The sequence below is a fragment of the Pseudoalteromonas sp. J010 genome, assembly GCF_003934235.1.
Classification (GTDB): domain Bacteria; phylum Pseudomonadota; class Gammaproteobacteria; order Enterobacterales; family Alteromonadaceae; genus Pseudoalteromonas; species Pseudoalteromonas peptidolytica.
On sequence record NZ_RDBW01000019.1, the window covers coordinates 57,672 to 173,014 of the forward strand.

General features: G+C 42.5%; 90 protein-coding genes, 1 pseudogene and 1 CRISPR repeat array (2 of these 92 cut by a window edge). Of the genes and pseudogenes, 62 read left to right on the plus strand and 29 right to left on the minus strand.

All coding sequences use genetic code 11. From position 1 onward, the window contains the following. From EAG18_RS11670 to EAG18_RS11720, 11 genes are all read left to right on the plus strand, one after another. On the plus strand, positions 1-5 hold the 3' portion of the coding sequence (locus EAG18_RS11670; RefSeq protein WP_125252562.1) for an FtsX-like permease family protein. Its footprint begins 1,204 nt before the window's first position; 5 of the gene's 1,209 nt are visible here — the last part of the coding sequence; the start codon falls outside the window, past its left edge; its stop codon occupies positions 3-5. An 88-nt stretch (positions 6-93) separates the two neighbouring features. Continuing rightward, complete coding sequence (arfB, locus tag EAG18_RS11675; protein ID WP_125252563.1) at positions 94-507, plus strand: alternative ribosome rescue aminoacyl-tRNA hydrolase ArfB; 414 nt, start codon at positions 94-96, stop codon at positions 505-507. A gap of 726 nt (positions 508-1,233) precedes the next feature. After that, positions 1,234-4,452, plus strand: a complete 3,219-nt coding sequence (locus EAG18_RS11680; protein WP_125252564.1) for a TonB-dependent receptor — start codon at positions 1,234-1,236, stop codon at positions 4,450-4,452. Between the two features lie 56 nt (positions 4,453-4,508). After that, positions 4,509-5,726, plus strand: a complete 1,218-nt coding sequence (locus EAG18_RS11685; RefSeq protein ID WP_275557278.1) for an alanine racemase — start codon at positions 4,509-4,511, stop codon at positions 5,724-5,726. A gap of 62 nt (positions 5,727-5,788) precedes the next feature. Continuing rightward, the gene (locus EAG18_RS11690; protein ID WP_125252566.1) at positions 5,789-6,661 is read left to right on the plus strand and encodes a MurR/RpiR family transcriptional regulator; all 873 of its coding nucleotides are present in this window, start codon (positions 5,789-5,791) and stop codon (positions 6,659-6,661) included. Beyond that, positions 6,661-8,121 carry a D-aminoacylase gene (locus EAG18_RS11695; protein ID WP_125252567.1) on the plus strand — a complete coding sequence of 487 codons (1,461 nt, stop codon included), beginning with the start codon at positions 6,661-6,663 and terminating at the stop codon, positions 8,119-8,121. The genes EAG18_RS11690 and EAG18_RS11695 overlap by 1 nt, the downstream gene beginning before the upstream one ends. 28 nt (positions 8,122-8,149) lie before the next feature. Further along, positions 8,150-8,542: a RidA family protein gene (locus EAG18_RS11700; protein WP_125252568.1), complete on the plus strand. Its 393-nt coding sequence runs from the start codon at positions 8,150-8,152 to the stop codon at positions 8,540-8,542. A 28-nt stretch (positions 8,543-8,570) separates the two neighbouring features. Further along, positions 8,571-10,001, plus strand: a complete 1,431-nt coding sequence (locus EAG18_RS11705; protein ID WP_125252569.1) for a sodium:solute symporter family protein — start codon at positions 8,571-8,573, stop codon at positions 9,999-10,001. Next, the gene (locus tag EAG18_RS11710) at positions 9,998-10,978 is read left to right on the plus strand and encodes a sugar kinase (protein ID WP_125252570.1); all 981 of its coding nucleotides are present in this window, start codon (positions 9,998-10,000) and stop codon (positions 10,976-10,978) included. The genes EAG18_RS11705 and EAG18_RS11710 overlap by 4 nt, the downstream gene beginning before the upstream one ends. Continuing rightward, the gene (locus tag EAG18_RS11715) at positions 10,962-13,352 is read left to right on the plus strand and encodes a family 20 glycosylhydrolase (RefSeq protein WP_275557279.1); all 2,391 of its coding nucleotides are present in this window, start codon (positions 10,962-10,964) and stop codon (positions 13,350-13,352) included. The genes EAG18_RS11710 and EAG18_RS11715 overlap by 17 nt, the downstream gene beginning before the upstream one ends. An 11-nt stretch (positions 13,353-13,363) precedes the next feature. Then, positions 13,364-14,263 carry an SMP-30/gluconolactonase/LRE family protein gene (locus EAG18_RS11720; protein ID WP_125252571.1) on the plus strand — a complete coding sequence of 300 codons (900 nt, stop codon included), beginning with the start codon at positions 13,364-13,366 and terminating at the stop codon, positions 14,261-14,263. A 197-nt stretch (positions 14,264-14,460) separates the two neighbouring features. Here EAG18_RS11720 and EAG18_RS11725 read toward each other — a convergent pair whose 3' ends face one another. Then, positions 14,461-22,392 carry an Ig-like domain-containing protein gene (locus EAG18_RS11725; protein ID WP_125252572.1) on the minus strand — a complete coding sequence of 2,644 codons (7,932 nt, stop codon included), beginning with the start codon at positions 22,390-22,392 and terminating at the stop codon, positions 14,461-14,463. Between the two features lie 812 nt (positions 22,393-23,204). Between EAG18_RS11725 and EAG18_RS22370 the strand changes: the two are divergent. Then, positions 23,205-23,891: pseudogene (locus EAG18_RS22370) on the plus strand (transposase); the annotation flags it as partial. Between the two features lie 106 nt (positions 23,892-23,997). On the opposite strand, the gene EAG18_RS11735 reads toward EAG18_RS22370, so the two are convergent. Beyond that, positions 23,998-24,477, minus strand: a complete 480-nt coding sequence (locus EAG18_RS11735) for an ester cyclase (protein WP_125252573.1) — start codon at positions 24,475-24,477, stop codon at positions 23,998-24,000. A gap of 106 nt (positions 24,478-24,583) precedes the next feature. On the opposite strand from EAG18_RS11735, the gene EAG18_RS11740 reads away from it, so the two are divergent. Beyond that, complete coding sequence (locus EAG18_RS11740; protein ID WP_125252574.1) at positions 24,584-24,985, plus strand: helix-turn-helix domain-containing protein; 402 nt, start codon at positions 24,584-24,586, stop codon at positions 24,983-24,985. Between the two features lie 412 nt (positions 24,986-25,397). Here the strand turns inward: EAG18_RS11740 and EAG18_RS11745 are convergent, their stop codons facing one another. The 7 genes from EAG18_RS11745 to EAG18_RS11775 form a co-directional block, all read right to left on the minus strand. Beyond that, positions 25,398-27,146, minus strand: a complete 1,749-nt coding sequence (locus EAG18_RS11745) for a PAS domain S-box protein (RefSeq protein WP_125252575.1) — start codon at positions 27,144-27,146, stop codon at positions 25,398-25,400. Positions 27,147-27,235: 89 nt separating this feature from the next. After that, positions 27,236-28,195, minus strand: a complete 960-nt coding sequence (locus EAG18_RS11750; protein ID WP_125252576.1) for a DUF3137 domain-containing protein — start codon at positions 28,193-28,195, stop codon at positions 27,236-27,238. A 143-nt stretch (positions 28,196-28,338) separates the two neighbouring features. Continuing rightward, positions 28,339-28,872 (minus strand): hypothetical protein, encoded by a 534-nt coding sequence (locus EAG18_RS11755; RefSeq protein WP_125252577.1) that lies wholly within the window; start codon positions 28,870-28,872, stop codon positions 28,339-28,341. 369 nt (positions 28,873-29,241) lie between these two features. Beyond that, the gene (locus EAG18_RS11760; RefSeq protein ID WP_125252578.1) at positions 29,242-30,495 is read right to left on the minus strand and encodes an ATP-binding protein; all 1,254 of its coding nucleotides are present in this window, start codon (positions 30,493-30,495) and stop codon (positions 29,242-29,244) included. Between the two features lie 7 nt (positions 30,496-30,502). Further along, on the minus strand, positions 30,503-31,192 hold the full coding sequence (locus tag EAG18_RS11765) for a response regulator (RefSeq protein WP_125252579.1): 690 nt from the start codon (positions 31,190-31,192) through the stop codon (positions 30,503-30,505). Further along, positions 31,192-31,548, minus strand: coding sequence for a DUF3019 domain-containing protein (locus EAG18_RS11770; protein ID WP_241651713.1), 357 nt, complete (start codon positions 31,546-31,548; stop codon positions 31,192-31,194). The genes EAG18_RS11765 and EAG18_RS11770 overlap by 1 nt, the downstream gene beginning before the upstream one ends. A gap of 22 nt (positions 31,549-31,570) precedes the next feature. After that, on the minus strand, positions 31,571-32,446 hold the full coding sequence (locus EAG18_RS11775; RefSeq protein WP_217704717.1) for a MipA/OmpV family protein: 876 nt from the start codon (positions 32,444-32,446) through the stop codon (positions 31,571-31,573). 370 nt (positions 32,447-32,816) lie between these two features. Between EAG18_RS11775 and EAG18_RS11780 the strand changes: the two genes are divergently transcribed. Continuing rightward, a complete protein-coding gene (locus EAG18_RS11780; protein ID WP_125252581.1) occupies positions 32,817-34,826 on the plus strand; it encodes a beta-propeller domain-containing protein in 2,010 nt (669 codons plus the stop codon). Between the two features lie 220 nt (positions 34,827-35,046). Here EAG18_RS11780 and EAG18_RS11785 read toward each other — a convergent pair whose 3' ends face one another. Next, complete coding sequence (locus tag EAG18_RS11785; protein WP_125252582.1) at positions 35,047-38,082, minus strand: TonB-dependent receptor; 3,036 nt, start codon at positions 38,080-38,082, stop codon at positions 35,047-35,049. Positions 38,083-38,405: 323 nt separating this feature from the next. On the opposite strand from EAG18_RS11785, the gene EAG18_RS11790 reads away from it, so the two are divergent. Together EAG18_RS11790 and EAG18_RS11795 are read left to right on the plus strand one after the other, a co-directional pair. Then, positions 38,406-40,472 (plus strand): winged helix-turn-helix domain-containing protein, encoded by a 2,067-nt coding sequence (locus EAG18_RS11790; protein WP_125252583.1) that lies wholly within the window; start codon positions 38,406-38,408, stop codon positions 40,470-40,472. A gap of 87 nt (positions 40,473-40,559) precedes the next feature. After that, entirely contained in the window at positions 40,560-41,033 is a 474-nt protein-coding gene (locus EAG18_RS11795; RefSeq protein ID WP_125252584.1) for a peroxiredoxin, read from the plus strand. Positions 41,034-41,147: 114 nt separating this feature from the next. Here EAG18_RS11795 and EAG18_RS11800 read toward each other — a convergent pair whose 3' ends face one another. Then, positions 41,148-43,916, minus strand: a complete 2,769-nt coding sequence (locus tag EAG18_RS11800; RefSeq protein ID WP_275557280.1) for a methyl-accepting chemotaxis protein — start codon at positions 43,914-43,916, stop codon at positions 41,148-41,150. 239 nt (positions 43,917-44,155) lie between these two features. On the opposite strand from EAG18_RS11800, the gene EAG18_RS11805 reads away from it, so the two are divergent. Continuing rightward, a complete protein-coding gene (locus EAG18_RS11805; RefSeq protein ID WP_125252585.1) occupies positions 44,156-44,881 on the plus strand; it encodes a YebC/PmpR family DNA-binding transcriptional regulator in 726 nt (241 codons plus the stop codon). Positions 44,882-44,939: 58 nt separating this feature from the next. Here EAG18_RS11805 and EAG18_RS11810 read toward each other — a convergent pair whose 3' ends face one another. Continuing rightward, positions 44,940-45,755 carry a hypothetical protein gene (locus EAG18_RS11810; protein ID WP_125252586.1) on the minus strand — a complete coding sequence of 272 codons (816 nt, stop codon included), beginning with the start codon at positions 45,753-45,755 and terminating at the stop codon, positions 44,940-44,942. A 353-nt stretch (positions 45,756-46,108) separates the two neighbouring features. Between EAG18_RS11810 and EAG18_RS11815 the strand changes: the two genes are divergently transcribed. The 4 genes from EAG18_RS11815 to EAG18_RS11830 all read left to right on the plus strand — a co-directional run bounded on the left by EAG18_RS11815 (position 46,109) and on the right by EAG18_RS11830 (position 48,405). Next, positions 46,109-47,035, plus strand: coding sequence for a hypothetical protein (locus tag EAG18_RS11815; RefSeq protein WP_125252587.1), 927 nt, complete (start codon positions 46,109-46,111; stop codon positions 47,033-47,035). 653 nt (positions 47,036-47,688) lie between these two features. After that, positions 47,689-47,910 carry an EF-hand domain-containing protein gene (locus EAG18_RS11820; RefSeq protein WP_125252588.1) on the plus strand — a complete coding sequence of 74 codons (222 nt, stop codon included), beginning with the start codon at positions 47,689-47,691 and terminating at the stop codon, positions 47,908-47,910. A 52-nt stretch (positions 47,911-47,962) separates the two neighbouring features. Next, positions 47,963-48,184, plus strand: coding sequence for a crotonobetainyl-CoA--carnitine CoA-transferase (locus EAG18_RS11825; RefSeq protein ID WP_125252589.1), 222 nt, complete (start codon positions 47,963-47,965; stop codon positions 48,182-48,184). 8 nt (positions 48,185-48,192) lie between these two features. Continuing rightward, a complete protein-coding gene (locus EAG18_RS11830; RefSeq protein WP_125252590.1) occupies positions 48,193-48,405 on the plus strand; it encodes an EF-hand domain-containing protein in 213 nt (70 codons plus the stop codon). Positions 48,406-48,517: 112 nt separating this feature from the next. On the opposite strand, the gene EAG18_RS11835 is transcribed toward EAG18_RS11830, so the two are convergent. Then, positions 48,518-49,027 carry a hypothetical protein gene (locus EAG18_RS11835; RefSeq protein WP_125252591.1) on the minus strand — a complete coding sequence of 170 codons (510 nt, stop codon included), beginning with the start codon at positions 49,025-49,027 and terminating at the stop codon, positions 48,518-48,520. A gap of 252 nt (positions 49,028-49,279) precedes the next feature. On the opposite strand from EAG18_RS11835, the gene EAG18_RS11840 reads away from it, so the two are divergent. From EAG18_RS11840 to EAG18_RS11860, 5 genes are all read left to right on the plus strand, one after another. Next, the gene (locus EAG18_RS11840) at positions 49,280-50,308 is read left to right on the plus strand and encodes a nitronate monooxygenase (protein ID WP_125252592.1); all 1,029 of its coding nucleotides are present in this window, start codon (positions 49,280-49,282) and stop codon (positions 50,306-50,308) included. Between the two features lie 229 nt (positions 50,309-50,537). Beyond that, positions 50,538-51,500 (plus strand): phosphatidylinositol transfer protein, encoded by a 963-nt coding sequence (locus tag EAG18_RS11845; protein ID WP_125252593.1) that lies wholly within the window; start codon positions 50,538-50,540, stop codon positions 51,498-51,500. Positions 51,501-51,750: 250 nt separating this feature from the next. Further along, on the plus strand, positions 51,751-52,668 hold the full coding sequence (locus EAG18_RS11850) for a triacylglycerol lipase (RefSeq protein ID WP_125252594.1): 918 nt from the start codon (positions 51,751-51,753) through the stop codon (positions 52,666-52,668). After that, positions 52,665-53,504: a lipase chaperone family protein gene (locus tag EAG18_RS11855; RefSeq protein WP_125252595.1), complete on the plus strand. Its 840-nt coding sequence runs from the start codon at positions 52,665-52,667 to the stop codon at positions 53,502-53,504. Before EAG18_RS11850 ends, EAG18_RS11855 begins: the two co-directional genes overlap by 4 nt. A 350-nt stretch (positions 53,505-53,854) precedes the next feature. Beyond that, positions 53,855-54,215: a CRISPR direct-repeat array (repeat unit 32 nt; unit sequence GTCGCGCCTCCCGCAGGCGCGTGGATTGAAAC). A 289-nt stretch (positions 54,216-54,504) separates the two neighbouring features. Next, complete coding sequence (locus EAG18_RS11860; protein ID WP_125252596.1) at positions 54,505-54,945, plus strand: hypothetical protein; 441 nt, start codon at positions 54,505-54,507, stop codon at positions 54,943-54,945. Between the two features lie 112 nt (positions 54,946-55,057). Here the strand turns inward: EAG18_RS11860 and katG are convergent, their stop codons facing one another. From katG to EAG18_RS11875, 3 genes are all read right to left on the minus strand, one after another. Further along, positions 55,058-57,280 carry a catalase/peroxidase HPI gene (gene katG / locus EAG18_RS11865; protein ID WP_185745593.1) on the minus strand — a complete coding sequence of 741 codons (2,223 nt, stop codon included), beginning with the start codon at positions 57,278-57,280 and terminating at the stop codon, positions 55,058-55,060. Positions 57,281-57,666: 386 nt separating this feature from the next. Then, a complete protein-coding gene (locus tag EAG18_RS11870; RefSeq protein WP_125252597.1) occupies positions 57,667-58,446 on the minus strand; it encodes a class I SAM-dependent methyltransferase in 780 nt (259 codons plus the stop codon). Positions 58,447-58,881: 435 nt separating this feature from the next. Further along, complete coding sequence (locus EAG18_RS11875) at positions 58,882-60,900, minus strand: S9 family peptidase (protein WP_125252598.1); 2,019 nt, start codon at positions 60,898-60,900, stop codon at positions 58,882-58,884. A gap of 399 nt (positions 60,901-61,299) precedes the next feature. Here EAG18_RS11875 and EAG18_RS11880 point away from each other — a divergent pair, with 399 nt between their 5' ends. Then, positions 61,300-61,713, plus strand: a complete 414-nt coding sequence (locus EAG18_RS11880) for a VOC family protein (protein WP_125252599.1) — start codon at positions 61,300-61,302, stop codon at positions 61,711-61,713. Between the two features lie 119 nt (positions 61,714-61,832). On the opposite strand, the gene EAG18_RS11885 is transcribed toward EAG18_RS11880, so the two are convergent. The 5 genes from EAG18_RS11885 to EAG18_RS11905 form a co-directional block, all read right to left on the minus strand. Continuing rightward, a complete protein-coding gene (locus EAG18_RS11885; protein WP_125252600.1) occupies positions 61,833-64,544 on the minus strand; it encodes a lamin tail domain-containing protein in 2,712 nt (903 codons plus the stop codon). 354 nt (positions 64,545-64,898) lie between these two features. Then, positions 64,899-65,432: a GNAT family N-acetyltransferase gene (locus EAG18_RS11890; RefSeq protein WP_125252601.1), complete on the minus strand. Its 534-nt coding sequence runs from the start codon at positions 65,430-65,432 to the stop codon at positions 64,899-64,901. A gap of 47 nt (positions 65,433-65,479) precedes the next feature. Next, complete coding sequence (locus EAG18_RS11895) at positions 65,480-66,208, minus strand: 5-oxoprolinase subunit PxpA (protein WP_125252602.1); 729 nt, start codon at positions 66,206-66,208, stop codon at positions 65,480-65,482. A gap of 9 nt (positions 66,209-66,217) precedes the next feature. After that, positions 66,218-67,018: a DUF1445 domain-containing protein gene (locus EAG18_RS11900; protein WP_125252603.1), complete on the minus strand. Its 801-nt coding sequence runs from the start codon at positions 67,016-67,018 to the stop codon at positions 66,218-66,220. Positions 67,019-67,028: 10 nt separating this feature from the next. Next, positions 67,029-68,825, minus strand: a complete 1,797-nt coding sequence (locus EAG18_RS11905) for a glycoside hydrolase family 3 N-terminal domain-containing protein (protein ID WP_125252604.1) — start codon at positions 68,823-68,825, stop codon at positions 67,029-67,031. Positions 68,826-68,999: 174 nt separating this feature from the next. Here EAG18_RS11905 and EAG18_RS11910 point away from each other — a divergent pair, with 174 nt between their 5' ends. From EAG18_RS11910 to EAG18_RS11925, 4 genes are all read left to right on the plus strand, one after another. Then, a complete protein-coding gene (locus tag EAG18_RS11910; RefSeq protein ID WP_125252605.1) occupies positions 69,000-69,344 on the plus strand; it encodes a VOC family protein in 345 nt (114 codons plus the stop codon). 549 nt (positions 69,345-69,893) lie between these two features. Beyond that, positions 69,894-72,104, plus strand: a complete 2,211-nt coding sequence (locus EAG18_RS11915) for an EAL domain-containing protein (RefSeq protein WP_275557281.1) — start codon at positions 69,894-69,896, stop codon at positions 72,102-72,104. Between the two features lie 287 nt (positions 72,105-72,391). After that, a complete protein-coding gene (locus EAG18_RS11920; protein WP_125252606.1) occupies positions 72,392-73,225 on the plus strand; it encodes an alpha/beta hydrolase in 834 nt (277 codons plus the stop codon). Positions 73,226-73,575: 350 nt separating this feature from the next. Beyond that, positions 73,576-73,785, plus strand: a complete 210-nt coding sequence (locus EAG18_RS11925) for a cold shock domain-containing protein (protein ID WP_010603820.1) — start codon at positions 73,576-73,578, stop codon at positions 73,783-73,785. A 302-nt stretch (positions 73,786-74,087) separates the two neighbouring features. On the opposite strand, the gene EAG18_RS11930 is transcribed toward EAG18_RS11925, so the two are convergent. Further along, positions 74,088-74,531, minus strand: coding sequence for a hypothetical protein (locus EAG18_RS11930; RefSeq protein ID WP_125252607.1), 444 nt, complete (start codon positions 74,529-74,531; stop codon positions 74,088-74,090). A gap of 178 nt (positions 74,532-74,709) precedes the next feature. On the opposite strand from EAG18_RS11930, the gene EAG18_RS11935 reads away from it, so the two are divergent. The 5 genes from EAG18_RS11935 to EAG18_RS11955 all read left to right on the plus strand — a co-directional run bounded on the left by EAG18_RS11935 (position 74,710) and on the right by EAG18_RS11955 (position 77,079). Further along, positions 74,710-75,051, plus strand: a complete 342-nt coding sequence (locus EAG18_RS11935; protein WP_125252608.1) for a zinc ribbon domain-containing protein YjdM — start codon at positions 74,710-74,712, stop codon at positions 75,049-75,051. 71 nt (positions 75,052-75,122) lie between these two features. Then, positions 75,123-75,545 (plus strand): YfbM family protein, encoded by a 423-nt coding sequence (locus EAG18_RS11940; protein WP_125252609.1) that lies wholly within the window; start codon positions 75,123-75,125, stop codon positions 75,543-75,545. Positions 75,546-75,654: 109 nt separating this feature from the next. After that, positions 75,655-76,119: a hypothetical protein gene (locus EAG18_RS11945; RefSeq protein ID WP_125252610.1), complete on the plus strand. Its 465-nt coding sequence runs from the start codon at positions 75,655-75,657 to the stop codon at positions 76,117-76,119. Positions 76,120-76,177: 58 nt separating this feature from the next. Then, entirely contained in the window at positions 76,178-76,615 is a 438-nt protein-coding gene (locus EAG18_RS11950) for a GNAT family N-acetyltransferase (protein ID WP_125252611.1), read from the plus strand. A 116-nt stretch (positions 76,616-76,731) separates the two neighbouring features. Next, positions 76,732-77,079, plus strand: a complete 348-nt coding sequence (locus EAG18_RS11955) for a hypothetical protein (protein ID WP_125252612.1) — start codon at positions 76,732-76,734, stop codon at positions 77,077-77,079. Between the two features lie 220 nt (positions 77,080-77,299). On the opposite strand, the gene EAG18_RS11960 is transcribed toward EAG18_RS11955, so the two are convergent. After that, the gene (locus EAG18_RS11960; RefSeq protein ID WP_275557282.1) at positions 77,300-78,196 is read right to left on the minus strand and encodes a LysR family transcriptional regulator; all 897 of its coding nucleotides are present in this window, start codon (positions 78,194-78,196) and stop codon (positions 77,300-77,302) included. A gap of 269 nt (positions 78,197-78,465) precedes the next feature. On the opposite strand from EAG18_RS11960, the gene EAG18_RS11965 reads away from it, so the two are divergent. From EAG18_RS11965 to EAG18_RS11980, 4 genes are all read left to right on the plus strand, one after another. After that, positions 78,466-79,185: an SDR family oxidoreductase gene (locus EAG18_RS11965; protein WP_125252613.1), complete on the plus strand. Its 720-nt coding sequence runs from the start codon at positions 78,466-78,468 to the stop codon at positions 79,183-79,185. A gap of 198 nt (positions 79,186-79,383) precedes the next feature. Then, positions 79,384-79,575, plus strand: coding sequence for a hypothetical protein (locus EAG18_RS11970; protein WP_125252614.1), 192 nt, complete (start codon positions 79,384-79,386; stop codon positions 79,573-79,575). A gap of 375 nt (positions 79,576-79,950) precedes the next feature. Then, complete coding sequence (locus EAG18_RS11975) at positions 79,951-80,448, plus strand: ATP-binding protein (RefSeq protein WP_125252615.1); 498 nt, start codon at positions 79,951-79,953, stop codon at positions 80,446-80,448. A gap of 113 nt (positions 80,449-80,561) precedes the next feature. Next, complete coding sequence (locus EAG18_RS11980) at positions 80,562-80,840, plus strand: hypothetical protein (RefSeq protein ID WP_125252616.1); 279 nt, start codon at positions 80,562-80,564, stop codon at positions 80,838-80,840. A gap of 159 nt (positions 80,841-80,999) precedes the next feature. Here EAG18_RS11980 and EAG18_RS11985 read toward each other — a convergent pair whose 3' ends face one another. After that, positions 81,000-81,347, minus strand: a complete 348-nt coding sequence (locus EAG18_RS11985; protein ID WP_125252617.1) for a RidA family protein — start codon at positions 81,345-81,347, stop codon at positions 81,000-81,002. Between the two features lie 124 nt (positions 81,348-81,471). Beyond that, positions 81,472-82,212, minus strand: a complete 741-nt coding sequence (locus tag EAG18_RS11990) for a transporter substrate-binding domain-containing protein (RefSeq protein ID WP_125252618.1) — start codon at positions 82,210-82,212, stop codon at positions 81,472-81,474. A gap of 247 nt (positions 82,213-82,459) precedes the next feature. On the opposite strand from EAG18_RS11990, the gene EAG18_RS11995 reads away from it, so the two are divergent. The 6 genes from EAG18_RS11995 (at position 82,460) to EAG18_RS12020 (ending at position 89,830) form a co-directional block, all read left to right on the plus strand. Then, positions 82,460-83,134, plus strand: coding sequence for a GntR family transcriptional regulator (locus tag EAG18_RS11995; protein ID WP_176032818.1), 675 nt, complete (start codon positions 82,460-82,462; stop codon positions 83,132-83,134). Between the two features lie 14 nt (positions 83,135-83,148). Further along, the gene (prpB, locus tag EAG18_RS12000) at positions 83,149-84,027 is read left to right on the plus strand and encodes a methylisocitrate lyase (RefSeq protein WP_125252620.1); all 879 of its coding nucleotides are present in this window, start codon (positions 83,149-83,151) and stop codon (positions 84,025-84,027) included. 78 nt (positions 84,028-84,105) lie between these two features. After that, positions 84,106-85,227 (plus strand): 2-methylcitrate synthase, encoded by a 1,122-nt coding sequence (prpC, locus tag EAG18_RS12005; RefSeq protein WP_125252621.1) that lies wholly within the window; start codon positions 84,106-84,108, stop codon positions 85,225-85,227. A 74-nt stretch (positions 85,228-85,301) separates the two neighbouring features. Further along, a complete protein-coding gene (gene acnD / locus EAG18_RS12010; RefSeq protein ID WP_125252622.1) occupies positions 85,302-87,896 on the plus strand; it encodes a Fe/S-dependent 2-methylisocitrate dehydratase AcnD in 2,595 nt (864 codons plus the stop codon). A gap of 2 nt (positions 87,897-87,898) precedes the next feature. Continuing rightward, positions 87,899-89,074 carry a 2-methylaconitate cis-trans isomerase PrpF gene (prpF, locus tag EAG18_RS12015; RefSeq protein ID WP_125252623.1) on the plus strand — a complete coding sequence of 392 codons (1,176 nt, stop codon included), beginning with the start codon at positions 87,899-87,901 and terminating at the stop codon, positions 89,072-89,074. A 156-nt stretch (positions 89,075-89,230) separates the two neighbouring features. Continuing rightward, on the plus strand, positions 89,231-89,830 hold the full coding sequence (locus tag EAG18_RS12020; RefSeq protein ID WP_275557283.1) for a LysE family translocator: 600 nt from the start codon (positions 89,231-89,233) through the stop codon (positions 89,828-89,830). Between the two features lie 112 nt (positions 89,831-89,942). On the opposite strand, the gene adhP is transcribed toward EAG18_RS12020, so the two are convergent. Further along, positions 89,943-90,956, minus strand: coding sequence for an alcohol dehydrogenase AdhP (gene adhP / locus EAG18_RS12025; protein ID WP_125252668.1), 1,014 nt, complete (start codon positions 90,954-90,956; stop codon positions 89,943-89,945). Positions 90,957-91,213: 257 nt separating this feature from the next. On the opposite strand from adhP, the gene EAG18_RS12030 reads away from it, so the two are divergent. The 15 genes from EAG18_RS12030 to EAG18_RS12100 all read left to right on the plus strand — a co-directional run bounded on the left by EAG18_RS12030 (position 91,214) and on the right by EAG18_RS12100 (position 109,604). After that, a complete protein-coding gene (locus EAG18_RS12030; RefSeq protein WP_125252624.1) occupies positions 91,214-92,488 on the plus strand; it encodes a phytanoyl-CoA dioxygenase in 1,275 nt (424 codons plus the stop codon). A gap of 107 nt (positions 92,489-92,595) precedes the next feature. Next, the gene (locus EAG18_RS12035) at positions 92,596-93,042 is read left to right on the plus strand and encodes a GNAT family N-acetyltransferase (protein WP_125252625.1); all 447 of its coding nucleotides are present in this window, start codon (positions 92,596-92,598) and stop codon (positions 93,040-93,042) included. 43 nt (positions 93,043-93,085) lie between these two features. Beyond that, on the plus strand, positions 93,086-93,298 hold the full coding sequence (locus EAG18_RS12040) for a DUF1289 domain-containing protein (protein ID WP_125252626.1): 213 nt from the start codon (positions 93,086-93,088) through the stop codon (positions 93,296-93,298). A gap of 561 nt (positions 93,299-93,859) precedes the next feature. Further along, positions 93,860-95,110: an HlyD family efflux transporter periplasmic adaptor subunit gene (locus EAG18_RS12045; protein ID WP_125252627.1), complete on the plus strand. Its 1,251-nt coding sequence runs from the start codon at positions 93,860-93,862 to the stop codon at positions 95,108-95,110. 12 nt (positions 95,111-95,122) lie between these two features. Next, the gene (locus EAG18_RS12050; RefSeq protein WP_125252628.1) at positions 95,123-95,839 is read left to right on the plus strand and encodes an ABC transporter ATP-binding protein; all 717 of its coding nucleotides are present in this window, start codon (positions 95,123-95,125) and stop codon (positions 95,837-95,839) included. Position 95,840: 1 nt separating this feature from the next. Further along, positions 95,841-98,237: an ABC transporter permease gene (locus tag EAG18_RS12055; RefSeq protein WP_125252629.1), complete on the plus strand. Its 2,397-nt coding sequence runs from the start codon at positions 95,841-95,843 to the stop codon at positions 98,235-98,237. Between the two features lie 4 nt (positions 98,238-98,241). After that, positions 98,242-99,624, plus strand: coding sequence for a sigma-54 dependent transcriptional regulator (locus EAG18_RS12060; RefSeq protein ID WP_125252630.1), 1,383 nt, complete (start codon positions 98,242-98,244; stop codon positions 99,622-99,624). A gap of 12 nt (positions 99,625-99,636) precedes the next feature. After that, positions 99,637-100,893 (plus strand): HAMP domain-containing sensor histidine kinase, encoded by a 1,257-nt coding sequence (locus tag EAG18_RS12065; protein ID WP_125252631.1) that lies wholly within the window; start codon positions 99,637-99,639, stop codon positions 100,891-100,893. Between the two features lie 391 nt (positions 100,894-101,284). Continuing rightward, positions 101,285-102,319, plus strand: a complete 1,035-nt coding sequence (locus EAG18_RS12070) for a S41 family peptidase (protein ID WP_125252632.1) — start codon at positions 101,285-101,287, stop codon at positions 102,317-102,319. Positions 102,320-102,792: 473 nt separating this feature from the next. Next, complete coding sequence (gene yddG, locus EAG18_RS12075) at positions 102,793-103,716, plus strand: aromatic amino acid DMT transporter YddG (protein WP_125252633.1); 924 nt, start codon at positions 102,793-102,795, stop codon at positions 103,714-103,716. A 238-nt stretch (positions 103,717-103,954) separates the two neighbouring features. Next, a complete protein-coding gene (locus EAG18_RS12080; RefSeq protein WP_125252634.1) occupies positions 103,955-105,994 on the plus strand; it encodes a serine hydrolase domain-containing protein in 2,040 nt (679 codons plus the stop codon). 149 nt (positions 105,995-106,143) lie between these two features. Next, positions 106,144-106,560, plus strand: a complete 417-nt coding sequence (locus tag EAG18_RS12085) for an SDR family NAD(P)-dependent oxidoreductase (protein ID WP_275557284.1) — start codon at positions 106,144-106,146, stop codon at positions 106,558-106,560. Positions 106,561-106,726: 166 nt separating this feature from the next. Then, positions 106,727-107,338: a DJ-1/PfpI family protein gene (locus EAG18_RS12090; protein ID WP_275557285.1), complete on the plus strand. Its 612-nt coding sequence runs from the start codon at positions 106,727-106,729 to the stop codon at positions 107,336-107,338. Positions 107,339-108,077: 739 nt separating this feature from the next. Further along, complete coding sequence (locus EAG18_RS12095; RefSeq protein WP_125252635.1) at positions 108,078-108,953, plus strand: hypothetical protein; 876 nt, start codon at positions 108,078-108,080, stop codon at positions 108,951-108,953. Between the two features lie 171 nt (positions 108,954-109,124). Beyond that, positions 109,125-109,604 (plus strand): hypothetical protein, encoded by a 480-nt coding sequence (locus EAG18_RS12100; RefSeq protein WP_125252636.1) that lies wholly within the window; start codon positions 109,125-109,127, stop codon positions 109,602-109,604. Positions 109,605-109,694: 90 nt separating this feature from the next. Here EAG18_RS12100 and EAG18_RS12105 read toward each other — a convergent pair whose 3' ends face one another. From EAG18_RS12105 to EAG18_RS12115, 3 genes are all read right to left on the minus strand, one after another. Further along, positions 109,695-110,903 (minus strand): porin, encoded by a 1,209-nt coding sequence (locus tag EAG18_RS12105; protein ID WP_125252637.1) that lies wholly within the window; start codon positions 110,901-110,903, stop codon positions 109,695-109,697. 360 nt (positions 110,904-111,263) lie between these two features. Beyond that, entirely contained in the window at positions 111,264-111,995 is a 732-nt protein-coding gene (locus EAG18_RS12110) for a transporter substrate-binding domain-containing protein (protein WP_125252638.1), read from the minus strand. A 699-nt stretch (positions 111,996-112,694) separates the two neighbouring features. Continuing rightward, entirely contained in the window at positions 112,695-114,728 is a 2,034-nt protein-coding gene (locus tag EAG18_RS12115; protein WP_125252639.1) for a S9 family peptidase, read from the minus strand. 428 nt (positions 114,729-115,156) lie between these two features. Here EAG18_RS12115 and EAG18_RS12120 point away from each other — a divergent pair, with 428 nt between their 5' ends. Then, positions 115,157-115,343 carry the 5' portion of a helix-turn-helix transcriptional regulator gene (locus EAG18_RS12120; protein ID WP_125252640.1) on the plus strand. It continues 161 nt past the right edge of the window, so 187 of the gene's 348 nt are visible here — the first part of the coding sequence; it begins with the start codon at positions 115,157-115,159; its stop codon lies beyond the right edge, outside the window.

Sequence of the window (115,343 nt, forward strand, 5' to 3'; positions counted from 1 at the left end):
CTTGATTGTTGGCTAGATAGGTATAAAGTGACGAGCTATATATTAAGACCCTCATGATTTTGCTAGAATACAGCATGGAGGCTCGAAAATATTATGCTTAAAATCTCAAATAACGTTACGCTTGCCCCTTGGGAGATAGACATTACAGCTATTCGAGCTCAAGGCGCTGGTGGTCAAAATGTCAATAAGGTGTCTAGTGCTATTCATTTGAGGTTTGATGTGAATCGCTCTACTTTGCCCGCTTTTTACAAAGAACGCTTACTTGCGCTAAAAGACTCAAGGATCACCAAAGAAGGCGTAATTGTATTAAAAGCCCAGAGTTTTCGAACCCAAGAGCTGAATAAAGAGGATGCCTTAGCGAGGCTAAAAGCGCTTATTCTAGAAGCAACTAAAGTTGAGAAAGCCCGCAGAGCCACTAAACCGACAAAAAGTGCTCAAAAAAAGCGATTGAATCAAAAAACCAAACGCGGTCAAACCAAAGCATTAAGAGGCTCGGTAAACTGGTGAGGTAAAGGCTCACCAGAGCCAATTCTATCTCGACCTTTGAAAGTTTGCTCTCAATAAAGACTGGTTTTTATGTTTATTCATTTTGTATATCGTGAGTTAGCGCACTCCTCACCCAAGCCTTAAACTGTCTAAGTTTCAGATAATCAATGCCTCTCTAGCAACCGATTTAAAATGTAAAAACGTCCTCAAACTTTTCACCATTGTTTAAGCGTTCTAAATTTAATACCAATTTTCTTAATTAAGTGGCCTATGTTGAGGGGAGAAAATCTTGTCGATAACCCCGCTACCGCGTCCTGCTATCGCCAAGGTACCTAACTTCGTGTAGGCAAGGCAAAAATTTTGCTATTTAGTTGTTCTAAAAGAAATTTTTAACGCTGTTAGCGTCAGATTTACTCCTTCAAATTGAGCAAGTACTAAGTCAAATTGGTATAAGTAGAGATCTTTTGGTTTTAAAGGCTCGATTGCTATTCTATCGCTGTTAATTTGTAATTAATTTTAACCTTTTACTTTTCAATGTGATAGAGGTTTTTTCCTATATTAATACAAAACAGTAGTTTACTTTTTGCACTGAAATGTTAAAAAGTAACAATAAGATTTATTTTTTGTGTTAGTAAGTAACACTCGCTGCGCAGCCTTGGTAGCACATACCGCAGTTTTAAGTTTCTCAGAGTCGCAATATTAATAACGGCTCTGCTACTGGTTTAAAAAAAGAAAAGGAACAATAAAATGTCAAACCTAGTCACTGATATTGGTAAACACAACCCAAAGCGTAGTAAGTTGAGTGTCGCTGTATCCTCCATATTATTTGGACTTACTCCTTTTTGGGTTCTCGCTGAAACTGCGGCAAAAAATGACAGCGATGTCAGTGTTGAGTCGCAAAACGAAGCTATTGAAGTTATCGAAGTGCGTGGGATCCGAGGTAGCATTAATAGTGCGCAAAACATCAAGCGTTTTGCTGACACCGTAAAGGATGTAATCACAGCCTCAGATATTGGTGCATTACCGGATAAATCAGTGACAGAGGCATTACAACGAGTTCCCGGTGTGACCATAGAGCGATTTGCATCATCAGATGACCCTAAGCATTATGCTGATGAAGGTACTGGCGTACTGGTTCGGGGTTTGGATAGAGTTCGATCTGAGGTGAATGGCAGAGATGCTTTTAGTGCCAATCCCTCAGGGGGGCTAAGTTATGAAGATTTTCCTGCCGAGCTACTCGGTGCGGTAGAAGTGGTTAAAAACCAAACTGCGGATCTGATCTCCGGTGGTATATCCGGCACGGTAAACCTCATTACACGTAAACCATTTGACTCTGATGAGCAGCTTATTTCCTTTAATGCAAAAGCGAACTATGGCGATTTTAGAGATGAAGTGACTCCCTCGTTTTCTGCACTTTTCTCAGATAGTTGGGAAACCAAAGGGGGCAAATTTGGGTTTCTTATTGCGGCTTCTACATCAGAATATCAAACTCGAGGTGATGGTGTTGGCTTAGGTAATTTCCATTCCCGAGGGGATTCCTTTGTTCCTACCTTAGATCAATGGGGTGGCATAACAGGCGTTGACCCCTCATCTCCTGTAGATGGTCCCGCTTTGCCTGGGCAACCTGAAGGTAGCGTTTGGCATGTGCCTGTCGCTATACATATGAGTACGGCGACGAATGACCGTAAAAGAACAGGCGTTACGTCATCGCTACAGTGGGCAAACGCTGATGAAACCATTGTTGCAACCATAGAGCATATTTATTCTGAGGCATCGCTTGAATGGAATGAACGTCAAATAGGCCAAGCGGCGCAAGGATTTAAAAGTTATATGGGCTCGTCACAAAATTGGATGGACGATGTGGCAAATGGCTTCCCACTTACCACCGAAGGTGGCTTTGTGACATCGGGCATTGCGTTAGGTGTGAGTCCAGAAACTCCATTTTTTTACCGTAGCCGCTGGAACTATAATGAAAATACAGTCAAAGACACCTCATTTAAGTTAACCCTAAAGCCAATAGACAGGTTAACGGTAGAGTTTGACTATCAACGCATCGACTCTGATAAAGACGTACAAAACTACAGTATGTCAGGACAGACCCGAGGCAATCATGTTCATGTTGTTGCGCCTTACTTCCTAGATATGCGTGGTTCAAGACCTACCGTAGAGTTTCTAAGTGATAACCTGCTCACTGCTGGCTGGTCACCGAATGAAGATTGGAACGGACCTGTGCCTAACGTCTTTTTAGGCAGTGGCATGGAGCAGGTTGAACGAAATACGGCAGAGTCAGATAGCTTTAAATTAGATTTTAAATATGAACTTGATGGTCACTTTACCAGTGTAAGTTCAGGTTTTTATATGTCAGATAAAGACTTAACCGTTCGTGATACCGCCTATGAAGGCTGGTCTGCCATTGGAACACCATGGATCCAAGATGATCGTAATGCGGCAGCTGCTGTTAATCGTCCTGAGTTATTTGAACGTGTTGACTTTTCAGATTATTACGATGGGAAAGTACTCATGGGTACGGTCAATGACTTTTTATTTCCTCGAATGGAGCTGGTAAAGAATTATGCGGCATCTTTACGCCAAGGGTGTCGTGAGGGCTGGCATAATGCCACCATTAGTGCGGAAAATAATGGGGTATGTTCTGGCACTTATGTTCCTTATGAAGATAAACCTAATCGAGTAGAGGGACCTTTTGCTGCCTATAATATCAGTGCAACAAACGAGAAGCGCACAGAGTTTTATGTTCGCGGTGACTTTGACATTGAGTTTCAAGGTATTCCAGTTGTCGGTAATGTTGGCCTGCGTTACGTAAACTATCAGTTGGAGTCAACAGGTGCATTGGTTCAACCAGCATTAATTAAGCGAGGAGCAGAGGGCAGTTCATTAAATAACGTGATGCAGCAACCGCAATACAAGCGCTATTACGACATTGCTGGAGGTGAGTCGGAACTGAGTACGGTGGATGGTACTGACTACAGCGCAGTGTTACCCAGTTTAAACCTTAGTTTTGGCGTGTCCGAAGATGTAGTAGTGCGCTTTGGTGCGTCAAAAGCGTTGTATTATCCAAGCCTAGTAGCAGCAAGAAATATTAGTATTCTTAACTTGGATTATGTACCAGTGCTACAGACGCCTGGTGCAGATTACGATGAGGTCACAAATCCTATTGTCGGGCTGGATGATATAAACCTGACGGCGCTTTCTGGTAATCCAAATATTGAACCTGAAGAAGCGATTAATACAGATTTAACCACTGAGTGGTATTTTGCTTCCGCAGGATACGTGACTTTGGGGCTGTTCCACAAAAAGTTAGATAACATTATTCGTGACCGAGCGTTCGACCTTGACGTGGCCTATGGCAGTGAAGAATACAATGTATCAGCCTATGGCCCTGCCAATACTGGCTCAGGTACTATCAAAGGGGTAGAGTTTTCTTACTCGCAATTTTACGACATGTTACCGGGTGCGTGGAGCGGTCTAGGGCTACAATTTAATTTCACTTATATCGATCAAAACGGTTTGGAAGATCCAAACGAAATATCGAAAGGCACGCTAGGGTTTGACGAAGATGGCAACCCGCTAGATGATAACCGTAATACGTTTAGGGTTTTTAGTGGTTTGCCGCTACAAGGCTACTCAGATCAAAACTTCAATATCATTGGCATGTACGAATATGAAGACATCTCATTTCGTCTTGCTTACACATGGCGCTCAGAATATTTATTAACACTCAGAGAGTCTGAAGAGTATGTACCAGCATACGCAGAGGCGTCAGCGATGGTAGATGCAAGTCTCTACTACACCATTAACGATAATTGGAAAGTTGGCTTTGAGGCTAGCAATATTTTGGACACAGAGACCAAAACTAAATATCAAATGGATCAGAGTGGAACTAAGACACAAGCGCTCAACTTCACCACCGACAGACGCTTTGCTTTAAGTGTACGTGCCACTTTTTAACGCTGTGGCCTGGATTGGTATGAGCTAAGTAGGAAGCTAACTCAATGAAGAGAGTAATGACAAAGGGCTCTGGAGATCTAGACAAGTTAAACGGTAGCGGATGGGATATTTTGGCTGAAGAAGTCAGTTTGCCTGTTGCGGTAGTTAGGCAGCAGGCAATAACCCATAATGCCCATTGGATGGCACAGTTTACCCAAGCAAGTGGAGCCCTTTTGGCTCCTCATGGTAAAACAACGATGTCTCCAGAGTTATTTGGATTGCAAATAGCCCATGGTGCGTGGGCTATTACCGTAGCCACAGTAGCGCAGCTATCTGTGGCCGTCGCTGCCAAAGTGCAGCGGGTGATCTTGGCAAACCAACTTGTCGGTGTGTACCACTTTAAACAAGTTGCAAACATGCTCCGTGATACTGACGTTGAACTCTATTGTTTTGTGGACTCTATTGACAATGCCCAAGCACTTGGAGCCTTTTTTAGTACATGCTCGTTGCGCCTTTCCATTTTATTGGAAGTGGGTGTGATGGGAGGGCGCGCTGGTTGGCGTGATCTTAATACGTTAGGGGAGCTAGCCGAAGCATGCCAAGCTTATCCTTGCTTAAATATTGCAGGTATTGGATTTTATGAGGGAGTGATCCATGGCGATGATGCCAAGGAGCAAATCCAGCAATTTGTTGATGCGGTGATGAAAACGGCGAAGAGATTACAGCAGCAAGGTATATTTTCAGAGGCCTTGCCTATCATCTCGGGCGCAGGCTCTGCATGGTACGATGTTGTGGCAAGTACTTTTAATCAAAGTCCACATGCTGAGCAATTTCAGTTGGTACTGCGCCCAGGTTGCTACCTAATCCATGATACTGGTATCTATCATGATGCTCAACATGCGGTATTGTCGCGATCCCAACTTGCATGCGACATCGGCGATAGTTTGCAGTCAAGTTTAAGCATTTGGGCATACGTACTTTCTACACCTGAGCCGAACATGATAATCGTTGGACTGGGCAAAAGAGATGTGGCTTTTGATGCAGGCATGCCAACCCCTGAGCTGATGTATTCTGTACACGCAAAGCAGCTCCGAGGGATAAATGGTGCGCTTAAAGTGGAAAAAATCATGGATCAACATGCGCTGATCAGTGCGCAGTCTGAATGTGAAGTGGCAGTGGGCGATATGATTTGTTTTTCGACATCCCACCCTTGTCTTACTTTTGATAAATGGCGGGAAATTGGCGTCGTTGAGCAGGGCTGGGTGATCACTCATACTATTCCAACCTATTTTTAATTAATACCCAATTACTCCTTCAAATTGAGTAAGTATTAAGACAAATGGTATAAGGCGACGCAGTGGATATTATTAGCAAAATTAAAGAAGGCTTGGGTCATTTTAGTCCGGCTGAAGAGAAAGTCGCACGGTTGATTTTGGCTGAATTGACCTTTGCGGCGAGCGCTACTATTGGTGAGTTAGCTGAAAAAGCGCAAGTGAGTCACGCCAGTATTACACGCCTTGCACGTAGTTTAGGGTGTCATAACGTACGTGACCTTAAATTTAGGCTTACGCAATCAGCGGCAATTGGAGAGCGCTTTACGAGTGCTGAGCCTATCGAAAAAGAAAAAATCTCTCAGGTTTATACCTCGATCCAAGAGATTTTGACCCTCAATGCTGGATTAATCGACGAAGCAACGGTAGAGCAAGCCAGTGAGATAATTTGTGCGACACGTCATTGCCTCATTTTTGGTGTTGGCGGTGGCAGTAGCTTGATGGCACAAGAGTGTCAAAATCGATTATTTCGTTTAGACGTGCTCAGTAATGCCCATTGCGACCCGATGATGATGCGCATGGTTGCTGCGACGGTAAACAAAGGAGATGTGGTGATTTGTTTATCGCTAAGTGGCGTCTCTCCTGATGTGAGAGATGCCGCCTTGATAGCGAAAGAATATGGTGCGCAAATTATCGCAATTTGTCCGAACGGTGATTTAGCGAATATAGCTGATCACCATTTACCAATCAAAACACAAGAAAGTGATTATATCTTCAAACCGAGCGCGGCACGTTATGTCATGATGGCTGCGGTAGATATTCTATCAAGCGAAGTTGCTATTCGTAACCAAAAGCGCTCAAGGGAAAAGCTCAGACGATTAAAGACTCAGCTAGATCAACATAGAGATAAAAGTAGTAACTCACCACCTGCTGATAAACGTTTTCCATTGGGGGATTAATGACTGGCGCTTCCAACTATGTGGATACTCTTATTCAGCGTGCAACGGTTTACTTTACGCCACACTCAAAGGCGCAGATAGTCGATGTTGCCATTGATGGAGATAAAATTGTTGCTTTAGGTGATTGTGCTCATGTTATTGCAAGAGAGCGTATTGATGCCATGGGATTAGTGTTGGCACCCGGTTTCATTGATGTGCATACTCATGATGATCTTGAGGTACTGCGAGCGCCGCACATGCTAAGCAAGGTAAGTCAAGGTGTGACTACGGTTATTGCTGGAAACTGCGGGATCAGTGCTGTGCCTTACCGTACAACTTCTACACCCGTAGACCCAATTAACCTTCTAGGTGAAGGCGCTGAGTTTGTCTACTGTGAACTAAAGGATTATCAGCGGGCTTTCAGTGAGGCTGCGCCAAGTGTGAATTTGGCCATGCTAGTTGGACATACCACACTAAGGGCGCAGGTAATGGATGACCTATCTCACGCTGCCACGACACAAGAAGTTAATCAGATGAAAGACTTATTGCACAAGGCAATGATGCAAGGGGCAATAGGTCTTAGCACTGGGCTTGCTTACTATAATGCCAAAGGAGCAGATAAAGCCGAAGTCAACGCACTGGCCGAGGTTGTTACACCATTTGGTGGCATCTATACCACACATCTGCGTACAGAGTTTCAGGGGGTGCTGCGGGCAATGGATGAGGCGTTTTCAACAGCTCAGCATGCCAAGTTACCGCTAGTTATTTCACATATTAAATGTGCAGGCCAAGAAAATTGGGGAAGAGCGCCTGAAGTTTTAGCCCATTTTGAGCAACATCGGCAAACCCATCAAATAAGCTGTGATTGTTATCCTTATGCCGCAAGCGCTAGCACTTTAGATCTAAATCAAGTGACAGGTGATACGGATATTTTTATTACTTGGTCTGAGCCGTACCCTGAGCTGGCAAAGCAGAGCCTGGCAGACATAGCCTTGCATTGGCAAGTATCGCAACTTGACGCCGCAAAACGTCTGCAACCCGCAGGGGCGGTGTATCATTGTATGTTGGAAGATGATGTGCGGCAATTTCTAAGTTACGAGCACAGTATGGTTGGCTCTGACGGCTTACCCTGCGATCCTCATCCTCATCCAAGACTTTGGGGGACGTTTCCCCGAGTACTTGGACATTATTGTAGAGAGCAAAAGTCGCTGCCGCTGGCATTGGCCATCCATAAAATGACAGCGCTGCCAGCTGCCCGCTTTAAGTTAAAACAACGTGGCAGTATACAAATGGGTTACTTTGCTGATCTGGTTTTGTTTGATCCCAAGCGGGTGTTAGATCGAGCAAGCTACAGTAACCCAAAACAACTGGCGACAGGGATAGTGAAAGTGTGGGTGAACGGTACCCTTAGCTATGTGGAAGGCACGACACTAGATAACATCTGCGAACTTGGTCGTGCAGGGCGATTTTTAAATCGTTAAAACTCATTAAAATCATCAAGAGGTTAATATGACAATAAGAAGAATAGGTGCCGAGGGCGGTACAGGAACCGGAGGGCAACATTTACCCTTTGCACGAGCAGTTGAGGCTGGTGGTTGGCTTCAGGTTTCAGGGCAAACACCGATGCGAGACGGGGAAGTTGTCGAAGGCGGGATCGTTGAGCAGTCACGCCTAGCGATTGAAAACTGCATCGCGATCATGACTGAATCAGGCTATGGCCTTGAACATGTCACTCATGTGTCGGTGATATTAACGGATGCAAGATACTTCCAATCTTTTAATAAGGTCTTTGCTGAATACTTTTCAGCACACCCTCCTGCACGGATCTGTATGGTGGCTGATTTGGTCGTGGATTGCAAAGTAGAGGTTGACGTTACTTGTTATAAAGACCAACAGGCGTAGCCATACAAAGCAGCATAAGAGGGAAGAGATGATGGATAACCAGCAAATGTATTTGCTTATTTTTCTGTTGTACTTGTCGGTGATGATAATAGTGAGCTGGTTGACATCGCGATGGCAACGTTCAAATAGTGACTACTTATTGGCTGGGCGCAAAGTACCACTATTACTGACATTAGGTACAACCGTTGCCACTATGGTTGGCACTGGCTCATCAATGGGAGCGGTAGGGTTTGCTTATCAACATGGCTGGGCAGGCACGCTTTATGGAGTTGGTGGAGCAATGGGGATTTTATTGCTTGCCTGGTTATTTGCTCCAGTCAGGGCTGAGCGCTTTGCAACGATGAGTGAGGAGTTGGCAAGTTATGTTGGTAACCATCAAATGGTAAAAAAAATACTAGCAATATTGATTTATGCCGCCAGCGTTGGTTGGTTGGGGGCGCATTTAATTGGTGGAGGCATGTACCTTGCTTGGTTAACAGGACTTGATGAAACCAGTGCTAAGCTCATTATTGGGATAGGGCTTGCCGTTTATGTGACCTTAGGTGGGTATTCTGCAGTAGTATGGACGGATGCCATTCAAGCCATTATTTTATTCTCAGGCTTTTTGCTAATGAGTTATTTTGTTGTTGATGTGGTAGGCGGCTGGCAAAGTTTAACCAATGTGACTGTTGCCAAAGATGCGGGGCTATTTTCATATCAAAACATAGGCATGTTGCCAGCAATCTCCATGGCGCTTGCAGTGCTGGTTGGCGTCTTAGCAACCCCCTCGTTTCGCCAGCGGATCTATTCGGCTAAAAGTATAGCGAGTATTCGTACATCATTTTTTATCTCAGGAGTGCTTTATTTAGGGTTTTCGCTTATTCCTGCGGTGATAGGGATAGGAGCCTATGCCGTGAACGCGAGTTTAGATGACCCTGCGTTCGCCTTTCCTTATTTGGCGTTGACGGCGATGCCTATACTGATAGGTGGTTTAATTTTGCTGGCGGGGATTTCTGCAACGTTGTCGAGTGCCAGCTCAGATGCAATTGCTGGTGTGAGTGTATTGATCTCTGACATCTATTTAGCGTGGTATAAAAGTAATATTGCGCCGCGCAACTTGCTACTAACATCAAAAATAGCCATGTTGATTACAGTCTTTTTGGCATTATTTATTGCAGTGTTATCAAATAATATCATCAGCTATATCACCAAGATGATTTCGCTTGTATTGGCAGGGCTTTGTGTGATGGGAGTGTTAGGGCGCTTTTGGAAAAGCTATACCTGGCAAGGTAGTTTGGCCACTTTACTTGCTGGTTTTATTGCTGCGCTACTTGTGGGGGCAAATAACAGCTGGTTGGCTTTTTTTGGTAACCCAATTATTCCGGCGTTGTGTAGTGCGCTACTATTTGGGGTATTGACGAGCATTGTGACCAAACCAAGAAACGCCGAGCTGTCAGAAGAGGTAAAAGTAACCTCATGAAGTCAATGATAAAACGGATAGTCTTTTTTGGTGAGTGTATGGTGGAGCACAATGCTGATGGGGTGACTGCCTTTGGTGGCGACACTTTTAATACCGCTTGGTATTTGGCGCAATTACTCAGACAAGTCAAACATGACGAAATCACAGTAAGTTATGCTACTGCTTTGGGCACCGACAGTGCCAGTGCTGATTTGACCGCGATGCTATCAGCCGCTCATATCAACCAGGATTACATTATAATCACACCAGAAAGTCGCTTGGGTGAATATTGGATATCTCTTGATGACAATGGTGAAAGGCGCTTTACCTTTGCCCGCGATAAAAGCCCAGTAAAAGCGTATTTCAATAGACAGCAACGCCTCATACAAGCACTACAAGATAAACAGGTTGATGCGATTTACCTCTCAGGGGTAAGTCTTGCCATTTTATGTGATTCACAAAGGCGATGTTTATTCCAAGCATTAGCCATGTTTAAAGAAGCCGGTGGTATGATATTTTTTGATAATAATTACCGCCAGGCGCTGTGGTCTAGCCCTGAGGCAAAGCAGAGCTATTTGGCTCTGATGCCACTAGTAGATATTGCATTTTTGACTGATGAGGATGAATATGCCGTATACGGCACGCAAGGTGTCGATGACATTATATCTTTGCACCAACAACGAAGCATGCAGCCGCAAATTTTAGTCATACGTCAAGGCGCAAAGCCATGTCTATTGGTTTCTTCTAATGATACTCCCGTCATTTATATTGCGGCGCAACATATAAAGCCAACGCTTATTTTAGATACCTGTGGCGCTGGAGACGCATTTGCTGGTGGGTTTATGGCACAGTGGCTGTTAGGCACTGAGCTGCGTTCAGCTACGCGTTTTGCTCACCGAGTGGCGGCTAAGGTTATTCAACATCACGGTGCGTTGATCCCTGAGCACTTACTACCGAGCCTAGAGACGCAGGAATGTCATTATGAAAATACCCTTTAGTATTATCCTATTTAGCATACTGTTGCCTATATTTGCACTAGCGGCAGCGCCACTGCCACTTATGCCGATGCCAAAACAAATCGAAATGGGCACAGGCACACTCACGCTCAATAGCGAAGTAAAAATAGCAGTTCATGGTTTTGGATCACAGAGAAAAGCGTTTCAGCTTGCTAGGGTAGCGAAATACTTTGAGCGTATTGCAGGAAAGCCAATTGCTTTACGCGTTGTTGAGGGGGAGAAAGCAGATTTAACTATTCGTGTAAAACAGGCTGAAACCCAATTAAACATGCCTCAACTGGGGATGCCAGAAGACTACACGCTAAACATAGATAAAAATGGGATAACCCTATTGGCAACATCAGTTTTTGGGGCGCAACACGGCATCTCAAGCATACTGCAACTGGCGACGGTAGATCCTCTCAACCCGCTGTCGTTTCCCTATACCAGTATTACAGATGCTCCGCGCTTTACTTGGCGCGGTCTGCTGATTGATAGCGTTCGTCACTTTATGCCAATTGCAACTATAAAGCGCCAACTTGATGGCATGGCTGCTGCAAAACTGAATGTATTACATTGGCATTTAACTGACGACCAAGGTTGGCGTATAGAAAGCAAGGTGTTCCCGAAGTTAACCAAAATGGCCTCTGATGGCTTGTATTACCGCCAATCTGAAGTTAAGGAGGTGATTGAGTACGCGAGCCTTTTAGGTATTCGCGTGGTGCCCGAATTTGGCATGCCTGGTCATGCGAGCGCTATAGCCGTGGCGTATCCTGAGTTAATGGCCAAGGTTAAATCGTATAAGATGGAACGCCACTGGGGCGTTTTCAAACCGTTACTCAATATTGCTAACCCTGAAGTGTATGTATTTATTGATAACATACTGGCTGAAATGGTGAGTTTATTTCCTGATAGTTACCTTCACATTGGCGGTGATGAAGTTGAGCCTGCGCATTGGCTTGAAAATAGTGAAATACAGGCGATGATGTTGCAGCATCAGTTAAAAAACGGCCATGATCTTCAAAACTACTTTAATATACGTGTACAAAAGCTAATCGCCAAATATCAGCGAACGATGATGGGGTGGGATGAAATTTTTCACCCCGCACTGCCTAAAGATATTTTAGTACAGTCGTGGCGCGGACATGACTCGTTAAATGCAGTAGCAAAAGCTGGGTATGCAGGCATCCTGTCAACGGGCTTTTATATCGACCAACCCCAGTATTCGTCATTCCACTACCGTAACGATCCGTTACCAGAAAAACCGCAAATTAACCTCACACAGCCACGTGTGATGAGTCTTGCCTTTACTGTGCCACGCTTAAAAGGAAGCGCAATTGAGGGAGAGTTGGTGGTGTTGGGTGAGCAGGTGCTGATCAAGCTAAATAGCAATCTGCACCAATTGGTTAAAACGGATAAACCAATCACACGTGAGACACAGCAATTTATCGCGACGATGGACAGCTGGATGGGGCCACTACAATTTGAGTTTAACCGAACCATAAACGGCGGTGCAGTCATGATAGGTAACAGCCGCTACCCTCTGACTATTACAAGCATAAGTAACCCTGCCCCTGTAAATGTGTCGGCCTCACTTAGTCGTGATAATCATGCCCTGATTTTAGGGGGAGAAGCGACAATTTGGAGCGAAATGGTTACTGAGCATAATCTTGATGTCAGAATTTGGCCACGGCTTTTTGTTATCGCTGAACGTTTATGGTCTGCACAAAGCCTCACTGATAGCGACGCCATGTATTTACGGCTCGAGCATATTAGTGACTTTTCACATCGCGTTATTGGGCTGAAGCATAAAGTACAACAGCGCTTGGGTTTTAACTCACTAATTAGCACAACACTAGGTGAATCAGAGCGTATTAAAACACTTGAGTTACTTACCCATATTGCACAGATTGTTGAGCCAAGTCACTACTACACACGTCATCATATTAAATTTTTACAGGACGAATATCATCAAAGAGCACCACTCAATCGGTTTGTTGACTATCTTGGCGTTGAAAGTCGCCAAGTCCGAGAGCTTGACCAATTAGTTGAACGGTTTATTGCAGGAGATGTAGCTGCATTAATCCAAATTGAGAAGCAGTTACAACACTGGCAAATGAAGCTACAGGATGCAAGCTTATTACGGCATCGCCCAGAACTGACTGAAGTACACGCAACTACGCTCAAGGTATTGCAATTGATTGAGCTTAGCCAACACGTGCTGGAGGTGTGTAAAGGGGCTTTACAACCTTCACAAACTTCCAACTTAAATCAACAGTTATTGGCATTACAGAGCTTGACGGATGAAATCGTCATTACAGGTATTTATCCGATGCGAACGCTCTATCTTCATTGCCAATCAGTAAATAAGCATTGAATAGGAACATCATGAAAAAAATTTTGTTGAGCTTTTTGTTACTACAAAGCAGCGGCTGTGTGATAGCCAATACAAATGCAGATACCGAGGACTGGATCGTTGATGGCGTGTTTACGCAAGGTATTGAAGGCCCCGCGGTTGACAGCGCAGGAGTGTTGTATGCGGTGAACTATCAACAACAAGGAAGTATTGGCAAGGTAACGGCAAAGGGTCAAGTAGAAACGCTACTGACATTCAAAAATGGCTCTATTGGTAATGGTATTCGTTTTGATAAAGAAGGGAACATGTATATTGCTGATTACATCAACCACAATATTCTGAAAGTCACCAGTAGCGCGCTCAAACAAGGCGGTGATTTATCAGAATTTGTGAGTGTATTTGCACACCATGATGGCATGAACCAACCGAATGATCTTGCGATTATGGATAATGGCATTCTGTTTGCCAGTGATCCAAACTGGCAAGCCAGCAGCGGGAATTTATGGCGTATAAACACGACAGGAGAAGTAACTTTACTCGAAGCGGGTATGGGGACGACCAATGGCATAGAAGTCAGTCCTGATAATAAAACCCTGTACGTGAACGAAAGCGTGCAACGCAAAGTGTGGCGCTATGACATAGATGAACAAGGCAATATTAGTAACAAGAAACTATTGATTACGTTTAATGATTTTGGTTTGGATGGCATGCGTGCAGATAACCAAGGCAATCTCTACATTGCTCGTTACGGTGCAGGTGTTATTGCTGTAGTCTCACCAGAGGGTGAATTACTTAAAGAAATTAAATTGACAGGCAAACACCCAACCAATGTTGCTTTTGGCGGTAACAATGGCAAGCGTTTATTTATTACGATGCAAAAACGCGGAGCCATTGAGATGGCCGAAGTTGAGTTTGCAGGTCGTGGAAGATAATGGGGTTATACCAATTTGACTTGATACTTGCTCAATTTGAAGGCGTAAATCTGACGCTAACAGTATTAAAAATTTCTCATTTAGAACAACTAAATAGCAAAATTTTTGCCTTGCCTACACGGATGTAGGTACCTTGGCGATAGCAGGACGCGGTAGCGGAGTTATCGACAAGATTTTCTCGCCTCAAAATAGACCACTTAATTAAGCAAATTGGTATTAAGCTGATAATGCAGCCCAGCCCCCACATAACCGTTGGCGCCACTTTCTTTATGTAACAGGGTAGCACTGCTGTTCAGCCTACTGTTAATTTCAGATTTCCAACTGAGTACACCGACAAACAGCTTACCTACTAATTCGCTGGCTAGATTGGTTTCATAGCCAACCTGCAATGCAGCACCTTGTGGAAGAGCTGGGGCTATAGAAGACAGTGTTTTATGTATTTCATCGGGTGTTGCTGATAGACCACTGAACTCAACTTTTCCTTCACCCAAATCAATATATCTCAAACCAATATCCCACTGTGGAGTTAATTGATAAAAAGCACCGATAGACCAGCTTGTACTTTTTTCATCTAGATAAGTGGTAGCGAACGATTCGTTTGATACGTCACTGTCCGCTGATGTGACACCGACAGTACCCGCAACTTTCCATTCACTAGCCATCGCTGACGTGGTTACTAGCGCTATGCTGCTCACCAGTGCAAATGCAGGTAAACTTGATTTGCTGCGACGAAGCACCAATGCAGAAATCAGTAATAGACTCAGCAAACCCATGCTACCGGATGAACTGTTTTCAACTTTGCCATGAGGTGTGGTCTTGACTGTGACACTTACTTCAGCCTCTGCTTTGGTACCAAATTCATCGCTAATTACGTAACGAATAGTATCTATACCTTCAAAGTTATTTGCTGGAACATAACGCAATTTTGCTCCTTCGATAGTAACAGTACCGTACTTAGCGGTGGCTGAGACTAAGGTAAGTGCTGAACCTTCAGGATCGGTGTCATTGGCCAATACGTCTAGCATTATCGTAGTGCCATCTGTGTTGGCACTGTCATTGATCGCATTTGGCGCTTGGTTATTGACGATAGAAACCATTACCACACTTTGTGCTGTACCACCGACTCCGTCTGTAATACCGTACTGAATGGTTGCAATTCCCACAAACATAGCGGGCGCTGAGTAACTTAACTGGTTTTCTACCACGTCAACTTGGCCAAAGTCGACTGACGCACTAGTAATGGTTAGCGTATTGTCATCTGTATCCGTATCGTTAGCTAGTGCATCGAATACCACATTTTGGCCTGCAAATACGGTCAAGGCATCGCTGTTTGCGACCGGTAAGCTATTGCCTGATACTGGCACTGCAACACCACCTGGGTCCACCACAGTTCCATTGGCAACGCCATCATCGTCGTTCGCGCCACCATCTTGAATACGCAGCTGCACACAGTAATCACCTTCGGTCATACCGTCTGTCCACTGGGAGTCCCCCGGAGGAGGGCAGAAGCCTAGCTCACCACGTGCAGATAGCACTTGGTTGCTTGCATCAATAACAAAGTTATTCCACTGGCCATCTTTGAACTTACGGTATACCGCATTGGCTGGAATAGGTTTACGTTGTGGGATCACAATGCTGTACACATCCCCATCTTTTGGCAGACCTACTGCAATGTAGTCAAAGATACCACCAATGTTGAGCGCTTCAGTGTCAGTGGTAATTTCACTTTCCAACAGCCGTATACCGCCAGTTTGGTTTTGTGCAACAGTGGCTCCTTTACGCAAGCAAACACCAGCATCACCTTCTACTAAGAATTGTGACGATTGATCCACGTGTTGTGGCATTACATTACAGGTATCGATGTTATCTAGGTAGTCAGGAATACCATCGCCATCTGAGTCTTGGTAGCCTTCTTGGTTATCTGGGATCAAGTCGCCATCGCTATCGCTGTCTGACAAGGTTGCGAGTGCATCGACTACTTCAATATACACTTCAGTTTTAGTTGACAGGCTAGGTGTAGCATCGTCAGAAGCAATCACCACCACTTTGTAAATACCAACCGCAAGTGACTGAGGATTGAATGTAAATACGTTATCAGTGAATGATAAGTTTTCAAGCTCACTTGAAGCTTGCCACTCAACGCTCACTTGGTCATTTGGATTCACATCAGCAACCTGTGCAGTAACCGACACCTCTGCGTTGGTTGCTGTTACTAGACTGCGCTCCTCACCATTTTGCGAAACCACTGTACGCACGCTTGGTGCTACATTGTCTTCAACAATTGTGATAGTTGTGGTTGATTTAGCACCTGCATTTACACTATCACCTAGGCTAATGACTATGGTTTCGTTGCCTTCCACTTCGCTGTCTGCGAATACGCGGAACTCAATGCTCGCTTGCGTTCCGGAGGTAATAATAAACTCACCAGACTGTAAATCATGATCCGCTGCGTCAGCCGTACCTGTTACTGTATACGGAATAGTGACAGGGTAACTTGGCGCATCACCGTTTAGGTAAACGTTTACATGGTAATTGCGGTCTTCGCTCACTTGGCTGTCTTTTTGCAAAGAGACAAGAGGATTAACCTTGACCACCTGACTTGCAACCACTTCTTGACCTTGGCTGTCTTGTGCTTTCCAATGTACAAGGTGATTTCCCGGCGAGAATATTGGCTGAGCTTTATTAAGCGAGACTGGCAGGGCAACACCATTACTGTCATTGGCCGTGGCTGTACCTAGGTCGACTTTAGTAAACAAGCCTGTAGCATTCACTGTAATTGCCGGTGGCGCGATAATTGTTGGTCTGGTATCGCTGTTTGAATTACTTGAAATCGTGACCTCTGCTCGGCCTTGATCTCTGCCTTTATTACTATCTTCAATAGCATAAGTGATCACAGCCTGTCCTTGTGACATTCCTTCTACAAACAGATTCAGTACGTTACCTTCAATGACAACACTGCCATATGATGACTTTGCACCGACAATACGAAGTGCATCACCGTCTGCGTCAGTATCATTTTCTAAGACTGGTAAAGTATATTGGCCAGAATTAGTCGCGGTGAATGAATAGCTGTCATCTATCGCGATGGGTAAGTCATTGACTGCTGTTACTATCATCGTTACGGTTGCGACAGTAGAGGTGAATGTACCGTCCTTGACGACATAAGTGAATGTATCTGTACCATTAAATTGAGGTAGAGGCGTGTAATTGAACACCTTACCTTGAACTGAAAGTTGGCCACGTTGTGGTTGGTTTTGAACTTCAACAGTTAAGGTGTCACCGTCAATATCGCTGACGTTGGCTACAAAGCTGGTTGTACCGTCTTCTTTAACGGTTTGCTGCATATTGTTAGCAATTGGCGCTGCGTTCACTGCCAACACTTCGAGGTTAAACGTAGCAAGACTGTCGCTTAGCAAACCATCGCTAACGCTTATCACAATGCCACGGTAAGTCCCTACATCATCACGTGTTGGTGTACCTGACAACACCCCAGACTCTGTGCTGAACTCAGCCCAGTTTGGTTTGTTGATAATAGTAAATGTCAGCGACTCCGAGTCAATGTCTGACGCAGACGCCGCAAAGCGATAAGACTCATCTTGCTTCACATTAAGTGTTGGCGTACCTGAAATCACAGGCGCATCATTTACGGCATTCACTGTGATGCTAAACGCATTTAGGCTGGTTGTGGTTTTACCATCGGTTACTGAAATGACAATACCAGCATAGTTACCATCTTGGCCTTCCGTTGGTGTACCTGTTAACGTACCCGTCGTGTCATCAAAGCGTGTCCAGCTAGGCTGATTTTCGATAGAGAACGTCAACGCATCTTGATCCACGTCGCTAACAGCTGGCGTAAATCGATAGGCTTGATCCTCATCAACTGACTGAGATGGCGTACCTGAAATCACCGGTGCATCATTGACCGACTCAATGGTGATGGTTACTTTCGCTTGATTAGAGACTAACCCTTCGGTGTCTTCAACTGTGTATGTTAATTCGTCATTACCAAAGTAGTTGCCATTTGGCGTATATAAAATAGCGCCTTCTGCAGTAACTTTAGCGGTACCATTTTTTGGTTGTTGAACCACCGTCACCGATGTTGATTTCAACTCACTATCCACGTCGGTGTCATTACCCAGTACATTCACTTCAACACTGCCATCTTCTAGCAGTTGTGCTGTGTTTTCTTTCGCCACAGGCGCGTCGTTTACAGGGGCAATTGTCACTTCAACACTAGCAGGTTCTGAGCGCAAATCTTCGCTATCTGCTACGGTATAAGTAAAGGTGAGTAGACCGTTTTTGTCCTGCTTAGGCGTAATAGTTAGTTCCCCATTATCACCAACAGTAACCTTGGCTAACTCGTAGTCACCACCATCTTGTAACGTAATTTTGGCGGCTGCAAATGTTTCATCTTCAATGTCTTCATCATTAGCTAAAATAGCTAAGGTGACTGACTCATCTTCTTTGGTCGTCGTTGTGTCGTTTGTAACTGTCGGACGGTCATTGACTGCACCAATGTTGATAGACACTTCCGCTTCGTTTGACTCTGCGCCATCGTTGTCGGCAATCACATACTTAAAGCTGTCTTCTTTGTTTACGTTCTCATTTGGTGTGTAAACAAGCGTACCGGCTTCTTGGTTAATAGTGACTTTACCTTTACTTGGCTGTTGAGTAATCCGAATGTCGCCTTTCGGGTTGATGTCTTCAACGTCAGTTGCTGTTGCTCTTACCGCTAACGCGTCTGATGCTATGTCTTCATCAATGTTAACGATGAAGCCTGCTGCTTTTGGAACGTCGTTTACCGCCCTAATGTTAACTTGCACCTTGGCTTCTTTCGATACCTGCTGCTGAGTGTCTTTTACAGTGTAAGTAAAGCTATCTTCACCATTAACATTGTCATTCGGGGTGTAGATTACAATACCGTTTTCGACGTTTACCTTACCTTTGGTTGGCTGAATCACCAGAGTCATCGAAGACTTATCCATATTGTTTTCAGGATCGGTGTCATTGGCTAACAAATCCACTTTTGCCGATGGCGTGTCTTCTGTTAGGTTTATCACATCGTTCGCAACAGTCGGTGCGTCTTCAACGGCTTCAACTATAATAGTCGCAGTATATTTATCAGACTCGGCTTTGGCGTTGTCTTGGTAGTAGAAAGTAAAGCTATCTTGATGGTTTTCGCTACCATCATGAATATATTTATAGCTACCATCTTGGTTTAACGTCAGCGTGCCGTATTTGGGTTGGCTACCTGCAAGCACAATAAGCTTTTCATCAAGATTATTAGCAGTGTCATCGTCTTTGCCGTTCTCCATCAAGCCATCTGTCGCGTTAACTTCTAGTGTTTCACCTTCTTTAACGTTAAGTATTACGTTTTCACCAGTCGGTGCGTCATTGGTATTAATCACTTTTAGATCAAAGCTATCTAAGTTAGTTTCATCTGTACCATCGTTAACGGTAATGATGATCCCTGTAGTTTCACCCACGTGCTCGTTCTTTGGTGTACCAAATAAGCGTCCAGTGGTGGGCTCAAACTTCGCCCAACTAGGTGTTTTATTGATCGTAAAGGTATGAGTATCGCCTTCGTCGGTGTCTGTTAATGTCGGCGTAAAGTCAAACTCGCTGTCTTCATTTACTTGAGTAGCAGGCGTGCCGCTGATAACAGGCTTGGCATTATATTGTTTTTTAGCTGTGTCGGTCACAGCTGCGCTTTCGTTACCAGCCCAATCGCTCACAACCACAGACAGTTTCAACGTACCTTCAGGTAAGCTTGTTAAATCAATATTCTCTAGTTTTTGCGTACCTGTTGTCGAAGTGATTAGTGTTTCTTTAACTATTTGTGTTGCATTTTGACCTTCAACGGTAATGGTTGCCGTTATCTTACCTCTGCTTTCTAAGCCAGAAATAGTGATACTTGCGGTTTTTTCATTTTCTTTGGTGAAGTTCTCTTGATCAAATGCGGCGGTGATACCCGTTGGCACCGTTGTATCAACCTCAATGGTATAACTAGGACCTTCTGCCTTATTCCCCGCTTCGTCACTCATAATGATTTTAAATGTATGACTGCCATCAGTCAGAGGGCTACTACTCGGAACGCGAGCTGTAAATGGATCGCTATAGTCATAAACCGACACATAGCTTAAATATTTTAATTCATCTCCCTCAACTTTATAAAGGTAATGGCTATAGCTTGGATCACTTGAGCCTGTGAACGTTGGAGTGGTTTTATTTGTCAGTTTATCCGTACTAGATAGTCCGCTATCACTGTTACTGCCTAGTGTAAGTAAAGGGTAGCCTTTTGGTGGGGCAGCATCTATCCTTACAGTCTGTTTTGCTGATTCAACACTGATATTGTTAGACAGATCTGTTGCTGTTGCGTAGACTTTCGAAGTTTCATCGATTTCATGACGGTTTGGGGATTTAAGGATACCTGTCGCTTTTATTTCCCAAGTATCATGGTAGGATGACAGTTTCACTCTACCCAATTCAATCGTCTCAGTCGTATTAACCGGAAAGCTTTGTACGGTCCGCTCAACATACAGTATCACAGTAGAGTTTGGTTCTGCAGTACCTTTAAATGTTGGCTCCTTTACATTGGTAATCTGATCAGACTTGCTTCCAGAGTTTGAAGCATCCGTCATAGTAGGTATTGAAGGCGCTTCTGGTGCCTCGTCATCTATAAAGCTCAATTCGATTGCTTTTTTAAATGATTTTCCCTCACTGTCTTTACTCAGCACACAGACAGAGTAACTACCATTAAACCCACTATATCCGGTCGTATTGTATTTGGCATGTAAACTCCCTTCAACAATTATAAAGTAAGGATTGTAAAGGCGCCTGTCGCCCCGGTCGTTGGGCAGTGAGCATGTACCAGCAGTCGCTTGTGTCGCGTTTGTGGCAAATTCATAGGTATGTGTATCCCCAGTATCTGGGTCTACCGTTGACAAAGCACCTAAAACTTTCGATGTACCAAGTTCACTATGTTTAAACGACGTTTTAGCAAGCGTTATATCTGTTGGTGCGCGGTTTGGAAAAGCAATTTTTACCCCTAGTGTATTGTCATCTTGGCTATCGGAAATACCATCATTAAAGGTATATTTAAGTGATACGTTATCTGAGGGGGTCTGAGAAGTGTTTTTGTATTTAATGCCTTGAGCTATCGTGTTTATGGTGGATCCGGAAAGCTTTGCATTAGTACCTGTTTTAAGGTCAAACCTCAGCTTTAATACACCTCCTGAGTTTTTTTCTATCGCAATGACATACATACCACCTAATTCAAAGTTGCTGTTTTCGGTCAGAGTATAAAATCCATGCGAAAAAACATCTTCGGCATTGGCACCGCCATCTCGCATGATGGTGAGTGTACTACCAGAGTAGTCACCTTGCGCTGAAAGTTCGTTGTCATATATATCAATCTGCGAAGTTAYTTGTACTGGTTCGCCACCGAACTGATAAGCTTCCCCGGCGATAAGCTTTCTAAAAACAGGCGGGGTGTTAGTTACAACAGGAGCTGAAAACTCAAATACATTTAAGGTATTTTTTGGCTTATATTGACCACTATGCTGGCCAGCATCATTCAGAATAGGAAACCGAATTTCCAGCAAATCGATATTTTTCCACTTCTCTTTTTCTGACAAATCGGATTCACGTGTGATAGAAACAAGAGAGCCGGGAGTAAGCCCCCCCTCAACATTGTTTCTTTTTACTTGCTCCATCACTATTTTAGAACCGTTAAGATATCCGGTGAATTCAAAGTACATGTTGGCATTTTCTGGGATTTCTTCAATCACGAAAAAGCCAACCTTATCTAGACTAAACGCAGAACCAGTTGCCTTTACAGAGTAACCAATATCATTTTTGTCCCAATCTGTAGAATCCAGTGTATACAGTTCATTAAAAGACACCCCATAATTTGTATGGACCGTAATTGTCCCAGCAGTTACGGAAGTTTCCCAAGAGTCAAAGGTAAGTGATGTGGATTTCCCATTGAGTAAATAGGTGTAAGCTGCTTCAGCGGTAGTACCTTTAGATTGCCAGGTTACACTTGTGGCATACCCCAACGAGGAATAAAGTGATAAAAAGCAAACGCTGGTGTAGACCAGCCAATTTGCCAATTTGGTTAGCTTCATATTTGCTCCATATCTAGGTTTTACCCTGAGATAACCAAAAAGTTAAAATAACGATGAGTTGGGCATGTGAGCCATGCCGTGTTCATCTCTATATCAAATAAAAATTATTATTAAATTCAGTAAAATGGCGGTACTTAATGGGCTTTCCTAAAGGTTTTCAGCTCCGTTGTTAAGCCCCCAATTAACCGCATTATTTGGTGGTTGTAGGTAGAAAACTCATACTGGCCTCCAATCCAAATAACACTCAAAGCGGTAACCGTGGAACAACCCATGCAGGGTGGCAATAAAGTCAAATCGCAGGCTTGAAAACATGGTACTTTTTAACGTCAAGAAAGACTTAAGTTGAGTATGAGTTGAATGTTTCAGTAGCCATTTTACTGAGGGTTTTACATAGTCAATCGCGGGCGAGAAAACATTTCTTTTTTGTTGTTTTTGCATCACGGCTCTTATTGCATTCAAAGCATGTTGTTTGTGTCGTTTTTCATTGTGCCGAGTAAGTCCGCAATATCTTTATCAAAGACTGATTATCAGAGCAGAGAAAAATACCTATATTGCCCTCTCACAATGGCTTAGTCGCCAACAAAGAAGTTATTGCGACCGGAAGTTAGAGCTATATAGTTAGTGTACCAAATTGCTAAACAAAGATACATTACAGGGTATTACATAAATCTATAGTAATTAATGACTTGTGATAAAAAATGGTAGCAGAATGATAGCAGGGCGTTACTGTTTCAACCCATTACTGCAAAGCCACAGCTTAGTTTTTTACTTGTCTAGCTAAGGAGTTTTAGCAGAAGCACCGCATTTGCTGACACAAGTTATTTAAAGGTAATTGGATAACGTGGAAGTTTATCGAGGAAGAGCCACTAATCGAGTTAGAACAGCTGATACTCTGTGAATATATTGCCAAGTACAGGCAAAGATTGGTAGATATTAGCTGGTTTATGCGGGTACTCAACGAGGAGATTGCCCGCAGGGCAAATAAAGAAGATGAATGTACTGGCAGATTTTGGGAAGGCAGATTCAAATCTCAACCCTTGCTAGACGAGGCCGCATTAGCTGCCAGTATGGCATAAGTCGACTAAAACCCCAATAGAGCTAAATTAGCTCCAACGCCTGAAACCTCTGACTTTACCAGTATCAAAAAACGCACCGACCGTGCAACGCAAATGACCAAACAGCCGATTACGTAAGGTTTGCGGACAGCCCCGACAACACATGTTCAAAGTCCTGCCTTTCGAACTCAAGGCTTACTTAGAGTTAGTCGAGCTTACGGGTAAATGTATACGCACCGATAAAAAAGGCGCTATTTTAGAGTTTTAACCAATTTTGTCTTAACTAAACATCGAACCTGATTTTTTGGATAAAGCTCACAACACTATTTTGTTGGGTTTTTTGCAGGGCTGCAGGTCGAGAGCAGGTATTGAAAACTTACTGTGAAACACTCAAAAAAACGACGACGCACAAATCTGGAAAATTGTGAACGTTTGCTGGTTTAACCAAATAAAGTCTCTAGCTACAACTCTCCAAGCTATACAAGTCATGCTAACTTTTTCGTGTACGGTACACTGATTTTGGCGTCGAGAAATACGTAAATACTACCAGCTAGAATATGCTATTTTTGTTCCTAACTTTTCCACCAGTAAGAAGTGCATACAGGCGCATAGAAAAGCTAATGCCCTGAATGGTATCCCAATGTTCGACAAGGCGCCCATTTTCCACACGCCATGTATCCACAATATTAAACCCCTCCGTCTCAATGCCTCGATGTTTGGCCTTTAAAGTTACATGTGAATGCAATACGACATGGTCACCATCAACGAAAATATGTTTGATGTCGTAACTGAACTCAGGGGCATTATTTACAAGACTGCTTACAGTTTCAATGACGCCTTCAATTCCATCCGCGATGTTTCGGTTATGTTGTATGTACTGTTGGCCATAAAAAAGCTCGCGTATGCCATTGAAGTCGTGATCATTCATGATGCGCTGTACAAATTCGACAGCAAGCTTAGCGTTATGTAAATCGTTTTCTGACCAATGTGGCTTTGTTAGCTGATTAATGTCTATCTTAGGTCCGTGCATAGGAATGGCCTCATAAATTAAACTTAACTTTCAAAATGCAAGTTAAATTATTTGCTTGCAAAGTGCAAGTTACATATACTTTCCATCATTCTTATGAGAGGTGCTTATGACTAGACGTTCGAATTGCCCAATTTCCAATGTATTGGATTTGGTGGGGGATAAATGGAGCTTGTTGATCCTACGCGACCTTCTTTTTTTTGATAAAAAATCATACTCAGATTTGCAAAATTCAGACGAAAAAATGGCATCCAATATTCTCTCGAATCGTTTGGAAAAATTAGAGCTAGATGGTCTTATATCTAAACGGTCAAATGAGAAAGATAAACGGAAAAAAATCTACACACTGACAGAAAAAGGCGTGGATATGCTGCCAGTTTTATTGGATATGATTATTTGGAGTGCGAAATACAGCCCTGATACAAACATTCCAATGGCTTTGGTGAACAGAGCAAGCCAAGATAGGGATGGACTACTTGAAGAGTTGCGAAGTCGAGTTACGTTTTTATAGGTGAGCGATGTATTTTCGTTCGCTGATTTATTTATCGGTCTCTTAAGAATTTAACAATTAGTGTTGTTTTAATCACCCGAAACAAGTAGGTAACAGCGAATAATGAGTGATGGGTGTCACTTATTGTAGTTACGCGTCTGCCAGTATATTCAATCATGCAAAATGGCTCAGCTCGGCTATCAAGCGTGGCAGTGTGGTAACTGTGGGGAGTCACAGCAGGTTGGATGTAGCTGCTAAGACCGCCATTGCCCAAGGAGTCAAGGTGTAGGAGTTGCTATAAATGATGTGCAATGGTTGTATAAACAGTGAGTTAGCTTATTTCTTACCTAACCCACTGGTCAGTAATTTCTTCTTACCAAGGATCACACTAACAGCCGGTTATTCGCTATATCTGGCTTCCTATAATCGCCGCTTATTGTTCGCCTGAGAGGTATGTCGCTAATTGCTCAACGTGGGTTTTTGTCTCGCCTATCAGTGACGTTATTTGCTCTGCTGAATCCGTTGAGCTTTGCGCTAAATTTCTGACCTCGTCAGCAACGACAGCAAACCCTCGGCCTGCTTCACCCGCGCGAGCTGCTTCTATGGCGGCGTTAAGTGCAAGTAAATTGGTTTGATTAGATATATTGTTGATCGATTCGACAATGGTACTTATTCTGTCTAATACCTGTGACATTGCAGAGTGAGTTTTTGTGATCACTTCGTTTTTACTAGATACATCCTCGGCATACATCAAGAGCCCTGTAACTTGATTTTCTACATTTTTTATTGGGGTTGCAACCATATCAAGCCTAACTTGAGTTTCTTGATATGTTAAGGTTACTTCGCTCTTCACCGTCTTTCCATTTGTTAACTCTTTCCAGATGGGATTAGGGAGCTGCTGCTGCATTGAACCAAGTAGCAGCTGAAGTTCGTTCAGTTTTGTCACCTTAAAGAGTGATAAACTAATATCATTTGCATGAATGATATTACCTGTGTTGTCGAGTTCAAACACGATGTTAGATTGCTCTATGGCCTCCATTTTTATGTCAGATTCCAAAGAACGCTTTTTCGTCTTATCGATATTGGCCTGAACAGCAACATAGTTGGTTAGCTGCCCTTGAGAGTTAAACACGGGGTCGATAGCAAGTGAAATCCAATATGCGTTGCCCGCTTTGTCGTAATTTAGGATCTCTTCGTAGAAAGGTTCTTGAGCCTGTAACTTTGCGGAAATATGAGCAACCGTTTGTTGGTCGGTATGTTTTCCCTGAAGTAAGTTACCTGGCTTCTTACCCAACGCTTCCTCTTGAGTGTATCCAGTCATAGAGATGAAACCATTGTTCACATATTCAATTAGTCCTTGGGCATCGGTGATAATAACGGAATTACTGGTGTTATTTGCGACTAATGAAAGCTTCTCGAATGATTTTTTTGCGTGGTACTGTGCTGTAACATCTCTGATAAAAGCGGTGTATAACACACGGTTCTCAAGCTCAATTTTTGAAAGGGATAGCGAAACCCAAATATCTGTGCCGTCTAGCGTTGTGGTGGGAAGCTCTAATGAAGTACCTACAGCTCGGTTTACACCTGTACGGCGGTTTTTATTGACGTACTCATCATGATTCGGCCTAATATCTTTTGGCACAAGAACTTTTACATTTTTACCAAGAATATCAGCTTTTTTACAGCGCCATATTCGCTCCGCAGCTGCGTTAAAAAAGATAATATTATTATGCTCATCGATCGTAACTACACCGTCAACGCACTGCTCAAGGGTCTGATCTATAATTGTTTGTGCGTCTTTTTGTGCTGTTATATCACGAACAATTGCTGAGTAGAGACGTTGATTGCCAAGGTCAAGTTTAGATAAAGAGAGGCTTATTGTTTTTTTGCCTCCCTGCTTTGGCTCGACAAAGAGTTCTAAGGTTTGACCCACTAGTTTGTCGTTTCCCATTTTCCTATGTCGGTTAACATGTTCATCATGGTTGGCGCGAAATTGCGAAGGAACGAGCATTTTAACATTTTGCCCTATTACCTCATCTGGGCTAAATCCCCAGATATTTTGTGCTGCTTGGTTGTAATAAATAACGTTGTTAGACTCGTCTATCACAACAACACCATCGATAGAAGCATCGAGTACACTTCTGTATAGTTTCGAGATATCTGATTTAAACCAATTGAACATCGCTATCGTCCACACTAGCACTAAAAGTGTCAATACGCGTGGAGTTGGGCTTTAGATTTCTTGCTTCAGAAAAAGCGAAGAGTCTTATGTTAGCGTGTAAGGCTTTTTGCCAGACTTTCAATCAGTAAAAATTGCTTGGCGATATCTTCAGCCCAAGTGGGGTCGTACTCTTTTTGCAATTTTTTCGGGCTGAATAGGTTGGCACCATAGTCAAGAGAGAGCAGTATATCGCTACCCTCTATAAACATTTGGGCTTTTACTTCGGGGATTTTTAACCCTTTTGGTAGGTTACTAGATGAGAAGAACGTTTTGACTTGTGACAATTTCGCCATATATTCTGGCGTGAGCACTTTGCGGCAGGTCTCTTCGTCTTTAGCATAGACTTGATACTCTTTTTCAAAGTCTTTTTGTTCAAATTTAACTCGCTGTAACCCTTTTAGAGATTGACGCCGACTTATCAGCATGTTCCAAAGTCCTGCATCTTGTAATACCACGATTGGAGTATCTATAGGTTTAGGCATACTCAACTTTATAACTGCACCATTAAACAAGCGTTTACTGTCATTGTTCTGATGAAGCGTGCGAATATGCACTTCAGTAAAGTAAAAATGAATGCCATTTACTTCGCCGTTAAATCCATCCTCAGCGACAGCTTGTCCTCCTTTGGTTAATATACCTGCACTGATAGCTTCCTCGCAGATAAGTAAATTACCGCCGACTGAATATTCTAAGTTAAGCGCCGAAGCAATTGGTGCCACCATATAAGCTCTAGTTAACACACCCTTGGTGAAAGACTTAAGAGAGCGTTTTAACAAAAAGTAGATAGGAATTATTGAGATTAGGAGAAAAGGCGCAAGAAATAGTAAGGGGATTGCAATACCAATCGCCCACCATTTATAGCGCTTAAGCGACTTTTCCTTGTTGTCGAGTTCTGTATCAAAGCCAGAGTTTGTTTTGTCTAAATTGTAATAGGCCTCTTTTAACTGCATCTCAACGCCAGCTAGACGCTGATCAATATGATGGAGAGACCTTTGTTCTAATAATGGCATAAACTTTCCTTGTAAGTCGCAATGGTAATGGTGAAAAATTGTACCTTGTAACACTTTATAAAGTAAGAGGTATAGAGTGGCGAATATAATAAAAGGCGAATACAGCTTGCTGCGTGACGCCTTTTGCTAATTTAGGGAATTGTTTACTCTTGAATCGCGTACTTAATATTAGCCTTGAATGCTTCTACTTCGAGCGGTGCATTTTCGTATCCATACTTTTGCATATCCGAGATGTGTTGGCGAAGTACATCTGCAAAACTTGCACGTTCGATTTGCAGGACGTGAACCAGCTCATGCGCAAGCTTTGGCCTATTTAACTCAAATCCATGGCGAACGTAAATTGAGTATCCGAATACCTGAGCGTTGTTTACTATTCCTTCGCCAATAAAGCCCAGAGACTCACCCATTGCCTTTAGTGCTTTGTTCTCGATAGGAAATGGGACAGTATCAAGATAAATGATGCGAACTTTTTCTGGGTGCTTAATCCCGATTTCTCTTGCCAATGCAATGCCACTGGCATCAAGCGGTATACCTACCTCTCTACCTTGCGACTCAATTTGTTGAGCCCAAGTAATATATTCTCCCAGTAATGTCTGCATATCGAAAGGTGCGTCTTTCGCTTGTGTGACGGCACTCAGCAAGATTGTCACACTCAAACATAAAGATTTTATCGTCATTTTTTACCTTTTTAATCAAAGTAGTATTACGTCAGGGGTTAATATCTTGATGGGAAAGCGCTGGACTACATTGGTCGTTCTGAAAAATATTAGAGTCACTACCTTTCCTTATGATTAATACAAAGGAGTGGATGTAGTGAAAAATGAAATTCACATTTTTAAAAGCTACCGTTATAGCGTTCATGCCGTTGACAAAATATAAGGTGAAATCATCCCTATAATAGCAAAGCCAATTACATCTGTGATGGCTGAGTTTATCTAGTAATACCAATTATCTTAATTAACCTTAGCTCGGGATAGTACCCTGTTCTTTAGCAGCTGTCATTACTTATGGCTGCGTCAGATTTACTCCTTCAAATTAAGCAAGTATTAAGTCAAATTGGTATGATGTGCGAGTGGCAAAATAAAGGTAAACTTAGCTCCGCCAAGTTCAGTTGAGCAACCAACATGACAGTTCCCCTTATGCCAAGTGGCAATCTTGCGTACAATTGCAAGGCCAAGTCCATACCCTCCACCGCCTTTGCTACGGCTTGCATCAAGTCTAGAAAAGGGCACAAATACGGATTCCCACTGTGATTTTGGGATCCCATTACCATCATCTTCGACCTGAATATAGGCATGCTTTTTGTCACTTTCGGTACGGATCATGATGGTTGAGTTGCCGTACTTGTCTGCGTTTTGCACAATATTCTGGATAGCGCGAGATAAATAATGTGGGTTGGCTAGGAGGATAATTTCATCGCAGCTACCTTGAAAGGAAACCTGCTTATCAGTGAGTTTACTTAGTTTGCTTATTTGGTCTTGAACTAACTCATTAAGGCTAAGCGGGATCAGCTCTAGCTTTTTTACTTCAAATTCTAGCCGCGCATAGGCCAGCATTTCATCTATCATGGCCTCCATTTCCAACACATCATCAGCCATATCATTGCCTTGCTCTCGACTGTTTTCAGGTAGCATTGCAAGAGCAAATTTAAGTCTAGCCAAAGGGGTACGCAGATCATGAGACACGGCGTTGACTAATAGCTTTTGATTTTCAATCAGTCGTGCCACTTGCGATGCTAAGTGGTAGATTTGCTCTGTAAGATTAGAGATAGCAGAGAATCTAGAGCGTCGCGTCGTTTTAGGCACCTGACCTTGAGCGAGGCATTCGGTAATATAGCGAAGTTGTAAAAGGTCAAGCCAAAGCGGCCTTATCCACAACATGAGTAAAAAGGCCAATACAGCATAAGAGAGTAGCTTGATAAGCCATTGCTTGTTGGTCGCAGAGGTTGCAGGGGCGAGCGGCCCTAGTTGCAGCAATAAAGTTGACGCTGGTATTTTGAAAGTCAGCCAAGCACTGCCGGTATCATCAAAACTCGTTAGTATACCACCCTGTTTTAGGGTACTAGCTTGTTCTGGCAACCAAGCCACATCATCCATATCGAGTATTTTTATGGTGTCTGACTCTTTGGGTAAGCTATTGGGAGAAATACTGGACTTCAGTGTGTGTGCTATGGTTTTTGCATGGCGCAACTCGTCAGGTGCAGAATGCACCCAATGCGTCCAAATTGCTTCACTTACTTGGTTAATAATAACAATGCTGGTAAACACAGCTACATATAAGCTGAGGAATAGCTTTAACACAGATAAACTAATCCCAAGCAGACTTTGAACAAAGGTAACCTTTACCCCAAACGGTAATGAGTCGAGCCGGTTGCTCTAAGTTGTCACCGAGTTTTTTGCGCAGACGGCTAATACGTACGTCTACACTTCTATCCAAGCCGTCGTATTCACGTCCAACTACATGTTTGTAAATGTAATCACGGCTGAGGGTTTCTCCAGCATGACCTGCGAGTGTCTTTAATAAGTCAAATTCATAACTGGTGAGCTCTACTTCATGATTGGATAAATAGACTTTTCTGTCTGATTTATTGATCCGTAACTTGCCAAGCACGATAGAGTCTGATTTAACTTGTTCGCTTTGTGTGCGCCTTAATAGGGCGTTTAGCCGAGCCAGCAATACATAGGGTTCTACTGGTTTAATAATATAATCATCGGCACCAATTTCTAGTCCTTTGACATGATCAAAGTCGCTATCTTTGGCAGTTAAAAATAAAACTGGCCCTTTAAACTCACTTCGAGCCGCTTTACAAATGGAGAAACCATCAAGTCCGGGCAACATGATATCAAGAATAAGAATATCGGGCTTTTCTGCTTCAATCGCTTTTATCGCATTGATGCCATTGTGCAATTGTACGACCTCAAAGCCGTTGTGAATAAGAAACTTTGCGGTTAACTCCGCAAGCTTAACATCATCTTCAACTAGTAATACTTTTGCCATTAAAACACACTCCAGTCGCTTCTCAGTTTGCGTCGATATTGCTGGTTGACGCTTGTGTGTAGTTCGATAGTTTGTTTCGCAATCATGTTATTTTTAGCATCCCTCAAGCTAAAAATCATGGATTTTGATAGCGAGATGGTCTGTGTTGATTTTGCCTCAGCAGTTTGCTCCCAACATTGTAGTTTTTGTTCTTCTTGAAATAAGCACAAATTTCTTTGGAAGGGAGATTGCCACGCTATTTTTGCGGTCATTTCACAGCGTTGTCCTGCTTGCTTTACCATACAAGTAATGGGTTTAATTTCAAAGTTAACTTCATTGCTAGGTGTGGTTGAGGCGGTGCTAGAAGCACTAAACATTATAATTATTATTAAGTACAACCTAAAATTCATATTTTCCCCCGACAAAGACTGTCGCGGTATAGCTATCCTCGACTATCGGGCTATCTGTCATAACAGTATCAAGCTGTTGATATTTCGCGTTAAATTTGAAAGTCCACGATTTGCTTATGGGATATGAATAAGCAAAACTCAAATAGGGCTGGTAACTTGAGCTACCTTCATACCACAAGGCTGAGTTAAGGGTGTCGGCTTTATCAATCCCATAGTAGTAATCGATTAACTGTCTACTTTTCCATTTTAGCCCTGCTTTGATGAGTGCATGGGCATTTGGTGTATTATTGAAGCGGAATCGGTAACTGATACCAATATCCGCATTATAACCTTGATATGTGTTGGTGATGTCGCTCAGCCATGATGCTGTTACTTTGACATTATCATTGATAATCCAATGTGCTAGCACTCCCCCATCAACTGCCCATTTCCTTGACTTAATATCATCAAGTGAGATAACACGTTGCTCTGCGAGAAACTCACCTCCAGGTAATTCAGCACTGGCATCTAACAAACTTTTTTGTACAAAAATATTACTCGGGTGGAATTTCTCAAAATACGCTTGTTCTGTGTTAAATGTGCCAATTAAGCTGATGTCAAATTGGTCGTGATAGTAGAGCGTATAGCCTAATGTTCCATTATCTAAAAATAGGTTCTCGCCGTAATAGCTGATATAAGGCACTGCAATCAAAGGTATGTTATCACCGCCATGTAGTGGGTTGGTGATCACCCCGCCACCGAGTGCGACACCAAAACGCCATTGGCCAATAGCTGTACATTCGCTGTCATTGGCGTCACATGGCACTGTATTGGCACTTACCTTGGCGGCGAGCAGCAAAGTTAAGGCCACTAGTAACTTTTTCAATGTGAAACTCCAGTTTGAGTGATACAAATTTGTTTCGTTAGCTGATCTATTTTGATGACAGAAAGCTGTGTTGATAACACCACTGTCGCATTTTGTTATCACCAAGCCATTTGTGTCCATGTTGGTGACGTTAAATAAAAAGCGTTAATGCCGTCAGTGTTTGATTTCCTCAACTTGAGTCAGTATTAAAACAAAATGGTAGTCGTTTTTTGGCGGTGAGTGGTCAGCCTGCCCTAATGTGTAATTTACCAGTCGCGGTACAAATTACCAGAAAGGGTAACATTAAATAACAAAACAAACGCTGATGATAACAGAAATGCCGGCGTAAAAGTTTAGGCTTAATTGACGCTTAACTTTCAAGGATAACATTATGAATTACAAAATTTGGTTGAGCTTACCACTTGCTGCAGGTTTGAGTGCATGTGGTGGTAGCAGCAACAATGAAGAGAATAAGACGTTGCCAGCGCTCAATGCGCTAAATAACAGTACGGCACCGCTACAAGCATCTTCTGCAGCGCAATTTAGTCAGTTTGTTAAAAATGGTATTTTTATCGCAAGTGGAGGGGGGAAAAACGGTGAAGACGTGTCGGAAAACCCAGCCGCTACTACCGTAACAACGCCATACTCTGGGACAAACCAGCTTGTGGATGGGGTATCACAAAGCGACCGGATCAAGTTTGACGGGCGCTATTTGTATATTGCTGGGACGACGGAGGTTGCCTACGAGGGGGACAGCAGTAAAACCTTCGTTAGAGTGTTAGATACTGTGGCTGACGAAGTGCCAGTACAAGTGAATGAACTTATTGTGTCGGACTCAGCGTTTGCTAGCCAAAACCTCTATTTACAGGATCACCAGTTAATCAGTGTATTGATGGATTATGATTACGGCTTTGCAGACGACATATCGATACAGTCAATCCAGCCACAAGTGGATTATCAAGGTTTTATAGAGCTGGCTTTCAGTGACGTATCCATGCCCGAACAAGCAGCCGTCGAGAAACGCTTTCGGATGGATGGCTCACTAGTTGGTAGTCGTCTAATAGGTGATACTCTGTATGTAATAGCTGAACATACATTGAGTTACAGTGGATATACGGACAATGACAGATTAGCAAGCTATAACCAACTAATGGATATGGATGTCAACGCACTGCTCCCTACCTTTAAAAACCTACAAACAAACGCAGAAGCACCATTAGTCGCAGCAGATAGTTGCTATCTGCCTGCAGATGCAACGGCATTAGATGGCTACCATGGCTTAACCACCATAACCCAAGTGAATATTGACACTCCTGATGACTTTAAAACAACATGCGTAAGCACCCGAACCGCGGGCTTTTATATGTCAGCGACGGCGCTATATCTGTATAACTACACATTCGCCGATAACACTGATGAGGTCAATACCGCGATTTGGCAACCTCATGGTTTAGTATTACACCAATTGACACTAAATAATGAAGGGGTAACTTATCAAGCGACAGGAGAGGTTGAAGGTCAGCTTGCACAGGTGAGTAGTAACATGGCGGCAACGCGATTTGATGAACAAGACGGTATGCTCAGAGTGTTCACAAGTAAATATGACACTAGCATGGGAAATAGCCACAAGCTGCATATTCTAAAACCAGAAGGCAACACATTGGTAACAGTTGCCACTTTGCCAAATGATAAATATCCCACCCCAATTGGTAAAGTGAACCCACAAACCAATCAAGTAGATGAAGATGTGTACGCCGTGCGGTATTTTGGCGATACTGCCTATGTTGTTACTTTTAGGCAAATAGACCCTTTATATGTCTTAGATTTATCCGATGTTACAGAGCCTAAAATGGTTGGCAGCCTAGAAGTACCCGGTTTTTCCTCATATTTACACCCAATTGGCGAAGGCTTATTGCTTGGCGTTGGACAACATGTAACGGAGCCAAACTCTGAAGTCGCTTCAGGTACACAAGTGAGTTTATTTGATGTGGCTGATCCGGCGGCACCTAAGCTGTTAAAAGCACATATCTTTGAAGGGGGATTTACGCCACTGGAGTATGATTATCGTACGCTGGCGATGCTAAAAGACAATGAGTCAGTGACGCGATTTACGTTACCTATTGTGTATTGGACTACCGAACAAGAGAGTGACGCTAGCTCCACTTGGTATACTGCTAATGACTTGGCTGCATTTGAAGTAGTGCAAGGAGTGGACTCCACGTTGACCTACCGTGGTAGCAGCCGAGCAGCGCTAACCTCGCCTATTAGTAATGATAAAGTGCTGGGATATACCGAGGCGGATAGGGGGCTTATCCAAGGCGATAAACTTTTGTACATACATGGCAACTATGTGTGGCAAAGCGATTGGTTAACACCTCAAAATAACACCGGCCCACATTAGAGCAGATGGTTACCGTTTGAACTCTTAACGTCGTTTTAGGGGGATTTCACAGTCTTGTTGTACATGGTTTTGTTGTGTAGCGGTGAACTGTAGCACCGCAGCCTACCGTTTCAGTAAGAGCGTTACATTTGCTGAGTCTGTATCGATAAAATCATGATTTTAGCCCCACCTAATGTGGGGCTTTTTTGTAATTACCGTGGCCTAAACCACAGTATTTACTTTAAAATTGGTACTTGGCACCAATGAACGCAAAGCGTCCAACACCAGAACCATAAGCACTATCAAAGTTACCTCTACCACCGACAATAAACGGTCCCTTTTCATCGAATAGATTGTTGATACCACCATAAATCGATAAAGAGCGATCGTTATTCAAATCCATGCTGTAGTTTACACTGATACTATGGGTGACAACCGATGGCAGTGAACCTTGCCACAGTGGCTCAGGGTTACTGATGCAGCTTGACTCTCCAGCGGCACAACGGGCATCATTTTTCGTCATTGCAGCTTGCCAATCTTCATATCGAGAGCGACTTGCTTCCACAGCACCTTTGTACTTTGTACTCCAGCGCACACGCCAGTCATTTTTGTACCAAGTCAGTGCAATCGCGCCCTTGTCTTCAAAAATGTCATCGCCTAAGTAGCCTTCGTATAAATCCTCATATTGGCCATCAGGACCCGTACTGGTGATTGAATACTCGATGACGTGCGTCCAATCCGCTTTTACCTTAAAGCGGCCATATTCACTGGCATCGTACAGATACTCCATGGCAATATCGTAACCTTTGGTGCGAATTTCATCAGTGTTAATAACGCGCTGATTTACTTCAAAGATCTGCCCTTCTTCATCACGCTTGATGTCGCGACAAAATTCATTTTCGCTGCCATATTCCATGGATGAGGCATAACAGAATTTGATGATATCTTCGTTGCCCAGCGCCGTAACTGCATCATCGATTTGAATATCATAATAGTCTAACGCCATTCTAAGGTTGGGAATAAACGAAGGGGCAAGGGACAAGCCAAGCGTAATTGTATCAGCTGTTTCTTCAAACAACTCATTATTCCCTGAGTTTGGAGAATAGCCATTATTCTCATCTTCAAACTTCCCTTCTGCAGCAATGGTAGCGAGGATCCCTGCCTCTTTTCGACAGTTATCATGTCCCGGCTCCATTGAAGTGGCAGTAACGCCATCGCAAATATCATCAAAGCTATCATAATCACCACGAGGCGGAGACATTAGCTCTGTGATAGTAGGTGCTCTCATCGCTCTGGCCCAATTGGCCCGGATTGAGTAACCTTCAATTGGCTCGTAGATAAATCCAGCTTTATAGCTTTGGATAAGCCCTGTATTTGCCCAGCTGTAATCGGCAATACGAGCTGACACTTCTGCACTAAGAGACTTAGCCAAGGGGGCATCTTTTAGTAACGGCAACGAAAGCTCAGCAAAAACTTCTCGCACGCTCACATCACCATCAAAAGTAGGTACATAGTTGAAGGTTACACCGCCATTAGGCACATTGGTAGCGACACTCTGACTGTCTTTTCTATATTCGAAACCAAAAGCAGAGCCTACAGCGCCTGCTGGTAGCTCAAATAAATCGCCGGTGATGAAACCAGATACAGTAACCTGATCGATATCTGTGGTTATGGATGGATTAGCTCGAATATAATTAGCGGCTTCTGCTGTGATTGACCCTTCACCAAATAAATTGATTGGTACGCAACCTTGGCCTCGAGCTTGTTCATCTTTACATTGAATGGTGCCGTCTGCTAGACGCTCAGCGTTGAGTGCTTGTTTGACACGCGCAACAAAGATTTCGTTACTACGGTTTTGCTCTTGTTTGAACTCGCCATAACCTACGGAGACATCCCACTCCCAGTCATCCCACAGGTAGCCGCGTAATCCACCCCATGTCCTAATCGTCGTTCTTTCATTGTCGTTGATGATATTTCCCACTTCTGAGAACAGTCGATCCCATTTTACGCCTTTTGAACTTGCTTCTGCGCGGATAGCGTCAGGCATATAGGGATTATCATAGGGAATACGGCCCATACAATCTGAGCCAAATTGATTGTTTGCAGGATCGTATGTAACTATCGCATCGCACTCATCTTCACTTTCTGGTGATTTGACATTGCGTGAGGTGTTGCGGCTGTATTGTAATTGGAAGTAGGCTTCTACTTCATTGTCAAACTCATACTCAGTTTTTACTGCTGCAGAAATATCTTTATCTGGCACTTTTAACATCGTAAATTGGTTGAAGTCGATGCCGTGACGTTCTTCTTGCCAATCGTTTCTTAACGTTGTGCCATCGTACCAAAAACCGGCGTCGGGTTTAAAGCTGCTCGACTCGTCAAAGACGCCACCAGGGATAGAATCGCTGAGGCTAGTCCATTGTGATTTGTCGATGTCTCGCATACATTGATAGGCTGTTTTTGTGTCGGGATCGTAAGTTGCTGTTAGCATCACGTTGCACATACGCTCTTCATCGTAGTCCCAGCTGTCTTGCTGTTGGGCACGTTTTCTATCCCAGTAACTTAAGCCTTTTTCTTCATCATACGTGGCACTGAAAAAGAAGTAGCCCTTACCATCGTCGTAGCTGGTACCGTAGTCTGCGCTTATTGTGTATTCTGCTGCGCCACCTTGTGTACTTTCTCCTCCACGAGCATGGAAAGTTGCCCCTTCTTTATCTTGTTGTGTAATGATATTTACCACCCCAGCGATGGCATCAGAACCATAGGCAGCTGAAGCGCCTCCAGTGATAATTTCTACTCGGTCAACCATGCCTTTAGGGATAGTTGAGAGGCTAACGTAATTGCCTGAGTAGCTATTGGAAACCACTCTGCGACCATCAATCAGGGTTAACGTGCGGCTAACCCCTAACTCTCTGAGGTCGATTGTAGAAAGTCCCGTATTTTGAACGCTACTTTGCGAGTTTCCGTTACCTGTTCCTTCGCTGACTTGCGGCATTTCTTCGAACAAAATATCCGCCAGTGAACCAAACCCAGCATCATTCAAAGACTCCGCATTCATTGTTGCAATTGGTGTTGGCACCGAAAAGCTGTCTCTTTTAATCCTCGATCCGGTGATCACTATTTTTTCAAGCGCCTGATCCTCGGCCTGAGTGTTGGTTGTCGAGCTCGTTTGCTCTACCTGTTGACGTTCAATCTGTTGCGCTTGTGCAGTTGTGGAATGACTACATGCGAGTGCGATAGATAGGGTAATGAGTTTTAATTTATTATTAGGTAACACGGTGATCCCTTTTCTAATTGTTGTTCATTGATTTAGGGTCTGCTGGGCGGGGAATGCCTTATTGTTTCACAAACAAAAGGTGATATTCTGGACCAGTGTTGCTCATTCTGACCATCCCTTTAGTACATGCAATGATACCAATATCTATTCTTTAACGTTTTTAGCTCTATTTAATATCTATTTAAAAATAAGCATTTAAAACAGATGGTTAATTAATACTTTAAGATGGATTTAAATACGAAAGTGGCATTCATCGTGTAAATTTTTTCATTTAGACACTAATTTAGGTATGATTTATTGCATACTTATTCACAGATGAAATCATGCAGCACGACACTACTTTTCAGTTATTAGGCGTAAACATCGACCCTATTGGACATAGTATGTCTAAAGATGGGAAAGTGTGTTGTGTCCAACCAAAGTTTATTGAGGTATTGTCAGTATTGGCACGTGCCTACCCCAACGTAGTAACACGTGAAGAGATCATTGCTCAAGTATGGGATGGTAATCTTTTTGTTGGTGAAAAAGCCTTGACCAATGCTATTTGGCATTTGCGAAAAACCTTCAAAACACTGGATTGTGGCGCTGAAAATACAGAAAACGAGGTTATCGAAACCATTCGTAAGTCAGGGTATAGATTAAAAGTTCCTCCTCATTTTGAACCCGCAGCTATTAGCTCTGAGGTACAACCTAATATTGCACAGTTTATAAGTGTCAACAAAGTCATGATGTTGACAACTTTGTGTATTTTAGTCGTCACTTTAATGCTGTATTTGAACAGTGACCGCCCAAACGATGCGCTCGTTGACGTAACCGATTACCCCGGGCGAGAGTTGTTTCCAAGTATTTCTCCTAATGGGCAATTTATGGCCTTTGCATGGCGAAAGCTCGGTGGTCATGCACATCTGTATTTAAAAGATCTTACTCAACCAAACCGTCCACCTATTAAGCTCAGTAATGGTAACGAAAATGCGTCTGTTTCGGTGTGGGCGCGAGACAACCAAACGGTATTTTTCATTGCAAAGCAAGCGGGTAAGTGTGCCATCAAGTCGCTAAATACAGTGACTAAAGCACAAAAAGTGCTCGCAGATTGCCCTGTAAACACGACGACCACACTGACCTACTCGGCAGAAAAAAATCTACTTGGGTTTGTTGCGAAAAAAAGTGAAGGTAGTGGCGGGCAGGTCGTCTTACTTGACTTAACTCATCTGACCGAAACGGTCTTAGATTGCCAGTTGAACTGTCAAGATAGCTACCCTGAAAGTATTGTGATGTCACCGGATGCTTCTAAAATCGTGATCAGTCGCAACTTACCCAATGGTTTAGAAAACCTCTACCTGAAAATACTGGACTCAGGTCGGGAGATTACGCTTCTACAAGGTCATGATGACTTACGAGGAGTGACTTGGCACCCTACTGACAATTACCTTGTGGTGTCATCTATAGAGCATGGTGCACGTAAAGCATATAAAGTGTCACTTGACGGCAAGATATTGGCCTCGCTACCGTTTTCTGGGCTCAGCTACCCAAATTTCAGCGCTTCCGGAGCGCTTTATTTTCATAATTGGGAGATAGATACTTCTATTATGAAACTTGATTTAAGTGCAGCTGTAGCAAGCTCCCCATTTCCAATTTTACACTCACAAGTGAGCTTTCGTTACCCTGATTACTCATCAGATTCAGAGCAGTTGCTTTTTATTTCTAATCAGTCTGGCTTTGATGAAGTGTGGATGTCTAACCTCAAAGGTGACGAGCGAGTACAGCTAACCCAATTAGAGTTACAAGCGTTGCATCCAGCATGGTCCAAAGATGGCAGCAAAGTAGTTTTTATCACTAAATCATCGCAGGGGAGTCAGCTCCAGCTACTGGATGTAGCCGACAAGCAAGTGATCCAAATAAAAACCGGTCTTGAGTATCATGGCAAGCCTAGCTGGTCCTCTGACGACAAGCATATATATGTCTCAGATGGCAAAGACATATTTCGAGTGTCAATAGAGGCACATCAAAAGCCCGTGACTAAGTTAACCGCTGGGACGACGGCGATTGAGTACAAAGATGCCTTATACATATACAAAAGTGAACAACAAGAAATGTGGAAAATGGATCTGATGTCTAAAGAACATCAGCATTTATTTACTGGGGCATATTTAGCATCAAGCGCGAGCTGGTCAGTGTCTCGTTCAGGTATCTACTACTTATCTGTTCATCGTGGTGATTTTCGCATTAGCTACTTTGACTTTGCGAGTAAACAACATAAAGACATTATCCGTGTGCCTGAGCGCAGTTTTAGCCGCAGTAGGGGACTGGAGTTTATTGAAACAAAAAACTGGCTATTGTTTACAGGCTATGAGATCCCGCAAGTCGATATAAAGCGTATTGATAGACTCTAATGTTGAGTGAAGCAACACGTTAAGGTTTTCTCGCCTCAAAAGAGACCACTTAATTAAGAACATTGGTATAAATTGAAGGAATTGAAAATGATTGAAGTTGGACAAAAACTACCTCAGGCACAACTGAGCGAGCTCACCGCAGATGGCATGGTTAATCATGATGTCGCTACCTGCTTTGCCGGTAAAAAGGTAGTTCTTTTTGCCGTGCCAGGCGCATTTACACCTACATGCTCAGCTTCGCACCTGCCTGGTTTTGTGGTTAATGCAGATGAGTTTACCGCCAAAGGTGTGGATATTATCGCATGTGTATCAGTAAACGATGCTTTTGTGATGAAAGCGTGGGGTGAAGCACAAAATGCACAAGCCATTATGATGCTTGGCGACGGTGATGGCAGCTTCACAAAAGCAATTGGGCTGGACATGGATACCGGTGCTTTTGGTGGCCTGCGCTCGCAGCGCTACGCCATGGTGATTGAAGATGGTGTAGTGACAAGCCTGAATGTGGAGCAACCAAAACAATTTGAGGTAAGCAAAGCTGAAGTTATCTTAGCTTTGCTCTAGCCTATGAGTTGAGGATAATGAATGTGTCTTAACTAGCAGCGAGAAAGGCATTAATTAAACCGAACTCAGATCAGTTATCCTAATTTCGGGTCAATTATCCGAATTTCAAGTCACTTACTCATCGTTTAGGTTGTTTAGCTGAAAAAACGCAACTTGGTCGGTGAGTAGTTTAGCTTGATTTTCCATGTGCTTTCCTGAGCGGGAAGTGGTTTCTACTAGCGTCACATTTTGTTGGGTGATGTTATCCATTTGCGCAATCGTGGTGGATACCGCAGAGATCCCATCCGCTTGCTCTTTGCCTGCATTGTCTATCTCTTCGACCATCTGACTGACATCTGCGATAGACTGCATCAGTTCCTCAAAGGTTACACCAGACTCATACACAAGCTTGCTGCCTTGTGCTACTGCATCCACACTATTTTTAATTAACGACTTAATTTCCCGCGCGGCTGATGCACTGCGCTGTGCTAAGTTTCTGACTTCACCTGCAACAACGGCAAAACCACGACCGGCCTCTCCTGCTCGTGCTGCCTCAACTGACGCATTGAGTGCCAGTAAATTAGTTTGAAAAGCAATTTCATCAATTACGCTAATAATGTCAGATATTTTCGTGCTGTAGGATTCTATTTTTCCCACCGCTGTGATGGCATCATCAATTGATGCTTTACCTGAATGCGCTTTTTCGCTAACAAATGTCGCTTTTTCGGCAGCATGACTGGCGCTATTTGCATTTTTCTTGACGGTGGCAGTGAGCTCTTCCATTGTTGCTGCGGTTTCTTCCAAGCTCGCGGCTTGGTTTTCAATTCGGCTATTTAAGTCTTCGTTATTGCTGGCAATTTGCTTTGCAACATCGAATACTTGCTCAGCGCCGCGATTGATTGTGTTGACCAAATCACTCAGCTTATCAAATAAGCCATTCATAGCTTGCTGAAGTACGCTAAATTCGCCATCTAGCGGCACGGTGATACGATGCCTTAGGTCGCCTTGTTCCATCGCGAATATTGCCGCTTTAATACACTCAACAGCTTGTTTTTGAGCCGTAATATCGGTTGCATATTTGACGACTTTAAAAGGTTTCCCTTTTTGATCTAGGATAGGGTTATAAGATGCTTGGATCCAAACATGGTTACCATGCTTATCGTGCCTTAGGTATTGCCCTGAATCGAACTCACCTCTATTAAGCTTATGCCAAAACTCTTGATACTCGGCACTGTTTGCTTGTTTAGCTGTGGCAAAAAGGCGATGATGCTTACCTTGAATTTCCTCCAGTTTGTAGTGCATGGTGTCAAGAAATAGCTCATTTGCCCATAAAATAGTTCCATCCATTGCAAACTCGATCACCGCTTGTGACTTGCGGATTGCAGCTAATTGCCCTGAAAAGTCGGCATGGCTCAGCTTTTGCTTGGTTATGTCGGTCGCAAACTTGACCACTTTAAGTGGTTTACCTTGCTCGTCCAAAATTGGGTTATAGGTTGCGCTGATCCAGACCTCTTTGCCTCCTTTGGCCAAACGATGAAACTCGCCTGACTCAAACTGTCCTTGCTGAAGGCGTTGCCAAAAGGCTTTATATTCGGTGCTTTGAGCATAGTCTTCTGCAACAAATAAACGGTGGTGTTGGCCGATAACCTCTTCTTCTTTGTAACCCATAGTGGATAAAAAGTTTTGGTTGGCTTTTAAAATATTTCCCTGTAAATCAAATTCAATGACGGCTTGTGAACGATTGATCGCCGCAATTTGCCCTGCAGAGTCAAAAGAAGCGAGTTTGGTAGCTGTGATGTCCGAGGCGTACTTTATAATTTTGTAAACATCACCGCTTTCATCACGTATGGGTGTATAGGTTGCTTGTATCCAAAGTGTTTGCCCTGTTTTAGTGACGCGCTTGAATTCGCCTGATTGATGCAGCCCTTGCCGCAGAGCTTGCCAAAAAGCGATATATTGGCTACTTAAAGCCTCATTGTTATCCATGAATATTTGATGGTGTTGGCCTTGTACTTCTGTCAGCTTGTATCCAACGGCATCTAAAAAGAGTGGATTTGCGGTAATGATATTGCCGTTCGGGTCAAACTCAATAACCGCTTGAGTTTGCTCGATGGCGCTGATTTGATGCTGATATGTCGCCTCTTGAAACTTTTGCTCCGAAATATCAATAGCGTATTTAATTATTTTACTCAGCTGATTATTGGCGTTAACGATAGGGGTATAAGTGGCATGTAGCCATACCGTTTTACCGGATTTTGTTTTTCTTTTATATTCACCCTCAAAGCTTTTTGCACTGTTTAGCTGTTGTAAAAACAATTGATAGTCTTCACTTTTGGCATCGTTATCTTCAACAAACATACTGTGATGTTGATTCTGGATCTCAGCTAGCTCATAACCCAGCAATGATAAAAATTTGTCGTTTGCGGATAAAACAGTGCCATCAGCGTTAAATTCAACCATTGCAAACGAAGATGAAAGTGCTTGCAGGCTTGCTCGTGCAGTATTGATAGTGGTGCGGTAATGGCTAATATCTGTTGCAATCAACACAATCCTCCCTTGAGGTGTTTTGGAGAGCTCAAGCAGTAATGGCTTAATTACTTGCTTTGCGGTGTCAAAGGCTATTTCAACGCTAACTTGAGATTGGCTCGCCAATTGCGTAATGGCTTGCTTTAGGGCGCTTTTGTGTTTTGGGCTGCGGCAAATTTGATTGATTGAAGTAAGCTGTACATCGGGTGTATACCCCAGCAGCTGCTTAAACCGGTTACTGACCTCAATAGTATTTCCTTGATGATCAATCTCAAGGTACGCAGTGGTTTTTTTTATGTGCTGAAAAAGAGGAGCGTCTAGGTCATTGTCCCTTTTTGCCTTTCCTAAGCCAAACATGATCATAACAAACTTACCCATAGTAGGTTATTTAACAGTAGTAACTATAGTGTAGTTATTTAGCTGTGCCACAACATTATCGTATAAGCCAAGCTACTGGCTACTGGCTACTGGCTACTGGCTACTGGCTACTGGCTACTGAGTAAGTGAACCTCTTAAGCTTAACGTGCCGCTAATTACCTATACAGATAATTAGGGTATAGCCGTAACTCAAATGTCTTGGTAAAATCTTCGACAATTTTTACAAAACGAGCATTAAGATGGGCAGAGCATTTGAAGTCCGCAAAAACGCCATGGCAAAAACGGCGGCGGCAAAAACAAAAGTAAACTCAAAATACGGAAAAGAGATTTACGTTGTTGCTAAAAATGGCGGCGCAGATCCTGAAACTAACTTGTCGTTACGTCGTTTAATCGATAAAGCAAAAAAAGATCAAGTTCCTGCGCACGTAATCGACAAAGCAATTGAAAAGGCAGCCGGTGGTGCCGGTGAAGACTACACGCCAGCACGTTACGAGGGATATGGCCCTGGTAACAGCATGATCATCGTTGACTGCCTAACAGATAACATGAATCGTACAATCAAAGATGTACGCTTACCGTTTACCAAAACTGGCTCAAACCTAGGAAGTCCAGGTTGTGTTGCGCATATGTTTGATCACTTTGCAATCCTTGGCTTTGCAGGTGATGATGACGAGTCAGTTTTGGAAGCGCTAATGATGGCTGATGTCGATGTGACTGACGTGGAAGTAGAAGACGGTCAGGTATCGGTTTTTGCTCCACATACTGAGTACTTCAAAGCAAAAACTGCATTAACAGAAGCGTTTGAAGGCATCACATTTGAAGTAGATGAAATCACTTGGGTGCCGCAAACACATGTAGAAATAGATGATGCAGAAGCGATTGAAACATTCGAAAAGCTAATCAATATGCTAGAAGATGTCGATGACGTACAAAACGTTTATCACAATGCAATCATAAAAAGATAATATCTGCGCTTACGTTCAAAGTAGGTAGATAGAAGGCCGACACTGCTCGGCCTGTAGCTTAGCGTAAGTGTTGGTTCATTGTGTGAGTGCGTATCAGGGCGATAGGAAATAACAACAATAGTGCTTGAGAACTAATATAAACAATCCAATTTACATGTCTGGCAATGGGGAAATATCCTTCGCCATTCTTAGCAAAGAGCCAAAATTGTCCAATGATAGCATCAGCAACCATGGCTAGAATAAAGCCAAGGGCAACGGCATAATTTAGTCGCAAGCCAAGACGTAAATTTTGAATCAATAACCAGCTGCCAAACACTGCAAGTAACGCCACTAAAAAGCTATAGCCAGCACTTAAAAGCAATGAATATAAACTTATATTAGGTAAATAGAGTTGGTAATAACTCAGTGAAGACAACACTGCTGCCACGACGATTAATAGCGTAGTTTGGGTGATTGTGAGCGAGAACTCCCGTTTGAGCATTCTAACGAGTAGCCACAGCAAAAGACCATAACCTGATGCAAATAACCAAATTGAGTCAATGAGGTAGTCGTGCTTTATTATGGTATCTTGGCGATGGTAAACCTGTAAGGGATTAACATTGATGAGATCCCCACCGCTACATAACAGCAGCGCGACCCAGCAGAGTTTAATGTCCAAATGTAGCGCAGTCGTGCCAACACTTAAGCTGGCTTGTCTAATGCGCCACCCCAAATGTAATAACAGCAGCACCGACACCGCTGGAAGCCACCACTGTAGCAGCGCTTGATGACTGTGCCACAGTGCACCATTGCCAAAGATAGCCATAATAAATGCAATGCCAAGTAAACTTAAGACATGTAATTTATAGTGATGTTTAGCCAGTATTGGTTCCAATTAAACTCCGTTTTACATTATATCGACTGTGCTGGGGCGTTATGTCACCTTTAAAACGCTGGGGTATAACCTTTAAAAACAATATGTTAGCTCACTTCTCATACAAACCATAGGTATAACCTGAGTCTGGGACAATAACTTGTTATCCAACCGCTGTTATCCCTTGTTACTGCGTTAAACTGGTTTGTAATAGACTAGATATTGACGCACAAATGTACCTTGTATTAAAAAATAACTTCTTACTCCAAGTTTAGGTTAACTAGACGAAGCTGTATCAATTTACAATACAATCATTTACAGTATTTATCTTGCAGATGTATTACATTGCTACTTTTTCAAAGGGTAACTTGCTCATGTCAAATCTTAAACTCAATATTGCGCTTTCTTGTTCGGTTCTTGCATTAGCTTTTTCTGGGTTTAATGTTATCCAAACAAAGCTGGCGACTAGCCCTGTTGCAGCTCAAGTCTATCCTGCACCCGCATATCAATCTACAGAGCAGGCAACGCAATACCATGTCCCAGCAAGCGCAGCGAACAAGCAAACTCAAGATATTGATGCGTTATTGACCCGAATCGATAAGCTAGAGTCGCGTATACAAGCGCTGTCGATGGAAAAGTCAGAAATGTTGTCTGAACAAGCGCCTCAAGAATTTGAATCTTTGGTGTTTTCGCTAATAGAAAAGCGTGAGCAGCAAAAAATAGCAGAAATGAAAGCAGAGAATCCAATTTATGGGTTTTATGAAGACTTACCTGAAGACTATGAAATGCGGATCAAAACCGATCCTGAGTATGCAAGCCAAGTAAGTAACGAACTAAAACAGAAAATCCTCAATAGCAGTCTACCAGCAGCAGAGCGGTTAGCTGCAATGAGTCAGTTACAAATGAATATGTTTATGCTAAACCGCAATGACTTAGAGCAATATGATTACCAAGCGGTAGAATCCATTCTTAATATGACGCACAGCATGAACGATGAAAAGTTAAGATTACAAGCATTAGAGCTAGTGTCACGCACTCCTATTGTTGATGAGCGTTTGTCACAATCGTTTGTGAAAATGCTTGAACAAGAGCAGAACGATTACGTAAAGAGCTTAGCTGCTGAAGGGCTGATGTCACAATATTTTCAGTCCGGCTCAGACCCTAAACAGCAGAAGAAAATCGCGCAAGATTTGTTGTCTCTTTATGAAAACGCAGCAGATCCAAAGGTCAAAGCAATCTTGAAAAACTTGATGGGTGACGAGCGTATGCTGGAAGAGCTAAAAAGCCAATCTAATGGGTAATAGGGCCTGCTGACCTTTCAAGTTTGTTTTTGAGCGGTTTGATTGGTATTAATCTAAAGCATCGTCGATGAAGCAAATGTGTTGCCAATTAGCAACACATTTGCCTTTTGTATTTATTTTCTACCAAAAAATCTATCGAATATAGATTAACATTAGCATGAGTGTTTATATCTAGTTGATATTTATGAGCTTATTGTTTTTCTATGTTGTAAATTATGTCGATGGCTTTTTCGCTACAATGGTGACAGATCCATTGTTTTGGTGTTTTTTCGGCAAACTTACTTTCCTTTCAAAAGACCTCTTATTGACTATGTCGCTTTTATGCGACAGTTTAACTTTATGAATTACTTAACTTTTTTCTATCTTCTCCGGATTGGTGTTGCTAAATGGCAACAACGCTACTGAATTGACTCTGAATGCGCTCATATAAATAAATTTAACATATTGAAAAATATTGCTTTTTTAATTCTGGCACTAAAGTTGGAATAGTCATAGCGACAGTAATACCAATTTGCTTAATTAAGTGGTCTATTTTGAGGCGAGAAAACCTTGTCGATAACTAGGCAAAAATTTTGATATTTAGTTGTTCTAAATGAGAAATTTTTAACGCTGTTAGCGTCAGATTTACTCCTTCAAATTGAGCAAGTATTAATATGAAAACGTTAGCAATCACATTATCAACTCTTGTACTTTCTTTTGCATCAATCGCAGCTCATGCCAGCGCAGACTTTGATAAATACGATGCCGATGGGGATGGCTATATTTCTTTAGGTGAATCTAAAGCGAATCCAAATTTAATGGCGCAGTTTAAAGACCTTGACGCGGATCAAGATGGGCAGTTAAGCCAGTCTGAATTTAACGACTTCAAAGGCTAATAAAAGAGTGTAAGTCAAATTGGTATAATCTAGTATGGTAAGGAGAATAGTGATGAAACTTAGAACAGTATGTGCAACAACGATTGGCGTATTAGTGAGCACAATGGCACTTGCGGCGACCTTGTCATTTCAAGATGTAGACAAAGATAAAGATGGTCAAATAAGTCAGCAAGAGGCTTCGATGTCCTCCTCACTACTTGGTCAATTTGAGAAGTTGGATGCGGACAAAAATGGTCAGCTTAGTGCGTCTGAATTTTCTAATTTTAAAGGTTAGGAGGGATCATGAAACCAGTAATCACTCTCTGTTTGGCCATTACGGCACTAGGGTCAAGTGCTGTCATGGCAGCCGAGTTTAGCGACTTTGACCTAGACCAAGATGGGTTCATCTCAAAAAGCGAAGCCGCATTATCAGATTCACTCACGGCTATTTTTGATAAACTAGACAGCAATGAAGACGGTAAGCTGTCTCCACAAGAACTAATACCACTTAATTAAGATAGTTGGTTTTAGCCTCTAAGCGTGGAGCACTATGTCATCACTAACCTAGCTGTTTAGCTGAGTTGGTGATGACAAAAAGAACAAAACCTCATGTGAACCACTAGTTAACCTACTCATTAATCCAGCGACGCTCTCTGATCCATATTTTCATTTTAGGAAAACCCGCTTTAGGGCATGTCATTTCCCATGCGTCGAGCAGTGGATAGCCAAGTCCACCGCCGCTCTTAAAGGCATCAATTAAATTTGAGGATGCCCCCTTATAGCCATCTTGGTGTAGTACGACTTCAATTGGCAATCCAATATGTTGGATTGCGGCCACAGACCAAGCAATTGCTGCCATTTCTTCAGCGTGCATGGCTTGCTTTTCTCTGCCATTTTTTAGTCCGTTTTTATACACATCTTCATGTAGTTGCTTGCGATATATAGGCTCGCATACTGCAATATGGCCGCTTTCATGAAGTATATCACCTGGGTACATGAGTTTATCGGTATCAATATAAAGTGTGCCCATGACAGTTTTTAAACCAGGTAAAAACGTGTCTGCTTCTACTGAGTGGAGTTTGTAAGGTAAGTTTATTTCGCTAAGAAAATCACAGATACGTTGTGTATGCTCGTGCATGGTACATCCTTAAACTGCGCAGTGAGATCTACGTGAGTGTAACTCAAGGCTGCCGCTACGCAAATTACTTTAGATTACAATGCCAAAAACGCAGGAGATGAAGGCACGTATGCGTCAGGTTAAAATTGAGTGCCAACGAGCAAAAAGGTGTCTAATGAACACGGTTGTGTTTTACTATGTTGCTGGCCCCACACAGAGCGTGTCTATAGTGTATGAGTGTATCAGCGCTACGATAAAAACAAGGACTTTATAATGCAGCTTTCTACATTACTTAATATTTCAATTCCTATGATCCAAGCGCCAATGGCAGGCGTGCAAAATTGGCGCTTAGCAGCCGCAGCAAGCAAGGCTGGAATTTTAGGCTCAATCCCATGTGGCATGCTTAACGCAGAGCAGGTGGTGTGTGAAATAAAAAACTTTAGGGCACAAACATCCAAGCCGTACAACCTTAACTTTTTTTGTCATGATATGCCCAAGTTGGATACGCAACAGCAAAGTAAGTGGCTACAAAAATTAGCACCATATTATGCTGAATTTGGCCTAACACCCGACAATGAGGTCGGTGTACTTAGGAGGCCATTTGATGAGGAGATGGCTGAGGCGATTGCTCCTTACAAACCTCCAGTTATCAGCTTTCACTTTGGTTTACCAAAGCCAGAACTGGTGGCAAAGGTAAAGTCTTGGGGAGCGACGATTTTATCTTCAGCAACAACAGTAGAAGAGGGAATTTGGTTGGCAAAAAATGGTGCAGACATCGTGATCGCTCAAGGAATTGAAGCTGGTGGTCACCGGGCAACGTTTACTGAAGCTAAACTTGATGAGCAATTGCAAACAAAACAATTGGTAACACAGCTGGTTGAGAAGTTACCTATTCCGGTTATTGCCGCAGGTGGCATTGCTTCACATCAAGATGTGTTGATGATGCAAAAACTTGGTGCATGTGGAACACAATTAGGTACTAGCTTTTTACTCTGTGATGAAGCTGATACCACGCAAGTTCATCGTCATGCACTTAAATCATTAGCTGAGCCTTCTGCTGTGACAAATGTATTTTCAGGTCGACCAGCTCGTGGGATTGAGAATCGGCTAATGCTTGCACTTGATTTTATCTACGAGCAAACACCAAGCTTCCCATACGCATCCGCTGCGTTGACACCTTTACGCGTTGCAGCCGAAAAGCAAGGGAAAGGTGACTTTAGCCCGCTTTGGAGCGGTAGTAACCGACGAGGATGTCAGGAAGTCAGTATCGAAGCAATGGTCGCTATCTTGAATGGAAAGTAATACGTACTTCTAATGCGATAGAGTTTTCTGGATACAGGTTAATTTAGCAGCGTAGGGTTTATATTTTGGATTAATATTAATTTAACATATTTGACACATTTCGAGTTTATGCTCTAGCGTTTTATGACAGGGCGATGATTATCGTGCCTTGCGCTTTATCACTTGAGAATAGCAAAGTGATCCTCAAGTGATGTATTTGTTATCGACAATAATAAACACGGAGTCGTGCATGAGACATTCTATTTTAGCCGTTGCGTTATTCACTTCATTTTCTTCACTGGCAGCCCCAAAGTGTCCCAACATCAGTGAGCTAGAAACACAGTATGCTGCCCCCAATATGGAAAAGCGCAGCTTTTCTAATCACTTTAATAAGTATTTATCTTGGCTACCGAGCTACCATATGGTGCATGATCAAGTAACAGCAAGTGGTACCGTAACCCAGATCACCGCAAAGTTTGATTATGGTAGTATCACCCACAAAGATTTAGAGTTTGAAGCTGTGGAGTTTTATTATCGCAGTGAGTCAGACTCGAACTGGCATTATCTTGGGGAGCAAACGACAAATGGCGATGGCAAGGCCTTTATTTCTTTGCCAGCGCTACCTGCAGGACAGTATCGTATATACGCTGGGGTGCCCGCTGACGGTACTGGGGCGCAGGGTTATGTCACCGTGGTAGAGCCTGGGACTCAAGCTGTGTTGTTTGATATTGATGGCACCTTAACAGAGTCCGATGCGGAGCAAATCGGCGACTATACAGGAATAGATCACGCCTCACCAAAAGACGGAGCATACGATCTAGTCCGTCATTATTTAGATTTGGGTTATCAACCTGTATTTTTGACGGCGCGCGTATATTGGTATGCAAAAGGGACACGCGGTTGGTTAAATTGGATGGGCCTACCGCAAGGGTTTTTGCGCACCTCTTTGAGTAACGAAACCAGCTTATTCAAAACGGCTGAGTATAAAACCGCTGAAATTAATCGCCTAGAAGCACAGGGTATAGAGGTCGTGCGCGCCTACGGTAATGCAAAAACAGACGCTGAAGCTTTTATTAAAGCAGGGATCCCAGCATCACAGGCTTTTACCATAGGTGCTGATGCAGGGCATTACGGTACAACGCCGATTACAGGAAATAGCTATCGTGTTCATCTTGATGGCTTGGCAACCTATCCGCATGCAGATTGTCAATAAACGCTGATCCCGAAGCTTGGATGAGCCAGCTTGCTTCTTATCCAAGCTTCAGATAGACAATAAACCAGCAGCAACAATTTAAAGTGTAGATATTCAGTTACTAATTTTCTCATTCTGCATCCTTTTTATATTTACATTTGTTTACCTTTGATTCATTAAAATTTCATTTAACACATCATTCTGGCTTGACCTCTGACCATTGTCCTCTACAGTTGTATTGTTATTAAATTGTAACAATTGGAGCAAGTACATGAAAAGGTTAATTCTTAGCGCCCTATTTGGGGTATTGGCAATCGTGGGATCCCCCGCGCACAGTGAAGAGCAGCTAACATATCCGGTGATATTAGTGCACGGGTTGTTTGGCTTTGATAATTTGCTGGGTGTAGATTATTTCTATCGCGTCCCGCAAGTTATTCAAGAAGAAGGTGGTCAGGTATACGTTGCACAAGTATCTTCTGCCCATAATTCAGAATTGCGTGGCGAGCAGTTGTTGGCGCAAGTCGCAATAGTGAGAGCGTTAACAGGGCAAGAAAAAGTTAATTTAATCGGCCACAGCCAAGGTGCACAAACTATCCGCTATGTGGCCTCGGTAAAACCTGAGTGGGTAGCGTCTGTAACCAGTATCGGCGGCGTTAATTGGGGCAGTCGATTTGCGGATGTTGTGCGTGGTGGCGTTGATAGTGGCTCATTCTCAGAGCAGTTTTTAGCTTCCCTTGCTAACGCGCTTGCAGGACTAATTGATTTACTGTCAGGTAAGTCAGGCGTACCAAAAGACGCGCTAGAAGCACTCAGCGCCTTAACAACAGAAGGAACCTTGGCATTCAATCAAAAATATCCTGAAGGTGTGCCGAGTAGCTACTGCGCTGAAACACAAAGCCTAGCCAGTAATGGCGTACATTATTTTTCTTGGAGTGGCAGCAAAGCATGGACGAATGTTTTTGACCCTGCCGACAATGCTTTAGCCTTGTTCTCACAAGTATTTGATGAAGCCAACGATGGTTTGGTGTCGGCTTGCTCTAGTAATTTAGGCCAAGTGATTAATAACCAATTCAAAATGAACCACTTAGATCAGGTAAACCAAACAATTGGCATTCACCATCTGTTTGAAACTGATCCATTAACAGTTTATAGACAACATATCCGCCGCTTGAAGGCATTAGCACTATGAAAAAGTGGAGCCTGCTGCTTATCGTATTTCTGAGTATGTTACTGATTTTTACTCAGCAGCAACGGTCAAGTCATTTCCCCCAGTTAGTGACTGCACCTACTCTTAAATACGAACAGAGTAAGGCTCCACAATCTATCAATACGGTATCGGTGAGTGCTGAGTGCAAGCCTTTCAGTAAAGAGGATAAATATCTAATCGATGACTGGCTTTTTGCATTACAGAATTTACAAGAAGTTGAGCAGTGGGCTGATCACCTAAGTTTATTGCCTGAGTGCCTTCATCAAATAGCTGGTAGATATGTGGAGTTTAAACAAGCATTAGGGCAAGTGGATGAGCAGCTTAATTTGTCAGAGCGGCTTGAGCAATTGCACGCCTTACAGCGTCGTTTTTTTACCAAAGAGGTAATTGTGCTGTGGTTTGAGGAGGATAATGCATGGGATAGGCAAACAGTGAACCGTTGGCAGATTTTATCAGACACTCGCTTGAGCGAAGCGCAAAAACAGCAACTTATAGAAGCAAATATCAGTCAGCTTGCAAAGTCCGAGCAGTCTTTGTTTCGTGCGACGGCGCAGCTTCATGATTTACACGCTAACCTCAAGCAACGAAGTTACAATGAATTAAGTGCTGATCTTGGTGATGACGTTGCAATGCGTATGCTTGAAGTAACACAGCAAGACCTAGAGTGGCAGCAAAAGCTGCACACGTTTCAAGCGCAAAAACAAACCATTTTAGCCGAGTATGGTAGTACCCCGGCGGCAACAGAGCAGATTGAAGCCCTATTAATAAAAAGTTTTACTGAAAATGAACGCAAGCGAGTGGCTGTATTGAGCAAATGATCTTTGCTGATAGGCACCAAGCGCTGTGTAGCTTGTGTTATCCAAGTTGAACACTGACTAGTTAGGTATTTGTGTTATTAGCTGTACTGACAAGTTATTGCTGTATATAAGTCGCGATTGACAGAGGTTAAGTTTTTTAAATAGTGTATGGTATAAAATATGAAGTCGATTAAATCGCTAGGGCAGCGTACTCACCAAAACCCCAGGGATCTAGCGATTTTATAAGTTATTTAAAAATATGGAAAAACTTCTTTTCTTTGTCAGTTAAACGGGTATTAAACCCCATTTAACTGACAGTTAGCGGAAAACAGCAATCCGTGCTAGGGTTGTTGTGCCTTGAAAGCAAGGCAGTCGCGCCTCCCGCAGGCGCGTGGATTGAAACATGGCGGCTAACCTCATCATGCCAATAGCGAAATAGTCGCGCCTCCCGCAGGCGCGTGGATTGAAACTCTTGCTCTGGGGTCATAGGTACCACTCCCCAGAGTCGCGCCTCCCGCAGGCGCGTGGATTGAAACAAGTTTGTAGAGCCAAAACAGGAAGCGGCACCAGTCGCGCCTCCCGCAGGCGCGTGGATTGAAACTCTTCAACCGCGCGGCTAAAATCCCCCACCTCAGGTCGCGCCTCCCGCAGGCGCGTGGATTGAAACCAACTAAGCGTATTCAGACTCGAAAGCTGATTGGTCGCGCCTCCCGCAGGCGCATAAGGTTATTTTAATTTGAGAGTTAGCATAACAAAGGAGTAACGCTTTAAACTTTTTGCCTAAGTCACATATCAAGATAAGGTGTAATACCAATTTGACTTAATACTTGCTAAATTTGAAGGAGTAAATCTGACGCTAACAGCGTTAAAAATTTCTTATTTAGAACAACTAAATAGCAAAATTTTTGCCTTGCCTACAGGACGTAGGTACCTCGGCGTGAGCAGGACGCGGAAGCGGTGTTATCGACAAGATTTTCTCGCCTCAAAATAGACCACTTAATTAAGCAAATTGGTATAACAAATGAGAATTGAGCCAGATTTATGGCAACTATACTTGGATGTGTATTTTAGACCAATACGGCCACTGCGCTTTGAAGCTTCAGGGGCGATTATCAGCCTCTGGAATCCTAGCGGTGAGATACAAAGTGCAACTAAGAATGAGCGGCTTTCACGATTTTGGCAAGGGGCTTTACAGCGTGCCAATAGGCCTTATCAATTGCTTTGGGGCGGTGATAAACCCATGTTATACCGAGAGCTGAGTGTTTTTATCCGTTGCGATCTGGTTTTAGCGTTTAGGTGGGCTTCGCGGTTGGATCAACTAGGGTTTTATTATGTGCAACAGGATAAACAGCTACGCCTCTATAATAGCTGGGACATTACACAAACTGAATTGGTAACAGGTGAAATGCAAACACGTCTGTGTTTTACTCCTTTGCCTAGAACCAATCTGGCGTTGCAATAATTTGAGTCAGCGCTTGGCGTGTAACTTAGCTTTGCCGACTGGCGCAGGTCTTGCTGCCAGAGTAGGGCTAGATACAACAGGGTCTAGTGTAGACCCTGTTGAGTTAGCGCGGTTATTTTAGGTCAAAGCGGTCCAGTTGCATGACTTTTACCCAAGCTGCGATAAAGTCATCAACAAACTTCTGCTTGGCATCGTCTGAGGCATACACTTCTGTAACTGCACGAAGTTCTGAGTTTGAGCCAAAGATTAAATCCACAGGTGTTGCCGTCCACTTGATTTCACCAGTTTTACGGTCACGACCTTCATATAAGCCCTCTTGACCATCTACTTTCGACCACTTGGTTGACATATCAAGCAGGTTGACAAAAAAGTCGTTACTTAATTGTCCTGGCTTGTCGGTAAATACGCCGTGATCAACACCCTGATAGTTGGCATCTAACGCACGTAGACCTCCGAGTAACACGGTCATTTCTGGCACGGAGAGATCTAGCATATTGGCTTTGTCTACCAACATGTCAGTTGGTGACATATAGGCATCCTTACTGTAGTAGTTACGAAATGCGTCGGCTTTTGGCTCTAAGTAGCTAAAAGAGAGCACATCAGTTTGTGCTTGTGAGGCATCTGTTCGACCTGGGGTGAACGGTACACTGATGTTGTGTCCGGCATCACTTGCTGCTTTTTCAATAGCAGCGGCACCACCTAATACAATAAGATCCGCGATAGATACTGCTTTTTTGCCTGCGCGTTTATTGAAGCTGGTTTGAATGTCTTCCAGCTTGGCCAGTACTTTTTTTACCTCTTCTGGATTGTTAATTTCCCAGCTGATCTGTGGCTCAAGACGTAAACGCCCGCCATTTGCACCACCTCGCATGTCAGTCACACGGTGACTTGATGCTGCTGACCATGCGGTTCTGATCAGCGCTTGTGTTGTCAGGCCAGAGTCGAGAATAGATTGCTTCAGCGCCTTAATATCTTTATCGTCAATTGTCTGGTGATCAGCTTGAGGAATAGGGTCTTGCCATGTAAGTACTTCACTCGGTACTTCAGCGCCGATATAACGGGCGCGTGGTCCCATATCTCGGTGTGTTAGCTTAAACCAAGCCTTTGCAAAGGCCTCTTCGTATTGCTTTGGATCTTTGCGAAAACGCTCAACAATTTTGCGATATTCAGGATCTTCTTTTAGCGCGATATCTGTAGTAAACATAATAGGTGCATGGCGCTTACCTTTTATGTGTGCATCTGGTACTAAGTTTGCTGCGGCCTTGTTATCTGGGATCCACTGTGTTGCTCCCGCTGGGCTTTTCGTTATTACCCAGTTAAAGTTCATCAGATTATCTAAGTAGTTTGTTGACCACTGAGTTGGGGTTACTGTCCAAGCGCCTTCTAAACCACTGGTTGTTGTATCTGCACCTTTACCGGTTCCGCACTTGTTTTTCCATCCAAGGCCTTGCTCTTCTATTGCTGCTGCAGCGGGTTCTTTACCCACACAGTCAGACGGTTTTTTGGCTCCATGTGCTTTACCAAACGTATGGCCACCGGCGATAAGCGCAACAACTTCTTCGTCGTTCATTGCCATGCGTCCAAATGACATGCGAATATCTTTTGCTGCAAGGAGTGGATCTGGTTTGCCATGTGGACCTTCAGGGTTGACATAAATTAGTCCCATTTCAACTGCGGCAAGCGGCCCTTTCAATTTGCCTTTTTTGTCGCGTCGCTCGTCTTTTAAGAAAGCATCTTCAGGGCCCCAATAAACGAGATCTGGCTCCCAGTCATCTTGACGACCACCAGCAAAGCCAAAGGTTTTAAAGCCCATTGACTCAAGTGCTACGTTTCCTGCAAGTACCATAAGATCCGCCCAAGACAGACTACGACCATACTTTTGCTTGATAGGCCATAATAGTCTTCTTGCTTTGTCTAGATTGGCATTGTCTGGCCAACTATTTAAAGGATCAAAACGCTGCTGACCACCTGCTGCACCGCCTCTACCGTCATGAACACGATACACTCCTGCGCTGTGCCAAGCCATGCGGATCATAAATGGACCATAATGCCCCCAATCGGCTGGCCACCAATCTTGTGAGTCGGTGAGTGTGCGTTCAATATCCTGTTTAACCTGTGTTAGGTCAAGCTTGCTAAATTCGGCTGCGTAGTCAAAGTTTGCTCCGTATGGATTTGATTCTGGACTATGCTGTCTTAGAGGGCTGAGGTTTAATTGTTCTGGCCACCAAAATTGGTTGGTTTTTGCTTCGCTTATCGCTGCAAAACTTGGTGTAGATAAAGTCGTTGTCACTGCAAGTGCAACAGCTGATAACATCGTTCTTGATTTTTTGTTCATGGGTGCTCCCCTTTGAATAAATTGGTCGTAACGTTCGCGTTAAACTTTAGTTCACAAATCAAAAAGAGAAAATCCAGAAAAACAAATCACAGCATTCGGAAAAATGAATCGTTATTTTTTATTAAATAACAGTGCTTTAGCTCTGCTTTGTAATTTCGCTTAAGTTAGATCAAAATTATAAGAAATTTATGAAAATACCTTTCAATATTTTTTTGATAACTAAAGGTTAATTTTTTGATGTTCAATGTTGGATTTTGATGGTGGATCAAACAGTTTTTAAAAAAGCATTGTTATGGAATTTGAGCGAAGTGAAGACAAATACGACGATTCAAGCAAATGTCTAAAGGTTGGTAACTTTTCTGAACAAAAAGCATAAAACACGCAAACTACTCGTTTGCATGTTTTTTTGCCATGACTGAAAATAGTAAAGGGACTTGCTGACCTTTGTGAAGTAACTGGAAACCATGTCCAGGCACAGCCTCAAGTCCGTCAAAACAGTTATACGGACTAAAAGGATGTTCGTCGAAGTGTGTGATTGTAAGGCCTGCTTGCATTAGTGCAGTGAGCACCTCGCCGATTGAGTGAGGCCAAGTAGCGATGGTTTGAGTATCGCTTTGTTGGTTTTCGGTGTAAGTAGCCTCTGTTGTTACATCGGGTTGCTGCTTTGCAAAGTATGAGTAGCCCATATTAAGATCAATACTTGGGTGAAATTCAACAAAGCAAAATTGACCTCCCGGTTTCAGGGCATTGGCTATCGTGGTGGCCCACGATGAAAGGTCGTGCAGCCAACAAATCGTACCATAGGATGCAAATACAATATTAAATTTGTCGGTATTGGTGCTGCCAAACTTTTCAATGTCCTGACAAATAAAAGTTGCATCCAGCTTTGTTTGCTGTGCTAGTGTATTCGCGCGCCTAATGGCCTCTTGCGAGAAGTCGACGCCCGTAACTTTGGCACCAAGTCGAGCAAGTGAAAGTGAATCCAAGCCAAAATGACACTGCAAGTGAAGTATGCTTTGCTCAGACACACTCCCCAATAACTCACATTCAATTGTATTTAGTGAAGATTTTCCCGCTAAAAAACTATTTACGTCATAAAACGTCGAATCAAAGTGCGCAATCGCTCTTTCTTCCCAAGCTTTTCTGTTTAGAGAAAGGTAATCCATATTGATCCTCCTTAAAAAATTAATTTCCAAATAAACATTACTACGTACTGCTGCTAATACGCTCGCAATTATACTGATAAGGACTCAATGAGTGCTATTCATACCGTAAGCAAATTTGAGATAAGTCGGTCATAATAAGTAAGTACACGCTACTGAAGCGAAAAAGTATTGTTAGTTAGGTAATCTGCGTTTCTTGCTAATATATGCTCACACTTTCCAAGTAATCGCCATAGAAAGTACGTTTAATATAGCAAGCGTAAAAAGGTTGCTGAAAAATAAAACCCCATTTTTTCATAGGTTTAGTTTGTAACATAAAGGGTTGTAAATGAAGTGAATATGCTTTTCACCTCTCAAGTTGGTCTAAGTGTTAATTTAATAGTTAAAAGCACACTGAGGTCGGCTGACCTCAGTGTTTTATCGAGTTCAGGTGATTTACTACTTCTTCGGATCGTGCTTATCAAACCACCACTGAATGTACGCCACTTTATTTAAAAGATTAGATGGTCTTTTGGTAATACCGTGCGAAGCGTCTGGGATTCTCACCATCGCGGTTTCTACTCCTTGCAGTTTTAGCGCTTGATAATATTGCTCCGTTTCTGAAATTGGTGTGCGATAATCGGCTTCCCCTGTCAGTAGCATAGTCGGTGTTTTCACGTTACCTACATAGCTAATTGGCGAGCGCTTCATATAATGATCCAAATGCTCCCATGGCTTACCAGGAAACCAATAATCTGCAAAAAATGGATAGAAATCAGCAGTTAACACAAAGCTATACCAGTTGATCACAGGCTTTGCTACTACAGCGGCGGCGAATCTATCGGTATGGCCAACAGTCCACGCAGTTAATACGCCACCACCAGAACCTCCGGTAACAAATAAGCGGCTTTTGTCTATATATCCTTCACCAATTAAGTGATCGACGCCAGTCATTAGGTCGTCAAAATCATGGCTTGGGTAATTATGGTGAATAGTTTGTGCAAACTCTTTGCCGTAGGAGTCGCTACCGCGTGGGTTCATATACAGTACAACATTACCTTGAGCTGCAAAAAGCTGAACTTCAGCGCTAAAATGTGGGCCATAATTAGCAACTGGGCCGCCATGGATCTCAAGCACAAGTGGATACTTTTTAGATTTATCAAACCCAGGAGGGTAGGCAACCCATGCCTGAATTGGCAATTGATCATGCTTTGATTTTAACCATACCTCTTCAACGGTTGCCAGTGTTTTATCGCCTAAAGCATCCTCATTTAATGCTGTGATAGGCCTAGGCTCGCCGCGCTTTACGATGGCAACGTCGGCGGGTCGTAGCGGATCAGCCAATGTAAATGCAACTAGGCCACGGTCGCTAATGGCATAGTCGCCACCTGAATATGGACGTCCAAAGCTAACACTACCAATGGCATCGGTTATTTGTTCAAAACGTCCCTTTAAAGGCTGATAAGCTAAAGTGGTTTTACCTTCATTATCGTAGCTAACATAGACCCCACGGCTATTGGCTGCCCATGTAACGGAGTCTAGACTTCTATCTAAATCGGTGGCATAGGTTTTGGTCTCACCAGATTTAAGGTCTTTGATGTAAAGTAGGCTGTTTTCATAATTGGTTTTTTCATCGTCATAGCCAAGGTAGGCAAGGTATCGACCATCTGGTGAGACGGCGGGGTGGTTATCTGGCCCCTTTCGGTCGGTTACCGCAGTGATTTCAAGTGAGCTTAATTCTAGCTTGTAGACTTCACTATTGGCTGGGTTTAGTTGGTTGTCCTGATGGCGATTAGCTGAAAAATATAGGGTTTTTCCATTGTCAGCAAAGCTAATTACGCCGCTATGATTAAAATCACCAGAGGTGATTTGTTTGGCATTCCCACCATTGGCATCCAGCTTAAAAATATGATTAAAACCAGAGTCTGTATAGCCTGCGCCATCAGCACGGTAATACACATCATCGATAAACACGGGTGGCTTTGCCCACTTGGCACCTTCAGGCTTGCCTTTTATGGAAACTGGAGGTGCTTTTTGGCTTGGTACAAATTGGCTAAAATAGAGGCTTTTGCCATCTGGTGACCAGTGCAGCCCTGATGGGCCATGAGTTAAGTTACTGATTTTTGCAATGGCACCGGTATCTAGCCATTTCACATAGATTTGGCTGCTACCATCACGAGTGGAGATAAATGCGACTCTGTCATTGCTCGGTGATAGAACTGGGGCATAGTCCATGTGGAGGCCAGAAGTCACAGGCTGCATCGCGTTTGTTGACAGATCAACAGACCAAATATTGCTGACTTTTCTGTCGCTTTTGATGTCCATGCGGTTACGCACGAAGAATACCTTGTCGCCGTTGTTGCTGATGTCTATTTGATTGGCGTATTCAAGGTTAAAAATATCGGTTGGTTGTAGCGGAGTAGCTTGCAGTGTCAATGCCGTGCTGGCGATGGCTGCGCTTGCTAAAAAGTGTTTCATAGCTGATCCTGTTGCTTATTATTTTCTCTACTATGGCGTTTATAACGGCTTAATCAACTCTTTGCGATGAACGTGCTGCTGTGCACTAATACCTATTTGACTTAATACTTGCTCAATTTTAAGGAGTAAATCTGACGCTAACAGCGTTAAAAATTTCTCATTTAGAACAACTAAATAGCAAAATTTTTGCCTCGTTATCGACAAGATTTTCTCGCCTCAAAATAGACCACTTAATGAAGATAATTGGTATTACTGAATATTCCTGATGTCGAAATATGCGCTGTAACTTTGCTCTTTATTAAAAAATCGCTTTACCTAAACATAACTTAAGGTTTTATGGTGTGCAGCGTATCAACAACACATCGAAGTGCGCATCGAGCGTAAAGTAAGGAATAGTATATGTATTTAGAGCATGTAAACTTAGTTGTAAGCGACCTAAAAGCAACACTGGCATTTTATCAAGCGGCTTTTCCACATTGGAAGGTGAGAAGTCAGGGGCAAGGAGAGTGGCACGGAAAATCACGGAGTTGGCTGCACTTCGGCGATGACTATCACTATATTGCATTTAGCGATCACGGAGAGGGGCAAAACAGGGTACTTACAGGTCACCAAGTTGGCTTTGCACACTTTGCCTATGTTGTACAAAATATAGCAAGTGTTGTAAAGCGGCTAACAGAGGCGGGATACGACGTTGATAAAGTGGGTGCGCAGCATCCATATAGAAAAAATGTCTATTTTATTGACCCAGCAGGCTTTGAAATTGAATTTGTTGAGTATTTAAGTGATTTACCAACGCAGCGCAACAGTGACTGAAGTCAAATTAAGTATTTCGCCACATCAATTCGAGAGTTGACAGAGAAAATAGCCGCGAAGTTGCGTAAAGCACCTGGCGGCTATTTGAGTTTGAAGGGCTTTATCCCCATTCAGGTTATTTAGTTTTGATAGTTTGACCAGCGTTTAATTTGCTCAAATACCGCTGGTGATGGTTCGCTTTCTTTCTGTACCGCTTGTCTATCACTGTGCATGATGGATTTCTGCGTCCGAGACTCCATATCTTGCTTTGTATGGCCGCTGTTCGCACCACTCCAAAATTGCGTAAAGTTGAGTATCAGACTTGACCATTCATCATAGTCATTGAGGACCGAGGTATTGTCATTGTCACCGTTAAGGTCAAAGTTGGTTAGGAGATCAGAGGTACTACCGTTACAGTCAAAGTCGATTGCCTCAGATTTATCGTTGTTTAGCCCTTTTGACTCATCGATATTCGCTTCATTTATTGGCTTATTATGACCATGCGAGTAGTCAATAATAAAATGTTCTAAGCCTTCTGCTGGGCTATTTACCAGTGCAGTTCCCTTAGGGAAGCAGTTTTCGTTACTATAAAACCATCGACTTAAGTACCGATCTCCTTCTTTATTCCCCACCGTTGGCAAGCCATCGAGTTGATATAGGTAGTTCATCACACTCACATGGTTTGGTTTGAAGTTTACATTTTCATTGCCACCATGATACAAGCCAAGGTTGTGACCTAGTTCGTGCATAATGGTGCCAGCTTGAAAGCTGTAAGTTACATTGGCTGCAATTTCTGAATCAACATTTAGCCCCCAATTACCAAGTGAAATCATCAAGTCATTGCCAAACAGTTCTGCTAAACCGGATGAACCTTGACTGCCGTCCTCTTTTTGGCTGTTGGCCATCAACATGTAGTGGAAAATAGGTTTACGTTTAAGGTCAAAATGCTTTGCTTTGTGATCCAGTACGCTAGGTGCGGCTTCTGTGCTGGCAAAAGTAGTGGTTTGTACAAAAGGAATTCGACTGCCACCACCAAGGTCATAATGTGCCGGTGATAACCCATCTGCCTGATGGTATAAATTTCCTACATCAAAGTGTACCGCGATATTTTGTGCTGCAAAAGCTGCTTTCACTTTATCAAGGGCTGGTTTTTGCGGAATAATACCGGCATCTTCACTGTCCATGTAATCCACTTCAATAAAAATGTCTCTGATCCCAGCTCTTGCCCCCCATTCATATAAAGGTAAACCTGCAAAGCTGCCACCAGGCTGTTCAGCACAATCTGGGATCCCGTCTAAATCAGCATCCTCATCGCAAAGTACATCGTTTTTGCCACCTGGAGTGAAAAATGATGCAGGCTGCCAATCATCTATCGTATTACTGTCAATAAGCAAGTTTGTTCTAACTAAGCTTTGGCCTAACTGAGTAGAAATAGGCTGCATTTGATCACTTTGTTGCCACTGTGAAGCGGTCGCTGGCGTGTTCTGGCTTTCGCCAAAACGCACAAAATCAACGGTTTCTCCTTGCTTGTTTTGTAACTCTACGTATCCAGATTGATACCATGCTGGGGCGTACAAGCCTTCACCTATCAACATTAATTGCGACGAACTGGTGACGCTATTTTGCCACGTTTGCGGGCCATGCTGGTTTTGTATCACAATATACTCACCAGGTTGCAATAATAGCGCTGTTAATGGAAATACCCGCGTACCTCCATCAGTATAATTCTCAAGAGCAACGCTTTCGGTGACCAGCTGATACTGACTTAAGTCTATTGCTTCATTGGTACCGTTATATAACTCTACCCAGCGATTATCATCTATGAACTTGGATGATGAGATTTCAGTTATCAGTAAGTCTGTGTGTGCAGTGACAAAATTAATCGTCTGGGCTTGTGTCGCGCTTGTGCCATAATAATTTGTCACGGCATCTGTGATTATGAGCTCATACTGTGAACTGGCTTGCAGCGACTCGTTGGGTAGCAAGGTCAGAGTAAAATGTGCATCCTCTTGTGCTTGTCCAACGGAAAAAGGTACGCAAGTTTGGTCGCTCACCTTACGAAGTTGAATAGCGCCATTACACTCAGGAGTCCCAATCTCAGTGACCCAAGATGCAGACATGTTGTCGTCGAAGCGCAGCACTAGCTCATCTGTTGTACTAAAGGGGGTCGTGTTAGACTCTGGGTGACTAGATAGTAATTGTGGCGCTGAGGTATCAACTACATCAATCAACACTTCAGCTTCGGTGGATAATGCGCCATCAGTTGCACTGAAACGCAACACTTCTCTATTAGTGCTATTTTTGTGTGGCGTGTAGCGGTATGTCTGTGTTGAACCATCAATCAGGGTAAGATCACCAGAAAGCGGTGGTTCATAAGTAACCGTAATGGCGTCACCCTCTGCGTCTTTGGCATCAAGGGTGAACTCGAGGGTATCATTAAACTCTACGTTGTAGGCACCGCCTGTCAGCTCCGGCGCTTGATTAACTTGTTTGATCGTAACCGACACACTTGATTCGGCTTTGTCACCATCATTGTCTGTGGCGCTGATTAAGAAAACGACATTGGTATCTTCTGAGACCTCTGGGGCAATAAATGAAAGACCTGAATCACTGAGTGTGAGGTCGATAACCTCAGGCCCTTCCGTTTGTTTTACGGTACGGGTTGCAACGGAGCCATCACTATCAGAAATTGTCACTGAGCCACTGACGTAGCTTCTTTCATCGGCACTGGACTCAAGTGCTGAAACTATCTGTGGCGGTGCGTTTTTATCGTCACTACCTGAGCCACCACAGCCACTTAGGTGTAGCATCCCTAAACTTATCAAAGAGAGTTGGAATATTTTTTTATTCATTATTATTGATCCTGAACTATGACGTACATCCAGCCATCAACTTACGTTTTTAGGGACATTAAGTACAGACTTGGGTGTGAATGAATGTAAAAATTCCGCATTAATTTACTAATTTGGGTTATATTTTTCCTGGAAAGAATGAAAGTTAAGCCAGTTATCGGCTAAAAGTGTATTAATTAACCCAAGAATCGGGGTGATTAATACCTCTCTGGCAGTCAGCTTTAGCGTTCACTGCGTCAATTTGCTTAGTTATTATCAAAATGCCCTAGATAAGGAAAAATTTGATGCGGGCTTAAAAACAATGAACTGGCGCACTTTTTATCCAAAGCTCAGGTTCGTTGTACCAAACACAGGTTATGGGGCTAGCATTCCAAATTTTTCATCGTTTACCCAGTGCCCAGCAATTTGATAGTTGTCCTTTAATGTGCCCTCTAGATCAAAGCCGAGTTTTTTCAGCAGCCGATGTGAAGCTTGATTACCTTGAGTCACGGTTGCAACAAGCTTATGGTAATTACATTGCTGCCACGCGAGTGATAGCACCGCTTGAGAGGCTTCATAAGCGTAACCTTTTCCTTGAAACTCGGGGACTATCATAAAGCCCAGCTCTGCTTGTTGAAAAGGCGTCCACATACTTAAAAAGCCGTGAAGCCCTACGGCGATACCCGTTGCTTTTTCCTCAATTACCAGCGTAAGCCAGCTATTGTCTTCCTTGCGCCACTGTCCAAGCCCTGCACTTAAGCGTGAGTTAAATTTCTCCCGGAATGTATCTTCGTTGGCTATATCACCGATATAGCGCATTACATCAGGGTGCTGGTGGAGTGCTTGCCAAAGCGCCCAATCGGACTCAAGAAGTGGGCGCAAAGTAAGTCGCTTGGTAGTTAGTAGCATATATTGTTCCTTAAATGATGAAATCCATCTCTGTAAAGTATCACAATCTACTGATTTATCATGCTTTTTATTTCTTGGATTAACGCAATGCTGGCCGCATTGTCACCGTGAACACATAAAGTATCGGCACGCAATGTCAGCGACTTACCTGATGCCGTAGTAACGCTACTATATTTGTGTAGTTGTTCAACTTGCGCCAGCAGTGCGGCTTTGTCATGCACCGCAAGTGGTTCTGAACGAGGTGTTAGAAGCCCATCGTCACGATAAAGCCTATCTGCAAAGGCTTCAAAAATTAGCGTGACACCGTGCTGCTCAGCGAGCTTTTGATGTATATCTTGTTTTGCACTGGCCAATATCATCAACTTCAGTTTTTTGGGGTAACACGCAATGGCGTTAAGAACTGTGGTCATCACAGCTTCTGATTTCATCATATCATTGTATAGTGCGCCATGTGGTTTTACGTAATGTAGACTCGTATGTTGCACCTGTGCCATCCCATCAATAGCTGCGATTTGATAATGCAGGTGATGTGTTAACTCTTGTGCACTGAGGGACATCGAGCGTCGACCAAACCCCTGGCGGTCTGGGTAGCTCGGATGTGCACCTAATATTACTTGGTGGTTTTTGACCAACGTCAGTGTCTTTGCAAGTACATCTGGGTCGCCCGCATGAAAGCCGCAAGCGACATTTGCCATATCAATATGTGGCATGACCTGTTCGTCTAAGCCCATCTTCCAAGCGCCAAAGCTTTCGCCTAAATCGCAATTTAACAACATGCTGTTTTCCTATTTGTGTACTGCTAATTCTAAATCTTGAATGTCTGTTACCAGCAAGTGATGTGGACAATTCATTATACAAAATTCAGGCGCGGCTTTGGTAATTGCTAACTGTGCCGTTAAACTGGAACCCCAAAATACCGGTAAGCGGTTGTGACTAAAAGTTAGAGGCTCTCCAAAATTAGGCTTACTAATATCGTCTATACCTACTTCTTGTGGTGTGCCAAAATGTAGTGGCATGGCAAAGGGAAGACGGCTTAGGGTCGCTGCTTGAATTGTCTTGATTAAGTCTGGTTTCGACAGCGCCCGCATTGCGAGTACTTGTGTTGCGGTGTATTTACCAACTGGGTTACAGGGAATGTTACTGATGTAAAGAGGTAAGGGAGTGGTTGGGTTTACCGAGTGAGAAGCAATACCATACTGGCTGAGTAAGTAGTCAAAAGACAGGTAACTGGCGAAGAAAAATGTGACTAAATCATCTCGCCAAAGTTGCTCAATCTGCTGGCACTTTTGTGCTTGTTGTCCATCCTTAAAAATTTGATATTTGGGTATGTGGTGGCGAATATCAATCTCTTTCCCCAGCTCATCAGCACGAAAGCAACCGGGATCCGTTGGTGGTATAAGCAGTTTACAAGTTTCTGGATTTCGTTGGCAAAAGTTGAAAAAATCATAGGCTTCACGTTGTGGCAAAATGATTACATTGCACTGGGTGAAGCCTGGAACAAACCCCTTGGTTGGACCGCTATAGTCCCCATCTTTAATCATTTTTCTGATTGCGTATGGTGCGCTCAAAGAAGCACTGGGATCCATAAAGTCTCCATCACTTATCTATAGTCACGGGTAGAGAACCTTGCGCTTTTGCTATGCCCAATAGCACTTTAGCCAACGCGGTATAAGCAGGACCCGAGACCTTGTCACCGTTAACTATATCTACATTATAGGCGTAACTCGCTAACACTGCGTCACTGAAAGGTGCAAACGTACTAATTTCATAAGGGGCTCTTAGGCTAATAAAAACCTGTTTTTTTGCCAATTGTTGACCTTGTTTCAGTAATTTTTGCAGTGCGGCGGGCTGCTCGTTTTTCGCAACACCATGCGCACGTAGTTTTTTAACGTCGTCCATCCCACCTATCTCTACAGCACTTTGTGGCGGAGAAGCATGAGCGGCAATGACCACATCAGCTTGTGACATTGCTTTGAGTGCAATATCAGGGTCGTATGCTTGTAAACTGGTACAAGTCACCGTTAGTGGATGTTGACTCATCGTCTGTAATGCTTGCTCAAGGGCCAAGCATTTTTGTCTGTCAGGCATTATCAGATGAAGCGTTTTAACGTCATTTGAAAGTGGTATCAGGCCTTCATTTTTTACTTGTGTGATTGCAGCTAGGGCGAGCTCTGCCTCTAATGCGCGATGTTTCGGGTTGCCAAGTGTAGAGTGAGCGATTGCAACGGATGCTGCGGTATTGGGTATTTTATTTTTTAGGGTGGTAATACGGGATATCGACTTATTCAGTTGGCTTTTATCAAGCCTACCGCTTTCAGCGGCTTGAGCCAGCTTACTCATATATTGTTCAAAGCGTTCAATGTCTTTAGGGCTTCTAATTGCAATCGGCATCAGTGCAATATCAACACCGGCGTTAAACGTTGCAATAGTGGCGTCAACTGGGTTAAAAAAGTCACTGATCCCGGCCATATCCAAAGCGTCCGTCACCGTCACCCCTTGGTAGCCAAGCTCGTGCCGCAAAAGTTGTGTCATAATTTGATAAGACATGGTAGCAGGCTTAATCATGCGTTGACCTTGGGAATTTACAAGTGTGCTGCTATCAAGTGCAGGGTATTGAATGTGTGCAGTCATGATCATACCTGGTGGATGTGCCTTTATGATCTCTGCAAATGGAAATACATCCTGACTATCAATCGTTTCGCGGTCGTGATCAACTCGGGGTAAACCAGTATGACTATCAACGTGGGTGTCACCGTGACCTGGAAAATGTTTTAACGCTGAGATCACGCCTGCGTCTTCAAATGCTTTTACTTGAGCAAGTCCTAACTTTGCGACAACGTCAGGCGTTTCGGAAAATGAACGTACATTGATCACTGGGTTATTGGGGTTGCTGTTCACATCGACTGTTGGTGCAAAATTAACATTAATGCCTAAACTATGTAGCTCTTTACCAATTGCCTCTGCGACTTTTGTTGCATAGCTATCACCGTGTTGTAGGTAGGTTGCGCCAATACTCATGTTTCCAGTAAATGAGGTGGCTTGTTGACGATTAATGCGAGCAACCCGGCCGCCTTCTTGATCAATTGCCACAAATAAAGGAAGCTTGCTTTTACTATTTTGTGCAGCGCGTTGAAGTGAGTTACTGAGGCCAACGATTTGAGTCGTATCTTGTACATTCTCGGAAAATAAAATAGCACCACCAATCTCGTATTGGCTAATTAATTCTGCCAATTCAGGGGGGAGCGTGGTCATCGGTATTCTGCAATCGGCACTGGCTTTTTTGTGGTCGTGACAGTAATAACGAAAGTCGAGCATTAACTTTTGTCCAAGCATTTGAGGTGTGGTTAGCGGTGCTGTTGTTTCAGAAGCAGTAGACGAAGAAGTGAAACTCATGAATGTGATTGTTCCTAAAATAGTTCCTAAAGTAGAGAGCAAAGATAATAATCGCACAATCAATAATAAACGCTGAATAAAATTGCCTACAYTGTATCACTGATATGGAAGTGACTACAAAGTGCAAAACCTGAAAACAAACGAAAATATTGGTAACACGAGAAGGAGAAATCAATGAATAATCATATTGACTATATTGAATTGGCAGCAAAAGACTTACCCGCTACTCAGGCATTTTTTGAACAAGTATTTAACTGGCAGTTTGAATCATACGGGCCTGATTATATTGCTTTTTCAAACGCAGGGTTGAATGGTGGTTTTTTTACAGCGCAAGGTAGCTCAAAGCAAGCTAACGGCGGTGCATTAGTGGTGCTATATAGTGATGACTTGGAATTAGCACAAAGTAAAGTAGAGCAAGCTGGAGGTGAAATAGTTAGAGCAATATTTACGTTTCCAGGTGGTCGCCGCTTTCATTTTGTTGAGCCAAGTGGCAATGAGTTGGCTGTCTGGTCTCAGTAGCCACAGCGCAACAGTATAATGTCATGTTAGCCAGATGGTTGGATATTACGCTTGTGGAGATCAATTTAACGCGGCTACGGAATTGTCTCTGCTAGACAACAAGCAGTTATCTCGAGGCCTGTTACATTTTCTGTCAAACGCTTTGTAAAGCCTATTTGCAGAGCGCTATCATTTACCATTATTGCTATTTAATTTCAGTTGTCTCAATTAAGTGATGTATTTGGGGGTTAGCAAACCTTGGGATAACACCGCACCGGCGCTGTGTTCTGGCCAAAACTCTCTGGCTAGATTTGGAAACAATTTAGTGTGACTTTAAAAATTACCTATTAGCCGACTCCTTATCCAAATCTTTGGCTATTTACGCTTTGCCGTTGCTCCTACAAACTTGAATTTACTACTGTCGTGAACAATAGTTAGAACTTACCTAAGCTCGCATTTTTTGGTATCAGACAGTAACACAATATCTTATTGGCTCTGGGCTTTTTAGTGTTGTGTGTGTCGTGTTTTTACCAAAGCGTTTTCCCTTACTCAGTTCAGGTTAGTTGGGCGATGAAAGTAATATTTTCAGGTATTAGCATTGTGCTTCTGATAGTGGTGTTGATGGCCGATAAATTTGCTTTATTTAACCTGAACCTCTTTGTGTATTGTGCCTTATGTTTCGTTATATTAGCGTTACTGTTGTGGTGTTTCAGGTGCGGTGTATCACGGCAACAAAGTATTCACTTAGGAGCTGATGCACCCTTTCCTCAGCTGTTGCTAGATGGCTCAGGGGTAGTTGTACAGGCTAACGATCAGGCGCGGTGTTTGTTTGCTGATGTTGCTTCTGTGGAAGGGGAGTCATTAGACGCTTTAATCTCGGTCTCAAATACTAAACCAGAGTCAGAACAAGGGTTATTACCTGTGTTACTTGGCCAACTGAATCCAAACTGTACTCTTAAGTGTGACGGTAGCGCGATGACGGCTAACGTTGTGCCACTGTATTTTAATGGCTCACATTGTCGCTATATATGTATTTTCAAAGACATGAAAAAAGAGGTAGAGCTAACTGAGGCCTTTGAAGCAGAGAAAGAGCTGCTCGAAGTTACATTAAACTCAATAGGAGATGGAGTGATATGTACTGATACTCAGGGTGTTATTACTTATGTCAATCCTGTGACGGAAGCGGTGTTGGCGATGTTGAGCGAAGAAGTCGTGGGGCGGCATTTTGATGATGTGATGTCTATGTATCACGAGGTGACTAAAACACCACTCAACGAATTTCCTGAACGTTGTCTCAAGCAAGGCCATACAATTTGTCTACCTGAACTTACTTCTATCACTAATCATTTAGGGTTAACCTTTGCAATCCAAGATTCATTTTCGCCAATCATAGCTAAAGATGGTACATACCTGGGAACCGTGATGGTGTTTCAGGATGTCACAGAATCAAGGCTTATGGCGAAGAAAATGAACCATCTGGCTCATCATGACTCCCTCACGGGCCTGCCAAACAGACTATTACTTCATGATCGACTCGTTCAGACGTGCAAAAGAGCCAAGCGGGTGCGGCATCAATTTGCTCTGATATTTGTAGATGTGAATAAATTTAAGAAAATCAATGACTCTCTCGGCCATGATTACGGAGACTTACTCCTCAAAGAAATCGCAAGTAGGCTCACTGGGCAAATCAGGCGGTGTGATACTGTTGCAAGAGTGGGCGGAGACGAATTTGTGATACTCATTGACAGTATCAAAAACAAAAAATATGTCCGAAAAGTGATTAGTAAAATATTGGCGTGTGTTAATGGTCAATATACGCTCGAGCGAGTAACTATCAAAGCTTGCGTTAGCGCTGGAGTCGCTATTTATCCAGATGATGGCGAGGACTCTGAAGCATTAATAAAACATGCCGATGCCGCTATGTACCGAGCTAAGAAAATAAAACAGACAGAGTTTCAATTTTATAACGCTCGTTTAGACCATGAAGCTGAGAAGCGGCTGCAACAAGAGAGCGACCTTATTGCAGCGATACAAAATCAAGCATTTGTGCCTTTTTATCAACCAATTATTGATGCCCACACACGAAAAATTAAAAAACTAGAAGTACTAGCTAGATGGCAACAGGGCGATCAACTACTGCTACCGAAAGACTTCTTTGAAGTTGCCTGTGACGGTGAATTGATGATTGAAATCGGTCAACAAATCCGTCAGCGAGCCCTACGTGCAATGCAGACTTGGTGCAGTACTTTTGACAATCTAATTATCACGTTTAACTTTTCTTTGGTGGAGTTAACAGATCAAACGTTGATGAAGCAGTTTTTAGCACAGATTGCACAACATCAAATAGCGTATCGCCAAGTTGAAATAGAAATTAAAGAAGTAGATATCATTGATTTAATCGAGACTGCACCAACTATTTTACAGGAGCTAGAACAAACCGGGATTCGTATTGCTATCGATCATTTTGGTATTGGTCATGCTAACATGCTGTACTTACAAGATTTTGTATTCGACGCAGTAAAAATCCCACCGGCATTTTTGGCTTCATCAGAGTCTTTAGCTTCACAGAATAATCTAATCAAAGTGGTAGTCCAAATAGCAAAAACACTTGAGATCGAGAGTACAGCTGTGGGTGTCGAAACACCGATACAAGCAAAGTCATTAAACCTTGCGGGGTGCCACCTGATCCAAGGAAACCACCTATATCCCCCTCTATCAGAAACTGACGTCACGCCAATACTGAGTGCTTACATGAGTATAGAGCGACGTAAAGCCAAATAAAATCAGTGGATTGCTACTATGGTGTGTCGACGTGTAATTGATGTCCTTACGCAGGGCATTTCAGGTAATTGTTGTATTGGCCAATCCACGAAGGGCTAGTTGATACAATTAGAGTTGATAAAAGTCCGGTGTTGGAAATGAAAAGTAATGGATTAGAGTCTTTTTTGGTTGAATAAATATAGGACTTAACTGAGCCCTTGTCAGAGTCTTTATTTGAGTAATAGCGAATTTGGTTACTAGCTGCTACATTGTTTCCCAAGTGGAAAGGTTAACATCAAGGAAAATAGATGTGTCACAAGCTGCTTTTTTTATTCTGTATTGTTGCCAGTAGCACAGCCTTTGCGAAGGCTGTGCTTGAGCGTACCATCAAAGAGCGTATTGTTGTTGCAAATACAGTTTCACTGCAAGTGTATCATGTGGCAGGAAGCGATCCGGCTATTGTATTTGAAACTGGCTCTGCTGCGCCCGCAATTTACTGGACTTTGGTGTTAAAAGGTTTGTCACAGCGGGTGCCAAATACGCTGTTGGCATACAATCGTGAGGGCTACGGAAAGAGTGAGCTTAGCCATAGAGCTTATAGTGTAGATACTGACAACCGAAATTTGCAGCAGTTACTAAAAGCGCTGAATATTAGTACTCCGTTCATCTATGTAGGCCATTCTTATGCTTATTATGTGATGCAAAATTACATTACTTATTATCCTGAGCAAATAGCTGCTTTACTCTACGTAGATCCTGTCACAGTCTACTTTATCGATAAAACCCAAGCACTCACCCCTGACAAATTACTACCACCTTTAGATACGTTACCTGACAATGTTTTTGCCAGGGCGTTACGACGTGAAACTCAGGCTTTGAGTGAAACAGTGGCGAGTGTTAGACCTCATCAAATACCTAAAAAGGTCCCATGTCGGGTGATTGCAGCGCAGTATGCGTTTGATCCGAACAAACGTGATCTAAAAGCATGGCGAGAAGGTCAAAATATGTTGGCATCACATTGTAATTCTCAGTTGATTATTGCACAAAATAGCGATCACACCGTGCCAATGAAAGCACCTCAAATAGTGATAGAGCAAGTGATACAACTCGTTCAAGAATTAACACCCAAAAAGGGGCTGTAACTTGATGAATATTTTATTGCAATTATCAGTGGTGGCGCGGGATTGATGAAATAATGCCTTTAAAAATAAGGCGTTGAAAAAACAAACAAGAAAATTTTGAGGTTTGTCATTAACGAGTCATATTGCTGATTAAAAATACATTGACTTAGGGTGGAATCCCTATATGATGTTCATAGACAGAATTTGAGTCAGTGTTTTAAAATCTCCATTACGTTGTTGTATAAGTGTTTGCTTGTAGTAGTACCGTCCTGAAGTTTTATCCACTCTACAAATTTAGGTCTATGCGCCCACATGGGCATAGCTCATCAATGCAAAGCATTGGTTTTTGTTTTTATATCAGGATTAGTATTATGTCTAACACTCTTACAGGTACCGTTAAGTGGTTTAACGAGTCAAAAGGTTTTGGTTTCATCGCTCAAGAAAATGGCCCTGACGTGTTCGCACACTTCAGCGCAATCAAAGGTGACGGTTTCCGTACACTTGCTGAAGGCGAGAGAGTAGAATTCACAGTAACTGATGGCCAAAAAGGTCCTCAAGCTGAGAACATCGTTAAGCTTTAATCGCTTAATAGATGAAGAAAAAGCAAGCTATGGCTTGCTTTTTTTGTGTTTGTAATTGAACGAATATCGACTTGTGCCCATCAGCTTAATGAAGTGATCTCTTTTGAGACGAGAAAATCTTGTCTATAACACGGCTATCGCGTACTGCTCTCGCTAAGGTACCTACATCCATATCGGCAAGGCAAAAATTTTGCTATTTAGTTGTTCTAAATAAGAAATTTTTAACGCTGTTAGCGTCGGGTTTACTCCTTCAAATTGCGCAAGTATCAAGTCTAATTGGTATTTGCATCAGATTTGCTCCCTCAAATTGGTATATTATTTCTGTGTGTCTTGGCGAGATTTTCAAGCGTAGTGATCGCCGAAGCATAAATCTCTCGTGATGTTTTACTGAGCCCGCCGCTAGCCGCTGAAATTTCAAATGTACGCTTCATATCTCCAAGTAAATCAATCTTTTCATGTGGGTTTTCAGTCATTGATATCGGCGCGCCGATAGCCATCATCTGACCTGAATCAATAAATCCGCCTTCGAATAGTTCTCGGGACATAGTTCGTGCTTCTGCCGCAGAAATATTGTGAACCTTGTATTTAGAGGCAATAGTTTGCCAATTATGTTCGGCATTGTTAGCGGTTTGGCTAATGGAGACTTGGGTGTCTTTCTGTACCGCTTCAGCCGCTTTTGGTTGATTCAGTCTCTGGCTGCTATAAATTGTTGGTGAGCCAACCCCTTGAGTTTGACTAACAAGCATAGGTAATCCTTTATATGATGAAATATAGATTAATTACTAAGCAATTGCCGTGCCGCAACATTTTGGGTAGCTATTCTTAATTCAATAGCGATTTAAAGACGAATATAGAGGACGCTCTACTCACTTTTACAGTATCATATGCCGATGATACACAGCCTTAAAAGTGATACAGTTAATTATGTCTTTACCTGCTTGCCCCAAGTGCAATTCTGAATATGTTTATCAAGATCAAAGTCAACTAATATGCCCTGAATGTGCTTACGAATGGGATCCTAACGCGACTGCTAAAGAGGACGACTTTCAAGTAAAAGATGCCAACGGCACACTACTCGCTGATGGCGATAAAGTCACGGTGATTAAAGACTTAAAAATTAAAGGCAGCTCACAAGTCATTAAAATTGGCACTAAAGCTTTGGTCAGACGTGTGCTAGATAAGAAAGATCATGAGCTTGACTGTAAAGTTGATGGCGTCGGTGAAATGATGGTGACAGCGAAGTTTGTCAAGAAAGCAAATACTTAAGTGGATAAGTGAGATATTCAAGAGTCCGAGCTAACGAGCTGTTATTTTTTCTTAAGTAAAGATCCTTTTATATGTCAATGGTAGCTTTGTTAAAAAGCGTGAGTGAGAAACAACTAAATGAGATATTCGTTGAGCCGTCTAAGCTAGTATCGTATCTATATGAAGACGAAAGCGGTAAAATATGTGACGTTGACCAAGCGTGGCATGCAATTCATTTCCTACTAAATAAAAGCGTTTGGGAAACCACTTCTCTTGGTGGTTCTGTATTTTTAGGAGGATTCCCCATTTCTGATGAAGATATTGGTTATGGTCCTGCTAGATATTTTTCGACTAAACAGACTAAAGAAATTTCGTCCGAGTTATCGAACATATCTGAAAATCAACTATTAGAAAGCTTCCTTGACTTGGTCAATGAGCCAGAGATTTATCCAGGTTTTGCAGACAGAGAGGAAGATAAAAAATACATCACCCAAAACTTTATTCATTTAAAATAGTTCTTAGCCGAGCTTGCAAAAGCAGAGAGTTGTTTAATTAGTTATATGTGCTAAAAACAGAACAAGTGCCTAACCAGCGTTATATAGCTAGTCAAATTATGGAGGTTTTATGAAATATGGAATTATGTTAGCTTTTTTTATCTTGCTGAATGGTTGTGCCTCAATACCATCTTTTCAGTCAAAAGATAACCTTTCTGAATACGATACTAATAAGCAAATAATATTAGATGATGATGTTATTTATAAAGTAAAAAAGGGTTTTGTTAAATGGTACTTTGGCGTTAAAAAAGGAGTATATACAGCAAAATATCAAGATGATTCTGGTTATTATTTTGAAGGTCTAGGTTATTCTTCCTGCATTGGAACGGAAGGAAAAACTGGAGGTTGTACATCAGAGTTAGTTGGCGGTATATGGCAATCTAAAAGTAATCCACATGACTTTCGCATGTATTACATAGATGGTGTGCCTAGAGGTGAAGAGTCTAATGTACAGGGTTTCGCTCTTATTATTGGTAAATATATCGTAGAAACAGCATCAGCAGAGTTTTCTGGCCAAATCAAAAAAAAGTTGTAATCACGCAATCACAAGTATTTTAGAGTTATTTTCGGCGTTATGTTTTAAGGAGAAAATCTTGGAAGTGTCACTTCGTCAAATTACAAAAGATAATTACGAAGCAGTGTGTGAGCTTGACGTATCAAAGGAACAAGAAGAATACGTTGCTTGTAATATGTGGTCACTTGTTGAATCTATGTTCAACGATGGGTATGAAACCAGAGCAATATACTTGGAAAAAGAGCCTGTCGGCTTCTTTATGTGGGCTAAAGAGTCGATTACAAAGGTTTCAATTTGGCGGTTTATGATTGATCATAAACACCAAAAAAATGGCATTGGTCGTAAAGCGTTAGATCTTGCTTTAGCCGAAATTAAGCAGCTTGCAAACATTAAGGAAATAGAAATTTGCTATAACCCTAAGAATCCTGTGGCTAAGGAGTTCTATTCTAGCTTTGGCTTTGTTGAGGTTGGTATGGATGAAGACAATGAAGATATGCTCGCAGTCATCAGTATTTAAAATATAGCGAGTATATTAAAGGGGGACGAACAAGGCGTGGCCTGCGCGTATTTTTCGCCAATTTTAGCCAAACATTTTTACGCCTTTAAGCAATACATTAGTATTTGGTGAGGCTTATGAGAGTAATTCTAGCTTTGGCAACATTATCTCTAATTGGTTGCTCCCCTATTTGGGAAGAGTTGCCGTATGAAGTTTACTATATTAATGGTATTAAAACTTTAGGTTATAGCATTGGTGAAGGTGCTTATATTGGGCGTATTCATGAGCCTGTAAATATTACCGCTAATAAAAAATATATATCAGTTTATGCTTGCCCATATCAAACTTGCTCTTTTTATTACATTGATAAAATCAAAGATCACGAGTTTGCAGAGCACGACGAATTTGTATTTGGGCCATATACAAATGAGCAATTTGCAACGTTAGTTAAAAAGTTAGGCTTGCCGAGGGTCAGCTCGGAGTGAGCAAAATTCTGAAACATGCTTTAACAAAGGAACACTACACAGTAGGCTTGTGCTTATTCGTTTTGCTTCTGGCCGAATACGCCTGTAATGTCATCAATAGAATCAACTTTAAAGTCATAAAAATTATCCGATGTGATAATTTAATGATCAGTACCTTTTTTGATTCCATATTTGATTTTGTTAAACGGTTGACTTCGGAATAACGAAGGGACGCCACTAGCTAAGTATTTAAGAAGTATGCTTTTGTAAATTCAATAAATGCAGCCAATCTCTTAGCTTGATGTTTATCCTTGTGATAAAGAAGAGAAAACTCAACACTTGGAATATGCCATTCAGTAAACACTTCCACCAACTTTCCTTCGTCTATCGCATTTTGACAATAAATCCGAGGCACGCGTATTATCCCGAGTCCATTAAGGGCACCACTGATTAATACTTGTCCGTTTTTACAGCGTAAGGTACCGTCAATGGAGACGGAATATGATTCATTTGTGTGATGGTGCAAGTAGCGCCAATGTGCAACAGAGCCGGTTAAGCAGCAATGCATTTGCAACTCTTTTGGATGTTTAATCACCGGTTTACCAGTTAAATAATTGGGGCTTGCGAGCGTACACATTTCTATCATACATAGTTGCCGTGCGACAAAACCTGAGTCTTCGAGCTTCCCCATACGAAATGCAACATCAAATTCATCGTTAATTAAGTCAACACGATGGCTACTAAAATCAAGTTCAACAGACACTTCAGGGTGCAGTTTCATAAATTCACTAACGAGACTCGCAACGTAGACTTCACCCAAGTACCCACCAACGCTGTTGACTCGGATATTTCCCTTAAGGTTATCATTATCATTAATGGCATCTACTAGGGCATATTCAATTTTTTGTATTGCGCTATGACATTGAGCAACCAGTTGTTTACCACTATCCGTTAATTTTAATGTTCTTGTTGTTCTTTGTAGCAGCGTCAAACCAGTTTGTTTTTCAAGCGCACTTACTCTTCTTGATATATGTGACCGAGAGACCTTAAGCAACTCTGCCGCGCTAGTGAAGCTACCCTGTTCAGCAACTACGGCAAAAATACGAATATCATCCAAGCTTATTTGGTCAATTATCACTAAACACTCTCCTTATTCTAAAAGATCTAATGAAGCATCATTGTTAGAGTTTAAAATCCGAGCAACTGATTAGTATTACATAGTCGTGATGTTTATTGTTGCTCAGGTGCAACAGTGTTTCAACTGAAATGATATATATGCACTAATAAACTAGCTTTAAGATAGTACCTAGTCACTCAATAGCATTAAAGCTTAATGGAAAAGCGATGGTTTATTGCTTTTCGCTACAAGATGGGTGTTCAATTTTAATCGATAAAAGGTAATCAGATATGAAAAAGCTAGTTGTTGTTACAGGTGCGAGTTCGGGTATTGGTGAAGCAATTGCACGTCAATTAAGCGCACAAGGTCACCCATTGCTGCTGCTTGCACGTCGAGTAGAAAAATTAGAAGCACTGAATTTGCCCAATACGTTGTGCGAAAAAGTTGATGTTACGGACAAACATGCTTTTACAGCAGCAATACTGAAAGCTGAGCAATTATTTGGAGAGGTCGATTTATTAATAAATAATGCGGGGGTTATGCTACTGGGACAAATTGACACTCAAGAGCCAAGTGAGTGGAAACACATGTTCGATGTGAACGTTATTGGGTTACTGAATGGTATGCAAGCCGCACTTGCCCCTATGCTAGAACGAAACACGGGAACTATTATCAACATTAGCTCTATTGCAGGTAAAAAAACATTTCCAAATCATGCGGCATACTGCGGCACTAAATTCGCTGTACATGCCATTTCTGAGAATGTAAGAGAAGAGGCTGCCTCAGCCAATGTTCGTGTAATTACGATTGCCCCAGGGCCAGTTGAAACCGAGTTGCTTTCTCATACCACTTCTGACGACATAAAAGATGGCTATGAAAACTGGAAAAAAGACATTGGTGGAGCGTTGAGTGCCGATGATGTCGCAAGAACGGTTATGTTCGCATACAACCAACCACAAAATGTATGTATTCGTGAGATAGCAATAGCACCGACTAAACAGCAACCTTGATCACAAAAGCAGTAAAGCCGCTCTCCCTTTGGTTGGATACATAAACCAGTTGTAATAAGTGCTTGTTTTAATCGCGCTACCTTATTTGTTAGCTTAACAATAAGCGCTATTGGTTATTTGTAGACTTAACGGGAGAGGCGGTCGCGCTTAATTAATTTGATAGTTCATTCGAACAAATAAACACGCAAGTGACGTGGCATGGTTATCGGGAAGTCTACCTATATTGGTAGCCATGGTAATTTAGATAATATGATTTATAGGCATTATGAACAGTGGTTATCACAAAGCGCCGACCTGTTTGCCGAACAGTCTATATTTTGTGAATATGTAAACCTGATCCAAGCGGCCTATATTATAACAAACCAAGGAAAAAGAACGATTCAGCGATAATTAGAGCATTAAGCCTGAATTATAAAATCGCAAACTTATCTGACGACTTTGCAAGTTGATATAAACGCAAAAACGAAAAAAAGTTAGTGAAATGTGGCTTTAGCGATATCAATCATGTTGGCAAAGTTAATTGCAATATCCTAGCTGCCAAATTTCTCGCTATAGCCAGAAGTAATTGTAAAGGGGGATTACACTTTTCACTTAGCCTACTATTTATAGGGCTTGCCTAAGAAGTAGGTACCACTTATAGTGGGTTTGCAGTGATGTATGATTCAAAAAAGCCAAGGCAAACCTACACAAAAGTGTTTTTTACCATGACTCATCGCTACGTATTTTTCATCAATTAAGTGATTGCTAAGTACAAATGGAGAAAATGTGGAAAATAAAGGAAAGCTGTTCTTTTTTTGTGGCAAGATGGGGTCTGGTAAATCGACAAAGTCTCAGATAGTCGCTACTGAAAATAATGCAATTTTAATTTCAGAAGATGACTGGCTGTCAGCGCATTACCCTTCTCAAATTCAAACTTTTAATGACTACATTAAGTACTCAAACCTCATTAAACCTTTTGTTAAATCTCATGTGCAAAACTTATTAAGTATTGGGGTTAATGTTGTTATGGATTTCCCAGCAAATACTGTCAAGCAAAGGTCATGGTTCGTATCACTATGTTCTGAAGTAAATAGTGATTATGAGCTTTGGTATCTAGCGTTAACCGACGAACAATGTTTAGCTCAAATCGATATGCGTCGGGTTGAAAAACCAGAAAGGTCAATGTTTGATACAGAAGCTGTATTTCATCATGTAACCCAATACTTTGAAGCGCCAACAGCGAGTGAAGGTCTTAATTTGGTGGCTGTGGAAAGTATCGAGTAGCGCAACATTTTCAATGGAACGTTTGGTACTATTTTGAATTAACTTCCGTGCTGTCAGTATAGTAGTTTAGCGGCTCATTACTTAACGTTAGCATAGGTAAATAGGAAATGTAGATGGTACACGCAGCATCAGGGTTGCTTTTTCCCTTACTTATTTTGTTTGCTTTATCGCTACCCATTACTCTGTTTTGGGTGTTTAAGGGCGATGGAAACCGTGGGAAAAGAGGCTTAATTGGGTTTACTCAAATTGCCGTTTTGACGATAGCCACTTTGATGTGTTTTTCTGGTGCTAATATTGTTCAGCAAGCTGGTGTTACAATAGCGTTCATAATCTTAGTAATCATGCTGCTCACACCCATGGTATTTAAAAATCGCTCAAACCTGCAAGATTAAGGCAATGAAGAGATGCTTCAGCTTATGCCCACTAACAGCAAATAGAATCTGATGACGTGAGGAAACCTTGGCTGGAGTTATTGCCAAACTTTGCCGGTATCGAAGAGTCAGATATGACAGATAAGTGCAATGTTAATCGCACTTACCTTAATTTATCAGCTAGATTTCTGCAGCGACTACCGAAATCTCAACAAGCAAAGAATCACGAGCCATGCTCGCTTCAACACAAGCACGCGCTGGTGCATACCCTTGCGGTACCCAAGCATCCCAGACTTCGTTCATTTCGGCAAAGTATTTCATGTCTTTAATATATATTGTTGCAGAAAGGATGTGCTTGCGGTCGCTGCCCGCCTGAATAAGTAGCTCGTCAACTTTTTCAAGCATGGTCTCGGTTTGTTCTTTTATCCCTTGCTCGGCATCTTTACAGACTTGACCACATAGATAAATTGTCCCGTTATGTTTAACTATGCGGCTCATTCGTTGTTTAGTTTCAATACGTTCTATCAAGTTTTTTCCTTGGTTATTTGGTAACGTGAGTAAATTAAGAGTAGCTAATACTACTCTTTTTCTAGAAGATGGACTACCTAACCATTGGTATCGTGAGCAAGACGTGAAGCTGCAACTCTAGCCATCAATGCGTTATTTTATATTTAGCATAAATGGCTTTTATTTTGCCGTCATTAATCATGCGGCTCAGCGCCGTGTTTATTTCCAGCTTTAGCTGTGTCAAATGAGGTTGGAAGCGCATGTGCACCGGCAAGCGGCTTATTCTAAAGCAAGGGGAAAAATCACGATATGTAGGTTGCTGAGAGATATAATAATCGGCGGTTTCTGCGCCAATCATAATATAATCTAGACGGTTATGCTCAAGCTGCGCGAGGAGTTCTTTTTCAGAAATATTCTCGTAAATGGAGATCTTACCTTTACCTAGATGCTCTTCGAATGTGTCGTAGTGGTATCCTCTTACCTTGCCGACGAGCGCACCGTAAAAGTGTTCAGGTTGTTGCTTTCCCTTGCAGTTTACTTTTCGCCCTAATAACACTTCTGTTGAAAAGGCGTAGTTAATACTATATATGCCGGGTACTTTGGCGGCTTTACGCCAAACTGGGTTTACGCCGGGTTCGATGTCTACATCACCGCCATCAAAGTAACGCTGTCCTCTGGCTACAGAAAGTGGAATAAAGCTAAATTGATGTGAGGTCAGGTTGCTCAGCTCCTGAAAAATGTCGACAAATATGCCTGTTGGTTTGCCTTGCTCTTCAAAATAATAGGGTGGGTTTGCGCCATGATACACCAACACAGAATAAGACTGTGCGTTGGCAAGGCCTGTTGCCAGCAGAAATATTGTTGTGATGAGGGGGTAACGCCACATTGCTAATAGTCAGCCTTTTGTCCTATTACATATCATAATATGCAGAATTGTTATCCTGCGCAATGAATGTCGTCGTTACCTCTGTACGTGATGAATGAATCAACGGTAAATTCTATTCACACCATAAAACTGGTGAATAGTGTCTATATTGAAAATTGTCGACAATTTGCGCTTTTCTAGGTTGACGTCAACGTCAACCAACACTATATTGTCTACAACTTAAATAACGATGACTGGCCAACTAATGATGAGCTTTTTAGATGAACAAGCGGTTACTTCCTCTGATAAAGCATTCTTTCGTATGCGAAAGGAGATTGTTGAAGGAGAGATAGCTGCAGGTTCCAAGCTCAGCGAAATGGAATTGTCGACAAAGTATGAAGTCAGTAGAGCGGTTGTTCGTGAGGCAATTAATCGTTTGGAGTCATGTCACTTGGTTGAACGTAAAGCCAACGTTGGAGCACGTGTTGTTACCCTTACACCAGAAGGTTTGATGGAGCTTTATCAAATTCGAGAGGCGCTGGAGGGGATGGCAGCAAGACTGGCTGCACAGTACATGACCGAGGGTGAAGTACAAGATTTAGAAGGTCTTCTGTCGAGCCAATTCGATGAGGTCAAAAATCAACACTCTTACTATCAGGAAGCGGGTGACCTTGATTTTCATTACCGCATTATTCTTGGCAGTAAAAATGCTAGCCTCATCTCTATGCTGGTCAATGGTTTATATCACTTAGTGCGCATGTATCGCGTACAGTTAGGGATGGCAGGGCCTCGGGTTACCACTGCATTTGACGAGCATAAACATATTGTTCGTGCAATCAGTAACCGCGACCCAGAGCTGGCAGAAATACTGATGCGTCGACATATTCAATATTCTAAAAATAATATCGCAGCCAAGTTAGCAAGCAATCAATCACATATATAAGAGAGAACATCATCATGAGCGCAGGAAAAAAATTTCGTGAGGCACTAAAAGCCAATAAGCCGTTACAAATTGTCGGAACTATTAATGCTTACAGCGCGATAATGGCAAAAAAGATTGGCCATCAAGCTATTTATCTTTCAGGTGGTGGCGTTGCTAATGCCTCATATGGTTTGCCTGACTTAGGAATGACATCTTTAAATGATGTAATTGCTGATGTAAGTCGAATTACTTCTGCCTGTGATCTTCCTTTGATGGTTGACATTGATACTGGCTGGGGCGGTGCATTTAACATTGCTAAAACCGTTCGAGATATGGAAAAAGCAGGGGCTGCAGCGGTACACATGGAAGACCAAGTGGCGCAAAAGCGTTGTGGTCACCGCCCGAATAAAGAAATCGTGTCGACAGAAGAAATGGTTGACCGTATTAAAGCAGCAGTTGATGCGCGCACCGATCCTGACTTTTTCATCATGGCAAGAACAGATTCTTTTGCACAAGAAGGGCTAGAAGCGGCAATTGAGCGTGCAAAAGCTTATGTTGCAGCAGGCGCGGATGGCATTTTTGCAGAAGCGGTACAAACAGAAGAACACTATCGCGCATTCAGCGAAGCACTTGATGTGCCCATCCTCGCGAATATCACTGAGTTTGGTAAGACTGAGCTTTGGAATAAGGCTGAGCTAGGAGAGTGGGGGGTAGACATGGTGCTTTACCCATTGAGTGCGTTCAGAGCGATGAATAAAGCGGCAGAGTTGGTGTATCAGTCCATTTTAGAAAACGGTGATCAAAAAGCGGTACTCGATACCATGCAAACCCGTATGGATTTGTATGATTACCTTGGTTATCACGATTATGAGCAAAAGCTCGATGCACTTTTCGCCGAAGGTAAAAATAAGTAAAAAATTAAAGCTGCTGGGGTTACTCAGCAGCACAAAATATCAATACCCAGCAGGTAAAAAAATTCAGGAGACAATAATATGGCTAAAGTACTAAGTGGCGCGGGCCTTCGTGGTCAAGTAGCGGGAAAAACAGCACTATCAACGGTAGGTAAGTCGGGCTCAGGTTTGACTTATCGTGGTTACGATGTAAAGGACCTAGCTGAAAATTGTCAGTTTGAAGAGGTGGCTCACCTTATCCTTAAAGGTAACTTACCAAATCAAACTGAACTGGACGCATATAAAAGTGAGCTAAAAGCAATGCGCGGTTTGCCGCAGGCGTTAAAAGAAGTATTAGAACGTATTCCTGCTGACGCACACCCGATGGACGTATTACGTACTGGCTGTTCAATGCTTGGCAACCTTGAAGGTGAAGCAAGCTTTGACGAGCAAGGTCAAGTAACCGACCGTATGTTAGCGAGCTTCCCAAGTATTATTTGCTACTGGTATCGCTTTAGCCATGATGGCGTTCGTATCGACGTGGAGACGGATGACGACTCAATTGGTGCTCATTTCTTACACCTACTTCATGGTGAAAAGCCAAGTGAGCTGCATGAGCGCGTAATGCACGTGTCACTTATCCTTTATGCCGAGCACGAGTTTAACGCATCAACCTTTACCGCCCGTGTTTGTGCTTCAACGCTTTCTGATATGCACTCATGTATTACTGGTGCGATTGGTTCTCTACGTGGTCCACTTCACGGTGGTGCAAACGAAGCGGCAATGGAAATGATTGAGCGCTTTGAATCTGCGGATCACGCAGAGCAAGAAATGATGGGCATGCTTGAGCGTAAAGAAAAAATCATGGGCTTTGGTCACGCTATCTATTCAGAATCAGACCCTCGTAACGAAATCATCAAACGCTGGTCTGAAAAGCTAGCAGCAGATGTGGGGGATACTGTACTTTACCCTGTGTCTGTACGCTGTGAAGAAGTCATGTGGCGCGAGAAAAAGCTATTCTGTAATGCCGATTTCTTCCACGCATCAGCTTATAACTTCATGAAGATCCCAACTAAATTGTTTACCCCAATCTTCGTTATGTCACGCTTAACAGGTTGGGCTGCACACGTTATGGAGCAGCGCGCAGATAACCGTATTATTCGTCCATCAGCGGAATACACTGGCGAAGAATTACGTCCAGTTCCTGCTATTTCTGAGCGTTAATCGAGCACGACTCAAGTCTATTCTGGCGGCCGTCATGGCCGCCTGTTCTCCGTCACAGATTGTTGGAAGTTGTTATGAATACTCAATTCCGTAAACGTTTACCTGATTCTGAACTTTGCTATTACGATACAAAAGAAGCAATAGAAGCTATTAAACCCGGTAGCTATGAGACTCTACCTTACACCTCACGTGTTCTTGCTGAAAACTTAGTGCGCCGCGCTGAGCCTGAAAAACTCAATGATTATCTTGAACAGATCATCGAGCGTCGTCGCGATTTGGACTTTCCGTGGTTTCCTGCTCGCGTGGTTTGCCATGATATTTTGGGTCAAACTGCACTAGTCGACCTTGCGGGTTTACGTGATGCTATCGCTGAAAAAGGCGGAGATCCAGCTAAAGTCAACCCTGTCGTGCCGACTCAGCTGATTGTCGATCACAGCTTGGCAGTAGAGCATGCTGGTTATGAAGAAGATGCGTTTGAGAAAAACCGCGCGATTGAAGACCGTCGAAATGACGACCGTTTTCACTTTATCAACTGGACTAAAACGGCATTTAAAAACGTCGATGTGATCCCGCCGGGCAATGGTATTTTGCACCAAATCAATTTGGAAAAAATGTCGCCAGTTATTCAAGCGCGTGACGGTGTTGCCTTCCCAGATACGCTTGTTGGCACCGACAGCCACACGCCACACGTAGATGCACTGGGTGTTATTGCCGTTGGCGTGGGTGGCCTTGAAGCGGAAAGCGTAATGCTTGGTCGTGCGTCTTACATGCGATTGCCGGATATTGTTGGTGTTGAAATCATTGGTAAACGCCAACCGGGGATCACCGCAACAGATATCGTACTGGCGATCACTGAGTTTTTGCGTAAAGAGCGCGTCGTTTCTAGCTACTTAGAATTCTTTGGTGAAGGTACGCAAGACCTTAATCTAGGTGACCGTGCGACAATTTCAAACATGACACCAGAGTATGGCGCAACCGCGGCCATGTTCTACATCGATGAGCAAACCATTGATTATTTGAAGCTCACAGGCCGTGATGACGAGCAAATCAAGTTGGTGGAAAAATACGCTAAATTAACTGGGCTTTGGGCTGATTCTTTACAAAACGTACAGTACGAGCGTGTACTTAAGTTCGATTTGTCGACGGTGACACGTAATATTGCAGGCCCTTCAAATCCGCATCGCCGCGTTGCAACTAACGACCTTGCCAATCAAGGTATCGTTAAAGAGATTGAAGCGCCAAAAGATGGCTTGATGCCAGATGGTGCCGTGATCATCGCTGCTATTACCAGCTGTACTAACACCAGTAATCCACGCAATGTAGTTGCCGCAGGCTTGCTCGCACGTAATGCCAATAAATTAGGCCTTGCCCGTAAACCTTGGGTGAAAACGTCTTTTGCACCGGGGTCGAAAGCAGTACGTTCTTATATGGAAGAGGCAAAGCTCCTACCTGAGCTTGAGCAGCTCGGTTTTGGTGTCGTTGCCTTTGCTTGTACGACTTGTAATGGCATGAGTGGCGCACTTGATCCGAAAATTCAACAAGAAGTGATTGACCGTGATTTATACTCAACGGCAGTGTTATCGGGTAACCGTAACTTTGACGGCCGAATTCATCCATACGCAAAGCAAGCCTTCTTAGCTTCACCGCCACTAGTTGTAGCTTATGCAATTGCAGGCACGGTGCGTTTTGATATTGAAAATGGCGTGCTTGGTCGCGACCAAGAAGGTAATCCGGTCACACTTAAAGATATCTGGCCAAGCGATGAAGAAATCGATGCAGTGATCAAAGAAAGCGTAAAACCAGAGCAGTTCCGCGCCGTTTATGAACCAATGTTTGACCTCACGGTAGACTATGGTGAAGACAACGACCCACTTTATCAGTGGCGTCCAACGAGTACTTATATTCGACGCCCTCCTTATTGGGAAGGGGCATTGGCGAGCGAGCGTACCATGAAAGGCATGCGTCCATTAGCGATTTTAGGCGATAACATCACGACGGATCATTTGTCACCATCGAATGCGATTTTGGCAAGTAGTGCGGCGGGTGAATATCTGGCCAAAATGGGTTTACCGGAAGAAGATTTCAACTCATACGCGACACACCGAGGTGATCACTTAACGGCGCAGCGTGCGACATTCGCCAACCCCAAACTGTTAAACGAAATGGTGGTAGAAAACGGTGAAGTAGTACAAGGTTCACTGGCGCGTGTTGAGCCTGAAGGCAAAGTCACCAGAATGTGGGAAGCCATCGAAACCTACATGGAGCGTAAGCAACCGCTGATCATCGTTGCTGGCGCGGATTACGGCCAAGGTTCGTCTCGTGACTGGGCTGCAAAAGGTGTACGTTTGGCTGGAGTTGAAGTTATCGCAGCAGAAGGCTTTGAGCGTATTCACCGTACCAACTTAATCGGTATGGGAGTATTACCGCTTGAGTTTAAAGCGGGCACAACCCGTAAAACGCTTGAACTCGATGGTACAGAAACCTATGACGTTGAGGGGGAACCGGCACCAGGTGCTACTTTAACTCTTGTGATTAATCGTCAAAGTGGTGAGCGTGTAGAGGTGCCTGTGACTTGTCGCTTAGATACCTTTGAAGAAGTTTCTATTTACTCTGCTGGCGGCGTGTTACAACGCTTTGCCCAAGACTTCCTCGAAGCGGAAGGTGTGTAACCATGAGTCAATTTAAGCCGCAAATTAAAATTCCCGCCACTTATATGCGTGGCGGCACCTCTAAAGGGGTGTTCTTTAATTTAACTGATTTACCCGAGTATGCGCAGCAACCGGGCGAAGCGCGAGATAACTTGCTGCTACGTGTGATTGGCAGCCCAGATCCCTATGGTAAACATACCGATGGCATGGGGGGAGCCACTTCCAGTACCAGTAAAACCGTGATCTTAAGCAAAAGCGATAAAGCTGACCATGATGTGGACTACTTATTTGGTCAGGTTGCAATCGACAAACCATTTATTGATTGGAGCGGAAACTGTGGCAATTTAACGGCTGCGGTGGGGGCATTTGCAATCAGCAATGGCTTAGTCGACGCGCATAAAGTGCCTGAGAACGGCGTTGCTGTCGTTAAAATCTGGCAGGCGAATATTAGCAAAACCATAGTGGCGCATGTTCCTATCAGCAATGGAGAAGTGCAAGAGACGGGCGATTTTGAACTGGATGGCGTAACTTTCCCAGCGGCAGAAGTGGTGGTTGAGTTTATGGATCCAAGCGACCCAGATGTTGATATGTTTCCGTCGGGCAATCTCGTCGATACGTTAACTGTGCCTGATGAAGGCACCTTTGAAGTGACCATGATTAGTGCCGGGATCCCCACGCTTTTTTTCCGTGCTGCCGATTTAGGTTATGAAGGTACAGAGTTACAAGAAGCGATTAATGGAGACTCAGCGGTACTTGAGCGATTTGAAAAGATCCGTGCCTATGGCGCAGTGAAAATGGGGTTGATAGGTCATATTGACGAAGCGAAAGTTCGCCAACATACCCCCAAAATTGCTTTTGTTGCACCCGCTAAATCTTATGCTGCATCGAGCGGTAAAGCGGTGGAAGCCAATACCATCGACTTAAACGTTCGTGCCTTATCTATGGGTAAACTGCACCATGCGATGATGGGCACAGCCGCTGTGGCGATAGCAACCGCAGCAGCAATTCCTGGCACCCTAGTTAACGAAGCGGCAAGTGGCGGTGATCTTAACTCAGTGACCTTTGGGCACCCATCAGGCACCTTAAAGGTTGGCGCGCAAGCACAGCAAGAGTCTGGCCGTTGGCAAGCTAAAAAAGCCGTCATGAGCCGCAGCGCTCGCGTGCTAATGGAAGGCTTTGTTCGCGTCCCAGAGGCGTAACTCCACACTAAATTTAAGGCTCTGTTCCCAAGAGCCTTATTCTCAATATAAGAAAACTCCTGAGTTATTGCTTGGTCGTGAAGGTGTGCCAGTCGCTTGGCTACGTCTGCGGTATCTATCAAGCAAACTCGTAATATAAAAAATCATAAGGATAAGATGATGTTCGAAGCTCTACTTTCTGTGGCAATTACAACTGCGGTGTTACTTGGCTCACCAGGGCCTGCGCCGCTAGCACTTGCGGCAGCTGGCGCCAGCCAAGGTGTGAAAAAAGGTTTCCCGTTCTTAGCTGGTATTTTGGCGGGATTGTTAGTAGCAGTGATTTGTGCGGCTACGGGAGTGGCTGGACTGCTGGTAAGTCAGCCGCAGGTGACGCTCGTGCTAAAGTGGCTTGCAGCCGCCTACTTAATTTACGTCGCCTATAAAATTGCAGCAAACAACTCGGCGCTTGGTAATACTGGCGCACAGCTACCTAGCTTTAAAGATGGGTTTATTCTTAACCTCCTTAACCCCAAAGCCTACGCGGCTTGCATCGCTATTTTTGCGACTGCTTCGGTGCCTGCAGGCTCAAATCTAGTTGCTACGTTACTTGCCGCTAGCGTGTGCTACGTGGTGGCGATAGTGGTCGACACAATGTGGCTGGCATTAGGTGGTGTGATTTTTAAAACATTGAAAGATGAGACCGTGCTAAAGCGTGTTCGATATGGTTTTTCATCAACGTTAGTACTGCTGGTACTGTATGGGTTATTTTTTGCTTAGAAAGGTATTAATACCCATATGACATAATTCAAACATGGAATAACAACTGGCGCGCCCAAGCTGTTATTCCTGATTGTGTTAAATGGAATTGTGTTCAGCACGCCAGCACAGGCTAGTCAAAGGTAAGCACAACTCTTCCGTTTATCTCACTGTTCAGCATATCATCGAATATATCGTTGATGTGCTCAAGTGGTTTGGTTTCTATAATAGCCTTAACTTTTCCTTCAGCTGCAAATTGAAGGCATTCCGTTAGATCTTGACGAGTACCCACGATACTACCAACTACACTGATACCTTTAAGTACAGTATCAAAAATCGGGATTGGCATTTCTTCAGGTGGTAAGCCAACTAAAACGCATGTACCGCCGCGCTTTACACTATTGAACGAAGTAGTAAATGCAGGTTTAGATACTGCGGTACAGACAACCGCTTGGACGCCGCCAAGTTGCTCTTGCATCTCTTGTGCGGGTTCATGGTGCTTAAAGTCGATACATAAATCAGCGCCAAGCTCCTTTGCAAGCGCTAACTTTGATTCACCAGTGTCCACTGCAACCACATTTAGCCCCATGGCTTTGGCGTATTGTACTGCTAAGTGGCCGAGGCCACCAACACCAATAATAGCCACCCACTCTCCCGGCTTGGCTTGTGATACTTTTAACGCTTTATAGGTAGTGACACCCGCACAAAACAATGGCGCAGCATCAACAAACGATAGACCTGCTGGAATTTTTATGACGTAGTTTGCATCAGCTTTGCAAAATTGAGCATATCCGCCATCCACAGAGTAACCGCTATTTAGTTGATCTGGACATAAGTTTTCATCGCCTTTGAGGCAGTGCTCGCAGTGACCACAGGCACTATGCAGCCAAGGTATGCCGACTCTATCTCCAATGGCCAGATGTTTGACATCGTCAGCTTTTGCGATAATCGTACCAACACCCTCATGACCTGGTACTAGAGGTAATTTTGGTTTTACCGGCCAATCACCGTGACACGCATGTAAGTCTGTATGGCAGACACCGCAGGCGGCAATTTCTACAATGACCGACCCTTGGGTGAGCTCAGGCTTTTCAACTTCTTGAATTTCTAGTGGCTGTTTAAATTGATGCACTAACGCAGCTTTCATCATGTTGCTCCTTGATTGGGTGGCTAAATATAGTTAATCTGAGTTGCTGACAATACCAAGTTAAATCCCAAAACAGTATGTTGTGTAACTTTCTGCAAGCCTCAGAGTACTCAGTTTAACAGCAGTTGCAGCGCCATCATTGATCAGAAACAAAAACAGAGTTGATCTAAAAAACAATATAAGAAAAGGATCAAAGATACTGTAAAGTAGTGTTTTAGTGCTTTAATAATGTATCTGAGCGTACTTCAAGGAAAACAATGGAACTTCAAGAATTTAAGCGGGATTTGCTGAATAGCATCTTCGCCGCGAACAAACATAGCGCAAATTTAAGTGTGTTATTTCAAGCATTCACTCAAGTCCTGGGTGAGCTGACAGGGATTGAGACTGAGTTTGATATGAATGATTGGAGTAATGTAAACACCGAGTTTGGCGTTGCGATTTCCCCTGTGCAAGCAGCTAAGTGCACTCAAGAACAATTACGAAGCCTTGTCTTTATGCAGGGGGTAAAAGCTGCGATAGAAGACAAGCTAAACCAAGGTTTACCTGAAGTACGTATTTTATACGCAGGTACAGGCCCCTATGCAACCTTGCTTGTTCCTTTACTCGCTATGCTCCCTGACTTACCTGTTCGAGCGACATTACTCGACATCCATAAAGAGAATGTTTCAGCAGTACAGCAACTTATTGATAAGCTGGATGTTGCACATTGCGTTGAGGAAGTGGTGTGCACCGATGCACTAAAATGGCAGCCAAAAGATGCAGATAAATTCGATATTATTATTTCGGAAACGATGACGGCCCTCCTAAAAAGGGAGCCACAAGTATGGATCTTTAAGCATTTATTCCCATATTTGCAAGAAGATGGCGTGTTGATCCCCGAGTCGATAGCGCTTTTTGCTACATTAAAAAGAAGCGATGCTGAGGTTCAAGTCGGTGAGTTTTTTAATTTGCAGCGCACAACCGTTAAAAAATTAAGTGAAGGAGATAGCTCGGTATTGACTGGAACGTTAACGATCCCTGAGGAGTATGAGCCAGGCGACGGCTTTAAGTTGAATACGCATATTACTGTGTATAAAGAGCACATGCTCGGTGAGCATGAGAGTAGTCTTAACGTTCCTTTTACTATTCCATGTGAAGCTACGAATTTATCAGTTGGTGCAGAAGTGAAGTATCAGTACTGTAATAACAGCTCACCTGAGTTCATATTTGATTTCCCCAAACCTCCCAAGTTTATACAAACTCAACAAATAGCTCCTTTAGACGAAAAGAGTGCGCTGGGATTGGTTGGGCTCTTAAGCATGTTTCAACACTCGCAACTAAAAAAGCATAGGAAATCCATAGAAATGCCTGAAGCAGTTTGGATGTGTCTGCAAACACTGTGTGATGAGCTTAATATATCGCTTCAAAATTACTTAGCAACGCTTTATCAATCAGCGAGCATTGATACACTTGAAGCTTGGTTGGTGACGCAAGATACGAGATTGAACAATGCGGATTTTATCAATGATCTGAATGCGAAATTGCTTAAGTAATGGTTATATGCACGGCTCAATGAAGGTGGCATAGGTTTGATGTGCCTCGTCGTATCAAGGGGAAATAAGAGAAGTTAACTAACTATCCTAAATTCAGGTTAAAGAAGATGATAAAGCTAGTACCAAGTGAGTTTGTAGAATTGGCAATTTTATGTGAAATGGAAAGCGCGCAGGAAAATACAGAGTTTATTTTGAGTAGTACACTGGCGGCTCATCAACAATTGTTTATTGAGCCTAATGTCTATTATTTGAATATACAGGACGGAGATGAGATAGTTGGTTTTATACTTTTGGCTGCTGAACCAGATAAAAATAGCGTCGAATTTCGCCRTATTGTTGTTAGCAAAAAAGGAATGGGTATTGGGCAAAAAGCGCTGCAGCTGATGGAAGCGTATGTATTAGTTGAATTAAAGATGGTACGTATTTGGTTGGATGTATTTGCCAAAAATAAGCGAGCATTACACATTTATCAAAAACAAGGGTACAGTCAATTTGATTCACTACAACACAATAATAAAACTTTACTATTATTAGAAAAGGATCTTGTCAAATAGTACACTCGAGGTATCGATTTTAGGGATGTTTTAGGGACCTTTGATGGCAAATTTAAATGATTACTTTGTCCACTCCCCTTGCGTAAGGCAGTGCTGTTTGGACGATAACGATGTGTGTGTTGGCTGTTTTAGGACACTGCAAGAAATCACCAGCTGGAGTCGCTTTAGCGAAGACGAAAAGCGAGAAGTCATTGTTAACTGCACAAAGCGAATGCACACATCAGAAACTAAAACCCACCACCCGTCTAAGCGCTAACCATACTATTGCAAAAAAGTGAACGCAGTAGTAAGTGATAACAGCTGCTAAAGAACAAGTTATACCAATTTTCTTAATTAAGTGGTCTATTTTGAGGCGAGAAAATCTTGTCGATAACCCCGCTACCGCGTCCTGCTCACGCCGAGGTACCTACGTCCTGTAGGCAAGGCAAAAATTTTGCTATTTAGTTGTTCTAAATAAGAAATTTTTAACGCGGTTAGCGTCAGATTTACTCCTTCAAATTGAGCAAGTATTAAGTCAAATTGGTATTATTATCCCTAGTTTAGGTTAATGCTCAAGCTTTCCGAGTAATTTCAAGCATTACTCGTCAGTTACACCACTAAACATTTTTGAATTACAGCACTGATGCTCCGGATTTTTGCTTCCCGCTTTTTGAACTGTTCCAGTTTCGAGACAGGTTGTTTAATTACTGTGTCTCACTTTCGACACACCTGCTATCTTATTCTCTACTGAAATAGTTTATCGTATTGATTATTAATGAAAAAAATAATGGCCTGAAACTTGATTCATATCCTGTATTCTTAAAGAGGAGTACAGAGTATGGATATAAAACTAGCAAAAACTCAGCGCTTACCAATGACTAAAGTGGTGTTGCTGGTTATTGCGCTACTTGTCGGGGGCTTGGTCGTTTTCACCAAAGCATATACGCAAAGCGCGTCGAATGTGGTTTTTCAAGATGAATTAATCGTCGCCAAAGTGCAGCAAGGAGAGTTTGAGCTGAGTGTGAAGGGGCTGGGTAGTTTAGTACTAGAGAAACGCCACTTGGTAACTAGTATCAGCGGAGGGAAAGTGGTTGAGGTCTTGGTAAAGCCCGGAGAAATGGTCACGCAAGGGATGATAATTGCGCGACTAGAAAACCCTGCTTTACATCAGACATTGACTCAAAAACAAAGCTTGCTGAGCAAAACGGTAGCACAACACGAAGCTGAACTGGCTGAATTGCAAGCGAAAGTACAGCAAGCAAAAACGGCTCACTACGACGCTTTGTTGGCCTATAAAGCTGAAAAAGCCCAGTGGCAAGCACAAAAAACCTTGATAGACAAAGGTAACAGTACCATTTCCATGCTTGACCATCAGCGCAGCGAATTTGCAATGCAGCGCAGTCAAAAACAAGTTGAATTACAACAAACCAGCGTTGCTACTCAGCAAGCTGTGTTGCAAGCGAAAATGACCGCTCAGCAGGCCGAGCAAGCCAGTTTATATTCTGAAATTAAGCTGCTTAAAGAGAACATTACTGCGCTTAAAGTGCGTGCGCCCATCACAGGTCAAATTCAAGATGTATTTATTGAATTAGGCATGCAGCTAGCTAGCACCAGCTCAGTAGCTGAGGTCGCTGATCCCCGCTTACTAGTCGCTAAAATTAATGTCGCTGAATTAGATGCACCACAGGTACAAGTTGGGCAACAAGCGACGATAGACACCTACACCTCTCGTTTTGGTGCTGTTGTTAATCGTGTTTCTCCACAGGTGGTAAATGGCCAAGTGGAGGTGGAGCTAAGCATCACAAATACACTGCCAAAAGAAGCCAGAGACAAGCTCAATATTGAAGGCGTAATTGTGACCAGTCATCAATCAAACGCTACTTTTGTTGCCATGCCTGCCAATGCCGTGGCAAATAATCAAGCCAGTGTCTTTGTTGTTGATAAACATTTGGCGACGAAAAAAACAGTTAAATTTGGTCAGCGTTCGGTAAACTATATAGAAGTGCTTGAAGGCCTTAATAAAAATCAGACTATCATCATTTCCGATATGGAAAAATACACTCAAGATAGCCAAGTGCTAGTGCGTTAACAGGACATCATTATGAACTCAGTTATTCAACTCAACAACATCGAAAAGCGATTTCAAACAGACGAAATTGCAACGCAAGCGCTAGATGGTATTAATCTCGTAGTAGAGCCCGGCGAGTTTGTGGCTATCACGGGACCGTCAGGGTGCGGCAAGTCAACGTTACTGTCAATTTTGGGCTTGATTGATGAGCCAAGTAACGGCGAGTACTTTATCAGTGGTAACCAAGCGTTTAATTTAAACTCGGACGAGCGTGCTCATATTCGTGCCAATCATATCGGTTTTATTTTTCAGGCCTTTAATCTTATCAGTGATTTAAACGTGCTCGAAAATGTCATGTTACCGTTGACTTATATCGGCGGCATTAGCCAAAAAGAAATGGAGCAAAAAGCCAAAGATGCGCTGTCGATGGTGGGATTAGAAAACCGCATCAATCATTTTCCTTCTCAGCTGTCAGGCGGACAGCAACAGCGTGTTGCGGTTGCAAGAGCCTTGATTAATTCACCAGATTTGATCCTTGCGGACGAGCCGACCGGTAACTTGGACTCAAATAATGCCCAGCAAGTGTTAGGATTATTAAGTGAACTCCATAGTGCTGGCAAAACCATCTGTATGGTTACACACGATATTGAGTCAACGACATATGCCAGCCGCGTTATCACCATGTTAGATGGCAATATTCTTAGAGATAAAAAGCAGTTTGAGCGTGCAAGCAAAGTCGTTGGAGCTTAATATGGGGTTATTATTAGATTTTCGTTATGCGCTAAGAAATATTGCAAAATCAATACGCTTCACGTTATTGATGATGTTTATCATGGTTGGCAGTTTGACCATATCACTTATTGGTTTTAACTATATTTACACAGTCGCCTTTTCACATAGCCAAGTAAATAGTAGTAACACTGAAATTAGGATCCTCAAAGTTCACAATCCTATCAGTATGCAAAGTCAATTTTCGTATAATATGTTGCCACAGCTCAAAGCGCTCGATGAAGTTAACCAATTGGATGAGTGGCTTTACATCGCTCCGGCACAAGTTTGGGTAAGTGATGCTGAGAGAGGCAGTCATTATCGTGGCTCGTATGTTGATGAACGCTTTTTTCAGTTTTTGAATAGTAAACCGGCACTTGGACGATTTTATACCGCTGAAGATTTTATCGGTTCAGCCCAAGATGTAGTGGTTATTTCAGATTACCTATGGCTGCACCTATTTCAAGGCAGTAAAGATGTTATTGGGCGAACCATGATTATCGACCAAAAGCCCTACGAGATAATCGGTGTGATGCCCAAGCGCAATAATTTTCCTGTATTTTCTAAGCTCTGGTTACCATTAAAAGCGAATAATGCCGCACCTGAAGACGAGATAAATATAATCTATAAGTTGCCGAGCGAGGCACTGGAAGCAAAGCTTGAGCAGCGTCTAAGCTTATTTTTCAGCGATTATGTCAAACAGCGAATGAGCCGCTCTGCACTTGAAGTAGATAAACGCGTGCGAGTTGAGTCGATGACACTTGTTGAATATAACACTGATGGCGAAGCGGTGTTTATCTTTGCTTTATTTATGGTTGGTATCGTACTTATCCTACTTATCTCTTCCATTAATATCGGTAACTTATTGTTCGCAAAAATCCTTGAAAAACAGAAAGAGTCCGCGATTCGCGCAGCCATTGGTGCGAAGAAAATGAGAGTGATCCAGCAACACGCATGCGAAGGGTTTATATATTGCTTTGGCAGTTGGACCGTGGCGTTACTATTAACAGATCTTGGCTTGCGAGCGCTGAACCTATTTATGAATATGATGTTTAGCGGAAAAATGCCGTACTGGTGGTATTGGCAACTTGACGGGGTGACCTTGTTAGTGTCTTTGCTATTAATAGGCTTAGTATTTCTGATTGCAGTGTTATTACCTGCAGTAAAAACGGCTAATTTTAATATTAACGAAGTATTGCGAGACGGTACCCGAGGCGCGATTGGCAAACAAGCTGGATTGATGTCAAAACGCCTACTGTCTTTGCAGGTGATCTTAGTGAGCTTTATGCTGATGGCATCGAGCACCATAGGCTATGTGATGTATTCTATGGCGGGAAATATTGATGGGGGAGCTCTTAAGGGTATGTATTCGAGTGAGCTGCAATTTGCAGATGAAACTGTGTATTCCAGTAATAAGGCGCTAGATATGGCTGCTGCCTTGCTCACTTACATGACCATTGAGCCAAGCTTTAAAGCAGCTCAAATGTACCTACGAGGGATTGAAGCTGAGGTATTAACTGCTCAAGGTGATATTTACACCGATAAAACCATTAATATAAAGGCTGTTTCAGCGCTTTTTGTCCGTGAACTGCAAAGTGGCAGGAACTTCACCGAGCAAGACAATATGGAAGGGGCACCAGTGGTGATTATTAGCCAGTCGTTGGCACATGCGTTATTTGGTAGTGAAGACGTACTTGGGCGCTCACTGACATTGCGCGGTGCAAAATGGCCAAGCGCGCAGATTATTGGTGTCGCAGTTGATGAAAAAAGTGCAGTGGCCAGTGACAGCCGCCATGAAGCCTATTTTAGCTTTTGGCAATATGCGCCAACAACGAATGCCATGGCCGTTAAATTTGTGACTGAACTGCCGCCAAGTCAGAGCTATGAAGCGTTTTATCGTGCTTTGGGTCAACTCGAGCACAAACTTGAAACCCATTATATTTTTGATCACTACGATAACCATCGCTCCATGATCGGGGCTTTTACAAGCATCATTTATGTGTTTTTGATTGTCGGTGGGTTTGCATTGACGCTTTCTTTAATTGGTATTTACGCCATGGGGTTAAGTACGATAAATAAGTCTGGGCATGAAATAGGTATTCGCCGTACTTTAGGGGCAAAAGATGGTCAGATCATGTTGTTATTTATCAAGAAAAACCTTGCCCATACCTTAACTGGGTTGATGATTTCTGCATTAATTTTCTATATCTTGTGTTATCTTGCGGTAGACTTTTTCCGTGGTGTTGTGCCATTCAGCGTAATGTTTGGCGCAGGTACAGTGACTTTGTTGCTGGTATTTGCGGCGGTGTGCTTTGCGTTATACGTGCCGGTGAAGCGCTGCATAAAAGTCCAACCTGCGGTTAGCTTAAGAATGGAATAATAATGTGAAAAAGGTGCTCATAGTAGATGATTCGCTTGATATTCAAGCGAGTCTGAAGTTTTTACTTGAAGATGAAGGCTATACTTGCCATGGCGTCGTAACACCAGATGCAGCGTTTGATTATGTGAGTACGCAAGAAGTAGACTTGGTGTTATTGGATATGAACTTTACCCAAGATACGACCAGTGGTAAAGAAGGCCTTGCGGCAATCTCCCAATTGATGCAAATCGACCCACTTTTACCGATAGTAGTGATGACTGGCTGGGCGACGTTAGATCTCGCTGTGAATGCCCTCAAGCAAGGTGCAGCGGATTTCATCGAAAAACCTTGGGACGATGAGCGCCTTGCTCACAGCATAAAAGTACACATTGAGAAGCGTGCTGACAGACAAGACTTAGTACGCCTCTCCGCTGAAAATGAACGCCTTAAAAAGACTCAGCGGTCAATTAACTTTGTTACACAAAGCGAACACAAACAGCGAGTGCTCGCGCAACTGACGCAGTTAGCGCAAAGTGAGATGAATATTTTGCTCACTGGTGAAAATGGCACGGGAAAGAGCTATTACGCGCAGTATATACATGAGCATTCTCGACGCGCAGATGGCAGTTTTATCTCAATTAATATGGGGGCAGTGAGCGATGAGCTGTTTAATTCTGAATTATTCGGGCACAAAAAAGGCGCGTTCACAGATGCCAAAGAAGATAGGGTTGGGGCATTTACGCTCGCGAGTAACGGCTCATTATTTTTAGATGAAATTGCTAACTTGTCACTACGCTCGCAAGCAAAGCTGTTACAGGTTTTAGAGGAGAGAAAATACACTGCTGTTGGTAGCCACAAAGTTTTGGAAAATACGGCCAGAATCATATCGGCGACTAATAGCAAACTTCATGATGCTATCGCCAATCAAGCGTTTCGCCAAGACCTCTACTACCGACTCAATACGGTTGAAGTAGAAATACCGCCGTTAAGAGCGTGTCCTGAAGATATTTTGCCACTAGCAGAACGCTTTTTATCCCAGTTTAGTCATAATTATAAAAAACCACTCGCAAGCTTAATGCCTTGTGCAGTCAAAGCGCTTAACCAATATGAGTTTTTGGGTAATGTAAGAGAATTAAAACACATGATGGAACGGGTTGTGTTCACGTGTGCAAACGCTAAAGTTTTTGCCAGTGACTTGGCACTCAATAACGCCTCAGACCAGTCGCTTCACTCAACAACAAAAAGTACGTCAGTTATACCCGAGAATCACGATTTAACGCTGGATGAAATTGTAGAGCAGGCACTGTTTAGCCGCTTAGCGTTTCATGGTGGCAATGTTTCAAAAGCAGCCAAAAGTCTTGGTTTGTCTCGTAGTGCTTGGTATCGCAAGATGGATAAATACGAATAGGAGCCGGCTTAAGTGTTTTATCGATTTGGACATTGGCTACTCAATGCGTTACTACTTGTTATCGTAAATGTGCTGCTCATGATCCATCATTACCCAATAACATTGATTGTACTTGTTGATTTGATATTTATAGCGTGCGGTGTTTTATTGGCTTATCACTTTGGTTCAACGAGGCAGCATACCATAAATTTGATAGACACGTTGCTGATATCGCTCCGTCAAGGTGATTATGCCCTAAGGGCTGTACACGCAAAAGATAGACAATTGCATTCAACTGTTGAGCATGTAAATGCGCTAGCACAAACTATGCAAGCCGATCAGCGGGCGCTTGCAGAGCACAGCGACCTGCTAAAGCAAATTATTGAAAAGATTGACTGTGCGCTCATTGTATTTGACAGTCAAAAAGTGGCATTTGCTAACAGCTACGCAGAGCGAACGTTTCTAGATTGCTATAAAGACGACGTATCTGGTTGGTTTCAATCATTACAAGCAAAGCGAAAACAAGGGAAAGTCTCTGTCATGCTAGGTGGTGTAGAACATGCTTTTTTACTCGAACATGATAGCTGCTACATCGCGAATAAGCCTCATACTTTACTGGTGCTAAAGCAACTCGATAGTATTTTATATCAACAAGAAAAGGATGCCTTACAGCGCTTTGTTCGTATTTTAAGCCATGAGATCAATAATACCTTGGCGCCAATTGGTACGGTAGCACGTAGCCTCACCAAACGCTTAAATGGAGATATTGATATTGATAGATTTAGCAGTGGACTTGCACTTATTAACGAGCGTGCCAGTTACCTTAAATCTTTTATGGGCAACTATGCCTCCCTTGCCAAACTGCCTCCTGCGCACAAGCAAATTGTCGCGCTCAATGAGTTTTGCGCTCAGCTACAAAGTATCTACCCGCAACTAAAGATAGAGAGCACAGCCGACCTGCTCGGTTTTTTTGATACGAGCCAAATAAAACAGGTACTTTGCCACCTTATTAATAACGCTCATGAAGCGTGCACGCCTTCGCCAGAAGTTACACTCAATATCACCGTAGGTGCTGATAAATTAGTGTTTTCGGTCACAGATACAGGCCCCGGTTTCTCTAACCTAAACGAAGCCGCGGAAGCATTTTATACCACCAAAGCCGATGGCAATGGCATAGGCTTGATGCTCTCTCGCATTATTATTGAAAACCACAGTGGACAGCTTAAACTGGGCAATAACCCAAGCGGTGGCGCAAAAGTCAGTTTTTGTGTAGAGCGGGGTGGAGATTGAGTGATAAGTCGAACCCCGAAGTTCAAAAACAGGAGCATGCGCAACGTTATTTCAATATGTTTGATAGTGCTTAGGGGAAGGTATTTACTATGTGTGCTTGGTGTTCTCAACAGGTATATTGATTAGCTAAATTTAGTATGACCTAAAATATATAAATCAGTTTAGAACTATTGATATAGTTGTGCTCAAGGGAGGAGCAATAACAATAGCTTTTATTAAATTAAATAACTTTAATAAAAGAGGCGGTTAAAACTATTAGTAACCTTTTTTAAATTGATGAAAACGAAAAAGCTCTTTAGAAAGAGTGTAACCAAAACAGGGTTTTGCTGCTTAGTACTAGCTTTAGCCAGAGAATATAGGTTATATAATCATGCTAATAAAGGAAAAAAAGATGGAGTTTAAGAGTGGTATTATAATGTGGGGTTTTATTGTTTTTTCCCCACTGGCACATGCTGATATCAGTTATATTGATAAAAATCATATATTGAATACGCTTACAGATAACATTGAGCAACAATATGTTGAAGTAAAAAAGATAGATAAAATTTCAGATGCTCTTACCGTGCTGAAAACAAGTTCTGAATTTACTAGCAGTCAGTCACAAGAACAGTTTGCCTCGCTACTAACCGCAGAATTGCAAAAGTTTGACAAGCACTTTACTGTACAATGGCAAAACCCTAATAAAAGCCAGAATAATAAAACAAAGCGTGAACCTTGGTTTACCAAATTAAGTCGGAAAAATTCAGGCTTTAATCGAGTTGAAGTACTCGATGGCAATATAGGTTATGTTGACTTTTGGGGATTTGCTGAGTTATCGAAAAATTCAAAAAATGTAGTAGAAAGTGTTATGGGGTTTGTATCAAATGCAGATGCCCTTATATTTGACCTTCGTAATAACGGGGGCGGCAGCGCTGAAATGGTGCAGTTTATTAGTAGTTATTTTTTAAAGCCAAACACCCATTTAAATAGCATTTATTCGCGAGTGACTGACTCTACCCGTGAATACCGTACTTTTGCTAATGTTAACGGTTCAATTCATCTGGACACTCCCATTTACATACTCACGAGTAATGACACGTTCTCCGCAGCAGAAGAGTTTGCTTATAACTTAAAACACCTTGAACGGGCTACCTTGGTTGGGGAAAGAACGAAAGGTGGCGCAAATCCTTGGCAGTTTTATGAACTAGGAAGTGGCTTTAGAGCTGGTATTCCTATAGCGAAGGCCATTAATCCAAAAACGAAAACAAACTGGGAAGCGATTGGCGTTAAACCTCATATTGAAATACCACAGACTAACGCCCTAGATGTGGCGTATAAAATGGCGCTTAATGAAGTTAAAAAGTCAGTAAGTGATGAACACCAAATCAAGGATATTAACGACAAGCTTGAGGAGTTATCAAATAGCTTACCACTCAAAGAAAAGTGAAAAAGCACCTTTTAGTAATAACGCCATGCTATACCCATTACGAATAGGATTTTATTACACTCAATGAAATCGTATTTATTTTGGTGTTTTAATAGCCTAAAAAACTCGTGTTTAGGCCAAAGGTACAACCATTGGTGTGTATCGATTTAGAGTGGGTGTCAGCTATCATCAATTATCAGTAACCCATTATGATATCTTAACGTTTTAGAGCAAACACTTGAGCTTTGGGGCTGGAGGTACACTAACCGAAGAGCAGCTCACGCGAAGTTACAAGCGCTTGAAGCGTTAATGTTAGAAATAATATCTACAAACAGAGATCAAACGGAGCTTAATTATAACCTTTTCTAGAGAATAGCACTTGATAGTTTTTTCTATAAAACCCTTTGTGAATGTTATATTTTCCGACATGTTCGCCTTTATTCAGCACGCTGGGAGAGAGAACTTTTATTCCCAGATAAATATGGAGTCAATCCTTGCAAGCGCAATATAAGTTTACAGTATTTGGTATATTAGCGGTATTGGTATGGAGTGCAGTACTGCATGTTATGCGTATCGTTAGTGAAGATTTTGGTGCAATTGGGGGGGCTACCTTAATCTATTCAGTGGCAGCGATATTTCTCGTGCTGTTTTTAGGCTTTCCAAAGATGAAAAGTTACCCAAAATCTTATGTGATTTTTGGCGGGGTGTTGTTTGTTGCATATGAACTTTGTTTGTCTTTATCTCTGGGCTTTGCAAACTCTAGAACACAGTCTGCCCAAGTCCTCATTGTAAACTATTTATGGCCACTATTTACCATCCTAGGCGCGATAATTAGCCGAAGTAACAGTGCGAACACTGTGCCTCTGTTTTGCGGTAGCATACTTGCTTTTACAGGTGTTTATATGGTGGTTTCGGGCGATACTAGTTTATCTATCGAGAGTTTAGTAAGCAGTATTGTAAGCAATCCCTTGGCTTTTGGCCTTGCTTTTGGGGGCGCAATTATTTGGGCTGTCTATTGTAATCTCACCAAAATGTTGTCAAATGGCCATAATGCAATTACTTTGTTCTTCATCTTTACAGCGATAACACTGTGGGTAAAATGGTGTTTAATTGAACAAGGCTTGCAATCTAACTTTTCGTTTTACAAAGTATGCTTGTTAGTCGTGGCTGGTGGTGGCATGGCTTTAGGCTACGCACTGTGGAACAAGGCTATAATTGGTGGCAATATGATCTTACTTGCTGTCATTTCTTATTTTACTCCAGTATTTTCCGGTATATTCGCCTCGTGGATATTAGACATTTCGCTGACAACAGGATTTTGGGTTGGGGTTATCGCAGTTACACTCGGTTCATTACTCTGTTGGCAGTCAACACGTACAAGCGTAAACAATAACAATGTAGCAGTGAGCGATGCTTGAGCAGTAGCCTTTTTATGAACTCGTTGACAAAACAACCATTGCGTCCGTTCACTTCAAGTTCTTACCCATTACGGAAAAACACTTGATACTATGGCTCCTATATAGGGTTAGCACGCAGTTAACCCTACACTTACCGAAAGCCCTAATGGAAAAGTTTAACGCTTTTGCTGTAATAATCTTTGTGCTTCTTTGGACACTAATTTTTTTTACCGCAAAAAATAAGGAAATGAGTATAAGTATGGAAGCAAAGATTGTTGATGGTTTATTTGTCCTAAAGGTTTTTGTATTCACTTTAGCTATGAGCATATTCTTTAGTGCACAAGCACAAGCACAAGCTACCAAGCCGCATTCAGTAGTTGATGGTAATGAAATCTCAGACGTGAAGAGGGGGAGAACAAATGAAGACTTCGAAGGCCTGAGAACCTATGTTGATGACTGGGTTGATAAAGCCATGGTGCAACACAACCTGCCAGGAGTTGCGGTTTCGATTGTCAAAGATGGGGAAGTTATCTTGCTCAAGGGTTACGGGTTTGCCAATGTAGCAAGCCAAACCAAGGTTGATCCCAATACAACTTTGTTTCGCATTGGCTCTATTACCAAAACAATGACGGCTCTTGCGGTAATGCAGCTGGTGGAACAGGGAAAGCTATCTCTAGATACTGATATCAATGAATACCTAAGCGAATTTAAAATACCAGATACTTTTGCGCCTATTACAATACGTGCCTTATTAAGTCATCGGGCGGGTTTTGAAGAAGCGGATGCTGGTCACTTATTCGTGGAAAACCCGTCACAAATTATTAGTACAGAGCAGTACCTCGCAACATATATGCCCAAAAGAGTTTGGCCGCCAGGTGTCAATGTTTCCTATTCTAATTATGGCTTTGCTTTACTAGGCTATCTGGTCGAGTTGCAGTCGGGTATGGATTTGGCGACTTACATGGAGCAACATATTTTTTCTAAGTTGGGTATGGAAAATACAACATTACGAGAACCTGTAAACGCAAGAGCTGCCTTTACAGCAATGAAGTCCGACCTACAGCAGCAGCTTGCAGCAGGGTATTTTAAAGATAGAAAAGGGAATAATACTGCCAAATCTTTTGAGTTTATTGGGCATGCAGGTGGTGCTGGGGCTGTCTCTACAACCGCCAATGATATGGCACGTTATATGTCAGTGCTAATGAATGATAACAACCTTTTAGTTCAGCCAGTTACCCAAAAAGCAATGTCATATCGATTATACGATGATAGACCACTGGCAACAGGGATTGCCCATGGTATGTTTGATGGCAAGCTTAGAGGTTACAAGGTGCGCTATCATTCGGGGGCGACCCATACGTTTGCTGCCAATATGGTAATGTTCCCTGAAATTCAGTTAGGCATTTTCATTTCAACTAATGTATCGGGAAGTGGGGGACACGTTGTTGAGACCTTACCTACAGCTATACTCAATAAATACTATCGAAATAAGCCGACAAACCAGACTAAAGTGTCGCGTTCAAGTCCCCCTCTGCAAACAAATATATATGCACAGGTTTTAAAACAGCAAGTTAACCAACCTAACCTTGAAGATTATACGGGAACATTTTTGAGTACTCGTCGTTCATATACACAGTTAGAGAAGCTAGCTGCGTTGGATGCATCGGTAAGCGTTACTATTGAAGAGCAACAAAGGTTAGTCATGATAGTGGCTGGAGGTAAAATAAAACTAAAGCATCTTGAAGGAGACACCTTCCAAGCTGAATCTCAAAATACACCTACTTTTTACTTCTATCGCGATGATACAGGAAATATAGCGCGTTTTTCAGCGAGTATGTGGTCTGGTGATTATGAGCGGGTGGGCTTTTTGGAAAGTCCACTTTACTTCAATTTAGTGTTGGCAATTGCTTCTTTGTTATCGTTATTGACCTTGTTACTGTGTATTGTTCGAGTTCGTCAAGGCAAAAGGCTAGTGACATTCGAAAAGTTGGCATGCTGTAGCTCAACAATGATAATTGTGGCTACGGTGGGCTTTACATTAATGAATGTAGGCATTGTCTATGATGAATACAAATTTCACATAAATTTTCCGACCATTGAGGTAAAAATTCTGCTGTCTTTAGTGTTAGCAATTGTTTTAACGACCTTTATGAAAGTAATAAAGCTTCCATTGATGGTCAGTATGAATAATTTACACTGGCTTTTTAAAATACATTATGTGATGTGTGCACTCAGTTATCTAAGCGTTATTCACGCGTTTTGGGTTTGGAACGCGGTAGGGTTTAATTACTTTAGCTAAATTTTAGCGTCGTGTTTTGCCACTCTGGGTTAGGACTACCCTAAGGAAGCTGTAATCATTACTTATGAATAAATGACCTGTTCTTTAAGGATAGTGAGTTATTGCATTACTGGGACAAATCTCAGGTTAAATATAACAAGGAATTGGACTTGATAGAGAAAAAGCGGAATATAGTGATCGTTGGTGCAAGCCGAGGGATTGGATTAGCCGTTGCCGAATTTTACGCAGCAAAAGGAGAGTGTATAATCTCGGTATCACGGACACGTTCAAGTGTGGGTCAGTGGATTGAGGCAGATATCTCAACACTTGGGGGTATTAGAAAAGTAATAGATGAGATATCAGATCAGGCAATTGATGCGCTTTTATATATGGGAGGGATCTGGGAATCTTCTGCATTTACAGAAGAGTATGATTTTGAGAAAACCTCATTTACGGAAACTCAAAGTATAATAAATGTAAATCAGCTTGCTCCGATCGAGCTGGTAAAAGGGTTACTAGCAAACCTACGTAGAGCCAAAAATCCGCGAGCAATTTTTATGGGAGCAACTTCTGGCCTAGAACCATGACTTAATCTGTAGTTTGGAGCTGGAACGCTCTCGTCAGTGCCTGTAAATCACATTTTCATTTTATTGGCATAATAGCAAGAGATAGTTATGTCAAAATTACCTAAAAAATCAGCCGCTAACTTGGGTTATAAAATGCGATATAGGTTACCTTTACAGCAATAAGGATATGAATATTATGTATAAAGTTGGTATTGTTTTGTTTGATGACTTCACCGATGTAGACTTCTTTCTGATGTACGACTTACTTGGTCGCACAGTGGATAGCTGGACGGTGAGTATACTGGGAACTAAGTCTGAACATCATTCTCACCTAGGTATAAAAGTCAAAACTGATGGACATATTTCAGAGGTGATAAATCAAGATGTGGTGCTTATCACTAGTGGTAAACGCGGTATTCCAGCAGTTTTGCAAGATACAGAGTTTATGTCAGCGTTGGATCTTAACCCAAACACACAGTTAATTGGCTCAATTTGTGCCGGTTCATTTGTTCTTCATGAACTTGGTTTGCTAAAAGGTAAGCCATTAACAACCAATCCTGATGCAAAAGCTGCGCTTGAAAGCATTGGAGCAGACGTTCTAGACCAACCTCTTGTAGTGCAAGGGAATATAGCAACTGCTGGTGGTTGTCTTTCACTGATGTATTTAATCGGTTGGCTGGCTGAGCGATTATTTGACTCAAACAAACGAAAAGCCATACAAAATCAATTAATACCCGCAGGGCAGTCTGAGCTGTTTGAAACGCTCATTTCTAAAACCATTAAACAGGCAGAGCTGTAAAGCTCACTTGGTAAATATAAGAGTGAATAAATAGCGACGGAGAGTAATACCAATTTGACTTAACGCTTGCTCAATTTTAAGGAGTAAATCTGACGCTAACAGTGTTAAAAATTTCTTATTTAGAACAACTAAATAGCAAAACTTTTGCCTTGCCTACACGAATGTAGGTACTTTGGCGATAGCAGGACGCGGTAGCGGGGTTATCGACAAGATTTTCTCGCCTCAAAATAGGCTACTTAATTAAGAAAGCTGGTATAACAAGTTAGTTAGCGCAACCACTGTAATTTTAGTGCTCTTATCTGACTCGGCAAAGCGTTGTTATGTGCCCACTTTTTCCCCTCTCTATCAAAGTGAAGCAATGTCATTTGGCTGTTTTTATTTTGTATTTTTGATCTTTTCTAAAATTTTTACCGGCAACATAGCTATAAATAATATGCTATTTATGACAGTTGCTTTACTTATTTTTTGGTAACAGACAGGCTGAATAGAATCAATTATTTTAGGGTTTAGTTGTTTTACTTTTTCAACTCTCTGAAAAGTATAGATAACTTTTTATTTGTTGATGATTAATTACGATGCCTATATTGAAAATCACAATTTGTTTTTGATGTGTAACAGCGTTTGCAATACGTACCTTTTGTGATAATAATAAGTTAAGAAAGTGATTTATTTGCTTCTTTGTAGGTGCTGCGGTGTTAAATGTAGCGCATGTGATAATAAACAATAATAATAAGACGCTATGAAAGAAAAAGTGCTATTTTTTATATGTGGTCTGGTGGTGGGTTATGTCGCACTATCCATATCAGGAACTCAATTTGGCCATAACCCCGCTGAAACCGCTACTCATTCTGAAATGAATAACGACAGTACTAATAGTCAGTTAGACCAGTTGTTAAATGAAAATGCAAATTTAAAAGCCCAAATTAATACGCTAAAAAGTCAGGTTCATACTTTGTTAAAAAGTGATGGTCTGGATGTTGGTACTTCTTCAAGTACTGCAACTGTGCAACATATCAATGATAAAGAAGAAGCTAGTGCGGCTAATCCATTCGACAATTCACAACAGCAAAATCAAACAAATCAAAAAGATATTTTTAATGCAATAGCGAACCATAGTGTATTACCAGTGTCTCGCAACCTCTCACATCAACTAGCGCTTGATGAGTCGGTAAGCACTCAGCTTGAGCAACTGTTGCAAGAAAAAGCGCAAAAAGATTACCTTGCATGGCAAGGAGCAAGCGAGGGTGAACAGCTACCCAAAGCGCAAGTTAATGCGCAGTTAACTGAAAATGCTCACGAATATACTGAAGCACTTCAAGAGCTACTTTCTGAAGAACAGCTAAATAAATATATCGAGTTTGAGCGCCAACAAGCAAAGATTGCTATGGAACAAAGGCAACGTGCGCTCCAGCAAACTTTGGGCAGTGTAGAGCTTGATGACTTTCAGAAACAAGAGGTTACTAGGTTGTCAAAAGAGCTTTATTCATTAGGTGAAATTGGAGTTGGTAATGTTGGTAGTCCATATGGTACGAACTACATTTCAATTAACTATGAAAAACTAAACGAATTAAAAGATCTGTTTACCGAAGAACAACGTGCAAAACTGGGTATGTAATGCAATATGCTTGATAAATTATATGTTCGATTAGGTTAAAGCTATTTTAAATTTATACCTCTCTACCCTATTTTAGGCTGGTTGATTTTATCTTTTTAAATTTGATCAACTTAAAACATTAAGTCAGAAATTATATCTGATTATATAAAATAAAAACAATTAAGGAAAAATATGAAATCAATATACACAATCGCAGCCGCTGCGATGACTATAATCGCAGGTTCTGCTGAAGCTTACCGCGATGAGTGCCCAGTAGGTGGTTACTGGGAAGAGGTAGTAAGAAATGTTCGTGTATGTGACACAAGGCAAGAAACCTATACTGTGACACATAAAACATGTAACTATAATGGGGTTCTGCATCTTGGTCACTTGTGGGAGCAACCTAATACCTATTTGTCACCAACAAAATTTGTCTGGGACACACAGCATGCAATATCAACTTGTCCTGCTACTAACTATAGGACTGAGTCAGTGAGCTATTGGTATAACAATTCATGGGGTGGTCAGTCTATGGGGCAGGCAAATTATACCGGTTGGTTGCACTTATTGTCAGAAAGTTCATACACAACAGAACATACACGTACGGTTGAAACAAACTGTCGTACCGAGCAGCGCACAACTCGCGTATTCCGTTGTGGCTTTGAGCCGTAGTTGCATGATCTAATTCGGTAGATAGTGGGTAGAGGCTTTAAATTAAACCCCTACCCACATTTGTTTGATGAACAAAAATCTCAGGTGAAATTACAAACTGTAATGAAAGCCAATGGCAATACCATCGTCTTCGGTTTGTGACATTTGCGCTTCTTGCGCTGCATTTGTGCTTGAGAAGTCACTAAAATCTTTACGTGCTTCTATGTATAAAATGGTGTCCTCACTCATTAGGTAGTGCATACCAAGTACCGCAAATTGACGCTTAAACACATCGTTTGGATCAGCATTAAAATTAGGTTGAATGACGTAGTCATCACCGGCATCAAACACGTTGTATGCAATAAAAGCACGGATGTCATTGTCAAAACGATAACTAATTAACGACTCCACTCCAACCGCATCTTTGATTAAACGTCCTAAATTGTCGGTATCGTGATTTTCATTCTTGTTGATATTTGCCGCACCGTACCAGCCGGGTTGAGAAAAGTTACCGTAGGTGATCCCAACGCCATAAATTAAATCTTCAACCGATTGGTTTCTGCCACCGGCATAGACAATATCAAATTCGCCTCGGTTAATACCCGCTGTGAGCATTAAATTCTCAGTTGCCGAGTAAGTGAGAGCTGCTCCATAGGTCGAGTTAAACTCTACCTTTTGTGCTGCATTATTACCCTGGTTAAACAAAGCTTCACATTCGTTAAGTGAAATATCCACGACATCACAGGTATAAAAGTCATCAGACTTTAATTGCGCTTGAACAGCGAAACTGAATTTACCATAGCTGTTACGGTATTGTAGTATTTTATCACCACGGCCAGTACCATTTATAGCACCATCATCTTTATTGTATGTATAAACACCAGCTGCATTGCCATCCCACACTAAGCTATAGTTTGTGCTATAGACTACGTCGTACCAAGCACCCCATTGTTTACCCAAGGTGATTTGACCATAATCTTCATGCTTAACGCCTACGTAGCCTAATCTATTGTATAAGAACTCGTCTTGTATGGATTCAAAACGGTTGTTATAAACAATATCACTACTTCCTACAGGATTAACTCCCCATTCCAGAAGCGCAAAAGCTTGCCAGTTATTTTTTAACTGGCGTTTGAAATCAAAGTTAATGCGTGATGCACCATTTACCAGTTCACTTTCGCCTTGTGTATGAATAATCCTAGCATCGATAAAGCCACCGACAGTGACGCTGTTTTGCTCATCTTTATATAGCTCGATAGCAGATACGGTTGGAATTGTAGTCAAGCTCGCGATAAGCATCGCCGCACGTGTTCTTTTCATAGATTACCTTGTTAAATTTTGTAACTGGATAGGTGCAAATAGGCTAAAACGCGTAGCTTATCAAAGGCAAAATATAGTGAAAAGTAGAAAAATATAATTAAAATAATTTGGTTTGAGGAAAAATTATTCCTTTTTGCTTTATTGTTCCCAATTATCAATTAGTTAATGCAAGATGTCTGGGCTGGTCGGATATGTGACTATTCTATACTTTTACTTTAAGTTTGATCCTAAATGATGAAAGAAAGTTGTTACTCACACATTTTTGCTGTCACCTGAAACAGCAAAAGTAGATATGTGTTGCGAAATTGGAATACCTTTGATGGGGAGTTCCATGAACCAATGACCTAGGTCATGCTCAGACTAATTAGCTAACTTTTTGAGTTTATTTGTAATTAAGTCTACAAGCTCTGGTGACATATGTTTATTTGCTGCAAGATAGAAGTCGCTACTGAGTTCATCTAATTCCAACAAGAATTGAAAATCACTGCTTTTGCACCCTATTTGTGAGCACATATAATCTAAATGAATGGGTGAGGCTGCAATGATATCCACTCGACCTCTCAGTAACATTTTAACCGTTGTGATTGTATCTGGTAGAAGTATCGCTTTACTGAGAACGTCTTTCTTCGATAAATAGTGAAATACCACATCATCACGCTTTACGCCTGTTTTATAATTAATGAGCCCTTCTAGGTCATTTAGCTTTATGTTGTCTCTTTTTTTCAGAGCAATGAGATAAGTCTTAGTACTAACTAGTACACCAAGCCAATGAAATAACTCCTCTCTTGCTGGGGTACGCACCATAGAAAAAATGAGAGTTCCAGGCTCGGTCAAGGCTGTTTTGTATGCCCTAGCCCAAGGCATTGCTCGTATATGAGAGTCGCTTCCCAACTCGCGTAGAAGCTTTCTGACTTTTTCTGCCACTAACCCTTGCACTTCTCCCTCTTTTACAATCTGATATGGGGGCAGCGGCTCTGTAACAACTTGAATTTGGTCGACACGATTAACAGCAGTTGCATTGCAAGAAAAAGTTGACCCGAACCAAAGAGAAAATATCGTGAAGATGTAGTACTGTGCTCGTCTTTTATTCATTTGCTCAACTTAATTCAATTTATACCAACATGTTAGGGGGAGAGGTCTTTAACGGTGCTCTCTCGAGAACATTTAGGCCCCAGCACTTAAATTCCTATTGCCGAAAAACAGTACGTAGAGAGTCTGTCTAATGTTTTAAGCCTTGGAGAGCATAAATTAGCGCGTTTGAATATTTCACTTGAGACTTGCGTGTCAGCACAAAAAATATTCGTACCCATGAGGCTAAGTTGCCAGCGATATTGTGACGCTAAAACCAAGCCGCCATCTTTCAGTTATGTTATAAAAGGCTTATCGACTTCCTACTTAAAACATTATTTGTGAAGCAATTATTTCTTATTGCTAGGCTTTGTCTTTTCAACGACTACGATCGAGGTGTAAACACTAAATCAAATATATACCATAGGGGCTCTTATGCCCAGTTGAAGCTATTGGTAAAATTCAGTTTAGGGTTTAATCCTACTTTGTCTTAAATAGTTGAACTATTTGAGGGAGTATTGAGGCGTTTGTAACGTTAAAGGTTTCTTATTTACTACAACTAAATAGCAACACTTTTGCTTTGCTTTGCTTATGTCGACTGGCATTCTTGCCTCATCGTGGAACAGCTAATTAAGTAAATTGAAATAACCACCAAAAGCTGAACTGGCCAGCGATTGGTGGTAATGCCTGTTTGCTTCAATACTTGTGTAAACCTCAGGTCACTTACTTTTTGTATTTTTCAAACCAAGCCAAAGTGTGTTCAATCTTACTGATCATCCGAGAAGGACGACCGGCTATCCCGTGCGGTGCCCCAGGAATTTTCACCATGACAGAGTCGACTTTACGGAGTTTAAGTGCTTGATAGAATTGCTCAGTTTCAGCCATTGGTGTACGTAAATCTTCTTCACCTGTCATTAGCATAGTAGGGGTGGTTACATTGCCAACGAGCGAAAGAGGTGAGCGTTGCCAATAATGGTCTACATGCTCCCAAGGCATACCCGGAAATTGCGTGGGGATCTGGCCCAGGCCACTGTCAGCACTAAGCACTTTACTGAGCCAGTTGATCACAGGTTTGACCACAACTGCTGCGTTAAAGCGATTCGTCAGACCTATCGCGTACGCTGTTGCGATACCGCCAGCAGAGCCACCAGCAATAAACAGGTTGTCTTTGTCAATAAATCCTTTTGCAATCATGGCATCAACGCCAGAGTTATGATCGGCAAAATCTTCTTTTGAGCTGTATTTGTATTTTAGCAGCATAGCAAAACGCTCGCCGTAAGAGCTACTGCCTCTGTGGTTGTCGTAAAATACGACATACCCTTGCGCAGCGTAACGCTGTAATTCTGCGGAAAAATGAGGGCCATAAGCTAAATGCGGACCACCGTGGATCTCTAGCAGCAAAGGATATTGTTTTTGCGGGTCAAAGTTGGGAGGCGTGATATACCAGCCTTGAATTTGTTCTCCATCGAATGATGATTTATAAGTGATTTCATGCACTTTACCAAGGGTTGTGTGTGCCAGCAGATCCTCATTTAAATTTGTTAACCGTGTTACTTTACCCTTTCTTGTGGTGACGGCAACATCCGCAGGGCGCTCACTGGAACCTTGCGTAAATGCAATATTACCATTGAAATTCGCACTAAACTCACCACTCAAATACGGGCGACCCAGCGTTGTACCAGACACTGTATCTGTGATGTCGCTAATTTTACCTTTTGTGTTGATGCTCGCGAGCTTTCGCTTGCCATGGTCATCATAACTAAAAACAAGCCTGTCTCTGCTGATCCATGTTGGAGCTTGTATTGAGCGGTCAAAGTCCTTCGCAATCATATTGGAAGTTTTATCCTGCCAATTCATGATGTTAAGCTTACTATTACGGTAAGGGTTTAACTCGTTTGATGTACTGAGATAAGCCAGCTGTTTACCATTTTTGGAAAAGCTAGGGGCATATTCACGACCAGGAGCCGAGGTAAGCTGCGTGATATTTCGCTTAAAATCAACTTCGAATAAGTCACCTTCTAGACGCTTATATTCCCAGTCAGCGATGCGTTTTGCCGAAAACACAATTGCTTTAGAGTCTGCTCGCCAAGCCAGCTTTCCACCGTGATGATAGCTTCCTGAGGTTAGTTGACGCGGTGTACCGCCTTCGCTTGGAAGTACAAAAATATGGCGATACCCAGGTTTTATTAAACCTTTACCGTCAGCTTGATAATAAGCTTTATCAATGACAATAGCTGGATCTGACCACTTTGCACCTTTTGGCTTTTCTGGCATTTTAGCAATGACAGCAGGTTTTTCTGCAACTTTTTGGCTAAAAGCTAGCCACTTTCCGTCAGGTGACCAAGTTAACCCACTTATTCCCGATTGCAGTTGCGTTAGCAGTGCTGTGCGGTTTTGTGCAACGTAATGGACATGGATTTGAGTGCTGCCAGATAGGTTGCTGACAAACGCTAATTTAGTACCGTCAGGCGACCAGCTAGGCTGGCTATAATTATGTTCATCGGAAAATAGCGGTGACTGAGCGCCTGATTTGGTGTCCACTAGCCATAAGTTTTGGCGCTTAGCGTCTTTCATCACGTCGTTGCTGTTACGTACGTATACCACTTTTGTTCCGTCAGGTGATATTTGTGGGTCGCTGGCATATTCCAGTTCAAAAATGTCTTTAGCCTGTAATCCTACTTCAGTCTGCGCGACTGTTGGTAATGCAGCGCTAGCCAGTAAAGTGCAAATAAGCGTCTGTTTTAATCCAAAAGGCATATCGCCACCTGTAATTTAGTTTTTATAAAGAATATATAGTTATGCAGCTAAAACCTTATGTCACTCAATACTCGATAGAATGAAATAAAAACTCGACGTGTTAACGGTTATAGCAATGGTAGTGACTAAATCTTGAGGAGTAATTTAAGCGAGCTGCTGCGCTATCAATTCATGTGGCTGTGAGAGACTAGGCTCTGTATAACAATTAAGCTGCTGTAAAAACGAACTTACGAGGTAAACAGACTGAAGAAGAAATAAACAAATTTATTGTTCTAAACATGACTGTCCAACCGTTCGTTTTACTATGATCTCTGTGTTAGTCTGCTATTGGCATAATGATGACGTAAAGCTGTCGCATAAATGACATCACTAACACAAGGATTTCTCCCGATAATAGTTAATATCGCTTTGTACCGGAGAAAGTAATTATGGATATGAAATTAGATAATGCAAAAGTAAAACAACTGAGAGAGTCTAAAGCTTGGAGCCAAGCACATTTAGCTGCCGTGAGTGGAATTAGCTTAAGAACAATCCAGCGCATAGAAAAGACAGGCAGTGCTTCTCCTGAGTCGGTTAAATCTCTATGTGCGACCTTTGGTATCCAAATTAAAGAAA

Excerpts from the sequence above, each read along its gene's own strand:
- arfB (WP_125252563.1), top strand. The coding sequence starts at position 94 with ATGCTTAAAATCTCAAATAACGTTACGCTTGCCCCTTGGGAGATAGAC.
- EAG18_RS11680 (WP_125252564.1), top strand. The coding sequence starts at position 1,234 with ATGTCAAACCTAGTCACTGATATTGGTAAACACAACCCAAAGCGTAGT.
- EAG18_RS11685 (WP_275557278.1), top strand. The coding sequence starts at position 4,509 with ATGACAAAGGGCTCTGGAGATCTAGACAAGTTAAACGGTAGCGGATGG.
- EAG18_RS11695 (WP_125252567.1), top strand. The coding sequence starts at position 6,661 with ATGACTGGCGCTTCCAACTATGTGGATACTCTTATTCAGCGTGCAACG.
- EAG18_RS11700 (WP_125252568.1), top strand. The coding sequence starts at position 8,150 with ATGACAATAAGAAGAATAGGTGCCGAGGGCGGTACAGGAACCGGAGGG.
- EAG18_RS11705 (WP_125252569.1), top strand. The coding sequence starts at position 8,571 with ATGATGGATAACCAGCAAATGTATTTGCTTATTTTTCTGTTGTACTTG.
- EAG18_RS11710 (WP_125252570.1), top strand. The coding sequence starts at position 9,998 with ATGAAGTCAATGATAAAACGGATAGTCTTTTTTGGTGAGTGTATGGTG.
- EAG18_RS11715 (WP_275557279.1), top strand. The coding sequence starts at position 10,962 with ATGAAAATACCCTTTAGTATTATCCTATTTAGCATACTGTTGCCTATA.
- EAG18_RS11720 (WP_125252571.1), top strand. The coding sequence starts at position 13,364 with ATGAAAAAAATTTTGTTGAGCTTTTTGTTACTACAAAGCAGCGGCTGT.
- EAG18_RS11735 (WP_125252573.1), bottom strand. The coding sequence starts at position 24,477 with ATGCACGGACCTAAGATAGACATTAATCAGCTAACAAAGCCACATTGG.
- EAG18_RS11740 (WP_125252574.1), top strand. The coding sequence starts at position 24,584 with ATGACTAGACGTTCGAATTGCCCAATTTCCAATGTATTGGATTTGGTG.
- EAG18_RS11745 (WP_125252575.1), bottom strand. The coding sequence starts at position 27,146 with ATGTTCAATTGGTTTAAATCAGATATCTCGAAACTATACAGAAGTGTA.
- EAG18_RS11750 (WP_125252576.1), bottom strand. The coding sequence starts at position 28,195 with ATGCCATTATTAGAACAAAGGTCTCTCCATCATATTGATCAGCGTCTA.
- EAG18_RS11755 (WP_125252577.1), bottom strand. The coding sequence starts at position 28,872 with ATGACGATAAAATCTTTATGTTTGAGTGTGACAATCTTGCTGAGTGCC.
- EAG18_RS11765 (WP_125252579.1), bottom strand. The coding sequence starts at position 31,192 with ATGGCAAAAGTATTACTAGTTGAAGATGATGTTAAGCTTGCGGAGTTA.
- EAG18_RS11770 (WP_241651713.1), bottom strand. The coding sequence starts at position 31,548 with ATGTTTAGTGCTTCTAGCACCGCCTCAACCACACCTAGCAATGAAGTT.
- EAG18_RS11780 (WP_125252581.1), top strand. The coding sequence starts at position 32,817 with ATGAATTACAAAATTTGGTTGAGCTTACCACTTGCTGCAGGTTTGAGT.
- EAG18_RS11790 (WP_125252583.1), top strand. The coding sequence starts at position 38,406 with ATGCAGCACGACACTACTTTTCAGTTATTAGGCGTAAACATCGACCCT.
- EAG18_RS11795 (WP_125252584.1), top strand. The coding sequence starts at position 40,560 with ATGATTGAAGTTGGACAAAAACTACCTCAGGCACAACTGAGCGAGCTC.
- EAG18_RS11800 (WP_275557280.1), bottom strand. The coding sequence starts at position 43,916 with ATGGGTAAGTTTGTTATGATCATGTTTGGCTTAGGAAAGGCAAAAAGG.
- EAG18_RS11805 (WP_125252585.1), top strand. The coding sequence starts at position 44,156 with ATGGGCAGAGCATTTGAAGTCCGCAAAAACGCCATGGCAAAAACGGCG.
- EAG18_RS11815 (WP_125252587.1), top strand. The coding sequence starts at position 46,109 with ATGTCAAATCTTAAACTCAATATTGCGCTTTCTTGTTCGGTTCTTGCA.
- EAG18_RS11820 (WP_125252588.1), top strand. The coding sequence starts at position 47,689 with ATGAAAACGTTAGCAATCACATTATCAACTCTTGTACTTTCTTTTGCA.
- EAG18_RS11825 (WP_125252589.1), top strand. The coding sequence starts at position 47,963 with ATGAAACTTAGAACAGTATGTGCAACAACGATTGGCGTATTAGTGAGC.
- EAG18_RS11830 (WP_125252590.1), top strand. The coding sequence starts at position 48,193 with ATGAAACCAGTAATCACTCTCTGTTTGGCCATTACGGCACTAGGGTCA.
- EAG18_RS11835 (WP_125252591.1), bottom strand. The coding sequence starts at position 49,027 with ATGCACGAGCATACACAACGTATCTGTGATTTTCTTAGCGAAATAAAC.
- EAG18_RS11840 (WP_125252592.1), top strand. The coding sequence starts at position 49,280 with ATGCAGCTTTCTACATTACTTAATATTTCAATTCCTATGATCCAAGCG.
- EAG18_RS11845 (WP_125252593.1), top strand. The coding sequence starts at position 50,538 with ATGAGACATTCTATTTTAGCCGTTGCGTTATTCACTTCATTTTCTTCA.
- EAG18_RS11850 (WP_125252594.1), top strand. The coding sequence starts at position 51,751 with ATGAAAAGGTTAATTCTTAGCGCCCTATTTGGGGTATTGGCAATCGTG.
- EAG18_RS11855 (WP_125252595.1), top strand. The coding sequence starts at position 52,665 with ATGAAAAAGTGGAGCCTGCTGCTTATCGTATTTCTGAGTATGTTACTG.
- EAG18_RS11860 (WP_125252596.1), top strand. The coding sequence starts at position 54,505 with ATGAGAATTGAGCCAGATTTATGGCAACTATACTTGGATGTGTATTTT.
- katG (WP_185745593.1), bottom strand. The coding sequence starts at position 57,280 with ATGAACAAAAAATCAAGAACGATGTTATCAGCTGTTGCACTTGCAGTG.
- EAG18_RS11870 (WP_125252597.1), bottom strand. The coding sequence starts at position 58,446 with ATGGATTACCTTTCTCTAAACAGAAAAGCTTGGGAAGAAAGAGCGATT.
- EAG18_RS11875 (WP_125252598.1), bottom strand. The coding sequence starts at position 60,900 with ATGAAACACTTTTTAGCAAGCGCAGCCATCGCCAGCACGGCATTGACA.
- EAG18_RS11880 (WP_125252599.1), top strand. The coding sequence starts at position 61,300 with ATGTATTTAGAGCATGTAAACTTAGTTGTAAGCGACCTAAAAGCAACA.
- EAG18_RS11885 (WP_125252600.1), bottom strand. The coding sequence starts at position 64,544 with ATGAATAAAAAAATATTCCAACTCTCTTTGATAAGTTTAGGGATGCTA.
- EAG18_RS11890 (WP_125252601.1), bottom strand. The coding sequence starts at position 65,432 with ATGCTACTAACTACCAAGCGACTTACTTTGCGCCCACTTCTTGAGTCC.
- EAG18_RS11895 (WP_125252602.1), bottom strand. The coding sequence starts at position 66,208 with ATGTTGTTAAATTGCGATTTAGGCGAAAGCTTTGGCGCTTGGAAGATG.
- EAG18_RS11900 (WP_125252603.1), bottom strand. The coding sequence starts at position 67,018 with ATGGATCCCAGTGCTTCTTTGAGCGCACCATACGCAATCAGAAAAATG.
- EAG18_RS11905 (WP_125252604.1), bottom strand. The coding sequence starts at position 68,825 with ATGAGTTTCACTTCTTCGTCTACTGCTTCTGAAACAACAGCACCGCTA.
- EAG18_RS11910 (WP_125252605.1), top strand. The coding sequence starts at position 69,000 with ATGAATAATCATATTGACTATATTGAATTGGCAGCAAAAGACTTACCC.
- EAG18_RS11915 (WP_275557281.1), top strand. The coding sequence starts at position 69,894 with ATGAAAGTAATATTTTCAGGTATTAGCATTGTGCTTCTGATAGTGGTG.
- EAG18_RS11920 (WP_125252606.1), top strand. The coding sequence starts at position 72,392 with ATGTGTCACAAGCTGCTTTTTTTATTCTGTATTGTTGCCAGTAGCACA.
- EAG18_RS11925 (WP_010603820.1), top strand. The coding sequence starts at position 73,576 with ATGTCTAACACTCTTACAGGTACCGTTAAGTGGTTTAACGAGTCAAAA.
- EAG18_RS11930 (WP_125252607.1), bottom strand. The coding sequence starts at position 74,531 with ATGCTTGTTAGTCAAACTCAAGGGGTTGGCTCACCAACAATTTATAGC.
- EAG18_RS11935 (WP_125252608.1), top strand. The coding sequence starts at position 74,710 with ATGTCTTTACCTGCTTGCCCCAAGTGCAATTCTGAATATGTTTATCAA.
- EAG18_RS11940 (WP_125252609.1), top strand. The coding sequence starts at position 75,123 with ATGTCAATGGTAGCTTTGTTAAAAAGCGTGAGTGAGAAACAACTAAAT.
- EAG18_RS11945 (WP_125252610.1), top strand. The coding sequence starts at position 75,655 with ATGAAATATGGAATTATGTTAGCTTTTTTTATCTTGCTGAATGGTTGT.
- EAG18_RS11955 (WP_125252612.1), top strand. The coding sequence starts at position 76,732 with ATGAGAGTAATTCTAGCTTTGGCAACATTATCTCTAATTGGTTGCTCC.
- EAG18_RS11965 (WP_125252613.1), top strand. The coding sequence starts at position 78,466 with ATGAAAAAGCTAGTTGTTGTTACAGGTGCGAGTTCGGGTATTGGTGAA.
- EAG18_RS11970 (WP_125252614.1), top strand. The coding sequence starts at position 79,384 with ATGGTTATCGGGAAGTCTACCTATATTGGTAGCCATGGTAATTTAGAT.
- EAG18_RS11980 (WP_125252616.1), top strand. The coding sequence starts at position 80,562 with ATGGTACACGCAGCATCAGGGTTGCTTTTTCCCTTACTTATTTTGTTT.
- EAG18_RS11990 (WP_125252618.1), bottom strand. The coding sequence starts at position 82,212 with ATGTGGCGTTACCCCCTCATCACAACAATATTTCTGCTGGCAACAGGC.
- EAG18_RS11995 (WP_176032818.1), top strand. The coding sequence starts at position 82,460 with ATGAGCTTTTTAGATGAACAAGCGGTTACTTCCTCTGATAAAGCATTC.
- prpB (WP_125252620.1), top strand. The coding sequence starts at position 83,149 with ATGAGCGCAGGAAAAAAATTTCGTGAGGCACTAAAAGCCAATAAGCCG.
- prpC (WP_125252621.1), top strand. The coding sequence starts at position 84,106 with ATGGCTAAAGTACTAAGTGGCGCGGGCCTTCGTGGTCAAGTAGCGGGA.
- acnD (WP_125252622.1), top strand. The coding sequence starts at position 85,302 with ATGAATACTCAATTCCGTAAACGTTTACCTGATTCTGAACTTTGCTAT.
- prpF (WP_125252623.1), top strand. The coding sequence starts at position 87,899 with ATGAGTCAATTTAAGCCGCAAATTAAAATTCCCGCCACTTATATGCGT.
- EAG18_RS12020 (WP_275557283.1), top strand. The coding sequence starts at position 89,231 with ATGATGTTCGAAGCTCTACTTTCTGTGGCAATTACAACTGCGGTGTTA.
- adhP (WP_125252668.1), bottom strand. The coding sequence starts at position 90,956 with ATGAAAGCTGCGTTAGTGCATCAATTTAAACAGCCACTAGAAATTCAA.
- EAG18_RS12030 (WP_125252624.1), top strand. The coding sequence starts at position 91,214 with ATGGAACTTCAAGAATTTAAGCGGGATTTGCTGAATAGCATCTTCGCC.
- EAG18_RS12040 (WP_125252626.1), top strand. The coding sequence starts at position 93,086 with ATGGCAAATTTAAATGATTACTTTGTCCACTCCCCTTGCGTAAGGCAG.
- EAG18_RS12045 (WP_125252627.1), top strand. The coding sequence starts at position 93,860 with ATGGATATAAAACTAGCAAAAACTCAGCGCTTACCAATGACTAAAGTG.
- EAG18_RS12050 (WP_125252628.1), top strand. The coding sequence starts at position 95,123 with ATGAACTCAGTTATTCAACTCAACAACATCGAAAAGCGATTTCAAACA.
- EAG18_RS12055 (WP_125252629.1), top strand. The coding sequence starts at position 95,841 with ATGGGGTTATTATTAGATTTTCGTTATGCGCTAAGAAATATTGCAAAA.
- EAG18_RS12070 (WP_125252632.1), top strand. The coding sequence starts at position 101,285 with ATGGAGTTTAAGAGTGGTATTATAATGTGGGGTTTTATTGTTTTTTCC.
- EAG18_RS12080 (WP_125252634.1), top strand. The coding sequence starts at position 103,955 with ATGGAAGCAAAGATTGTTGATGGTTTATTTGTCCTAAAGGTTTTTGTA.
- EAG18_RS12090 (WP_275557285.1), top strand. The coding sequence starts at position 106,727 with ATGAATATTATGTATAAAGTTGGTATTGTTTTGTTTGATGACTTCACC.
- EAG18_RS12095 (WP_125252635.1), top strand. The coding sequence starts at position 108,078 with ATGAAAGAAAAAGTGCTATTTTTTATATGTGGTCTGGTGGTGGGTTAT.
- EAG18_RS12100 (WP_125252636.1), top strand. The coding sequence starts at position 109,125 with ATGAAATCAATATACACAATCGCAGCCGCTGCGATGACTATAATCGCA.
- EAG18_RS12105 (WP_125252637.1), bottom strand. The coding sequence starts at position 110,903 with ATGAAAAGAACACGTGCGGCGATGCTTATCGCGAGCTTGACTACAATT.
- EAG18_RS12110 (WP_125252638.1), bottom strand. The coding sequence starts at position 111,995 with ATGAATAAAAGACGAGCACAGTACTACATCTTCACGATATTTTCTCTT.
- EAG18_RS12115 (WP_125252639.1), bottom strand. The coding sequence starts at position 114,728 with ATGCCTTTTGGATTAAAACAGACGCTTATTTGCACTTTACTGGCTAGC.